Below are 115,343 nucleotides of genomic sequence, written 5' to 3' on the forward strand. Positions count from 1 at the left end.
AGCCGTATTGGTAGGCCCCTGATAATCCCGGATATAGACGAACGTACCCGGCTCGATCTGGCGGTAGATATGCCGGTCGTATTTCAGGTTCTTCAACCGCTTGAGGTACTGCATCTCGAAATCGAGACGATTCGAGTTGGCAATCGGGATCACCACTAAATTCAGCACCAGGCTCAACAGCGTAATGGCCGCAGCACTGAGAAAATAGGGCCACAGGAAACGGTTGAAGCTCACACCGCCGGACAGAATCGCGATGATCTCGGTCTGGTAGGCCATCTTCGACGTGAAGAAAATCACAGCGATAAAGGTGAACAGCCCGCTGAACTGGTTGATGAAAAAGGGTATGAAATTGAGGTAATAGGAAAAGGCTATCTTCGACAGCGGCGCCTTCAGCTCGATGAAATCGTCGATTTTTTCCGCAGCGTCGAAAATCACGACGATCACGATAATCAGCGCAATGGCGAAAATGTAAGTCCCGAGGAACTTACGCATGATGTAGCGATCGAGGATTTTAACTCCGGGAAACTTGATTTTCATAACCTGCGGGATAGTTTTTCAACCATAACGGGTTTCCATTCGGAAAAAGTGCCTTGCAAAATCTGCTCACGCGCCTCGCCCACAAGCCAAAGGTAAAACGCAAGGTTATGCAGGCTGGCGATCTGCGCGGCCATCATCTCGCCGGCGATGGTCAGGTGGCGCAAATAAGCTTTCGTATAGGCGGTATCGGCGAAACAATGCCCCATCGGGTCGACCGGAGAGAAGTCATCGCGCCATTTCTGGTTACGTATATTGATAATTCCCTCGCTGGTGAACAGCATCCCGTTGCGGCCGTTGCGGGTCGGCATCACGCAGTCGAACATATCCACGCCGCGTTCGATCGCTTCGAGCAGGTTTACCGGAGTCCCGACACCCATCAGGTAGCGGGGTTTGTCCTGGGGCAGGATCGAATTGACCAGCTCGATCATTTCGTACATGACCGGCGCGGGTTCACCCACAGCCAGCCCGCCGATCGAATAGCCGTCGGCCCCGAACTGCTGCACGAATTCGGCCGAACGGGCCCTCAGATCGGGATAGGTGCATCCCTGCACGATCGGAAACAACGACTGATAATGACCGTATTTGGGTTCCGTTTTCGCATACTGCTCGAAACAGCGCCCGAGCCAGCGCGAGGTGAGTTCCCACGATTTTTTGGCGTAATCGTATTCGGCATCGCCCGGCGGACACTCGTCAAAAGCCATCATGATGTCGGCTCCGATGCTGCGCTGGATATCGATCACCCGTTCGGGCGTGAACAGGTGGGCCGAACCGTCGATATGCGAATGGAAACGGCATCCCTCTTCGGCCAGTTTGCGGCAATCGGCCAGTGAAAAGACCTGGAAACCGCCGCTGTCGGTCAGGATCGGACGGTTCCACGCGCTGAAGCGGTGCAGGCCGCCCGCCTGTTCGAGGATATCCGTTCCCGGACGCAGGTAAAGGTGGTAGGTATTCCCCAGAATAATCTGCGCCCCGACCTCTTGCTCCAGGTCACGGTGGAACACCCCTTTGACGCTGCCCACCGTCCCCACCGGCATAAAGATCGGTGTCCGGATTTCACCGTGGTCGGTAGAGAGCACCCCGGCGCGTGCGGCGCTGCGGGAGTCGGTATGTAGCAACTGGAATTCCATGCGGGTCGTCTCCGGGTCGCAGGCATCCATGCAAAACAGAGCATGTCCGGCCCCGGGCGATGCAAAGGTAAATATTTTTCCCTATTAATCGGGAGAATGTACCGGTTCTCTTTTGCGGTTTGTCCGAAATCATGTAGTTTTGCGTGAAATTGCCTTTAATCGCGTGAGTTTTTTCGAGATATACTACAACCAACTGGTTGACAACGGAATCATCGATCCCCAGCTGGCATTGGGCCTGTTGGGAGCGGTCCTATTGCTGCTGATCGTCCAACTCTACTATTACCTCGGCGTTTACGGCCGGCTTCCCCGCTACCGCAACAACCGGGGAATCGACCCGCAAACGATACCGCCGCCCGTATCGGTAATCGTCGTAGCCCGCGAAAATTCCTATTATTTCATCGAACATACGCTGCCGTTGCTGCTGGGCCAGCAATACCACCAGTATGAGGTAGTGGTGGTGGATTGCAGTTACGACGAGGAGATCGGCCTGCTGCTGAACGAAGCGGCCGCCATCTATCCGCACCTGCGGCTGACGCGGATCAACGCGCAGCCGAACTACGAGCACAGCATCAAACTGGCGATCACCGTCGGCATCAAAGCGGCCGCCTACGAACATATGGTCTTCACGACGGTGGACAGCTACCCGACCTCGGAGCGATGGCTCTCGCTGATGGCCAAAGGATTTATCGGGGGAAACGTGGTGATCGGCTACTGCGGCATCGAAATCCGGAAAGGATTCGCCAACCGCATGATCCGCTGCAACCGGCTCGCCACTTCGGTACGCTACCTCGCAGCGGCGATCCGCGGTCGTGCCTACCGCGGCATTTCGCACAACATCGGCTACACCAAGAGCCTTTACTTTGCACACAAGGGTTTCAACCACCTGAACATGAACATCGGCGACGACGACCTGTTCATCCAGACGATCGCCACACCGACGAATGTCAGCATCATCATGAATCCCCACGCCACCGTACGCCAGATGCAATACGGCGGATTGGGCTGGTGGCACGCGATGCGCAAGACGCTCACCTATGCATTCCGCTACTATCCGCGCGGAATTCGCACCAGCATTTCGTTCGAACTGTGGAGCCGCATGCTCTTTTTCCTTACGGCAATTGCTGCGATTATTCTGCTTCCGCCCTGGTGGAAGATCATTCCGGCACTCTTTCTGCTGCTACGCCTGCTGATCGTTGAACTGAAAATCTGGCGCATCGGCAAACGCCTCGGCGAACGCAAGCTGGCAGGCACCTATATCCTGTACGACTTGACCTCCCCCCTGGGCGAATGCTTCCTCGCGCTGAGCCGCAGACTGCGCCCCAACAGAGCCGTATGGAGATAGAAAAATACATCGTCGCAACCGACCAGCAACTCATCGAATTTGTTCTCGGCGGGGATTCCATCGCTTTCGAACATTTGTTCAACCGTTACCGCGACTCGATCTACCAGCTCTATATCCAGCGCACGGGGGGCAATGTGGACGACACGAACGACCTGCTGCAGGAGACGTTCGTCAAAGTGTTCCTCAAACTGCATACCTACAACCCTGAACATACGTTCGGCAAATGGGTCTACACGATCGCCCGCAACACCTTTATCGATTTTACGCGTCGCAGGCGCGACGATACAATCTCGATCGAAAGGGCCGGGGAGACGATGGGCACACTGCCCGCCCCGGACAGCCCCACGCCGGAAGAACACATGATCACACACCAGAATGCCGCACAGTTCGAACTGTTCCTCAGCAAAATGGCTCCGCGCTACCGGGAACTGATCGAATTGCGGTTCTTCCGCGAGTTTTCGTACAAGGAGATCGCCGACCAGTTGAACCTGCCCATCGGCACGGTCAAGACACAGATTCACCGCGCCAGGGAGCAATTGTGCCGCTACATCACCGACCACAACGACAGACAGCTATGACCCGGAAAGAAACCCCGAAACCCGCAGACACCCTGGCATCAGCAGCACCCCTGCACAGCCCGCAACCGGCAGTCGTGCCGCAGACAACCGGGACCAACCGTCCCGGGGCGGAACTGATCGCCCGGTATTTTCCGGACCTGACGGCCGTCCAACAGCAGCGGTTCACCGCGCTGGAGGGCCTGTACCGCGAATGGAACGCAAAGATCAACGTTATCTCGCGCAAGGATATCGGCCTGCTCTACCTGCACCACGTGCTGCACTCGCTCGCGATCGCCAAAGTGTGCTCCTTCTCATCCGGCGCACGTATTCTCGATGTCGGGTGCGGCGGCGGTTTTCCCGGTATTCCGCTGGCAATCCTTTTCCCCGAAACACAATTCACGCTGATCGATTCGATCGGTAAAAAAATCAAGGTCGTAAACGAAGTGGCGCAAGGAATCGGCCTGCGGAACCTCACCGCAATCCACGGCAGGGCCGAGGCGGTACAAGGTAAATTCGATTTCGTAGTCAGCCGCGCCGTGACCGAAATGAAACCCTTTATCGGGTGGATATGGGACAAAATCGAACCGGGCAACAGCGCCGGAACGCTGGCGAACGGCATTCTCTACCTGAAAGGGGGAGACCTCGAAGCCGAACTTTCAGCAACCGGCAGGCCTTATGCGCTGTACGAAATCGGGGAATTATTCGACGACAGGTTTTTCGAGACGAAAAAAGTGGTCTATATTCCGCGCTGACACAATTCCCCGACACTGGGAACCATTGCCATCCCGCTCCCCCGCCGAGAATACGAGCCATGTGAGCGGCGCCGGGCGAAAAATCATGCTTATACCCCTGCCCGGCGGCTGCGATACACGGCAAAACGCCAAAAAATCAGGGGAAAATTTTTGAATCATTCAAAATTGTTTTACCTTTGCACTCCGCGCGCCCGTAATATCGGCGCAACGTTCCGGCAGCAACGGGTTCCGCAGGGGCCTCGGACGGCACCGGGGCAGACCGAAAAGATAAATATCTAAAAAGATAAACCGATGAAAAGGACTTTCCAACCCTCGCAGAAGAAGAGAATCAACAAGCACGGCTTCCGTGAAAGAATGGCTACCGCCAACGGCCGCAAAGTGCTCGCCGCACGCCGTGCCAAAGGGCGCAAGAAACTGACCGTTTCGGACGAGGCCCGCGCAAAATAGTCTCCTGCACGTCATCGCGGGTGGAAAGCACACGCGCTGCACATATCGAACAAGGCTGCTGCAAGGGCAGCCTTTTCTGTTTGCGAGTAAAACCTTTCCGTCATGTTCAACCTGTCAGAATCCATTGCGGCGCTGGCCGACAAAATCGATAGAGGAGGGCGCCTCAGCCGCTCCGAAGCCAAAACGTTCCTGAGCGAAGCGCCCCTCGCATTGTTGGGGCTGTTAGCGACGCACGCAAAAGAACGCAAAAGCGGCAAAGCCGTTTTCTATAACCGGAATTTCCATATCGAGCCGACGAACGTCTGCGTCTTCAACTGCCGTTTCTGCTCCTACCGCCGCCCGGCCGACTCGCCCGACGCGTGGGATTATTCCAAAGAGGAGATCCTCGCGCAGGTAGACAGCCACCGCGGCAGCGGCGCGACCGAAGTCCACATCGTCGGAGGGGTACACCCGCGCAACGGACTCGATTATTACATCGACCTGATCCGATCGGTCAAGGGCCGGATGCCACAGGCATCGGTCAAGGCTTTCACAGCCATCGAACTGGCCTATATGATCAACAAGGCAGGGTTGCCGCTCGAAGAGGGGCTTCGCCGGCTCAAAGAGGCCGGCATGGAAGCGATCCCCGGCGGCGGCGCCGAGATTTTCGCCGAACCGGTCCGCTCCCGCATCTGTCCCGAAAAAGGAACGGCCGACGAGTGGCTGAGCGTACACCGTACCGCACACCGGCTCGGCATCCCGACCAACGCTACGATACTCTACGGGCATATCGAATCGCTCGACGACCGTATCGACCACCTCGACCGCCTCAGGAGGCTGCAGGACGAAACGGGCGGTTTCAACGCCTTCATCCCGCTCAAATACCGCAGCCGCCACAATTCAATGGAGGAGATCGGAGAGGTGAGTATCGTCGAGGATATGCGTATGACGGCGCTCGCGCGCCTCTATCTGGATAATATCCCGCACATCAAGGCCTACTGGCCGATGTTCGGCAAAACCACCGCACAACTGGCGCTCGCCTTCGGTGCCGACGACATGGACGGCACGATCGACGACAGCACGAAAATCTATTCGATGGCCGGCGCCGAGGAGAGCAAACCCTCGGTCACGACTGCCGAAATGGAGGCGATGATCCGCTCGGCGGGTTACGAGCCGGTCGAGCGCGATACGTTTTACAATCCGGTGAAAAAATAGTATCTTTAGCGCCAAATCGTCCCGGTTATGGATTACCTACGCAAACTGATCGCCAAGATAAGCGCCAACCCCATCGCACGCAACCTGGTACTGGCCCTGTGCGCAATCATCGTCTTCGGCTTCGTGGCCAACCTGCTGCTGAATCTCCTGACGCGCCACGGACAGGTACGCGACGTACCGGACCTGAGCGGAATGACCGTCGAAGAGGCGAAACACGCCGGCAAAGGCTCTTCGCTGCGTATCGAAATCAACGATTCGCTCTATGTGCCGGCTTACCCGGGCGGAGTGATCCTCGAACAAAACCCGGTAGCGGGGGCTCAAGTGAAATCAGGGCGGCGCGTCTTCGTCACGATCAACTCCTACCGGCAAAAGATGGTGACGATTCCCTATGTAACAGGGTTTTCGCTGCGGCAGGCCAAAAGCAACCTCGAAATGGCCGGCCTCGGCATCGACAAACTGATTTACCAAAACGATATCGCCACCAATAACGTACTCGAAGAGCGCTACAACGGCAAAATAATCCACCCCGGCAGCAAAATGCAGGCGGAAATGGGTGCAGGTATCACGTTGGTCGTAGGCTTGGGCAGCGACGCGACGGCACAGGCCGTTCCGCGACTGGCCGGCTTTTCGGCCCGTGAAGCGAAAAGCCGCCTGTGGGAAGCCGGATTCAACGTAGGGAAGATTACCCGCGATGCCGGTATCAACCTGCTCAATGAGAAAGAGGCCAGAGTCAGCGCGCAGTCGCCTGCGGCGGGAACGCGCCTCGGATTGGGCACCGCGGTCGGATTCACGCTGTCGCTCGACGACGCGAAGATCGAAGCAGGACGCAAAGCCGCCGACCGTTCGGCACGTGCCGCGGCAAAAGCCTATGCCGATTCGGTTGCCTCTGCTACGGCGGAATAAAACGCCGAATCCGGCAGCCTACCCATGATCGTTATGTTATCGGGAAATGGGCGCCGAACGCTAAGTTCTACGGGCTGAGCCCGTAGAACCGAAATCCGGAAAGCCATATCCGCCCCGGAACCGGGATCCGGCGCGACAGATAACATTCTGCCCGACAAACACGGGAAAGGACCGAACCATAGCCGTCCCGGCTCCGACTAAATCTTGCAACAGACAACCTTATGCCACCCATGACACCGACCGACATCGCCGAAATCCTGTCAGAAGAGTTGCATCCGCTACCGGGAACGGACGACGATCAGCAGGATGAGATGTACGAGCATTTCAGCCTCACGGTCGACAAGGGGCAAGCCCTGCTGCGCATCGACAAGTTCCTTACCAACCGCATGGAAGGCGCTTCGCGCAACCGCATCCAGACGGCTGCCGACGCCGGAACCATCCTCGTCAACGGCACGCCGGTAAAATCGAGTTACAAAGTCAAACCGCTCGACCGGATTTCGATCGTAATGCCCTACCCGGTTCGCGAAATCGAAATCATTCCCGAAAACATTCCGCTCGACATCCGCTACGAGGACGACGACCTGATCATCGTCAACAAAGCCGCCGGAATGGTCGTACACCCGGGTCACGGCAACTATTCAGGCACGCTGGTCAACGCGCTGACTTACCATCTCAAAGACCTGCCGCTGTTCCAGAACGGCGACATGCGGGCCGGACTCGTACACCGCATCGACAAGAATACGTCGGGGATCCTCGTCATTGCGAAAAACGAACGGGCGCACGCCCGGCTGGCAAAACAATTTTACGACCATACGATAGACCGGGTCTACTGCGCGTTGGCATGGGGCAATATGGAAAGCGAAGAGGGCACGGTGACCGGCAACGTGGGCAGGAGCCTCAAAGACCGCATGAAAATGGCCGTCTTTCCCGACGGGACGCAGGGCAAGCATGCCGTAACCCATTACAAAGTACTCGAGCGGCTCGGCTACGTGAACCTGCTCGAATGCAGGTTGGAAACGGGCCGTACGCACCAGATCCGGGTACACATGGAATACATCGGGCATCCGCTGTTCAACGACGAACGGTACGGCGGCGACCGCATTCTCAAGGGAACGACCTTTTCGAAATACAAGCAGTTCGTCGAGAACTGCTTTCAACAGCTGCCGCGTCATGCGCTGCATGCCCGCAGCCTCGGGTTTGTGCATCCCTCAACAGGGAAGTATATCTATTTCGAAAGCGACCTTCCCGAAGACATGCGCACGGTGATCGACCGCTGGCGCAACTACGTGGCCAACCGCCCCGCCGAAAATGAGAACGAATAAATCCGGGCCAACACAATTCAATTTAACCAAGACCGCTTTCCTCCCTAATAACCGGAACAGTTCCGGATCCAAAACAAAAAGCTTCCCGGCTGCTGACAGCCGGGAAGCTTTTTATATCACGAACAATAGCGGAGACGTACCTTGATGATCGGGAATAACCGGATTTACTCTTACGAATGCATTGGCCAGAACACCCCTGACAGCCCGTGAATCTTTTATAAATTCTGCCTATTTTTTCGATTTCGCAATGATCGCGCGGCAGGCCTCGAGCGTCAGGCCTTCGGGTTCCTGCCCTTTCGGAATGCGGTAATTTTTGCCGTCGAAAGCGATGTAAGGACCGTAGCGGCCGTTGAGTACCTGCAACCCGGGCTCCTCGGCAAAAATCTTGATCGGCTCCTTCATCCGTTTGTCCTTAATCCGCTTCTGTTCGATCAACTCGATTGCACGCGGCAGCTCGATCGTATAGGGATCGTCGGTTTTGGCCAACGACACGAATTTACCGTCATGACGCGCATACGGGCCGAAACGCCCCACGCCGATCACCACCTCTTTGTCCTCGAATTCGCCCAACTTACGCGGCAAATCAAACAAGGCAAGAGCCTCGTCAAGCGTAATCGTCGCGATCAACTGCCCTTTTTTCAGACTGGCAAAACGCGGCTTTTCCTCATCTCCCTCAGCGCCGCCGATCTGTGCAACGGGACCGAAACGGCCGATCTTCACGAAAACGGGCTTACCGCTTTTGGGATCGATACCCAGTTCGTGCATCTGGCTGCTCTTGACCGGCTTGCTTTCCAGCGCCTCGTCCACTTTACTGTGAAATTCATCGTAGAAACTGCGGATCATCTCCGGCCAGCTCTTCTCGCCCATCGCAATTTCATCGAACTCCTTTTCGACCGACGCGGTGAAATTGTAATCCATGACGGCCGCGAACTGCGCATCGAGAAAATCGGTCACGATCATGCCGATATCGGTCGGCGAAAGTTTGTTTTTTTCTTTGCCTACGGTTTCGGTAAGCGTCTTGCGCGCGATCTTGCCTTTGGAAAGCGTCAACTGCGTGTAGCCGCGCTTCTCTCCGTCACGGCTCTCCTTAATCACGTATCCGCGCGTAATGATCGTCGAAATGGTCGGTGCATAGGTAGAAGGGCGCCCGATACCGAGCTCCTCGAGCCGTTTGACCAGTGAAGCCTCGCTGTAACGGGGCGGAGACTGGGTGAAACGCTGCAGCGCGGTAATGGTTTGCGCCGTCGGCTCGTCGCCTTTTTTCATCGGCGGCAACAAAGCCTCTTCGCCTTCGCCCGTCTCATCCTCGACCGATTCGGAATAGAGCCTGAGGAAACCGTCGAACTTGACCACTTCGCCGGTAGCCACGAACTGTTCCGCCGCGCCGCTGACAGCGATATCCACCACCGTGCGCTCGGTCTGCGCGCTGGCCATCTGCGAAGCGACCGTGCGCTTCCAGATCAGCTCGTAAAGCCGTTTTTCCTGCGGCCCTCCCTCGATCGTCCGGTGGTTCATATATGAGGGCCGGATCGCCTCGTGCGCCTCCTGGGCACCCTTGGATTTCGTTTTGAAGTTACGCACTTCGGAATATTCGGCCCCGAACAGTACGGTTATCTCCTCTTTCGCCGCCGCAAGGGCCTGATTCGAAAGGTTCACCGAGTCGGTACGCATGTAGGTGATGTAACCGGCCTCGTAAAGCCTCTGGGCGACGGCCATCGTCTGGCTCACCGACATACCGAGTTTACGGCCGGCCTCCTGTTGCAGAGTCGAGGTGGTAAACGGTGCCGGCGGATTTTTCTTCGACGGTTTCTGCTCGACGTTCAGTACCGTAAAACGGGCGTCCTTACACTTCCCTAGAAATGCTTCCGCCTCCTGCTCCGTAGCAAAGCGCTTGTTCAGTTCGGCCCGGAACGCACCGGACTTGCCGTTTGCACCGGCAATCTCAAAATCAGCGACCACGCGGTAATAGTCCTTACTCTCGAAAGCTATGATCTCGCGCTCACGCTCGACGATCAACCGCACGGCGACACTCTGTACGCGGCCTGCCGAAAGCGACGGTTTCACCTTGCGCCACAGCACCGGCGAGAGTTCGAACCCGACCAGGCGGTCGAGCACGCGGCGTGCCTGCTGGGCGTTGACCAGGTCCATGTTGATCGAACGGGGATTTTCGACCGCATGCAGGATCGCATTCTTCGTGATTTCGTGAAAGACGATCCGCTTGGTAGTTTTCGGATCGAGCCCGAGCACCTGCGCCAGATGCCACGCAATCGCCTCTCCCTCACGATCCTCATCGGACGCCAGCCAGACAGTTTTGGCCGACTTGGCCAGTTTGTCCAACTCGCCGACCACCTTTTTCTTGTCGGCCGGGATCTCGTAATGCGGTTCGAAATTATTGCTAATGTCAATGCCCAACTCCTTCTTGGATAAATCGCGGATATGGCCGAAACTCGACTTGACCGTATACTCCTTGCCCAAAAATTTCTCTATGGTTTTAGCCTTGGCCGGGGACTCGACAATTACTAAATTTTCCTGCATAATCACTACCTGTATTAAAAGCGAAAACCTAAAGGGTCGCTTTAGGTTTTGTCGTTAGAGCATTTACCGTATCAATGTATAGGTAACCGCCACCCTCAGTGGCAACGGATTAGAGGGATCGTTCGACGTATTCAGCCGAACCTCCTTGTTCGGATTGTAGATTTCGAAGAACGAAGGAGCCACCTCGATCCAGTAATCGCGTGTAGATACGTCAGCCATTACCTGAATAGCCCGGGTAATATCCATCGTATAGCTGTTGCGCGACCGGTTCATGTATCCGCCGTAAGAGAGCGTAACCGGGTTGTATTGCGACACTTCCAATTCGAAAGGATAATCCGAAATCGGACTGAAAGTCGCATAATCCGTATAGAATCCCAACCGGGTAGTCGCCGCATCGAGCGCAGGAATATCCGGCTTATCGATTCCGATCTCAATCCGCGCGCTATTAATCACCAGCGTCTTATAAGCCGTATTCTTGCTAGTTTTCAATGCCTTCAGGTTCTCGACGAATTCTTTTGTAAAGTGCAGGAAGCTGGTTACACCGCCGCACCCCTGCACATATCCCACCGAGACCGGAACCCCCAATGAGGTCGTGTCGTTGAATTTCGCCGGATCGATTTCGCTGCCGGTGTAGTCATGCTTGTAAGTATTCAAAGACATCAGCTTGGTGTAGGTCGCCGCACCGAACGAATAGCTGCCGATCACCGTATCTTTCGGGGTCGTCGCGGTCTCATCGGTGAAATTATGCGCATATACCTGCATCGAAGCCGAAGTGGTCAGCATGGAAAGTGCGGCGGCATCGCGCGGAGAGTTATCCGCCGGCGCAACATAGATACCTTTGTATTCATTGACGAACAGCGAATCGTCTTCGTACATCTCCGTAGTCGCTTTGAGCAACCTGTTCATCAACGCCACAGCTTTATCGCTGGTCATCCGTTTCGTAATATTCGTGCCGTCCCCGAGTTTATAATCGAAAGTGAGCAACGGTTCCGGATCGATTACTTCCCGGACATCGAAATGATTCAAATAGTAGATCGAATCCACGTAAAGGCGCTTGGTAACCTCATAGACATTAAAGGTCTGCGTTTTAGCGGTATCACCCGAGCTCAGCGAGGATTCGAACGTCAGATACAAGCAGATCGAATCCCCGACAGGGGCCGTCCCGTAACGGTCTGTAGCCTCTTCATTGGAAGAATAAAACGAGGCTCCGCCGTACTGCCCGAGCCAGCCCGACTCGAAAGCCCCGTAAACGGGATCCTTCTTGGCGCCCATGCATCCGTAATACCAGTTGTAATTGGTGACTGTCATCGGAAGTGAATCCACCAACTGCAGGTAAGCATCGATACCGGAAACGGTATCCTCGAAAATTTGCATCTGCTGGTCATTGGGGATCAACGAACTGCCGACCGTGTTGTCCACTTTCGTACATGAAAACAGGGCGGCAAAAAGTGCGCAAAGGGAAATCCCGGCTACCGCTGCGTTACGACGTCTATTCATTTGCCAATATTTTACGATAGAACGCCTCGTATTGATCCAGATAAGCCGGCGTCGCCTTGTCCTGATACTCTAGAACCGGCTTGCCCTGCTCCTTAAGGCACCCGATCAGTTCATCCGACGGGGCCGCAGTTTCGCAGATTACCCCGTCGATGTAATTCATAACGAACTTCATCAGATTTTCGTATGTGGGATGCTCCAAAAGAGCGGTGTGTTTTTTTTCGACCCCTTCGCTGGCGATCTTTTGCCCAAATTTCGCATCGAGCTCCCCATCGAACCCATCATCATAGAGCGACATGACGATCTTGACGTTTTTGAAAACGGGGTCGTCGGCAAAGGTATTGCGCAAATAGACCGGGACAATCGCCGAGAACCAACCGTGCACATGCACGACATCAGGCACCCAACGCAGTTTTTTGACCGTTTCGAGCACACCCCGCGCAAAGAAAATCGCCCGTTCGTCATTGTCGGCGAAGAGACTTCCCTCTCCGTCGCACAACGTGAATTTACGCTGAAAGTAGTCCTCGTTGTCGATAAAATAGATCTGGACACGGGCCGAAGGGATCGACGCGACCTTGATAATCAACTGATGGTCGTTATCGTCGATGATCAGATTCATGCCCGAAAGGCGGATCACTTCGTGAAGCTGGTTCCGCCGCTCGTTGATAAGTCCGTAACGCGGCATGAAAGTGCGGATCTCATTACCTCTTTCCTGCATGCTTTGCGACAGAGTCCTGCACAGTGTAGACATATCATTTTCAGCAAGATATGGCGTTATCTCCTGACAGACATATAAAATTTTGCAGCTACTCATAAACGACTCCTTCTTATTTCTGCGGACAACGGGCCCGATTGCAAAGGTACGAATTTTTGATGATTAAACAAGCCGACCGGCGACAGGAACAATATGCCTGCGCCTGTAACAGCTTTTATCTCCACATGGTTTTCGACGTGGCGAAAAACGATTACAGAATCAACATCGCATCACCGTAAGTACCGAAACGGTACTTTTCCTCCTTAGCCACTTTGTAGGCCTCCATCAGCAGGTCGTAGCCGGCAAACGCGGACACCATCATCAACTGTGTGGAATAGGGCAAATGGAAGTTCGTGATCATGCAATTGGCCACGCTGAACTCGTAAGGACAGAAAATAAATTTATTGGTCCAGCCGTCGAACGGTTTGAGGAAACCCTCGGTCGAAACGGAACTCTCCATCGAGCGCATCACGGTGGTACCCACGGCGCAGACTTTACCGCCCGCCCGCTTGATTTGGTTCACCTTCTCGGCTGTCTCCTCGGGAATGACCACCTGTTCGGAGTCCATCTTGTGCTTGGTGAGGTCTTCGACATCGACCGTACGGAAATTCCCCAACCCGACATGCAGCGTCAGGAAAGCCATATCGACCCCTTTGATCTCAAGCCGTTTCATCAGGTGCTTGCTGAAATGCAGTCCTGCGGTCGGCGCGGCGACGGCACCCTCGTGCCGGGCGAAAATGGTCTGGTACCGCTCGTCGTCGATCGGCTCGACTTTCGACCTGATCCATTTGGGCAGCGGGGTTTCCCCCATCTTATAAAGGGTGGCTTTGAACTCGTCGTAATCACCGTCGAACAGGAAACGAAGCGTCCGGCCGCGCGAAGTAGTGTTGTCGATCACCTCGGCCACCAACAGGTCGTCATCTCCGAAATAAAGTTTGTTGCCGATGCGGATTTTACGGGCCGGATCGACCAGTACATCCCAAAGGCGCAAGTCGCGGTTCAATTCGCGCAGCAGGAAAATTTCGATTTCGGCGCCGGTCTTCTCCTTGTTACCGTAAAGACGGGCCGGAAAGACTTTCGTATCATTGAAGGTCAGCACATCCCCTTCATCGAAATAATCGATCACATTTTTAAAAACGGAGTGTTCGATCTTGCCGCTGGCCCGGTCGATCACCATCAGTCTCGATTCGTCGCGGTTTTCGGCCGGATATTTGGCCAGCATGTTAGGGGAAAAGCTGTAATTGTACTGCGAAAGTTTCATCGCTATTGGAAGATTTTAAAGGTTTGCAGACAAGTCAACGGGTTGCAGTCCGTCATTCGGCAATTCCTGCCGGAAGCTTTTTTGAACAGAAACAAGTAATTATTATACGCAAAATATTGCGTTTTGTTTCATCCGGAACCGATTTTTTCTACAATTTCCGAAAAACGATTTTTTTATTGAGCCCGGTTCAAACTCTTCTTCAATGCTATTTTACAGGCGAAACCGGGGATACGGACGGAGCGGACTGCGTGGGCGGAGCGGATGACAGCATGCGTTCAACCTCTTCGATCGTATAGAGGTCCTGCTCGGAAAACGCCCCGCTGCGGGTACGCCGCAGAGCCGTCAGATGGCCGCCGCAGGAGAGTTTCTCGCCCAGGTCCCGTGCGATCGAACGGATGTAGGTTCCTTTACTGCACCGGACACGCAACGTCACGTCCGGCAGGTCGATCCGTTCGGGTGCGATCTCATAAATATTGACCAATGCGCGACGCATCCTCACCTCTTCTCCTTCGCGGGCATATTCGTAGGCACGCCTGCCTTCGATCATCTTCGCAGAATAGACGGGCGGCTCCTGCAACTGTTCTCCTTCCATCTCCTGTAACGCGGCCAGGATCGACTTTTCGGTCACATGGCCGTAAGGATAGGTTTGATCGACGGGATGCTCCAGATCGTAACTCGGAGTGGTCGCACCGAGGCGAACGGTAGTCAGGTACTCTTTTTCTTCGGCCTGCAATTCATCGACACGCTTGGTCGCCCGGCCGATGCAGACGATCAGCACGCCCGTAGCGAGGGGATCGAGCGTCCCGGCATGTCCCACTTTAATTTTGCGGTGCCCCAGCCGACGCAGCAGTACGCGCATCTTGCGCACGACATCCGACGAAGTCCACCCGAGGGGCTTGTCCACAGGAAGCACGTATCCTTCCGGGAAGGGAAAATCAGGCATCAAAGGTTGTTTCACAACAATCTTTCGGATTAACGGTTATAATTCTCCGGGGTGCGGAAGCACCTAATTATACCGGAACTCAGATTACGCTGTACAGGATCGAAACGGTGCCGACAATCAGGCAATACACAGCGAAATAGATCAACTTGCCCTTCTTCACGATATTGATCATCCAACTGCAGGCAAACAGTCCGGAGAGAAAAGCGGTCACGAATCCCGCCGTCAGGGCAAGCGCTGAAATCCCGGTTTCGGAAGGGTGGAAGCCGCCTTTCATCAGGTCGAGCATCGCTTCGCCCAGAATCGGAATCAGCACCATCAGGAACGAAAAGCGGGCGACCTGGTCTTTCCGGTCGCCGAGCAGTAACCCGGTAGCGATCGTGGAGCCCGAACGTGAAAGGCCCGGGAGAATCGCGGCAAAAGCCTGGGCGACACCTATGATAAAAGCATCTTTGAATGAAATATTCTCTTTGAGCCGCGGCCGTGCATAATAAGCGAAAGCCAGCAGGATCGCCGTCAGGATCAGCGAGCAGCCGACCACGAGCAGGCCCGACGCGAACAACTCCTCGACCGAATCCTTGAAAAAGAGCCCGACAATTCCCACCGGAATCATCGAAAGCAGTATCTTAGAAATATAGATAGTCTCCGAATTCCATTTGAACCGGAAAAAACCGGCGATCAACTGCAACAATTCCCTGCGGAACACGACGATCGTACTGCAAACCGTAGCGGCATGCACCGCCACGGCAAACGTCAGGTTCTCTTCGCCCTGCAGGCCGAAAAGCGTGTTGAAAATCTGCAAATGCCCGGAACTGCTCACCGGCAGGAACTCAGTCAAACCCTGCACGAGACCGAGCACAATCGCTTCCCAAACTTCCATGCGCCGCTACTCCTTATTTTTAGGTTTCTTCATAATCGCGTAAATCTCGAAACCGAAACCCGCCAGCACCAATATCGGAGCCAGCGTAATCCGCCGGAAGTTGAACATAGCCTCGTTGAAAACGTTCGGGTCGTCGCTGCCGCCGCCGCTCATCAGGATGAAGCCGAGAATGATGATTCCCAGCCCGATCAGCATCAGTTTATAGTTGGCTACGGTCAGCGGCATTTCGCGCTGTTTCTCGGCCAGTGAAGCCGGAGCCTGTTTTTCTCTATTTTTCATGGTCATCGTTTTTTACGCAATATCAATAAATATGGATCTTGCTCGAACTCATCCGCAGGAATTTCCGTACAGCGAAAGCGGTAAAGAGCAGCGAAATAAGTACGCCGCCTGCCATCGTGCCGGCAAAAATCAGCGCGAGGTAGTTGTCGTCGCTGACGAATTTGATCTCGGGCAACCCTTCGTGCAGCCCCATCATCATCACGATCAGCATCGCCCACGCGATCAGTCCCGCATAAATGCCCTGCAGGATGCTGCGCGAAAGGAACGGCCGCATGATGAACCATTTGGTCGCCCCGACCAGCTTCATCGTATTGATGATATAGCGCTTCGAGAAGATCGTCACGCGAATCGTATTGTTGAGCAGGATCAACGCGATAATCAGCAGCGTACCGCCGAACAGCAGCAGGATCATATTGAACTTATTGATATTCTGCCCTATCTGTTCGAGCACACCGCGCTGGTAAACCACCTCGGCGACGCCCTCCCACTGCGACACCTCCTTTTCGAGCGCCGAGATCGTCTCCTTGTCCGACGCACCGGCATTCAGCCTCAATTCATACGAATCGGGCAGCGGATTCTGCTCGAGGAACTCGACGAAATCGTCGCCGAGGTATTCTTTGAACTCCTCGGCAGCGGCATCCTTGCCGATAAAATGTACTTCGCGCACGGCCTCGTTCGCCGAAAGTTTTTTCGACAACGCCTCTGAAGCCTCGGGCGTCACGTCGTCCCTGAGCATCACATAGACCGTCATGCTCTCCTCGAGGCGCTGCGTAGCCCCCATCGCACCGAGAATCAAGTACCCGACACTTCCCAACAGAAACAAAACCAGTGCGATACTGACCGTCGAAATGACATAGGCATTGCGGACTTTCCGCCGGATCCTCTTATTGTTGTCCATCGTTATCTTTGCGTTTTTTATAAGCCCGGTAACCCGCTGCGCCGGCCACCGCCGCCACTCCGCCCAACAACAACAGCGAAGAGATCAGCGTCAGCGAAGAGAGCAATTCGTAATGCGGCGCACGGAAGCGGAACTCGACCGTGTGGGTTCCGGCCGGCAACACCATGGCGCGCAGCACGTAGTCGGCGTGGAAATAAGGCGCTTCGACCCCGTCGAGATAAGCGGTCCATCCTTTCGGATAATAAATTTCCGAAAAAACCGCCACACCGGGGGCTGCGGCCGTATATTCATACCGTTGCAGGTTCACCCGGTATTCGGTCATCGCGATCCTCGCAGCCGAGTCGGCAGCCGGAGCCACGTTTTCCACCAGCGATGCGAACGGTTTGTCCACGACCGCCACGGTTTTGGTGTCCAGCCCTCCGAGCGCTGCAATTTCGGCATCGGGTCCGTCCACAAGGCGTACCGAATCGACAAACCAAGCCGCACCGTTGGCTCCGGGATTGAGTTGCGCCTCAGGAGTTCCGTCCTCACCCTGCACGATAACGTATTTCGTGTTGAGCATGTTGTACACGCCGATATCCATTTTTCCCAGATACCGCTCAATCAGATCCTGGTAACGGCGCAGTTTGGCCCCGTGGTATCCACCCACAGAACGGTGGAAGTAAGAGGTCGTCGCATCGTTGAACGGACTGACGGTCATGTTCAGCACGCGGAAACCCAACTCCTTGTCGGCCAATATTTGTTTGTCGGCTTCCGTCGGACGGATCGTATTATGACGCTCCTCTACGAATTTGTCGCGGCGCAGGTAACGCAGGTTCACCGGCACCATGTCGGCAGTCACCAACAGCGCCAGTACCAGCACGAAGCCCCCCCGTTTGATCTTCTGCCGGTAAAACAGCAACACCGTCCCGGCCGTCAGCAGCACGAACACCAATGAACGGAGCGCGTCGGCACGCATCAGCGACGCCCGCTCGGCACGCATCGCGGCAAAAACGTCATCGACCTGCTGACCGCCGAACATTTGGCTGTCCCCCTCGCCCGTAAACGACAGCAACGTACCGCCCAGCAACAGGAACAGCAAGGCGATACCGCCCACGGCGATCGTCGTATACTTCAATCCCTTGAACAGCTTCTCCCGAGGCACCTCCCCGCTCCACAGTTTCTGCAGTGTCAGCGCGGCGAGCAGCGGTACGCACCAGCCGACGATCACCAGGATCGTCGAAACCGTGCGGAACTTGTCGTACATCGGGAAATAATAATAGAACAACTCGGTGAACCACATCAGGTTCTTTCCCCATGCCAGCAGGATCGCCAGCAACGCAATGACGACGATCCACACCGTCACCCGGCGGCGCAACAGGAACAAACCCAAAACGGCGAGGAAAAGCGCCACGGCACCCACATACATCGGCCCCGAGGTAATCGGTTGCGGTCCCCAGTAGGCAGGCAGGTGCGTAGCCATGTTGCGCGCACCGTATTTGGTAAGGGCCTGCGCAACTTCGCCGTCATCGCTGAAGCCCCCTTCGGAGCTGCCTCCGTAAAGATTCGGGATCAGCAGGTTCAGCGTCTCGCCTTTGCCGTAGCTCCAGGCCGTAGCGTATTCCAGGTCGAGCCCCTCTTTTCCCTCCATCGACGAAGAGGACGCTTTCAGTTCGCTGCCGCCGCGGATCGTATCCTTAGAATGCGTCTGGATATAATAGAGCATCCCCGCATTGCTGCCGACAGCCAGCACGCCGGCCAATACCAGCAATCCCGTCACCTTCGCGAAACGGGCGAGTATTTTCTCTTTATAAGCCCGGACCAACTCACTGATCCAGAACGCCGCAACGATCATCAGGAAATAATAGGTGATCTGCGGATGGTTCGCACCAATCATCAACGAACCGAAAAACGCGGTAAGCGCGGCGCCGGCCCACATATTGCGCCGATAAGCGTACCACACGCCGCCGAAAAGCATCGGCGCGAAAGCCAGCACCATCATTTTGGTCATGTGCCCGGCACCTATAATCACAAAAAAGTAGGTCGAAAAACCGTATGCCAACGACGGAATCAGGCCGATCCACGGATTGACCTTCATGCAAAGCAACATGCAGAAGAAAAAGGCCATCGCCAGGAAAATCAACGCCGCGGGCTGCCCGAGGAAATAGAAAGCCTTAGAGAGGGTTTTCACCACCGCACCGTCGTACTTCATATTGATCAGGTAGGCAGGCATCCCGGAGAACATGTTGCCCTCCCACTGCGGATCTTCGCCAAAAGCCTCGCGGTGCTGCAGGATATCCTCCGTCATGCCGTCGTACTGCAAGATATCGTGCTGAGAGAGCACCTTGCCCTCGAACTGCGGGGCAAAACAGAAGAGCGTGACTATCAAGAAAACGATCAGCGCAGCCAGGTAGGGCAGCGCCCGGACAATATTCCTTTTATGCTCCATGCAGCCGAAAAGTCTAAGATTGAAGTGCAAAGTAACAAAAAATTGTTGAGATAATCCACCGGCGGCTTTGCCAATTCGGAAAAAACGCTGATATTTGTACCTTCTATAAAATCACTTATGGCCACTTTAGAGGAGATACAGCAACCCATCGCCGACAAGGTCCGCCGCTACGAGACGTTCATCACGGAAATTCTCCACAGCGACAGCGGCTATGTCTCCTCGATCTGCAACTACATCCTCGCAAACCGCGGCAAACAGATGCGTCCGCTGCTGGTGCTGCTCTCGGCGGCCCTGCACGGTGAAATCGGCACGCGCAGCTACCTGGGCGCCTCGCTCGTCGAAATGCTGCATACCGCATCGCTGATCCATGACGACGTAGTGGACGAAGCCTTCGTACGGCGCGGCGCCCCGTCGGTCAATGCCCTGTGGCGCTCGCACACGGCCGTGCTCATCGGCGACTACATTTTCGCCCGCACCTACCATGTCTGCATGGAGCAGGGGGGCGACGACATGCTCTCCGAAGCGACCCGTTCGGTACACGAGATGAGCGAAGGCGAACTGACCCAGACCGAACTGTCGGAAAGCCTGCGCATGACACGCGAACTCTACCTCGACATCATCTACAAAAAAACCGCATCGCTGTTGGCGGCATGCGGGGCTATCGGTGCCATTTCGGTCAACGCAACGCCCGAACAGATCAAAGCGATGCGCGACTTCGGCACGAACCTCGGCATCGCGTTCCAGATCAAGGACGACATCCTCGACTTCTCGCCGATGGAGGTGACCGGCAAACCGATGTGCGGCGACATGCGCGAGCGCAAGATTACGCTGCCGCTACTCTACGTCCTCGAAAACAGCTCCGAAGCCGAACACGGCAAACTGATCGGCAAACTCAGCGACATCCGCCAGCGGCCCGCCAACGTCGATTACCTCGCACGCACGGTACGCGAACGGGGCGGACTCGAACATGCCGCGACGGTGATGACCCAATACCGCGACAAAGCGCTTACCTCGCTGGAGAATTATCCCGAATCGCCGGTACGCGAAAGCATGCGGCGGTTCGCCGACTTCGTTCTGGAGCGCAACAAATAAATCCGCCCAGGCCGTCGCCCGGCATACTCCGGTCCCATACGTTATATTTCCATCGCACATTTCCCCGATTCGGGAACCACGCGGGGCTTTTTCCGGAAAAAGTTGTATTTTTGCGTTCTGTTAACGAGAATCCCTCTATCAATTTCTACACACTGCCATGTTTGAAAATCTAACGGACAAGCTCGAACGGTCGTTTCAAATCCTCAAGGGAGAGGGCCGGATCACCGAAATCAACGTTGCCGAAAGCCTCAAGGAGATCCGGCGCGCACTGATCGACGCCGACGTCAACTACAAGGTCGCCAAAAATTTCACCGACGAGGTAAAAACCAAGGCGCTGGGCCAGGATGTCCTCAAATCGGTGAAGCCGGGCCAGATGATGACCAAGATCGTGCGCGACGAACTGGCCGCACTGATGGGAGGCACGATGACCGACATCACCTTAGAAGGCAACCCCGCGGTAATCCTGATCGCAGGCTTGCAGGGTTCGGGTAAAACCACCTTCTCGGGCAAACTCGCCAACTTGATCAAGAGCAAAAAAGGCCGCCAGGTTTTGTTGGTTGCGGGCGACGTTTACCGTCCTGCCGCTATCGAGCAGCTAAAGATTCTGGGGCAGCAGATCGGCGTGGAGGTCTACACCGAAGAGGGAAACCAAAACCCGGTACAGATTGCCGAGAATGCGATCAAGTACGCCCGGACGAACCACCTCAACACGGTAATCGTCGATACGGCCGGACGTCTGGCCGTAGATGAACAGATGATGCAGGAGATCACGGCCATCAAGGCTGCCGTCAAACCGGGCGAAACGCTCTTCGTGGTCGATTCGATGACCGGTCAGGACGCAGTCAATACGGCCAAGGAGTTCAACGACCGTCTCGATTTCGACGGCGTCGTACTGACCAAACTCGACGGCGACACCCGCGGCGGTGCAGCCATCTCGATTCGCGCGGTAGTCAACAAGCCGCTCAAGTTCATCAGCTCGGGCGAAAAGATGGATGCGCTGCAGGTGTTCCATCCCGAGCGTATGGCCGACCGTATCCTCGGCATGGGCGACATCGTGTCGTTGGTCGAAAAAGCTCAGGAACAATACGACGAGGAGGAGGCGCGCCGGCTGAAGAAAAAGCTGGTCAAAAACCAGTTCGACTTCAACGACTTCCTCACGCAGATCAGCCAGATCAAAAAGATGGGTAACCTCAAAGACCTGGCGGGAATGATCCCCGGCGTGGGCAAGATGCTCAAAAACGTCGAGATCAACGACGACGTATTCAAACAGACCGAAGCGATCATCCACTCGATGACCCCGGCCGAACGCGCAGATCCGTCGATCATCAACGGCAGCCGGCGCCAGCGCATTGCGACGGGCAGCGGTACGACGATGCAGGACGTGAACCGCCTGCTCAAACAGTTCGAGGACACGCGCAAAGTGATGAAAAGCGTTGCCGGAGGCATGCCTAAGATGCCCAAAGGATTTAATCCGAGGGGCTTCAAACGATAAAACGCAGACCCGGCGAAAACGGCACGTCACCCGTTCAGCCAACCGCCGCTTTCAAAACGACGCAGGTAACACTCTATCATCCTTGCGGTTGCGGACCGTTTCCGACTGCAAACCGGACCGGGCCACAGCCATTGTAAGACCAACGTATATATCGCATATAAAATCAACGACAACATAAAATCACTGATATGACTATCATAGACGGGAAAGAGGTCGCAGCCAAACTGCGCAAGGAGATCGCCGCCGAGGTGGAAGCCTGGGTGGCCTCAGGACACCGCGCACCTCATCTGGTCGCCATCCTGGTCGGCAACGACGGAGCGAGCCAGACTTACGTGGGCCACAAGGAGAAATGCTGCGCCGAAGTGGGCTTCCGTTCGACGGTGCTGCGCCTCGACGAAGCGATCAGCGAAGCTTACCTGCTCGGAGAAATCGCCAAACTGAACAACGATCCCGACGTGGACGGATTCATCGTACAATTGCCCCTGCCGAAACACATCTCGGAACAAAAAGTGATCGAAGCGATTAACCCTCGCAAAGACGTGGACGGTTTCCATCCGGTCAACACCGGACGCATGATCTCGGGCCTGCCCTCGTACCTGCCCGCCACGCCGGACGGCATCCTCGAGCTGCTCAAACACTACGATATCGAAACCTCAGGCAAGAACTGCGTCGTTATCGGCCGCAGCAACATAGTCGGCCGTCCGATCGCAAACCTGCTCTCGCAAAAAGGTTGGGACTGCACCGTTACGATGTGCCACAGCCGCACCAAAAACCTGAAGGAGGTGGTCCGTGAAGCGGACATTATCATCGCGGCGCTCGGACAGGCCGAATTCGTCACGGCCGATATGGTCAAAGACGGGGCGGTGATCGTCGATGTCGGTATCACACGCGTCAAAAGCGACAAGACCAAATCGGGCTGGAAACTGCTCGGCGATGTCAAATTCGATGAAGTCGCGCCCAAGTGCAGCTACATCACCCCGGTACCGGGCGGCGTCGGTCCGATGACGATCATCTCACTGATGAAAAACACGCTGAAAGCGGCCCGCAAGGAAGTCTACAAAGACTAACCTCTTCCGGCATACCGGCACATCGTTTCGGTACCGGCCACGTGGAAGACTCGTAAACACATGGATGTAAGAACGATACACAAACAATCAGCAATCGGAAATCTTGATACAACGTGAAGTTTTTCGAGAAATTCTTTTACTAATAGTGCAACAAGTTGGTAATTTGACTTGTTGCACTATTGGCATTTTATCTTACGGACGCTTTCCCGTCACGGTAATGGAATAAATTCCCACATTGCCCTTTTTATATTTTTGAATGGTCGTTTTATCCAGATGTTCATTCAGCACGTCGTTCGGAATCGCAATCGTCTTGGTTCGCACAACCGCAATATCGACCAATCCGGCCCGCGCTATTTCGCGGAGATAATCCTCCCGTTGAATAGCACTCGCAATGCATCCCGCATACATCGCAGCATTGTCTGTAAATTCCTGAGGGAACAGCCCATCCAAAACAACATCCGAGATACAGAAACGGGCACCCGGCTTCAAAACCCGATATATCTCTTTAAAAATCCGATCCTTGCGCGGCAATAAATTGAGCACACAATTGCTCACGATCACATCGGCCATCGCATCGGGTAACGGCATATTTTCAATGTCGCCTTCTAAAAATTCCACATTCGTAAAACCTCGTCGTTGCGCATTTTCCCTTGCTTTAAGCAACATGTTCGGCGCAAAATCCACCCCGATAACTCTGCCCGTTGTTCCAACCTCTTCGCGTGCAATAAAACAGTCGTTGCCGGCACCGGCCCCAAGATCGACGACTGTGTCGCCGGGCTTGATTCCGGCATATTGAGTAGGCAGGCCGCACCCCACTCCCAAATCCGCATCCGGCTCGTAACCATTAAGTTTACTGTAATCCTCGCTCATAATCGTAAAGACTTTTGGCGACGGGACTGCAGGATTACAACAACATTTCTTCATCGACTCCGCATTCTTAACTAAAGCGAGCTCATTATAGCGCTGCTTTACCAACTTCTTTTTGTCATCTTCGTACCTCATAATCCAATGTACTAATTCGTTAATTTACGAACAACAATAATACAAAACACTTGCGATTCGGAGCAGTCATTGGTGAGTAAACCATTTGCACGCTCCCTGCGCCCTTTAACTATAATCGTTTTGCAGCTGACATTCGAACGGCCTGAGAAAGATTCCGTTTCCCTGTCTTTATCCCGTAAAGGATAGAAAATAAAGCCGCCTGTTTTTCTGCAATTCGGTTATTCAAATAAATCATTAAGGCATTGTCGGGCCTTAGCCCAATTATCCTTGTTAATACAATATTTAACCATCGGCGGAGTAACTTCGCCTTGAATAAGTCCGGCATCTTTCAGTTCATTAAGATGCTGGGACAAAGTACTTTTAGCAACAGGTAAAATTTCCGACATATCACCATGATAACAACACGCTTGTTTGGAAAGCATTTGCAAAATGGCGACACGTACGGGATGTCCCAATGCTTTGGCATACCTGGCCGTCTGTTTCTGTTTGTCCGTAATCGCTTTTTTTGTCATCACCCTTCCCTCTGTTCGCAAATATACGAATAATGTTAACCCAATGCCTCGTCGCATTGCAAAATATCACAAAACACAATCACACTATCCTTTACGCTAACCCGAAGCGTACAGCCGCCGCTTCCCCAAAGAGTCCGGACCGTGTCGCGGTACCCCGGCTTTTAAACTTACAGGAAGCTTACCTGGTTGCTCCTGCACGCTTCCCGAATCTTCCGCAGGTTTCCAAGGCCGGGTTATTTCCTCAATTTTCGAAAAAAGCTGCTGACCAACTCCCCGCATTCGGCTTCGAGTATCCCTCCCCGTACCGTTGTTTTCGGGTGGAACACGGCCTGAGAGACCGTCGAAACGCCGCGTTTGGGATCGGCGGCCCCGTAAATCACGCTACCGACCTGCGACCAATAGCACGCGCCGGCACACATAACGCACGGTTCAACCGTTACATACAGACGGCACTCGGACAGGTATTTGCCCCCGACCGAAGCGGTGGCCGCCGTAATCGCCTGCATCTCGGCATGCGCCGTAGGATCGTTCAGCGTTTCGACCAGGTTGTGTCCGCGACCGACTATCCGATCGCCCCAAACCACCACGGCTCCGATCGGAACCTCTCCCAAATCGAACGCCCTGCGTGCCTCGGCAAGCGCCTGGCGCATGAAAAAATCGTCTTTGTTTTGTATTTCGTTCATTAGAAATTTATACCTTTGAAACTTGTTTGGAACGGCTAAATGGTTCGGTCTATTTTTTTTACGTTCGAGCCGGAATGACAAAAATATAAAATTTCCGATATAATGTACAGAACCCACACCTGCGGCGAACTCCGCAACACGAACCTCTCACAACAAGTCACCCTCTCGGGTTGGGTGCAGAAAGTGCGCAACCTCGGCGCAATGACCTTCATCGACATCCGTGACCGCTACGGCATCACGCAATTGGTAGTCGACGAGCACTCGCCCGCCGAACTGAAAGAGACCGCCGACAAACTGGGCCGCGAGTTCGTGATCCAGGCGACCGGCAAAGTGGTGGAACGGGCTTCGAAGAATACGAAAATCCCCACCGGTGAAGTCGAAGTGGTTCTCGATTCGCTGAAAGTCCTGAACGCTGCGCAGACACCGCCCTTCACGATCGAAGACAACAGCGACGGCGGCGATGACCTGCGGATGCGCTACCGCTTCCTCGACCTGCGCCGCAACCCGCTCAAAAACGCAATGATCCTGCGCCATAAAATCGCACAGGCGACCCGCAACTACCTCGACGAAAAGAACTTCCTCGAGATCGAAACGCCCTACTTGATCAAATCGACTCCGGAAGGCGCCCGCGACTTCGTCGTGCCCTCACGCATGAATCCGGGGCAGTTCTACGCGCTGCCGCAATCGCCGCAAACGTTCAAGCAGCTGCTGATGGTCTCGGGCTACGACCGTTATTTCCAAATCGTGCGCTGCTTCCGCGACGAGGACCTGCGGGCCGACCGTCAGCCCGAATTCACACAGATCGACTGCGAGATGTCGTTCGTCGATCGCGACGACGTGCTGGAGCTGTTCGAAGGAATGGCCAAATACCTGTTCAAAAACATTCTCGGCATCAACATGACCGAACAGTTCCCGCGTATGACGTGGGCCGACGCAATGGAACTCTACGGTTCGGATAAGCCCGACATCCGCTTCGGAATGACATTCAACGATATCACCTCGCTGGCACAGGGTAAAGGTTTCGGCGTATTCGACTCGGCCGAATATATCGGCGCCATCTGTGCTGAAGGATGCGCCACATATACCCGCAAACAGATCGACGAACTGACCGAATTTGTAAAACGTCCGCAGATCGGTGCGAAAGGAATGGTTTACGTCCGTTGCGAAGCCGACGGGTCGTTCAAATCGAGCGTCGATAAATTCTACTCGCAAAGCGACCTGAGTGCCTGGGCTGCCAAATGCGGCGCCAAACCGGGCGACCTGTTGCTGCTCCTTTCCGGGACGCGCAAGCAGACCCTCAGCGCACTGTGCGAGCTTCGTCTCGAAATGGGTTCGCGCTTGGGGCTTCGCGACCATGCGAAATTTGCGCCGCTGTGGGTGGTCGATTTCCCCCTGCTGGAGTGGGACGATGAGACACAGCGTTTTTACGCCATGCACCATCCGTTCACCTCGCCGAAATTCGAGGACCTCGGCCTGTTCGACACCGATCCGGGCAAGGTACGGGCCAATGCTTACGACTTCGTAGTAAACGGAGTCGAAGTGGGAGGCGGTTCGATCCGTATTTTCGACTCGGAATTACAGCACAAGATGTTCGAAGTACTCGGCTTCAGCGACGAATTGGCCGAAGAACAGTTCGGATTCCTGATGAATGCGTTCAAATACGGCGCACCGCCCCACGGCGGCATCGCTTTCGGCTTCGACCGCCTTTGTGCATTGTTCGGCGGCGCCGATTCGATCCGCGATTACATCGCCTTCCCGAAGAACAATTCGGGCCGCGACATGATGATCGACTCCCCGTCGGAAATCTCGGACGAACAGCTCAAAGAGCTTGCGATCGCGGTAAAAAAATAGGCATCCGCTATTTTTTATCGCTTTTTGCAACCGAAAAATTTGGAGGTAAAAATATTTTGCTTATCTTTGCACTCGCAATCAGGAACAAGGATTGCAGCAAAGAAGGGAGCTTAGCTCAGTTGGTTCAGAGCGTCTGCCTTACAAGCAGAGGGTCGGGGGTTCGAATCCCTCAGCTCCCACAGGATAAAAGTAAAAAAGCCGCTTTTGAGCGGCTTTTTTACTTTTATCCATTTCCCCTTCATGACGGCAAACAAACAATTGTAAAGCCCCTATCGTTCCCACAAACAAATCCCCCAGTCAGCTGCAACCGACTTCTTTGCTATTCTATTAAACAACGACCTTACGCAACCGATATCCTTATATCGGTCATTCCGTCAGGGATAATCAAAAAATTATTGTATATTGGAGTGTGTTCCACTGCCAATTACAGAAAATAACAACTGACAAACGAAGCGGTATGTCCAAAAACATTGTCATCACCCCTTGGCACTGCCTGGCCACGGCATTAGGATGGTTACTCATCGTTCCTGCCGCATTTTCGCAAAACCCGACAACAGGATTTCATTTACAAATCGGTCGACGGACACGACATTCGCGCAACCCTCTATCTTCCCGAACCGCAAGGAGCATACCCCGTTTTGATCTATTTTCACGGAGGGTCGTTTACATTCGGGAACCGCGAACAAGGATTGGAGCAGGTTCTTAAAGAAAAATTACTGGCGAATAACATAGCGATCGTATCGGCCGATTACCGACTGGCACCGGAAACCAAACTCGGAGAGATCATGCAAGAAAGCGGAATTCAATATCTGACCGGATCGTTTTATTTCTACAAAAGCAATTCAACCGGTAGATCATACGCGGTCACTGCCCAGAGGAACGCTGCTGCACATTTGCAGCAGCGTTTATTTTTGCTTCCCGGGACAACGATCTACAAATACAATCCCTGTAAAATCAGACGGTTCGCATTATCGATCACGCTCTGTTCCAGTGAAGCCAGATAAATTTGGGTGGTCTGCTCCGACCGGTGACCCAGCCCTTCGCTGATGATCGTAACGGGAATCTGCATCTTACGGGCAACGGTCGCCCAGGTATGGCGGGCGACATAAGAAGACAGATGGCATTCGAGGCCGAGCAGGGCGGAAAGCTCTTTCAAGTGTTTGTTGTAGTAACTCAGTGCACTGCGATAACTAAGATACGCACGGCCCGGATCCAAAGAGCCAATAATCGGGAACAGGTATCCCGAGCAGGCCAGTGGCGCATACTGCGCAATAATCCGCTGCATGCATTCCTCCACCCGGATATGCAGCAATTGCCCGGTTTTCCGGCGGGCATAGGTCAATAGGCCGCCGTGGACATCGGATTTACGCAGATAGGCCATATCGACAAAGGCCATTCCCCGGCAATAAAAACTGAACAGGAAAAGATCACGTGCAAAACAGAGCGATGGGCGGCCTGAGAGATCGAGTTGCTGTAACCGCACCACGGTCCCTTCATCGACCGCCCGTTTCCGGGTCTTCTCGATACCTGTATACACATACTTGAACGGGGTGGACGGAGATACAAGTCCTCTCTCGACCGCCTTGTTATATACCGAGCGCAAAATGCGCATATAGAACGAAACGGTATTGCGGGTGACGGAACGCCGTTTAAGCCACGACTCGTAATCGCAAATGAGTTCGGACGTAACCGACCGCAGGGGAATATCCCGTCCGCAACGGTAAAGGGAAAAACTGTTGCGGGCCCGCTGATAGTTCTGGGCCGTACCGTCACGCCCCACCGTCTGCAACCACGCAATCTGGACATCGAGAAAAGAAAAAAGTGTTACGGACCGGTGTCTTTCTACAACATTTCGGAAACTTGCGTTTTTACCTGTCTTCATCGTTTTGACAATATTAGATAAGATTTCGCCAAAAGTAAACCACATATTTTTCCCGCATAAATTTTCAATGTTCCCAAGCCTGCAAGACAAAATCGAACCCTACCTCAAAAGGGGGACGGCTCTTTTCTTTCTTTGCGCTATGCAATCTCCGCCTATCTCACACTAACCCAATAAGATTATGAATAAAAAGATTCTCTACGCCGTTGCAGCGTGCACGGTACTGTTCTCCTCATGCGGCGGGGCGAACGGCAAACCCAGTACAGCAGACGCCAATGCCATCATCGAGTACAACAACACCTCTTTGGAAGTCCTCAAGTCGCTCTATTCCGAACGGGAAACGAACAACGTTCTGGAGTACATGGAGAAACACGGCAAAACCCTGTTCGCCCCGGTCATCGTTAGCAAAATCGGCGTCGCCCGGGATACGGCCCAAATGACGGCTCCCGGGGATTGCTTTTCTTCCGGCGTGCGCGACAGCTTGAAAACCAACTACTCGGCCTATTTTACCGCCGGCGAAAAATTCTTCGCCAATTACGACGCTCCAGGACGACAACTGGGCCAAAGGCAACCTGTTGCTGGAAGAGAACAAACAATTGATGCTCCAAATGACAGAAGCCAGAACCCAGATATATTCGATCATCTCACCGTTGGCCGACCAGGCCGAAGCGGGCTATACCGATCCCGAACAGAAGATCGAGGCGGCCAAGACACTTTCGGCACAGGAAGGCGGTCACCAAATGGATCTGTATAAACGCTTCCTCGACGACGCCAATGAATTTCTCGGGCTGCTTCGCAAGGACAAACACGAAGGGAAGTACACCGAAAAAGGTTTCGAGGCACTGAGCAGCCAGTACAACTGCACCATTTCGAGCTATAACTATTTCGCGGACTAACCCTGCATCGGATGATTCCGCCCCGGTCGCGGCAAAACACCTTGCAGTATCCTGCAAGGTGTTTCCGTTTAATTTCGTACCTTGCATTCTCCGGCAGGGCCCGCGACAATACGGCAACCGATAAAAAACGCAACGATGGCACACGGACATGCACACACACACGAGCACGGACATGCGCACGGACACGCTCTTCCCGCGCCCGAACAGGTAAACAAAGCCTTTATCATCGGCATCGCGCTCAATCTCATTTTCGTACTGGTCGAAGCGGCCGCAGGCTTTTGGTACGACTCGCTCGCGCTGCTTTCCGACGCCGGACACAACCTCAGCGACGTCATCAGCCTGGTACTGGCTCTGCTCGCTTTCCGGATGGCCAAGGTGAAACCCAACAGCCGCTACACTTATGGCTACAAGAAAAGCACGGTACTCGTTTCGCTGCTCAATGCCATCATCCTGCTCGTAGCGGTAGGGATCATCCTGGCCGAAAGCATCGAGAAGCTGCGCAATCCGCAGCCGATCGCCGGCGGGGTAATCGCCTGGGTCGCGGGCGTGGGGATCCTGATCAACGCGTTCACCGCCTTCCTGTTCCTCAAGGATAAAGAGCGTGACCTGAACATCAAGGGCGCTTACCTTCACCTGATGGCCGACGCCCTGGTATCGGTCGGCGTCGTGATTTCGGGAGTGATCATCAGCTACACGCACTGGTACATCATCGATCCGATCATCGGCATTGCGATTGCCATCGTCATCCTCGTATCGACCTGGAACCTGCTGCGCGACAGCCTGCGCTTGTCACTGGACGGGGTCCCCGCAGGCATCTCCGCGGAAAAGATACGCAAACTCCTATTGCAGGTAGACGGGGTACGGGAAATACACCACCTCCATATCTGGGCGCTCAGTACGACCCAGAACGCCCTCACCGCCCATGTGGTCGTCGCGTCGCTGGAGGACGGAGAAGCGGTAAAAAACCGAATCAAAGAGATTTTGTCCGAAGAACATATCCCGCATGCCACGCTGGAACTGGAAACGGTCGCCGAATGCTGTACCGACCGCACCGATTGAATCCGGCAGGGAATTTGCGCATCCATATTCAAATCCGACACAGGACACAAGGCAGGTAAATGCCTTGCACCCAATATCAAAAGAGCCCTGCCGGCGTTCTTTCGGAAACGACGACCGGCATGCCGGCAAAACCACCTGACACATGAAACGAATCGCCATCCTTTCCGCCAGCGTTCGCACCGGACGGCTCAGCCACCGGGTTGCGCTCTACCTGGAAAACTACTTCAGACAAAACGCACTCGCCGACACCGAGCTGCTCGACCTGAAAGCCTACGATTTCCCGCTTTTCCACGAACGACTGGCCATGCAGGAACACCCTTCGGACAAGCTGATCGACTTCACCAACCGTTTCAACGACGCCGACGGACTGATCATCGTCTCGCCGGTTTACAACGCAAGCTACCCCGCCGCGCTGAAAAACGTTATCGACCTCTACTACAAAGAGTGGAAGCACAAACCGGTCGGCATCGTATCGGTCACCTCGGGGAAAGTACCCGGCATTGCCACCGTACAACAACTGCAGGTACTGTTGCTCAAACTCGGTGCGCTGGTGGCTCCGGACCTTACGACCGTCATCAATGCCGGATCGGAATTCAACAAGCAGGGCGAACCCCGCTCGGCAGAACAGGCATCCGCCCTGATACTCCCGATGCTTAACGACTTGCTCTGGCTGACGGACAAGAACTAAACGCATCCCGGATCCGAATCGAGAAGAGCCCTGCTTTCCTGCAGGTCTGTTTCCCTGAACCGCCCCGCGTTATGGGCACCCGGAAACTTTCGGCGCGGCCCCGCATACTCCCATCGGAATAGAGACCGGCATTTCGCAACGCGAACGAAACCCGAGCCAGACTATGTGCGAAAATAAATAAGCACAAGGAACATCCGAATTTGGACGGGAGGTCGGATTTCGTGTCAAAGATTGCTTTTTTGCACCAAAATACCGTCCGGCAATAAGCTCCGTACACCGAAATACGAAAGATTATCATTATCTTCGGGACATGACCGACAAACTGACAAAACAGCTGTTCTTACTATTGGCGGCGGGATTGCCGCTTGCATCCCACGCTTCCCCGCCCGAAACCGGGCCACAGCCGATACCTCTTTACGGCGAAAATACACCGGCGGAGAGCAATGGAATGTCCCGCGAGGGCGTGACCCTGACCGCAGACATTCTGACCGGAGCCGCCGATGCCGACTACTTCCTGCTGAAACCCGATCCGGATAAAACCAGCGGCATGGCTGTCGTGATTTGCCCGGGCGGCGGATACGGTTGCACATGCTACGGTTACGAAGGGCTCGGCCCGGCCGAGTGGCTTCGCGAACAAGGTATTTTGGCGGTAGTGCTGCGCTACCGCGTACCGAACGGCCACGGCTCGATTCCTCTGGCCGATGCGGAACAGGCCCTGCGGACGGTGCGCAGTCATGCTGCCGAATGGGGCGTCAATCCGTCACGCATCGGCGTCATGGGCTTTTCGGCAGGGGGACACCTCGCCGCAACCGCATCGACACTGCTCACCGATCCCGATACGCGACCCGATTTTACAATCCTGTTCTACCCGGTCATCACGATGGATCCCCAATGGACACACGGAGGTTCCCGAAAAAACCTGCTCGGAGCGAATCCCTCCGAATCGGCAACAGAACGGTACAGCGCGGAAAAGCAGGTAACGGACGCAACGCCGCCGGCCTTTATCGCAGTGAGCAACGAGGACAGAGCGGTCTCGCCGGTAAACAGCGTTCTCTACTACGAAGCATTGCACAAACACCGTATACCTGCCGAATTGCACATATTTCCGGAAGGCCCGCACGGTTTCGGGTTGAAAACGGATTTTCCCTACCACGACGAAATGGTTGCGTCGCTGGCCCGTTGGCTGCGCGAAATCAATGCCGGAAAATTTAGCGCCGTACGCTGACCGCTCCAAGCCGGACAACGATTATCCGGCCACGATCGACATATTCCGGGAGTGTCCATCCCCTTCCCCGTTGTTACTTTCGGGACAAAACCCCGTTATAGCAATAAAACAGCCGCGCTAAGGACAAACTGTACTGGACGTTATAACCTTTATAAAATATCCAACCCATTCCTCCGGCCTCTCCCTTCGGGGCAATATAAAAGAGATGCAGTAAGTTTATTTAATTCACCGGAACGGGAGGCCATGTAAATGGTCTCCCGTTCTCATTATCGGTGATCGCCGACGATGCCAGCAAGGTGAGTCATAAATTGCAGGGTTATCATATTCCAAGGGGTCACGCCGTCGGAGCCGTACCTGACAAGCGTTTCACCCCGCCGGATTACAGTCAATCCGCTCAGGATGAACCATCAATCGAATTGCATCTGAAACCGGGAATCGTGGCCGACGGCGTTACTCCAGCAACGCTATACCAAACGCGGCCATGGTCGCCGCCCCCTGGTCGAGGGCTTCTTCCCTGGGATTGAATGTTCCCGTATGCAGTCCTCCGCCCGACGTTCCGTCGGGACCGGCTGTACCGAGCCGGAAAAAGAGGCTCGGATAGCGCTCCGTATAATAACCGAAATCCTCGGCCGTCATCCGCAGGTCGAGCGGGATGATTCGTTCGTCGCCCCACATTTCGGCTGCGATCCGTTGCGCCCGGCGGGTCAGCTCCGGATCATTCACGACGCAGGGATAACCGTCGGCAATATCCACGTCGGCCTCTACCCCGTAAGCGGCGGTAACTCCCGCCGAAATTTCGCGGATGCGCCGCTTGCCCTCTGCACGCCATACCTCGTCCATCGTCCGGAACGTCCCTTCGAGACGTACTTCCGACGGAATGATATTCGTCGCCCCGTCGGCAATCACTCGCCCGAACGACAGCACCGAAGGAACCCGGCTGTCGATATTGCGGCTGACCACCTGTTGCAAAGCGGTAATCAGCGCTGCGGCGGCCACCACCGGATCGTTCAGGTTGTGCGGCAGTGCACCGTGCCCGCCACGGCCGCGTACCGTAATGCGCACTTCATCGCCGGAAGCCATGTATTTGCCCGGACGGAACCCGAGCTGTCCGAGCGGAATCTCGGCGCCCACATGCTCGCCCACCACAGCCTGCACCCGGTAATCACGGAAAGGGTCTTCGGCCAGCACAAGGCTCGCCCCGCCGGGATCCACCTCTTCACCCGGCTGAAAAAGGCCGAATACGGTCCCGTCGATTTCACTCCGGCGACGGTTGAGCAGGATCAAAGCTCCCAGCAGGCAGGCAGTATGCATATCATGCCCGCAGGCATGCATCACCCCTTCGTTACGCGAAGCGAACGGCAATCCGGTCTGCTCGCGGATCGGGAGCGCATCCATATCGGCCCGCAATACCACGCACCGCGACAAATCTCCCCGTCCTTCGATCTTAGCCAGGATACCCGTTCCGGCAATCGGACGAAATGAAATCCCTTCGGCGGCAAGCTGCCCGGACACGTAACGGGCCGTTTCATGCTCGGCGAACGATAATTCGGGATGTTCATGGATCGCCCGGCGGAATGTAACGGTTCTCCCGTGTAACTCCCGGGCCTCGGCTTTCAACTCTTCGAACTGCTGACGGGTCATATCTTCGGATTTTACAATCTATTTCTCAGGACTGAATATATTGACGGATCAGTTTGCGCAACAGCTCGACCGGCATATTCCTGCGCCGCGCGTACGTTTCCAGTTGCTCCGCATCGATTTGTCCGACGGAAAAATTCCGAGCTTCGGCGGATGCAAAGATCAAACCGCAGGCAGCGGGAGCAGGTTCCATGTCGAAATTTTCGTTCAGGCGCATACCTATCGCGGCTGGCACACCGAGCAACCTGAAGACGGTCTCCCGGTACGAACGGTCAGGGCAGGACGGAATGCCGAACGCCGGACGGATGCCGGGATAGTCGCCCGCCAATAACTCCTCCGTACTCAGTTGCCCTTCCTGTTCGATCCCCCACAAATGGATGCGTGCGTAACGGTGCAACTCTTCCGCGAATGCCTCGCACAGCCGGCCGGCGAGCAGTTCGGCCAATTTGGCCCGGGATTCGCTGCCCTCTTCCCGGCAACGGGTTATCCAAGTTGCCAATCCGTCGCCGAGTGTCAACGCATACAAGCCGACACAATCGGGCGCATCGCCGTCTACCGGCGCTACGAAATCGGCCAGCGAGAGATTGACCGCCTGAGAGGTCTGTTGGTTGCGCAACTGCGGCAGGCGGTGAAGCTCCCGGGTGCATGCCGTATCTTCATACAGCACGATATCGTCGCCGTCCCGCCGGGCCGGATAGAGTGCCACTATCCCGCGGGCATGCAGCACCCCGCTTTCCGTTACTTCATCCAGCAATTGCCGTGCGTCGTCATAAAGCTGCCGCGCCTGAACTCCCTTCACGGGATCGTCCAGCAAATCGGGATAACGGCCCGGCAGACCGGCCAATCCGAAGAAATAACTCCAGTTGATCAACGGCACGAGCCGTTTCAGGTCGTAATCGGCAAATACCTCCCGTCCTGTTTTGGCAGGGAGCCGTACCGTGCCAAAATCGGGTTTCAGCGCATGTGCACGCGCTTCGGACAACGTACGGAAAGGCTTATTCTTGGCCCGGTCGGCATACTCCTCACGCAATGCCATCTGCTCCATCTGCACGTCGATCAGAAACATATCCTTCTCTGGCGATGCGATCCGCCGCAAAGCCCGCCAGGTTGCAACAGGTTCTCCGCCGTACAGGACCGCCCCGGCGCCATACTGCGGAGCGAGCCCCACTGCCGTCTGCAGGGCCGAAGCGGCAGGTCCGCCGACCAGAAACGGAATTTGCAACCCCTGTTTCTGCGCGACAGCCAACAGGAAAGCGATCTGCCCGACTCCCCGGGCAGACACTCCGCGCAATAACACAGCGTCAAACCGGTTCGTATCGCCAACGACGCCAGGAACAGTCGTTTCAGGGGATTTATCTGTGCTTCCCGCCGTCTTTCCGGTCATTGCCGCACCGGTTTCCGGCAGATTCAGGCAACGTTCGATAATCCGACGCGGCTCCCGCACCAATCCCATATCTTCGACCCGGCACCCCGAAACGAGCAGCAAGGTTTTCAGCGCCGCGCGCCCGGGATCGTAACCGTCATCGCCCACGGTCGCCATCAGAACGCGCCCCCATCCTCTGGAACACGCTGCAACTCCGTCTGGCAAAGCTCCGGTCACCACCGATATTCCTCGTTCCAGCAATGCAAACGGAATCGTTCCCGCTCTGTACAACTCCCCGAGGCCGGCAAGCGGTTCCAACCAGAGGGGAGTAAGCCCCGTAGCCGTTTCCTTCGCATAACCAATGCTATCACCGGCACCTCCAGTTTCAGTTCCACCATCCTGCCCGGACCCTTCACCCGGCACTGTAACAGCAGTACGATCTTTCAAATCCCGGAACAGCGACCGCAACCGCTCCGCCTCGGGATTATGCCCCAAAACATAATCGGTCAAAGCCGCGACCGAAGCGGCATCACTTCCCGCAATCGCTTTTTCGCACAATCCGAGCAACTCCTCCGGAATCTCTTCGACCGATCGCAATGCATCCTCATCGGCAAAAGCCAGATCGAGCCCGGCCTCAGCCGCACGGCTCAACCATACTCCGTTCAAAGCCCGGCACACGCCAGGATCGGGACGATACCGGTCAGATACAACCCCGATCCTGCCGCACAGTTTCCATTGCGGATACTGTTGCCGGATCCCGCGGCAGGCATCGAAGAAGTCCGAAGGCATGCCGGAAGTATCCTCTTCCCCTATCCCGCTTGCCGGTACCGGACAAACCCCGGGATCGACTGCCACATCGCAAGAGGGGAAACCGGTCCGCTCCAACAACCCGGCTACCCGGGCGGCTACGGAGGTCTTGCGCCGATAACTGCGGGCATCGCCCTCCTCATCAGCCAAAGCGACCAGCACAGCCGCGCCATAACGTGCGGCCAGCGATACGCGGCGCACGAACTCTTCGTCCCCGTCGGCAAGCGACAGCGGACCGATCAACGGCTTTCCCTGTACGCATTGCATCCCGGCTTCCAACGTTTTCCAATCGGACGAAAGAATCGCTACCGGCACACGGGCCGTTTCGGGCGTCGCCATCGCAATATTAAGCAAATCGCGTATGGCTGCGGGTCCTGCACCCATCGCGTCATCGACACAAACGGCCGCCAGCGGCGAGCCGGTTTCAATCGCGGCACGCATTGCATTAGCGGCGGTTTCATACCGTTTATCCCGGATCGCAACCGCAAATTCCGGCGATACCGTCGCATCGGCCTGCAATCCGACCGTCAGCGGTTCCGGTCCGGACGCGATACGCAGCGGTTCGAGTCCGCTCAATAATAAATTGCCGTCCGGTTCCGGAATCGTCCGCGGAGTCGTCCGGGCGGCCACGGCAGCGATCGCAGCGATATGCACCGGCGTCGTACCGCAACAACCGCCCACAATATTCAATAACCCGGCAGAAAGATATTGTTCTACCGTTTCGGCCATCATTTCCGGCGTTTCATCGTAATGCCCTTCTTTGTCGGGCAAACCGGCGTTGGGGTGCGCTGAAACCGCACAGGCGGCCACAGCCGCGAGCCGTTCGATATAAGGTCGCATCTTCTCGGCGCCGAGGCCGCAATTCAATCCGACCGAAATGACATCTCCATGGTGCACGGACGTGTAGAACGCCTCGACCGTCTGCCCGGAAAGCGTGCGGCCGCTCACATCGGTCAGCGTACCGGAAACCATCACCGGAATCCGGGTCTTGCGCTCGCGCGAAAGTTCCCCGACGGCAAAGATCGCCGCCTTCGCATTCAGCGTATCGAAAAAGGTTTCGATCAGGATCAGGTCGGCCCCCCCGTCGACCAGTCCCCGCACCTGATCGTAATAAGCCTGCTTCAGTTCGTCGAACGTAACCGCGCGGGCTCCCGGACGGTTTACATCGGGCGAGATCGACGCCGAACGGTTACCCGGTCCGACGGATCCCGCAACGAACCGCGGCTTCGAGGGGTTCGAGAGCGTAAAACGGTCGGCCGCCGCACGGGCCAACGAAGCGGCTGCACGGCAAATGTCGTAAACGTAAAAATCGAGCATCTGGTCGGACAGCGAAAGTGCGTTCGCATTGAACGAATCGGTCGAAATAATATCGGCGCCGGCCTGCAGGTAAGCCTCATGGATTTCGGTCAGGACATCGGGCCGCGTCAGCGCAAGCGTCTCGTTGCACCCTTTGAGCGGCACCGGCCAGTCTCGGAACATATCGCCTCGGTAATCCTGCTCACCCAGGCCATAGGCCTGCACCATCGTGCCCAAACCGCCGTCCAACACCAAGATACGGCGGGACAGCTCGGAAAGTAGCGAAAATTTCAGCATGGAATTTCAATTCTTAATGTTACGGGATCACCCGAACGACAACATGCAAATCGGGAACAATTGCGATGCGTCCAGTCGGATATCCAGGGAGGTTCCTGCCCAACCGCTTCCAAAACGGATCCGGGCAGCAGATATTCGGGTAAAAGCGTTCTATCCGCACGGGCATCGCTACCGCTTCACCACCTCGATCTCGAAAAGCTTGTTCCAGTTCTTACCGGTGACAAAAATGCGTCCGGTAGCAGGATCGAACGCAATGCCGTTGAGCACATCGGTCGTCGCATCGATATCGGCCGGCGACAGCAGGCCGCCCAGGTCGATCACCCCCAATACCGCCCCGCTTTGCGGATCGATACGAATAACGTTATCGGAAGTATATACGTTGGCCCACAATTCACCGCGAACCCACTCCATTTCATTGACGTACATCACTTTGTTCCGGTCGGTATAGACCTCTATGGTGCGCAGCGGACGGAACGTGGCCGGATCGAGCACGCGTATCTTTTCCGTCCCGTCGCTCATGTAAAGCACCTCACCGTCGGTAGCCAACCCCCATCCTTCACCGCCATAATCGAACTCGCCCGTTTTATCGAACGTATTCAGGTCGTAAACCAACGCTTTGTTGTTCTGCCAGGTCAGCTGGTAGAGTTTTCCGTCCAACAGTGCGAGCCCTTCGCCGAAATACAGGTCGGACAGGTTACGGCTTCGCAATACACGGCCGCCGGAGAGTTCCACCTGCCGCAGGGTGGATTGTCCTTCAAGGCCCGTGCTCTCGTACAGGGAACCGTCATGGAACAGCAATCCCTGGGTGTAGGCCGTCCGGTCGTGCGGATAAATTCGTTTCACGCGGTGTCCGTAAAGGGCCGGAGCCGAGGCGGCCAGCACTGTAAATTCACCCGAGCGGCTCTGGCTCTCACCGCCGCGATAGGCGGTCAGCCGATACACCACCCTTCCCACCGGATATTTCGGGCCCAGATTGTACGTAAATCCTTCGGGCGCTACCGGACCGATCCTCCGGTTACCCACCGACAGGACCACACTGTCGGCAGTCATCCCTTTGCTAAGCGTATAATGGATCGGGACGCGCTCTCCCTGGGCAAACTTCGCACCGAACACCGGGGCGACCGATTCCAGCAATACCGGAGCCGGCGAGGCGGAAACCGGAGTTGAAGTTCCCTCTGTACCGGCAGGCCGGGAAGCCCCGCTTCCGGCGCATGCGCTCATCAAGCAAAATGCCGCTACGGCAACCGCTACGGCCCCCGTGGCCGTGCGGACAAAATTACGATCCATAGTGACAAAGGTATAAAAAATTAGTATCTTTGCTTCGCTGTCTAAAAAATCCCGACGGAAATATACAAATCCAAACAATATGCTGACACTTAAGCAAATCAGAGACGACAGGGCCTTCGCGCTCGAACGTCTGGCCGTGAAAGGGGTGGATGCCGCCGCCGCACTCGACCGCATCGAGCAGCTGGACGACTCCCGCAAGGCGCTTCAGGCCAAGTTGGATGCCAATCTGGCCCAGCAAAACGCCAACGCCAAAGAGATCGGTCAGCTCTTCAAGGCCGGCAAGCAGGCCGAAGCCGCCGCTGCAAAAGAAAAGACCGCCGCGCTGAAGGAGGTCTCCAAGCAGCTCGAAGAGAAACTGAAGCAAACCGAGGGTGAACTGAACGAAATTATCGTCACGCTGCCCAACTTCCCGCACAGCTCGGTACCGCAAGGCAAAACCGCCGCAGACAACGTGATCGTCCGCACCGGCGGAGAGACTCCCGAACTGGGTGCCGGGGCATTGCCGCACTGGGAGCTGGCTTCGAAATACGACATCATCGACTTCGAACTAGGCGTCAAGCTGACCGGAGCCGGATTTCCGGTTTACAAAGGCCAGGGCGCCGCATTGCAACGCGCACTGATCGCTTTTTTCCTCGACAACAACACATCGGCCGGTTATACCGAAGTGATGCCCCCGCTGATGGTCAACGAGGCATCCGGTTTCGGCACGGGTCAGCTGCCCGACAAGGAGGGACAGATGTACCACGCCACCGTGGATAACTTCTACCTGATTCCGACCGCAGAGGTGCCGGTAACGAACATCTACCGCGACGTAATCATCAACGAATCGGACTTCCCGATCAAACTGACGGCCTATACGCCCTGTTTTCGCCGCGAAGCCGGCTCGTACGGCAAGGATGTGCGCGGACTCAACCGCCTGCACCAGTTCGACAAGGTCGAGATCGTGCAGATCGCCCATCCCGAAACCTCTTACGAAGCTCTCGAGGGAATGGTCAAACATGTCGAAAGCATCGTGCAAAAGCTCGAACTGCCCTACCGCATCCTGCGTTTGTGCGGCGGGGATATGAGTTTCACTTCAGCGCTCACGTTCGACTTCGAAGTCTTCTCGGCCGCACAGCAGCGCTGGCTGGAGGTTTCGTCGGTTTCGAACTTCGAATCGTTCCAGGCCAACCGCCTGAAATTGCGTTACCGCGATGCGAACAAGAAGACCCGGCTCGCCCATACGCTCAACGGCAGTTCGCTGGCCCTGCCGCGCATCGTTGCCGCCCTGCTCGAAAACAACCAGACGCCCGAAGGCATCCGCATCCCGAAAGCGCTCGTGCCCTACACGCGCTTCGAAATGATCAAATAGCGCCATTCCGCAGAGCGGATTCCCAATAGAAAAGAGCGGCCGAAATTCGGCCGCTCTTTTCTATTGCCGTTCCCTGCCGCCGACCCCGCATAAAATACGGACGAAACGTCCGATTCCCGCGGTTAAACGCACTCCGAAAAGGTTTTTCGGTTTCCCGGCTGGAAAGCTTAGCAGATTTTTATTACTTTTATAAAACCGGTTCGTTCAAGAAGCCGCAAGGAAGAGGGCGACAAGGCCAGCTAGACTTTGCGACAGACGAGACCGAACCGCCAGAACCGACCTAATTGCACAAAAAACTTCATCCTGTGAAAAAAGTCCTCTCCCAATGCGTGAATACGGTACATCCGTACATTTTCACGCACGTTACAAACTTGCCCCGTAGAACGTTGCTGCTGCTTTGCTCCGCACTGCTGCTATCCGGTTGCGGCAGAAACGGCTCCGACGACACGATGCCGATGCAGTGCCGCGTCGAATCGGCTCCGGACCTGCAATCACTCGCGACAGGTTTCATGAATCCCGCTCCCGAAAACCGCGCCTGGGTTTACTGGTTCGTGATGGACGGCAATTTATCGCGCGAGGGAATCAAAGCCGACCTCGAAGCGATGCAACGCGCCGGAATCGGCGGTGTCATCTTCCTCGAAGTAAATGTCGGCGTCCCGCGCGGTCCGGTAGATTTCATGAGCGACGAGTGGATCGCGCTGTTCAAATACGCGACTGAAGAGTGCGAACGGCTCGGTATCCAGCTCACGCTGATTTCCGGGCCCGGCTGGACCGGCAGCGGCGGTCCCTGGGTGAAACCCGAAGATGCGATGCACTTTATCGTAGCCGACACGATCTCCGTCACCGGGGGCGGCCATGTTTCGGTACAGCTTCCGCGCCCGCAACCGCGAAAGCCCTATTTCGGCATCGAGAACCTGACCCCGGAGATGCGCCGGCAACGGGCTGCCTACTACGAGGACCTCTTCGTGCTGGCCTATCCGAAACCGGTCGCTGCGGACAGCAGCACCCGAATCGACAACATCGAAGAAAAGGCGATCTACCTGCGCCATCCTTACTCGTCGGCTCCGAAAACAAATCCGTTCCTGCCGATGCCGGTCAACTTGCCCGACGCTCCGCAGGGCACCGTATTGGCCACGGATCAGTGCGTGGACGTAACCAGCCTGCTGGATCCGGACGGACGGCTCGAATGGGATGCCCCCGCCGGTCAATGGGTGATCTACCGCTTCGGGCGCACGCTCACGGGAGCCAACACGCGTCCCGCCCCGCTGCCGGGCGTCGGTTTCGAATGCAGCAAGATGGACACCACGGCCCTCAACCATCACCTCGACCACTTCGTAGGCCGGCTGATGGCTGCCGTGGGACATAAACCGCACGACCGGCCCGCCGGATGGAATATGCTGCACATCGACAGTTGGGAAATGGGAACCCAAAACTGGACAGACCATTTCAAAGAGATTTTCAAAGCACGCCGCGGTTACGACCTGACGCCCTACCTGCCGACGCTTTCGGGACAGATCGTGGAGAGCCGTGAAGTCTCCGAGCGCTTTCTGTGGGATTTCCGCCTGACGTCACAGGAACTCGTGCTCGAAAATCACGCCCGTCACCTGCGCGATTACGCACACCGGTACGGTTTCGGGCTGTCGATCGAGCCGTACGACATGAGTCCGAACAACGACATCGCACTGGGCGGCATCGCCGACGTGCCGATGGGCGAAACCTGGGAAGTGGACGATGTGTTCAACACTGCGTTCAGCTGTATCGAGGCGGTTTCGGCGGCCCGGATCAACAACCGGCCGATCGTCGGGGCCGAAGCGTTCACCAGTTCGCATTTCGACAAGGGCAAATTCTGGAAACTCCATCCCGGAAACATGAAAAACCAAACAGACTGGTCGTTCTGCATCGGCATCAACCGCCTGGTATTCCACCGTTATGCCCACCAGCCGTGGACGGACAAGTGGCCCGGAATGACCATGAGCGCTTACGGACTGACCTACGAACGCACCCAGACCTGGTGGGAACTCTCGCAATCGTGGCATACCTACCTCGCACGCTGCCAGTACCTGCTGCGGCAAGGCCAGGGCGTCGCCGACATCCTGTTCCTGACCCCGGAAGGGGCCCCGCACGCTTTCACGCCGCCGGTCAGCGCGATGGAAGGCTCCGACCGGCTGCCGGATAAAAAAGGCTACAACTTCGACGGATGCGATCCCGGAACGCTATTGGACAAGGCCTTCGTCCGCGACGGCAAAATATGCTTCCCGGGCGGCATGCAGTACAGCATCCTTGCTCTGCCCACGTCGGGCCGCATGACGCCGGAACTGCTTGCCAAAGTGGACAAGCTGATCCATGACGGCGCAACGGTGATCGGCTTCGCTCCCGAAAAATCGCCGAGCCTCACCGACTACCCCGCCTGCGACAAGAAACTGGCTGAACTGGCAGGCAGAATGTGGGGCGACGGCAAAACCGCCGCTGCCAAACGCACCATCGGAAAGGGCACGCTTTTCACCTGCACGGCTGCCGACACGGCCGGCATGGCGCTCGATTCGCGCGGCTACCGGACACCTTATGTCAAATACGAAACTATCGCGACCGCGCTGGCTGCTCAGGGGGTACGACCCGATTTCGAAAGCGACGTACCGCTGCGCTATATACACCGCACCTCGAACGGCATGGAAATTTACATGGTCTCGAATCCTTCTAACCAAGCCGTAAACGCAACCTGCACGTTCCGCGCGACCGATACCGGCTGTTCGTTATGGGATGCCGTACAAGGCCGCATTGCGCCGGTATCGGCGGAAACCACCGCCGACGGACGCTCCCGCATCACGCTGCCCCTGGAAGCCTGCGGATCTGTATTCGTCGTTTTCTCACCGGTTCCCCCGGCCGACATCGTCAACACAACGACCCTGTGGCCGAAACTGGAAACCGCACTGGAAGTGAAAGGTCCCTGGCAGGTGCATTTCCAGGAAGGACGGGGCGCTCCGGCAGAAGCCACGTTCCCTACCCTGACGGACTGGAGCAGGCATGCCGACCCGGGCATCCGTTATTTCAGCGGCATCGCCGATTACACGACCTCGTTCGACTTACCTGAAAGCGAACTCAGCACGCACCGGAACTGGTATATCGACCTGGGACGTACCGAAGTGATCGCACGGATCGAACTGAACGGCAAACCGGTGACCGAACTGTGGAAAACTCCTTTCGCATGCGACATCACCCCTTACCTGCAAGCGGGCCAAAACACACTGAAGGTTTCGGTGGCCAACGAATGGCCGAACCGGCTGATCGGGGACGACGCACTGCCCCAGGAGAAACGGGTGACGTTCACGACTTACAATCCGTACAAAAAAGGCACGCCGCTGTTACCGTCAGGCCTGCTGGGTCCGGTGCGGGTGGCTTGGGCGGAATAGCGCTCCACCCGTCCCCAAGGCGAAAATAGAACCTCGTTTACTGGTATGAAAATCTGATCGAATCAAAAACGTGTACCGGGATGCTATTCGGTACACGTTTTTGTTCGAATATGCTCTGCGGCACTAAAGTTGCCGCATCCGGACCGGAGATTCTTGTGCAAGGGCGGATCTTTCTTCCAGCTATAGCATCCTTCCCATTCAACCGGTAACTGCAGCTTCCTTTCCGATCTTATACATGACATACGATTCCATGAAACCATTTCCAAGCCGTTTCCTCCTGCTCCCGGCAGCTTTACTCCTGTACTGCACGAACCTGTCGCACGGGGCCGAACCCGCTGTACTGTCCGACAGCCTGTCCAAACAAACCATCCTGTTCGCACACCGCGACACCTGTGACCTGCGGATGGACATCTACCGCACGGAGACTGCACAGACGGAGCAAACCGCTCAGCCGGTTATGCTTTTCGTTTTCGGGGGCGCTTTCATGAAAGGAGAACGGGACAAACCCTATTACATACCCTACTTCCGGGAACTGGCGGCACAAGGAATTACCGCCGTCTCGATAGACTACCGGCTGGGACTGAAAGACCGTAAAATTTCGGTATTCAAGACCAAACCCGCCGATACGGCGATCCGAATGGCCGTGGAAGACCTCTTCAGCGCTACCGATTACCTAATCCGGCACGCCGCTGCGTTGAACATCGACACCTCATGCATCATGCTGAGCGGATCGAGCGCGGGTGCAGTCACGGTACTGCACGCGGACTATACGCTGTGCAACAGACTACCGCTATCGGAGATGTTGCCGCAGGATTTTCGCTACAAAGGAGTGCTGTCGTTCGCCGGCGCGATCTTCAGCCACGAAGGACGGCCCCGCTATCGCGCAACTCCGGCGCCGACGCTTTTTATGCACGGCGACAAGGATAAGGTGGTGCCGTACAACAAAATCCAGCTGTTCAGCAAAGGTCTGTTCGGGTCGAAATCGCTTGCGCGCAGGTTCCGCAAAGCTGGCTATCCCTACGCATTTTTCACGATGCAGGGACAAACGCACGACGTGGCGCTGACAGGCATGTACCATCCCGACGAAATCACATGGTTCGTCCGGCGCTATGTTTTCGAACATCACCGGTGGCAGATGAATGCTGAATTGGATGAACTCGACCGGCTTCCGAGGGAAGCCTATACCAAACCGTATGCGACAGATGCGAACAAATGAACGGAATGGGGTAAGTACCCGGCTAAACTGTCTTTAAACGATCATCGACCTCAACTAAAAGAGCCCGCGAAACATCCGATCTGCGCATACTGTGCGAACGACCTCAATGCAAATCAATGGTTCCGCAACCGCAGACCACGGCTGCCTATTCCGCCCCTTTTTTTATCCGGGCGAAATTGCGGTACTCGAGCGGCGTCTTGCCGGTCCTTCTCTTAAATGAAATGGAGAAATATTCCGGATTGTCGTATTTGAGATGATAGGATATCTCCTTGATGGTCGTGTTTGTCGTCGCAAGCAGCAACTTCGCTTCGTTGATCTTCAGCTCTTTCATATACTGGGCGGGAGACGTGCCCGCATATTCGCGGAACGCCTTGCGGAATCCCGAATAGCCCAGCCCTACCCGCTCGGCAACCTCCTGCGGCGAGAGATTCTCGTACACATTCTCGCGCATCACCACCTTCGCCTTATCGACCTTCCCGATGATGTCCTCATCGTGCAGGACACTGCTTTTCTGGCGGTAATACATCAGTCCGAGCAGGTGCATCACGATCCCCGAAAGGGCCGGTTGTGCGCCGATCCTGTCCTCGTTGGCAATGTCGCGGGCCTTCAGATAGAGGTCTATGATTCGTTCGTTGAGCCCGATGTCGAAAACCGGCGAACAGGCCGAAAAGTAACCCGACGCAACCAGCCGGTCGATCATCTCGCCCTTGAAACCGATCCAATACTCCTTCCAACCCGAATTTTCGAACGGACGGTAGGTATGCCACACCCCGGGAAAAAGGAAAAACATCTTGCCTTCCTCGATCCGCTGTGAAACCCTCGGCTCTCCATAGGTAAACATTCCTTCGCCGTCGGTAATATAAAGCAACTGGAATTCGTCGAGCACGCGTCCCTCTTCCACATCGAAAAAATAACCCTGCGGGTGGTTCTGGGGCGGATAAACCTCGTCAGCGGTAATCACCTGGCTGCCGACGCCCGTCACCGTCAGTCCCCACAACTCGTCGCCGTCAGCCGGAATCAGGTATTTGATATCGCCCGTACTCATCACAGTTCCAATTTACTGACCTGCATCGTCCGGCCATCCACGACCAACAGATTCCCGGCCAATGATTCGCCCACTCCGCACAGCAGTTTGACCGTTTCGAGCGCCTGCAGCGAACCGATTACCCCCACGATCGGCGAGAGGACACCCACCACCGGTTTCTGCGACGCCCTCTCGGGATAAAGATCCCGGTAACCGCCCGCGCCCCCGGCATGGAAAACGGCCACCTGCCCCCCGACAGCCTCGGCGGTACCGTAAATCATAGGCACCTCCGCCTCCCGGCAAAAATCATCGATCACGTAACGGGCGTCATAGTTATCGGTACAATCGACCACTGCATCATGTCCGCCGAGCAATCCGGCGGCATTCGCTGCAGTCAGCCGGTCGGTCACGACACGGATATCGCACCCGGGATTGAGTCGTGACAGGCGCATCGCGGCCACTTCGGCTTTCGGCCGGCCCATATCTGCAGTCGTATAGAGTACCTGCCGTTGCAAATTACTCAACGACACCGTATCATTCTCGATCAGCGTCAGGTGGCCGACACCGGCCGCTACCAGATAATTCAGCGCCGCAGAACCGAGCCCCCCGGCACCGACAACCGCCACGCGCGCGGCAATAAGCGCCTGCTGCATCCGGTCGGTAAAACCCTCGACCAACAGGTTGCGTTCGTAACGTTCTCTTTGTGCTGCGGATAGTTCCATACGGCTGTTTGCTGACACGACAAAGATAAAAAATCCCACCGAATAACGGCAGGATTTTCATCGCTCCTTCCACCGGAGCATCCGGCGGAATTTCTTATCCGGGATCATCCGGACATCTCCTACCGGGGATAAAACCTTCTATTTCTTTTTGGTATACAGGAACCGTTTGATCTTCTGGGTCGGCGTCTTTTCAAAACCGTCCTCATTCTCGACCACCACCGAAATACGCGAAAATTTATTCACCTTCGAATTGACGTAATGCATCAGGTCCTGCTTGATGTTTTCCATCTTTTGCCCGAGGTTTTCGCGCACGGTATGGTATTTTTGCTCGAGCGCCTCTCGGTTGAAGTGCACGATAGCCACCAGCTTTCCCATGTCCTCTTTGACCAGAGAATCGGCAACCAGCGCATGACCGTTGATCACGTTCTCGATCTCCTCGGGGTAGATATTTTCACCGCTCGGGCCGAGGATCATATTCGTAAGGCGCCCTTTGATATAGAGGTAACCGTCCCTGTCGAACACCCCCAGGTCTTTTGTGCGAAACCAACCGTCCTCGGTAAACGAGTCGGCCGTCGCTTCGGGATTTTTGTAATACCCCATCATCACATTAGGGCCTTTTACAACGATCTCTCCTTCGCCCGAGCGCGGATTCACATTGTCGAGACGGGCTTCGACCCCCTCCAGCATCGGCCCCGTGGACTGATGCCGCACCATCGACGGATTAACCCCGGCCAATACGGGAGCCGTCTCGGTGAGGCCGTACCCGATCGCATAGGGGAACCGTCCCTCCAACAGGAACAGTTCGACGGTCGGATCGAGTTTCGCCCCGCCGATACCGAAGAAGCGGATACGGCCGCCGAACAACTGTGCAAGGCGCCTGCCGGCAATCCGGTGCAGGAACCTGCGTCCCCAATCGGTTTTGTAAAGTGCTGCCATCAGCCGGTTGCCAGCTACCTGCGGTAAGATTTTGTTTTTGTAAATTTTCTCGATAATCAGCGGCACGGTCAGCATGATCGTAGGACGCACCTTCTTGAGCACGGGGAGCAATACCGAAGCGGTCGGGGCTTTGTCGAGATAGACCACCGATGCGCCCCACATCACCGGCAGCAGCATGCCCAGCGAACATTCGTAAGTGTGGGACAGCGGCAGGATAGACAGGAATACGTCATCGGGATAAACCGGTTGCAGGATGCTCACCATCTCCAGCTCGCTGCACAAGTTGCGGTGCGAAAGCATCACGCCTTTGGGCGAAGAGGTGGTACCCGAAGTGTAAATGATCGCCGCGAGATCATCCCCGTTCGGTATGGTTACGGAGCCAAGCGTATCGGAAGTCTGGTGGATCACCCCGAGGTTCATGCTGCGCACCACGAGGTTCAGCCCGGAGATGACCTCCTTCGAGACCTTCGTGAACAGTTTATCGGAAACGACGAGCGCTTTGGCCTCGGAATGCAGGATGATCTTGTCGAGTTCGGGGCCCGAAAAATCAGGCAGGATGGGTACGATCACCATGCCCGACACGGTCGCGGCAAAATAAGCGACGCCCCAGTTAGGCATGTTGTTGCTCAATAATGCGATTTTGTCGCCACTGTTCAGCCCGGCATGGACGAATATATCGATCAGGGTGTTGACGCGTTCGGAGAACTCGGCGTAGGTGAGCGACTCTCCCCCGTACATCGAGAAACAAGGCCGCGGGCCGAAGGAATCAATGCTGTGCAGATACAATTCCCGAAGGGTTTCGAATCTCATTGCAAATGGAAAGTTAGGAATGTCGGGACATTTGCCAATCGAACGCAAAGATAAGTTTTATTATTATAAAATCATTACTTTTGAAGACGTTTGAGCAATGAATCAGGACCATTCGATACACTCCCGTGCCGAAATTCTCGGCTTCGACCGCTGCGGTATAGCCCGTTGCCGCCCGCTCGAAGAGCGTCGCGGACTGTTGGAGCGATGGCTCGCACAGGGACGGCACGGCGGCCTGACCTATATGGAACGCAATCTCGACAAGCGGATCGACCCGGCCCTGCTGGTCGAAGGAGCCCGGTCGGTAGTGGTTTGTGCCATCAGCTACAACCGTCCTCCCGCTGCCGGAGTCGCCTCACGGATCGCCTCGTATGCCCGGGGACGCGACTACCATCCGGTATTGAAAGAGAAATTGCACGAACTGCTCGCCTACATTCGCGACCTGCATCCCGGAACTTCGGGACGCGTCTTCGTCGATACGGCCCCGATCCTCGAAAAAAGTTGGGCCGCCGAAGCGGGAGTAGGACGCATCGGACGCCACTCGCTACTGATCGTACCCGGTCTGGGATCGTTCGTTGTGCTGGGGCTGATCGTGACGGATGCCGAACTCGAACCCGATCCGCCTTTCCTGGCACCGGACCCGTGCGGTTCCTGCCGCGCCTGTATCGAAGCCTGCCCCGTCGGTGCGATCGGAAACGACCGGACGATCGACGCTTCGCTTTGTATCTCGCGCCGCACGATCGAGGCGGAAGCGGGCGACGAAGGCGACCTGCACGGGTGGATATTCGGCTGCGACATTTGCCAGCTGGCCTGCCCCCACAACCGCCATGCACCGGTATCCGCCCATACCTGCTTCGCCCCGGCCGGAGATATCGGACAGATGACCGAAACCGATTGGCTGCAGCTCTCCGGAACCGATTTCCAAAACCGTTTCGGCGACACGCCGCTGGCCCGCTGCGGACTGGAGCGCATCCAACGCCGCATCCGGCAAGGTTCACAAAAATAACATCCAGGAAAAATCTCGAAAAAACAGATCTATCGGCGAAGGACATATCTCTACAACGCTTTTCTATTCCTATCGTGAAAAGTATGCCCTCCTTGAAAAGCTGACTGAAAAGTCAGGCAAGAACAGCCCAATCTTCATCAGAAATTACCGGGTCAAAACCGTCCCTGTTTTCAAACGGTATCCGAACGACAAAGCCCTGCCTCGCAAGGCAGGGCTTATTCCGATTACCGGGATATCTCCCGAGGTTTATCCGCGGGCCAAAATATCAGTCTCAAACAGTCGGCATGCAGACAAAATTAAGTTTTCCGACAGCGTCCCGACGAATCGGCTAAAGGGTCTTGTCTGCCACCTGCTGGCGCTTCACTTCGTCGAGCACCGATTGCAGGTCTATCCCGAGTTTTTCGGCAATACCTTGTCCGCACCGTTCATCGGCCTGATAGAAACGGGCCACCGCACGCGTCTGGATATTGACCGGAACACCCGCCATCGCCTCGGCCGCATTCGAAATCAGTCGTTGTTGCGCATCGGGCGACTGCAGGCGGAACAACTCGCCCGGCTGCGAATAGTAATCGCTGTCCACACGGGCGTCATACGCCATCGCATCCCCCTCTACCTTTAAAGGCGGCTCGAGGTAGGAACGATCTTCGGTCGGGCCTCCGAAACTGTTCGGTTCATAGTTGACGCTGCCGCCGCCGTTCGCATCGAAACGCATCAGCCCGTCCCGCTGATAATTGTGAGCCGGGGAGCGTGAAGCGTTCACCGGCAGGCTTTCGAAGTTGGCTCCGAGCCGGTAGCGGTGCGCATCGCCATATGCGAACAGGCGCCCCTGGAGCATTTTATCAGGCGAGAAGCCGATTCCGGGAACGATATTGGCCGGGTTGAAAGCAGCCTGTTCCACTTCTGCGAAGTAATTTTCGGGATTACGGTTCAGCTCCATCACCCCCACCTCCTGCAACGGATAATCGGCATGCGGCCATACCTTCGTCAGGTCGAACGGATTGATCCGGTAGGTCGCCGCATCGGCCTCCGGCATAATCTGCACGTAAAGCGTCCAGCGCGGAAAATCGCCCTGCGCAATGTGACCGAACAGATCCTTTTGCGATGCCTCGCGGTCTTTGGCGACGACCGCCTCGGCTTCGGCATTGGTCAGGTTTTTGATTCCCTGCTGGGTTTTGAAATGAAATTTGACCCAGAACCGTTCATTCGCCGCATTGATAAAGCTGAACGTATGGCTTCCGAAGCCGTGCATCTGACGCAGGCTCGCCGGAATCCCGCGGTCGCTCATCAGGATCATCACCTGATGGAGGGTCTCCGGAGAGAGACTCCAAAAATCCCACGCCGCCGTTGCGCTGCGCAGGTTGGTTTTCGGGTCGCGCTTCTGCGTGTGGATAAAATCGGGAAATTTGAGCGGATCCCGGATAAAAAAGACCGGTGTATTGTTCCCCACCAAATCCCAGTTACCTTCGTCGGTGTAAAATTTGATCGCAAAACCGCGCACATCGCGCTCGGTATCGGCAGCGCCGCGCTCGCCGGCAACGGTCGAAAAGCGTACGAATAAATCGGTCTGTTTGCCCACTTCCGAAAAAATCGACGCTTTCGTGTACTTCGTGATGTCTTTCGTCACGGTAAAGGTCCCGTAAGCGGCCGAACCTTTCGCATGCACGACCCGCTCCGGAATGCGTTCACGCGTAAAATGGGCCAGTTTTTCCATGTACCAGACATTTTGCATCAGCATCGGACCGTGCGGCCCGGCGGTCTGGACGTTCTGGTTCTCCGCCACGGGAGTACCAGCATTCGTCGTCATTGTCTTTTTCGTCGTCATAAGGCAATCATCGTTAATATTTATCGGGAACGGCATTCAGATCAACACTCCTTATAGAACAAATCTAGCAAATAATCGGGACAAACCGGGCAAATAGTTTATAATTAGCAATTCAAATATTTTATACCCGTATAAGTGCAACACATACCATACCAAAAGCGGCGGTTCCAAAAGGAACCGCCGCTTCTTATATTCAAAGAATCCGGTGCTTAGAGCGCGTTGATCTCTTTGAGGACAGCGTTGGTTTTGCGGACAGCCTCGGCGCTCTTCTCGAAGAGGGCTTTCTCGTCTGCAGTGAGGTTCAGCGACAGAATCTTCTCCACACCGTTCTTGCCGATCACGGCCGGAACACCGATGCAGATATCCTTCTGACCGTATTCGCCGTCGAGAGCCGTGCAGGAAACAATCACCTTCTTCTGGTCGCGGATGATCGATTCAACGACATAAGCTGCCGCTGCACCGGGCGCATACCAAGCCGACGTTCCGAGCAGCTTGGTCAGCGTTGCACCGCCCACCATCGTGTCGGCAACCACCTTGTCGAGTTCCTCTTTGCTCAGCAGTTCGGTAACGGGAATGCCCTTGTAGGCGGCTTTGCCGGCCAGCGGAATCATCGTGGTATCGCCGTGCCCGCCGATTACCATGCCTTCAATCTCGTTCGAGTTGGCATTCAGGGCCTTGCTCAGGTAGCATTTGAAGCGGGCCGTATCCAGTGCGCCGCCCATACCGAAAATCTGGTTCTTCGGAAGACCGCTCTTTTTGAGGGCCAGGTAGGTCATCGTATCCATCGGGTTGCTGATGATCAGGATAATGGCCTTCGGCGAGTATTTCAGTACGTTCTCAACCACCGAGCTCACGATACCGGCATTCACGCCGATCAACTCTTCGCGGGTCATACCCGGTTTGCGGGGCATACCTGAGGTGATCACCACTACGTCCGAACCGGCGGTCGCGGCATAATCGTTGGTCACGCCGGTCAGTTTCGTATCGAAATCCATCAGCGTGGCGGTCTGGAAAATATCCAGCATTTTACCTTCGGCTACCCCTTCTTTAATATCCAGCAGCACCACTTCATCGGCGATCTCGCGGGTGGCGATCACATTTGCGCAGGTAGCGCCTACGTTGCCCGCACCCACGACAGTAACTTTACTCATAATTTCGTATTTTTTAAAATTAACCTATCAGTTTGGCATAATCCTCAGCGGAGAGCAGTGAATCGAGCTCTGCGGGATTCGTCATTTTAATTTTCACCATCCAACCCTCGCCGTAAGGATCTTTATTGACCTTGTCGGGAGCGTCGTTGAGCGATGCATTGAACTCGAGCACCTCGCCGCCCACAGGCAGGAAAGCATCCGAAACCGTCTTCACGGCCTCGATCGTGCCGAAAATTTCGTTCTGGGCAAGTGTCTCGCCCTCAGTGGTCACATCGACAAAAACGATATCGCCGAGTTGGCTCTGTGCAAAATCGGTAATGCCCACATAGGCCTCATCCCCTTCGACCCGGATCCATTCGTGATCCTTCGAATACTTCAAGTTAGCCGGAATATTCATCTGTAGTGTATTTTATTGAGTTTGTATGATCGTCTGTACCGGATGTTCGGAAAGCGGAACGGACTCCGGGGATATCTTCCCGGTCGGAACCGGGTGCCCTCCGTTTTCGGACGCTCAAAGGTAGTCGTTTTTCAGGGATTATAAAATTTAACTGTGATTTTTTTCACACTTAAATTCATCGCGAGAATACGATTTTCATCACCACCGGATTGTGGTCGCTGGAGTGGAAATCCAGTGGGAGCGTTTCGATGGAAAGTACTTCGATACCGGGCGAAACGAAAAAGAAATCGGTCAACGTCCGCACCGACGAATCGGCCCGGAAAGGCCGGTCCAGATAGCGCAGCGAAGGATGCTGCGCGTCGTAGACGAAACGGCCGGCCCGGCGGAACAACCTGCCGTCGATCTGCTGCGGCACGAAATAAGGATTCGAAAGCTCCGCCGCAGAAGGAATGTAATCGGGCGGATATTGGTTCCAGTCACCGCCGGTTACCGAACGGATCCCGGCCGAATCGGCCCGTGCAATCAGTTCCGCGAGGAAAACGCACTCTTCAAACCGCATGTTACCCGTATCGTAAGCGGTATTGTGCGTATTGTCGATCATCACCGTATCGCCCGCAGCGGTCAGAAACCGGGCTGAAAGCAGCCCGCGTTTGAGGTTGAACATCCGTTCCGGGAACGGGAAGCGGGACGGGTACTGATACCGCACCGCATCGAGCGGCCTGTACCGCGACAAGGTCAGCAGTCCGCTGGCCACACGTCCGATCGGATCGCGTAACGGAATCGGTACGAACCACGCCTTATAATTGAAGCCGAACGCCGCCGCATAACCCGGGAAAGCGGCACCGATCAATCCCGCTTCGTCGATGCGGTAGGTACGGTGAGACGAGCGGTCCACCTCCTGCAACAGCATGATGTCCGCATCGATCTTTTGCAGCGTCAGGACGATCTGCGCCAGGTTAGCCGCAGTCCGTGCACGGGTGTCGCGTACGCGCCTGCCGCCGTCGTAGAAAAAGTCCATGTTGTCGCCCAGCCCGGCATAACCGATATTCCAACTGACCAGGGTCAGTGTGTCCGGAAGCGAATCGGGCTGCTGGCATCGGTACACCTCCTCAACCGGCGCGGGACGAAACTCCGCGAGCCAGGAAATCCCGAAAAAAACCGCCGCCACCGCCACCAGCGGGACGACGATCCGCACCGTCACGGCACGGAACCTGCGGTACTTTCTCATCTTTATTATATCGGGGTTGATACTGCGTCAGGATTCGGATACGGCGACCGAAGGGAGTCCCGCAGCCTTGCACACCTGCCCGACGATCCGTTCGGGAGCAATGCCCCGCATACAGGGATAGTCGCCATAGGCGCAAGGCCGGTTGCCGTAAATCGAACAGGGGCGGCAGGCCATATCGAGCTGTACGGCATTTTGCGGATCCTGCCCGATCCCGTAAAAACCGGCATAGGGATGCGTCGCCCCCCACACCGACACGACCGGCACACCGACCAGCGAAGCCATGTGCATCGCCGAGGAGTCCATGCTCAGCATCAGGTCGAGGTGGGAAATGAGCTCCATCTCGCGGGCCAGTTTGATCCGGCCGATGACCGACACCACGGAGCCGTACTTTTCCTCCATCCGTTCTCCGTATTCGCGTTCGGCGGCGCCGCCGCCGAAAACGAACAGCCGTACACCGGGCATCTGCGAAAGCATCGCGATCACCCGCTCCATCTGTTCGAGCGGATAGATTTTGCCCTGATGCTGCGCGAACGGCGCGATCCCGATCCATTTTTTCCCTTCGTGCGCCCCTGCAAGCGCTTCGGTTTCTGCATCCAACGAGTACCTCACGCGCGGCGGAACGGCTATCGGCGGCAGGTCGAACCCCAATGCGAGGAAAACTTTGCGGTAGCGTTCGACCGTCGTTTTGAGTTGTACCAGTTTTTTATTCTCCAACGCAACGAGCGCCTTTTTCTCTTCCCGGCCTTTATCGATATAAGCGACCTTTGCGCCGCGCAGCCGCAGGATGCGCCTCAGCATCTTCGTGCGAATCACATCGTGCAGGTCGGCCACCATATCGAAACGGCCGAGCTCCGAGCTGAGTTTCAGCACGCCTTTCAGCCCTTTATGCCGGCCCGTAAAATCGGGAGAGACGAACTCCAAAGCCTCGATTCCCCTGAAGAAAGGCTGTAAAAAAGCCGGCGTCAGCACTACGATCTGCGCTTCGGGATACTGTTTGCGCAATGCGCCCACCACGGGCACACTCATCGCGACATCCCCCATTGCAGAAAGGCGAATGACCAGAATACGCATCGGTGCGGACACGGAACGGGAAGCCATAAATCTATTTTGCCGCGTAGAGAACGGGATTCAGTTCGGGATCGTTGTACATCTTCATCTGCTTGTACACCTTCATGTATTTGTGCCCGGCAGCCATATCCGCGAGCAACTCCTCGATCGCGGTGGTCAGGTCTGTCCGCTGCTGCAGCAGGATATCGAGCTTACGCCGGCACTCTTCGACGTGTTTCGCGGACACGTCGGTCCGCTTCACCTCCTGGGCCATGTGATAAATTTTCAGCGCGAGAATCGAAAGCCGGTCGATCGCCCAGGCCGGGCTCTCGGTATTGATTTTCGCACCGGACTCGATCGCCACATCCTTGAACTTATCGAGAAAATAGCTGTCGATATATTCCACCATATCCGTGCGCTCCTGATTCGAGCGGTCGATCCGGCGTTTGAGCACGAGCGCTTCGACGGGGTCGATTTGCGGATCGCGGATCAGGTCCTCCAGATGCCACTGCACCGTGTCGATCCAGTTCTTCAGGTACAGCAGGTGCTCGATAGAGCCCTCCCGGTAAGGGTTGGCAATGGGATGGTCCACATCGTCATAGCGGTGATATTCGTCGATCACGGCCGGAAAAATCTGGTGGCAAAGGGCAGTAAAACTCATAGGGTTGAAATTTGGAAAGAGAGTCAAACGTTATTTTACAAAGCTAAAGAATTTTGCTCAAATTCCAATAAAATATTATTTTTGTCGCTATGCCTGCCAAACCTCATAAAGGTACCCGTATGAAACCGAATTCCATTGCCTTGCTGACGCTGGGCGTGTCGCTGCTCGCCCTCTCCGCAAACGGACAGGACCGCCTCACCCGCGAAGAATACATCCAGAAATATAAGTCGCTGGCCGTCGAGGAGATGGAAGTATACGGCATCCCCGCCAGCATCACGATGGCCCAGGCGTTGCTCGAATCGGACAACGGCAACGGGCGCTTGGCGCGCGAAGGCAACAACCACTTCGGCATCAAATGCAAAAGCACCTGGACCGGTGCCACGATCTCGCACGACGACGATGCGAAAGGCGAATGTTTCCGCAAATACCCGTCCGTCGAGGCCTCGTTCAACGACCATTCGGAATTCCTCGACAAATCGGCCCGTTACCAGGACCTGTTCAAACTGGACCCGATGGATTACAAAGGGTGGGCTTACGGACTCAAACAGGCTGGCTATGCGACCAATCCGGCTTATGCCGAATTGCTCATCAAAATTATCGAAGACAACCAGCTCTACCACCTCGACCGGGGCGAAGAGATCGCCCCGCCGATCATGGGTACGCCTGCGACCGAAGAACCGCAGCAATTGGTAGCCGAGACCGAACAAAAACCCAAAGAGGTGGTCGATGTAGACAATTACAGCGTAGCAGTGACCGGTCAGGGGGGACAGCACACCGTCTACCACAACAACGGCAGCGAATTTACCACCGCGCGTCCGGGCGATACCTATGCAACCATCGCTTCGGAATTCGGGCTCACGGTCAAGAAACTGCTCAAATACAACGACGAAACCACCGTACCTGCTCTGCGTCCCGGCGAGATGGTCTACTTGCGCCCGAAGGGCAAGCGCAGTGAAAACGGCAAGCTGATTCACGTGGCCAAAGAGGGCGAAACGCTGCACAGCATTTCGCAAACGTACGGCATCCGCCTGAAGAACCTTTGCAACATGAACCGGCGCACGCCCGACAGCGAAGTAAAAGCGGGCCAGCAGATCCGGTTGATGTAACCTTATTCAGCCCTCGACACCATTGGCAACGCCGTTACAATACCCTGACAACTCAAAACACCGGAATTAACCTCATTACAAACCTTTAAATACGATCAATCAAAACCTATGGACGGTGATCCTGGTGCGGCGGTGAACGCCGCCATCCTCAGCAAAATCAGCGGCAAGTCCGCCCTCAACCAACAGGTATTCGACAACACGTTCTCCGTATTCAACGCGCTCAAAGAGACGCTTCACGAAATGTCCTCGGAACTGGACGACCGACTCGAAGAGATGGGGCACGAAGTGAAAATCGAATACCGCGACCGCGGCAAATTCGAAGCCCAGCTTCAGGTAGCCGACGACATCCTGATCTTCAGCATGCATTCCAACGTATTCGAATTCAACCGCGAGCATATCATCTGGCAAAATTCGTACGTGCGCGACAACAAGGCGAACTCCTATTGCGGAATGATCAACATCTACAATTTCCTCTCCGACTCGTTCAAGTACAACCGCAGCGCCGACGAGGGCTACCTGATCGGAAGGCTGTTCGTGAACCGCGAGAAGCAATATTTCGTCGAGGGAAAGCGGCAAATCAGCATGCGCCACAACAACTTCGGCACGCAAACCATCAGCAAGGAGTCACTGATCAACATCATCGAAACAGCGATGGACTATGCGGTGGACTTCGACCTGCTGGTTCCCCCGTACGATACGGTAAAGGTCGTTACAGTCGATCAGCTCAACACGAAAATCGAGAACTCGAAGATGCAGACCGGCAAACGCCTCGGTTACAAATTCAATTCCGACGACATTTAACAGGCCGGGGCCATTAGGAAACATTTGGTCCCAGCACCCCGGGCCACAATATTAAAATCACACGGCGCTGCCGGAATGCCGTCAACCCGCACCACAAAACAGCGGGGGAGTCTTGAAAGACTCCCCCGCTGTTTTTATACGGTCGTTTACCGGCTTCCGGCAAACCCTATTTCCGGATATTGGGCTGCTGCAAACCGTAACCCATTTTCTTATTTTCGCGCAACAACAGGAAGGCGAACAGGATCGACAGCACGCCGAGTCCCGCAAAAATCAGCATCGGCACCGTATAATCGTACGCTACCCGCGTAACCGTTTCAGGAGCTACCACTCCGGTAATCTCTTCGGCCACTGTCGTTGCATTGTCCACCACGCAATAATTGTCGAGTACCTTGCCGATCAAGTAAGGCACACCCATCAGGCCCCAGTTCTGAATCCAGAAGATCAGCGCATACGCGGTACCCAGCTTATTCTCGGGAATGATCTTGGGCACCGAAGGCCACATGGCCGAAGGCACCAGCGAGAAGGCGATCCCCAACGTGATGATCAGTACGAGCGCCAGCAGCCAGTTCGTGAAAGCCGGAACGGCAAAGAGCAGGTGCACCGCCACGATCATGAACGAACCCACCAGCATAATCGTCGCCCCTTTACCCCTACGGTCGTAGAGGTTTCCGAAGAAAGGCGTGAGCAGGATCGTCCCGAACGGCAACAATGCAGGGATAATGCCCGAAAGTTTTTCGGAAATACCGAATTTATTGAACATCAGATCCGGCGCATATTTTAAAAACGGGAAAACCGCCGAATAGAACAGCACGCACAAGATCGCAATGTACCAGAATCCTTTGATCCGGACAATCTCGAAAATATCGCGGAAGCGGAACGGCTCTTCGAGTTCGGCGGAATCTTTCAGCTCCCGGTCCCGTTTGGTGTCCATCACCACGAACACCACGAACGAGATCATGCCGATACACAGCAGCAGCAACCCCAACAGGATCGGCATACTCACCGAGCCGAATTCTTCCGCCAGCAGCGGCGTAATGCTCAGGGCGAGCGCCGTACCGATGCGGGCGCAGGCCATCTCGAGGCCCATCGCCAACGCCAATTCCTTACCTTTGAACCATTTGACGATAATTTTCGAGACGGTGATTCCGGCGATCTCGATCCCGACGCCGAAGATGGCGTAGCCGATAGCCGCCCAAAGCACCTGCGACGAAATAACGGAACCGAAAATGGTCACGCTCGCACCGCCGAAATCGCTTGCGATCGCCCAATACTTGATACCTACGCCGATCACCATGATCACCGTGGACATCAGCCCGGTGAAGCGGACGCCCATCTTGTCAAGGATCATCCCGCCGAAGATGAGCATCAGCAGGAAGACGTTGAACCAACCGTAGGCACTGGTAAAAAATCCGTAATCGCTGCTGCTCCAGCCCATTTGCTGTTCGAGCATCGGCTTGAGCGGAGCCATCACGTCGGTGATGAAATATCCGCACAACATCGTGAAGGCGACCAGCGCCAACACGATCCAACGGGCCGTAGCCGACTCGCTGATCTTCTTTTGTAAAGCTGCTACCATTTATTTTCCGTTTGGGTTTATTATCCGTTCGGCACGCATCGCGCATACCGTAAAACTCGCTTTATCTGTTCGCAGGAATCCGCCGCCTATGTGCGCCGTACGCGGAGGCCTCCGTACCTCCGCCGCCCTACTCCTCCTGCAGCATATTCCCGTAGAGCTTCAACACCCGGTAGGCATCCTGCAACCCCAGCTCCCCGGCCTTGCTCATATCGAGGCAGCCTTTACGGGTATCCTTGAGGAAAATCTGTACCAATCCCCGGTTGTAATAGGCCTCGGCGAACGACGGATTCAGTTCGATGGCCTTCGTATAGTCCTCCAGCGCTTCCGGGATCCGTCCCGAGCGGCAGAGCAGGTTCGCCCGGTTATAATAGATATAGGCAAATTCGGGGAAGAGCCGGGCGGCCTTGTTCAGGTCGGCGATCGCATCGTCGTAATTATAGGACCGCGACGAGTTGCTTTTAAGCTGGCTGGCCGGATCGTTGTCTACCGTAATCCGCTGGTAGCCGTTGTCGATCGACGAGATAAAATCGACCATTTCGCTCTGCGTCGTACTGCGGTTGATGTACAGGAACGGATTGGACGGATCCAGGTCGATGGCCGCCGTGTAATTGGAGATCGAACCGGTGTACTGCCGGATCAGCGACTGGGTGATCCCCCGTTTGAACAACAACTGCCAGCTGGGCCGGTTGTAGCGCAGCGAATCTTCGATCGCCCGGTCGAAGGCGAAGAGCGAATCGGTCGGGAAATCGCTGTCCCGGTTCACCAGTTTCACGTACGGATCAGCCACCTCCGTGCGGAACTGTTCGACACGCGGCACGAAATAGACAGTCCGCACGGGAACCGTATCGGGACGAACCATCGAGAATTTGAACATCGGAAGCAGCGCGATGTTGGAACTTCGCGCAGTCATCCGCTGCATCCCTTCGCTGCCGCCCATGCTGGCATCGAACGAAAGCAGCTGGTTGAAACGCTTGCTCGTATCGGCATAAACAGAGAAACTACTGTCGGTCAGCTTCGAGCGGTATTCGGCTATTTTCTTGTCGGCCGTCTCCTTGTCGCTGCGGGATCCCTGCATGTCGTTGAGCATGTAACGCAATGCAGAGCGGCCAAGATAGGCGTTGGCGAAATCGGGATAAAGCTCGATCGCCCGCGTATAGTCGTTGATCGCGGCATAGTAGTCGCCCAGTTGCCGGTACAACGCCGCGCGGTTGTAATAGAGCAGCACGTTGTTCGGGCTGTAAAACGCCACTTTGTCATAGTCCGCGAGGGCGTTGTTGTAGTCTCCGATCTGATTGCGCAAAATCGCCCGGTTGAAATAAGTCAGCGAGCTGGTCGAATCGAGTGCCAACACCCGGCTGAAATCCTCGATTGCCTGCACCGGACGGTTGATCGTCGAATAGACGAGTGCCCGGTTGAAGTAAGAAGGGATATACGTGGAGTCGCATTCGATCGACTTGTCGAAATCGGCCAGCGCCTCATCGTATTTTTTCTGGGCCATGTAGAGCATCCCGCGGCGGCTGTAAGCCAAAGGACTCTCCCGGTTGGTCCGGATCGCGGTGTTATAATCCTCGTAAGCGCGCGTCGTGTCCTTCATCATCAGGTAGGAGGTGCCCCGGTTGACATAGGCGTCGACCACCTTGTTATCGAAACGGATAAAGGTGGTGAAGTCCTCCACCGCTTTTTCGAACTGCTGGCTGAGCAGGAAGGTCACCCCCCGGCTAAAATAGGGGTCGGGCCGGTCCGGGCGCAGGTCGATCGCCACCTGGAAATCTTTCAGCGCATCGTCGTAATTACCCAGCCGCGAACGGGTGATCGCCCGGTACTGGTACGCGGCCGTAAAAACGGGGTTGTTCTCGATTGCATAGGAAAAATCCTGTTCCGCCCCGAGCAGGTCGTCGAGGTTGTATTTGGCGATGCCGCGCAGGAAATAGCCCTCGTAAGCCTTCTCATCCACCTTCAGCAATACGTTCAGCGTCTCGATCGCATCGCGGAATTTGTTATCTATAATGTAGCTCCTGCCCACATAGAAAAAGTAATGCTTATCGAGTTGGGCCGACGCCTTATGGACGCCTCCCAGCGACACGAAAAACAGGAGAATGAGGAGAGATTTACGCATGCGGCCGTAGTATACGGGGTGCAAGATAATCATTCTACGCCAGAATACAGCGAACAAACACCCCCAATTCGTTTTACAAGGAACGGCATAAGCCGATGATTAGTATAATTTGGGGCACAGGAAGCCGCTAAAGATAAAATTTAAACCGAATGATCCACATTACAGAAAAGTTACGTACCTTTGAAAGCAATTTTGCGCTGAAATCCTGCTACTGAATAACAAATGAAAAAAGTAGATGTTGTTTTAGGCTTACAATGGGGCGACGAAGGCAAAGGCAAGGTCGTCGACGTGCTCACACCGGCTTATCAGGTGATCGCCCGCTTCCAGGGGGGACCCAATGCAGGCCACTCACTCCATTTTGAAGGCAAAAAATACGTATTGCACACGATCCCGTCGGGTATTTTCCGCGAAGGCTCGATCAATATCATCGGCAACGGCGTGGTGATCGATCCGGTGATTCTCTCCGAAGAGATCGCCAAACTGGAGAAAGACGGCGTCGACGTACAGGGCAAGCTGCTGATCTCGAAAAAAGCGCACCTGATCCTGCCTACTCACCGCATCATCGATGCGGCGTCGGAAGCCTCGAAAGGCAAGACGAAAATCGGTTCGACGCTCAAAGGCATCGGCCCGACCTATATGGATAAAACGGGCCGCAACGGCCTGCGCGTCGGGGACATCGTCTCGGGCGAATTCGAGGAACGTTACGGGCGCCTCAAGGAGAAACACATCGAACTGCTCAAACAATACGATTTCCCGTACGACATCTGCGACTACGAAAAAGAGTGGCTTGCCGGGATCGAAAACCTCAAGCGTTTCCGCTTCATCGACAGCGAACACGTGGTGAACTCGCTGCTCCAAGAGGGTAAAGCGATCCTCGCCGAAGGCGCGCAAGGTTCGATGCTCGACATCGACTTCGGCACCTACCCGTTCGTCACCTCGTCCAATACGCTCTGCGCAGGGGTCTGCACCGGTCTGGGTGTCGCACCGTCGCGGATCGGCAACGTCTACGGCATCTTCAAAGCTTACTGCACCCGCGTGGGCAGCGGTCCTTTCCCCACCGAGCTGTTCGACGAGGACGGGGAGAAAATGCGCCAGATCGGACAGGAGTTCGGCGCGACCACCGGTCGCCCGCGCCGCTGCGGCTGGCTCGACATGGTGGCCCTCAAATATTCGGTAATGATGAACGGCGTCACGGAGCTGATCATGATGAAAGCCGACGTGCTCAACGACTTCGACACGCTGAAAGTGGCCGTAGCCTACAACGTAAACGGCAAGGAGACTTCCGAATTTCCGTACGAGGCGAGCGAAAAGATCGTCCCAGTTTACAAGGAGTTCAAGGGGTGGAACTGCGACATCAACAAGCTGCGCCGCTACGACGAATTCCCCGCCGAACTGAAAAACTACATCGAATTCATCGAACAGGAGACCGGCGTTCCCGTCAAGATCGTTTCAGTAGGCCCAGACCGCGAAGAGACGATCGTGCGATAAACACGACCGATTGTTCTATTCCACAAAAGACAACCATTTTTCAAATGGTTGTCTTTTTTTGGATAACTCCCTGAAAATTTTATACCTTTAGAGTGCCAGCTGTGATGTCGAACATTAAAAAACTACCCAACCATGCGTTATTCGACCTGGCAACGCTTGCTCATACCCGTGCTGCTCGTCAGCAGTCTCATCGCTTCCTGCGGCAAAGACAACCCCGCCCCGACCCCGACTCCCCCTTCTCCCGATCCCGGAACGCCTACCGAAGTCCCGCTCAAGACACAACGAATCAACCGGTTCATCGTCGAAGCCATGCGGAATCGTTATCTATGGAATTCAGGCCTGCCTTCGGAGATCGACATCACTTCTGAAAGCGATCCGGCGGCACTCTTCAAGCGGCTCAGAAATCCGCAGGATTCCTGGTCGGTCCTAAGCGACAATATCCAGCAAACCCAAGGCGAATTTACCAATGAAACCCGCTCGTACGGCTACGAACTCACTTTCGGCAAGTTCAACAATTCGGAGAACATGTTCGCGGTCGTCCTGTTTACCTATCCGGACTCCCCGGCTGCCAAAGCGGGCATCAAACGCGGGGATATTTTCATCCGTGTGAACGACATGGAGATCACGATGAACACGTACATGAATCTTTTCAGGTTCCCCAACGTATCCCTCCAATACGGACACCTCGAAGGAAACACGATCTACCCGGCGACCCAAACAACGACTCTCACCGGAACGGAGATGTATCTGGATCCCGTGATCACCTACTCGGTAATCGACCGGGCAGGCCACAAAATAGGTTACCTTTGTTATAGCGATTTCGTCTCCAAATCGATCGGCAGGCTGGAAAAGGTCTTTTCGACGTTTCAACAGCAACAGGTCACCGAGATCATACTCGACCTCCGCTACAACCCCGGCGGGGAAGTTTCGGCCATGGCCAAACTGAGCAGCATGCTGGCCCCGAAATCCGCTGTAGAGAGTCACTCGGTCCTCCAGACCCGGATTTACAACAAAGAGTACACGGAATACCTGCGACAGACGGGGACCGACGTGAACGACTACTTCGATCCGTCCGTTGCCGTGAACCTCAACGGACTGCCGTTGTATACCCTGACGGAAAGCAGTCCCGCCTCTGCATCGGAATCCTTGATTCTATGCCTGAAACCTTATATGACCGTTAAGCAGGTCGGCTCGTCCACCGCGGGAAAATATTGCGGCGGCAGCCTTTTCCAGCCCGCAGTGCAACAAGGCGGACAACTCGTTCCGGATCCGGAGATCGGCAATTGGGTGCTTTACCTGATGACCTTCAAAACCGCCGATGCAAACGGCAAATCGATCTCCTCATCGGGCCTCTATCCGGACATTTGGACCTCTTCGCTGACTTTACCCGAACTGAAACTGCCGTTGGGCGATCCCCTCGATCCGTTTATCGCGAAAGCCATCGCGGCCATCACCGGACACAGCACCCCAACCCGGATCGAAACGAAATCCGCCGATCCGGGGTTCACCCTGCTGCGCGGACTAACGGGCCAACCCGAAACACGCTCAGGCTGGCTGATCGATTCGACCGTTATGATTCCCGTAACCGGCGCTTCGCGCTGACAGAAAGCGAATCCAAAAATGAGGGAACCGCCTTCCGGAGGCGGTTCCCTCATTTTGTCCCGCAGACAAAAGAATATGGGGATACGTTTCATTTTCGTCCGAAACCGGCGGTTTTTCCGATAAAAATCATAATTTTGTAAAGTTTTGTCCGGCGCACCTCCGGAGCGGAATCTAAACAAAATCTAACAACTAAATACGATCCATAATGAAGAAAACGTTGAAAATCGTCGTCCTGGCCAAACAGGTGCCGGACACCCGCAACGTGGGGAAAGACGCCATGAAGGCCGACGGCACGGTGAACCGCGCCGCGCTTCCGGCTATCTTCAACCCCGAAGACCTCAACGCACTGGAGCAAGCCCTCGTGCTGAAGGACATGTTCCCCGGCAGCACGGTGGAGATCCTGACGATGGGCCCGGGCCGCGCCGCCGAAATCATTCGCGAAGGCATGTACCGCGGAGCCGACGGTGGCGTACTGCTTTCCGACCGCAAATTCGCAGGCTCGGACACGCTGGCCACCTCATACGCCCTGTCACGGGCCATCCTCAACATGAAACCCGACATCATCGTCGCAGGCCGGCAGGCCATCGACGGCGATACCGCACAGGTCGGTCCGCAGGTGGCTGAAAAACTGGGTTGGCCGCAAATCACCTACGCCGAAGAGATCGTGGGCACCGAAGGCGACGAACTGGTTATCAAGCGCCGGCTGGAACACGGTGTCGAAACCGTAGCCTGCCCGTTGCCGCTGGTGATGACCGTCAACGGATCGGCTCCCGAATGCCGTCCGCGCCACGCCAAACTGGTGATGAAATGCAAATACGCCAAAACCGCGAGCGAGATGCAGGAAGCTCAGGAAGACTACACCGACCTGCGTTCGGAACGGCCCTACCTCAACATCAACGAATGGAGCGTAGCCGACATCGATGCCGACGACCAGCAATTGGGACTCACCGGCTCGCCGACGAAGGTCAAGAAGATCGACAACGTGGTATTTGCCGCCAAGGAGGCGAAGAGGCTCACCGCCGACGACCGCGACATCGACTCGCTGATGCAGGAACTGATCGCCAGCCACACGCTGGGATAGGCTAACCCCAACCGCTAAAAATCAAAACAGATGAACAACATATTTGTATATTGTGAGATAGAGGACGGCAAAGTGGCCGATGTGTCGCTGGAGCTGCTGACCAAAGGCCGGGTATTGGCCGACACGCTCGGCTGTGAGCTCGAAGCGCTCGCCATCGGATCCAAACTCGACGGCATCGAAAAAGAACTGGCCCAGTACGGTGCCGACACGATCCATATCGCTGATGCCGAGTGCCTCAGCCCGTACCGGACCCTGCCCCACGCCGCAATCATCTGCGGCATTTTCAAAGAAGAACAACCGCAGATCGCACTGTTCGGCGCTTCGCCGGTGGGCCGCGATTTGGGTCCCCGTGTTTCGTCGGCACTGCACAGCGGCCTGACGGCCGACTGTACGAGCCTCGAAATCGGCCCGCACACCGATAACAAGAGCGGCAAAGTCTATGAAAACCTGCTCTACCAGATTCGTCCGGCTTTCGGCGGCAACATCATCGCAACGATCATCAACCCGGACTGCCGTCCGCAGATGGCTACCGTACGCGAGGGCGTGATGAAAAAAGAGGTCGCCAAGACCCCGGGCAAAGGAGTCGTCAAAAAGGTGGATCACAAGAAATACACTTCGGACGCCGATTTCGTCGTACGCATCATCGAACGCGAAATGGAAGAGCGCAAGATCAACATCAAGGGAGCGCCGGTGATCATCGCCGGAGGTTATGGCATGGGTTGCAAGGAGAACTTCGCGCTGCTGCACGAACTGGCCGAAGTGCTCGGCGGCGAGGTGGGAGCATCCCGCGCAGCGGTGGATGCAGGCATGGCCGACCACGCCCGCCAGATCGGACAGACCGGCGTGACGGTACGTCCGAAACTCTACATCGCCTGCGGCATCTCGGGACAGATCCAGCACACCGCCGGCATGGACGGCTCGTCGATGATCATCTCGATCAATACGGACCCGGAAGCGCCGATCAACAAAATCGCCGACTACGCGATCATGGGCGACGTAATGGAAGTGGTACCCAAGATGATTAAGTATTACAAACAAAACTCGAAATAACAGCGATCATGGCTAATTTCTTTTTAGATAATAAAGACCTCCAGTTCCACCTGAATCATCCGTTGATGAAAAAAATCGTGGAACTCCGGGAGAGAGGTTACGCCGACAAAGGCAAATACGATTACGCCCCCGTGGACTTCGAGGATGCCATGGACAGCTACCGTCGCGTGATGGAAATCTGCGGCGAAATCTGCGGCGACGTACTGGCTCCGAATGCCGAAGGCGTCGACCACGATGGTCCCCGGGTTGTAGACGACCATGTGGTGTACGCCCCGGGCACGGCACAGAATATCGAAGCGCTGAACCAGGCCGGACTGTTCGGCATGACCATTCCGCGCCAATACGGCGGACTGAATTTCCCGCTGCCGCTTTTCGCGATGGCCAATGAAATGGTCGCGCGTGCCGACGCCGGATTCGAAAACATCTGGGGCTTGCAGGACTGCGCCGAAACCCTCAACGAATTCGCTTCGGAAGAGATCAAAGCCCGATACCTTCCCCGCGTTTGCGCCGGAGAAACCTGCGCGATGGACCTCACCGAACCCGATGCCGGCAGCGACCTGCAGGCTGTGATGCTCAAAGCGCACTGGGACGAGGAGAAACAGACCTGGCTGCTGAACGGGGTGAAGCGTTTCATCACCAACGGCGACGGTCATATCTCGCTGGTACTGGCCCGCTCCGAGGAGGGGACGAGCGATGCCCGCGGCCTGTCGATGTTCGTCTATGACCGCGCGCACATGGCTGTCAAGGTTCGCCGCATCGAGAACAAATTGGGTATCAAAGGATCGCCCACCTGTGAACTGGTCTTCACGAACGCGCCGGCCGAGCTGGTCGGCGACCGCAAAATGGGCCTGATCAAATATGTGATGTCGTTGATGAACGCCGCCCGTTTGGGGATCGGCGCACAGTCGACCGGCCTGTCGGAAGCGGCTTACCGCGAAGCGCTCAAATATGCGCACGAACGCCAGCAATTCGGCAAGCCGATCATCGAATTCCCGGCTATTTTCGAAATACTGTCGGTTATGAAAGCGAAGCTCTACGCTTCGCGTGCGATGCTGTACGAAACGACACGCTTCGTCAGCATTTACAAAGAGTACACACATATCAGCAAGGAGCGTAAACTCGAACCGGAAGAACGCGCCGAAATGAAGGAATACACGCGTCTGGCCGACGCTTTCACCCCGCTGCTGAAACTGATGTCGAGCGAATACTGCAACCAGCTCGCTTACGACGCGATCCAGATTTTCGGCGGCTCGGGCTACATGAAAGACTACCCGATCGAACGTATCTACCGCGACGCACGTATCACGAATATCTACGAAGGCACCTCGCAATTGCAGGTCGTAGCGGCGATTCGCCACGTCACCACCGGCACCTACCTCGCCAAGATGAAGGAATACGAGACGCTGGACTATGCCCCGGAGCTGGAAAACACCTATAAGAAGCTGGTTTCCATGCGCGAACAGTATGAAAAGGCCGTTGAAAAAGTGACCGCTACCGGCGACAACGAAGTAATTGACTTCCATGCACGCCGCATGGTCGAAATGGCCGGGCACATTATCCTAAGCCACCTGCTGCTGCAACAGGCCTCTATCGACGAAGAGTACCGCAACTCTGCGGAGATCTATGCCAAGTACGGCGAAGCGCAGAATGCCGCTGCGGCGACCTACATCGGCTGCTGCTGCGTCGATGACATCGGTCTGTACAAAGCCGTGCAGGACGAACATTGATCCGGTTCAGGCCGTTGTTCCGCAAATCGGACATACATCCCTTTGCAAAACATACCGCCTGGGGCCACAACAAAAGAAGGGGAGTTGCTTGGCAACTCCCCTTCTTTTGTTTCATCGGCCGGACTCATTGTTTACGGAATACCTCTTTCAGGAAGGCATCGGTCAGCATCAGGTCATCGTCTCCCTGGACGACTTCCCGGTCGAACAAATCCTCATCTTCCCGGGTTACCTCATCGGCCATCTCTTCATTGTAGTAATCATCCATAGGCAAAGGTTTCGATAGTGTTTGCCAATATAACGCCGATGATTACCGCGATATTGTGCGTCAACTCAATATCAGCTGTTTTTCATCGATCAGTTTACGCAGGTTGATCAGCGCATAGCGCATCCGGCCCAAAGCCGTATTGATGCTCACATCGGTCTGTTCCGCGATCTCTTTAAAGCTCAACCCCATATAGTACCGCATCAATACTACCTCCTTCTGCTCCGGCGGCAGAAAATCGATCAACTTACGCACGTCGGTCTCGATTTGATTCGTGATCAACTTCTCCTCGACCGTGTGATCGGAAAATTTCTGGTTATTCAGGATATCGTAACCCGCATCCCCTTCCGACACGTTGTTCCGCTGTTTTTTCTGGCGGAAATAATCGATCACCTGGTTGTGCGCTATGCGCAGCACCCAGGAAAGAAACTTGCCGTTCTCGGTGTAACGTCCCTCCTGCACGAAACGCACCACTTTAATAAGCGTCTCCTGGAAGATATCATCGGCCACATCCCGATTCTTGACCATCATGTAAATATAGTCGAGAATCCGTTTGCGGTGACGGTTCAACAGTACATTTATAGAATCCTCATTGCCTGAGATATAGGTATTAAGCAATTCGTGATCACTTAATTTCTTCAGATTCATATCTTACTCCTCTAATTGGTTTGAGTAGATATTTCGTCGATAGGCAAATGAGTTTTTTCAGTTCTACTTTTTCTTTCCGAACGGCAAGATACACACATTTCTCTAATTTCCAAAGGCCGGCGGTATTTTTTTCGGTTTGATCACTCGCGGAATCACCAGTATGCTGACATATTCCTCCAATATAGCACCAAATCAAAAGGGATGCCGAATTTCACATCTCAGCACCCCTTTGTGTAATTTTCCACAACGATTGGTACCTCCTCAAAGGCCCCTACTGCTGCTCTTCCTCGTCTAACAGGTTGGAAACCAGAATACGGCCGCAATATTCACAAACGATTACCTTTTTGCTCATGCGGATATCCATCTGCCGCTGGGGCGGGATACGGTTGTAGCAACCGCCGCAGGCGTCACGTTTGACTGTCACGACTGCCAACCCATTTCGGACATTATGGCGGATACGCTTATAAGCTGCCAACAGGCGGTCGTCGATCTTCGCAGCAGCTCTCTGGGACTGGGCTGTCAACGCCTCCATCTCCTTGGAGGTTTCCTGGTCGATACCTTCCAACTCTTTCTGTTTGGCCTCCAGATCAACCTTGCGCTCGGCCAACACTTCCTGAGCATCCTCGATCGCCTTCTTTTTCAATTTGACGTCGACCCCGGCCTCCTTAATGCGCTTCTCGCTCAGTTCGATTTCGAGCTTCTGATACTCGATCTCTTTGGACAGGGCATCGAATTCCCGGTTGTTGCGGACGTTATCCTGCTGTCCTTCGTATTTGGCAATCAGCGTTTTGGACTGATCGATAGCATCCTTGTACTGCTTGGTGGCTTTGTTCAGCTCATCCACTTCGGCCGTAATGTTGGCAATACGTGTATCGAGGCCGGCGATCTCGTCTTCCAGGTCCTGAACCTCCAACGGAAGCTCGCCTTTCAGTTTGTTGATCTCGTCGATCTTCGAATCGATTTTCTGAAGCTCGTACAGCGCGACGATCTTCTCTTCCATCGAGAAATCGTTGGCATCGCTGCTCTTTCTGCTTGAAACTGCCATATGCTTAAATGAAATAATTTACAGGATTAACCGAATGCACACTCTCGTGAACTGCAAAAGTAGCTATTTTTTTCGTAATTATATCATGCAACAACCCGATTGCACAATATTCACTCTCGAAATGGCCCACATCGACAGCGACGATACGGCCGTCGGGAGCATAAAAATCATTGTATTTCATATCGGCCGTCAGGTAGATGTCGGCACCTGCCGCAACGGCATCCCCGAGCATCGAAGCTCCGGCGCCGGTCACCAACGCCACCCGCCGCACCTGCTCCCGGCACAGCTCGGAATGACGGATCGCCCCACAGCGGAGCACCGACTTAATCTGTTGTAAAAAACCGCTCACAGGTATCGCCTCCGGTAAATCCCCGACCACACCGAAGCCCGTTTCCGCGCCGTCTCGGTGCGGCGAAAGCACCCGCATACCGGTCAGCCCCAGCAGTTTCCCGAGCCGGAAACTCATGCCCCCGGCGGCACTGTCCAGATTGGTGTGCGCGGCATACAGCGAAATTCCCGCGAGCAGTGCCCGCCTCACGATCCGCTGCGTAAAATCGGCATCGACCAACTGCCGAAGCGGATGGAATAGTAACGGATGATGGGAAACGACCAGGTTCGCATCCAGCGAAAGCGCCTCGTCGATCACACTTTCGGTCACATCGACGCACAACAGTACGCCCGTCACCCCGGCTTCGTAATCACCGACATTCAGTCCGCTGTTATCGTACTCTTCCTGCAACGACAACGGAGCGAACGCTTCGATCGCCGCAGCGACATCTTTCACTTTTACCGGCATAGCATTCTGGATTAAAAAGTCTTCTGATTAAAAAAGCGTCTGCTCGACGACCTGCGGACGCACCGGTTCCGCAGGGGGCGTCTCATGAACGGCATCCACAGCACCGGCTTCCGGTTTTCCGGACATCTCAACCTCCGTTTCGACCACGGCCTCCGCCATCTCCAGCGATCCTGCCACGGCATCCGCATCATCGGCCTCACCCCCGGCAGCCGGCCCGGTTTCCGCCAGGAGGGCACACTCCGATTTGGGATATTCATTTTCAGGCCACAACTCCTGCAACCGGAAAGGTACAGACGGTCCGGGCGTATCCGACCATTTCGAAACCGCGCAACCGGCGGCAACTACAGCACTTGCCCGACTCCCCTCCGTCCCGGCCTCTTCCCGGTTCCGGTCTCCGACCGCTACGCCCGTTTCGGGCAAAATCCCGGACAGCGGGAATCCCCCTGCTTCGTGTTCCTCAACCGGCACGGACGGATGATCGACGAAAATTTCGACGACATTCTCATCCGCCCCCTTCAACTCCTGCCGCACTTCGAGCAGCATCGCGCGAATACGCTGCAACCTGTCTACAATCTCCAAATCGCGTCCGAGACCCTCGCGGTTCTGTTTGATGCGTTTCTGGGCCCCCGCGAGGGTCATGCCATTCTCCTTGACCAGGTGGTAAATCAGTTTCAGGTTCTCGATATCGGCGGGTGTAAAGAGCCGGTTGCCTTTTTTGTTCTTGTCCGGTTTGAGGATATCGAACTTCTGCTCCCAAAAGCGGATCAACGACGGATTGACGTCGAACATCTCCGACACCTCGCCCATCGTATAATAGATTTTTTTGCTTTTTCGCTCGGCCGCGCTCATTGCATCCAGGGGGTTGAAAACGGGAAGCAAGGTACAAAAAACAAACCGTTTTCACAAGTGGATAATTCTTGCTACATTTGCTCTCTGCAAAGGCAAATCGCATGGAGTGCATCATCACCGGCACCGTCATCCACGGTAAAAAATTGGGCCGGAGCCTCGGGTTCCCCACCGCCAACCTGCTTATCGACCCATCGTTGGAAATCGCTAACGGCGTGTACGCCGGAAGGGTCGCCCTCACCGGCAAGCCTTACGGCGCACTGGTCAATATCGGCTACAACCCGACGGTTCCCACCGGAGGAAAGCGCTTGCTGGAAGCGCACCTGCTGGATTTTTCAGGCGACCTCTACGGACGGACTATCTCGGTGGAGCTGGTCGCTTTCCTGCGCCCGGAACAGAAATTTGCTTCGCTCGACGAACTGCGCGAACGGATCGAACAGGATAAAACAGAAATCATCAAAATACTGGAAACATGCTGACCAACCAGAACATTCCCTACAAAATCGCCGACATCAGCCTGGCCGACTGGGGCCGCAAGGAGATTGAAATGGCTGAAAAGGAGATGCCGGGACTGATGTCGATCCGCCGCAAGTACAGCGCGCAAAAGCCGCTCAAAGGCGCCCGGATCTCAGGCTCGCTGCACATGACCATCCAAACCGCCGTGCTGATCGAAACGCTCGTCGAGTTGGGTGCGGACGTCCGCTGGTGCAGTTGCAACATCTTCTCGACACAGGACCATGCCGCAGCGGCGATTGCCGCAACCGGAGTGCCGGTATTCGCATGGAAGGGCGAATCGCTGGAAGAGTACTGGTGGTGCACGGCGATGGCGCTTTCGTTTCCCGGCGGCAAGGGCCCGAACCTGATCGTCGACGACGGCGGCGACGCGACCCTGCTGATCCACAAAGGATACAAAGCCGAGAACGACGCTTCGACGCTCGACGGAACCCCTGGCAGCCAAGAAGAGCGGGTCATTATCGACACGCTGCGCACGCTGCTGAAAGAAGACCCGGACAAATGGCACCGCACCGTAGCCGAATGGAAAGGGGTTTCGGAGGAGACCACCACCGGCGTACACCGGCTTTACCAGATGCAGGCGCGCGGCGAACTGCTCGTACCCGCGATCAATGTGAACGACTCGGTGACCAAAAGTAAATTCGACAACCTGTACGGCTGCCGCGAATCGTTGGCCGACGGTATCAAACGCGCGACGGATGTAATGATCGCCGGAAAAGTAGTCGTGGTTTGCGGCTACGGCGACGTGGGCAAAGGATGCGCAATGAGTATGCGGTCGTACGGAGCCCGGGTGATCGTCACCGAAATCGACCCGATCTGCGCGCTGCAAGCCTCGATGGAAGGTTTCGAAGTGAAAACGGTCGAAGACGCACTGCCGGAAGGCAATATCTACGTGACGACCACCGGCAACCGGGACATCATCCGGGTCGAGCACATGGAGCGGATGCGCGACCAGGCGATCGTCTGCAACATCGGCCACTTCGACGACGAAATCCAGATGGCAGGCCTCGAAGCCTATCCGGGCATTGTAAAAACCGAAATCAAACCGCAGGTGGACAAGTACAGTTTCCCCGACGGACATGCGATCTTCGTGCTGGCCGAAGGCCGCCTCGTAAACCTCGGCTGTGCGACCGGCCATCCGTCGTTCGTGATGAGCAATTCGTTCTGCAACCAAACCCTCGCGCAGATCGAATTGTGGACAAAAAAACTGGATACAGCGGTATACCGCCTGCCGAAGCAACTCGACGAAGAGGTGGCGCGTCTGCACCTCGAATACCTCGGTGTGCACCTGACGCGCCTGACACAGGAGCAGGCCGACTACATCGGCGTGCCGGTGGAAGGCCCTTACAAAGCGGATTTTTACCGGTATTGACCCCGCTCCCAAGATACGGAAACGGCGAAGATGCGGAAAGAACCCTCCCGGGAAATACAAAACCCACAAAACCAAGGCAGTGAAAACCAGAGCATCCGAACACTTTAACTTTCTGCTTTTGGCATTCGCGTATTAGTGTTGTAGTATACCAGTGTACTATCACACTAGTACGCCGGGATCTGATTCAGCACTGAACCAACGGCAGAGAGCCGGAACAGAACAGGGATGGATCGAACGCATCGGCACGCGCAGCAACAACATGTATCCGAGGAAGAGTCCGAATGGATGCTACCGGCGAACGGGCCGCATAATAGCCCGACTTAAAACAGATTCCTGTCCCCTATAATTTCTAAATCCCGACCTATGACGCCTTGCCTGCAAATCGAATCGCTGACCAAATCATTCGGCGACCTGGTGCTGTTCGAAAATTTTTCGCTAGGCATCGGCGAGGGACAGCGCGTAGGGCTGATCGCAAAAAACGGCACGGGAAAAACTACCCTGCTGAATATTCTGGCAGGAGAGGAAGACTACGATTCGGGAACGATCACCTTTCGCCGGGACCTGAAAGTGGCCTATCTGGAGCAGGATCCGAAGTTCCCGGCCGGAACGACCGTTCTCGAAGCCTGTTTCCTGAGCGACTCGCCGGTCATCCGCGCCATTGCCGATTATGAACGGGCCGTGCAGCGGAGCGGGCTGCAGAACGACGACGACCATACATTGCAAGAGGCGATCGCGCAAATGGACCGGCTCGATGCCTGGACCTATGAATCACGGGTCAAGCAGATTCTCACGCGGCTGAACATCACCGCTTTCGACCAACAGACAGAAAATCTCTCGGGCGGCCAGACCAAACGGATCGCGCTGGCCAATGCGCTGATTACGGAACCTGACCTGCTGATCCTCGACGAGCCGACAAACCATCTCGACCTGGAGATGACACGCTGGCTGGAAGAGTATCTCTCGCGGACGAAACTGACGCTGCTGATGGTCACGCACGACCGTTACTTTCTCGACCGGGTCTGCACGGAGATTATCGAGATCGACCACCGCCAAAGCTATTCGTACAAGGGCAACTACAGCTATTACCTCGAAAAGCGGCAGGAGCGGCTCGACGCCGCGGAAGCACAGCGCGAAAGCGACCGAAACCTCTACCGCAAGGAGCTCGATTGGATGCGCCGCCAGCCACAGGCCCGCGCGACGAAAGCGCGTGCCCGGATCGAATCGTTTTACGAACTGGAAGAACGGCTGCGCAAAGAGCGCGAAACCGGTGATGTCCGGCTCGATGTGAAAGCTTCTTACATCGGCAAGAAAATTTTCGAAGTGCGCGGACTTTCGAAACGATTTGGGGAGAAAGTAATTCTCGACAACTTCGAGTACACCTTTTCGCGCTACGAAAAGATGGGGATCGTCGGGGGCAACGGCACCGGGAAATCGACCTTTATCAAGATGCTGATGGGACTCGTACAGCCGGACAGCGGCACGATCGACATAGGCGAGACGGTCCGGTTCGGCTACTATTCGCAGGAGGGTATCGCTTTCGATGAAAAAGCCAAAGTAATCGACGTTGTGAACGAGATTGCCGAAAACATCGAACTGAGCGACGGACGGAAGATGAGTGCATCGCAATTCCTGCAATATTTCCTATTCACGCCGCAAACCCAATACAACTTCGTTGCGAAACTCAGCGGCGGTGAGCGGCGCAGGCTCTACCTCTGCACGATCCTGATGCGCAATCCGAATTTCCTGGTGCTCGACGAGCCGACCAACGACCTCGACATCCTGACGCTGCAGGTGCTTGAAGAGTACCTGCAATCCTACTCGGGCTGTCTGATCGTCGTGTCGCACGACCGCTACTTCATGGATAAGGTTGCCGATCACCTGCTCGTCTTCGAAGGCGACGGCAAACTCAAGGATTTCCCGGCAGGTTACAGCCGCTACCTCGAATGGAAAGAGCTCAAAGAGTCGGAAGAGCAGGGACAAACCGCACAAGCGGGACCTGGTACTGCGAAAGGCAAAGTATCCGGACAAAGACCGGGTCATGGAAACACCGGCGGTGCCAATGCCCCCGTAGCGCATGCATCTCCAGCGTCATCGCCAGGAACTCCGTCAGGCTCTCCCGCCACAGGCAACAGGAATGTGCAAAAAAGAAAACTCTCGTTCAACGAAAAACGCGAGCTGGAACAACTCGAAAGGCAGATCCCGGAACTGGAAGCCGAAAAAGCCGCACTCGAAACCGAAATGAGCAGCGGCACATTGCCGATTGACGAACTGACCGCAAAATCACTGCGTATATCGGAACTGATCGAACAAATCGACGAGGCATCGATGCGTTGGCTGGAATTAAGCGATATTTAGGCAAAACAAGACGGATTGAAGGCATCCGGAGGGGTATACTGGAATGTTATCCCGGAACTGGAAAATGGGAACTGGGAACCGAAAGCAGAAAACCGGGGACATACAAAACAAACAGGGAGTAAAAGGAACAAATTGGGAAACGGGAAAGCGATCAAAATCATCCATAACGATAAGCGGGACAACTGACACAGCTGTCCCGCTTATTCTATATATTCTATACATTATGGGCCCTCGCGGTGTCAGTGGGAAAGCCGCTCATGCCCGGTATTCCAGAGATCGGTACCTACGGCCAAATACACAGATACTATTACAATTCATGAAATGAAATGAAATGAAATAAACTAATCGATACTCCTCAGCCGCATCACATAACCGCCTCCTTTGCGCAACGAAACGGTGATCGTTTCTCCCCGGTCCACGATTTTCTCCTCGCGGACGAGTGCATCGTCGGCTTCCGGACGATCGGAAATCACCGTAGCCAATGCACGGCCCTGTAAAAAACCGAGGTCGAAACTAACCGTCCGGGCATCCTCGCCGTTGACCACGCCAATCCAGTATTCATTGCCATGACGGCGCACAAAACCCGCCACCCGGCCGATCTCGGAAAAAGGCAGCACAATCGTCTCGTCCCATACCACCGGCATATCGCGCAACAAATCCTCGACCGGAGAATTGAGATACCATTTGTAACTATCGGCAAAATGCGTCAGCGGCGAGGTATAAACAATCGCCTGCGCCAGTTCGTGCGGCCATGTATAACCGAGCAATTCGGACGGTACGAACGCCGTCGGTGTAAAGTCGGCCGGGCCGGCCAGCAAGCGCGTAAACGGCTTTATCGCCTCCTGATTCATCGGCATCACGCGGTCATAACGGCTGATGTGGAATTCGTGCCCCCTGACCGCTTCACGAGTCAATTCATGGGGCCATGTGCGCCGCAGACCCGAAGGCTTTACGCAACCATGAAAATTGCACAGCAACTGCAAATCGTAAGTCTCCTCCAACGCATCCTGATACCAGCGCATAATTTCGGGAGTAGGCGCCGGGATAAAGTCGATCTTGATCCCGACCGCACCGGCTTCCTTAACCTTAGCCAGATAGTCGTGGATTTCGGCGCGTGTCCGCATCTCTTTCGAATCGACCCAAATGACGCTCTGTACGCCTTTCGACTTGCCGTAATCGATCACCTCTTTCAAACATTGCCACTGATCTTTATCTCCCTCTTTCCAGAAACGCCAACCGTCGTCGATCAGGTAATACTCCCAGCCCAGGCGTGCAGCGGCATCGTACCAAACCTGCTGCTCTTCAAACTTCGGGGCCTCGCTGCTCCACCACTGCCAAAGCACTCGGCCCGGCTTCACCCAGTCAAAATTGCGGGAAGGATCGGGCGCAGGGCAAAGATTGGTCAGCAGGTCGCTGTTGACCAATCCGTTCAGATCGTCTGCCACGATAGCCGCACGCCACGGGGAGAGCAATTCCCCTTCGACGGTCCAGCCTTCAGGACTGGCCGGGAAACAGACCCGGATCAGGTTCCCTTCGCGCACAAGGCCCATATCGGCAAAAGTCCGGCAGTCGGCTTCGCCGACAGCCACATAACCGTTGCCTACAACCGCCGTCAGCGGATTGACCAATGCTTCTCCTGCGGGAATATTCTGAAACACAGACTCCTGATGCAGGCTTTCGTAGTCGATCGAATAAGGCGCCCAGAAACAGTGAGCCGTGGCAGGCAGATTCCATGCTGTCAGCTCTCGATCGAGGCGAAGTTTCCGCTTCGAAGCGATCCGGTAACGAACCGCCGCCCCATCGTCATAACTGCGAACGATCAGTTCATAGCCGATCCCGGCCCCACGAAGGGGAATAACCGTCTCGTTACAGCGGTTGCGAGCCTGGGCATGGACACCGTAAACCGGATAACTCTCATCGATCCGCATCTGTACCGGGGTTCCGGCGGACCGGACGCCTGCGGCGATATTTTTACCGCCGATTACCAATCCGAGGGGCGACACACCGACGACGGGCCTCCCGTCGCGCTGCACCTGCCAGGTCAGCGGCGCGCCTTCGCCATATTGAACAACAACCGAGAGACGGCCGTCCGGACTGGTGGTCTTCACTTCACCGGCGAAAACCGCCGGGACACATGCCAGCAGGCTGCAGGCCCAAAGAGTTTGCACAAGTTTCTTCATAGTTCAGGTATCGTAATCGGTTAAAATCTTTGTCAGATTTTCTCGGTAAGTTTCTGCACCACCCGGAAGTTGTAGAAAAACTCCTTTGCAAAGACACGAATCACATTGTAGGCGGGAATCGCCAACAACATGCCGAGGACACCGGCCATGCTCCCCGCAATCAGGATGACGAGGAAAATCTCGAGCGGATGGGCCTTCGCCCGGTTCGAATAGAGCAACGGCTGCAGGATAAAGTTATCCACTCCCTGCGCGAAAAGAATCGTTCCCGCGATACGCAGCATCAGGGCGAAAACGCTCAGGTCGGAAGTCGAACCGACCACACCGATGAAAATGCCGATCGCAATGCCGATGATCGGACCGAGGTAGGGAATCACGTTCAACACGCCGACAAACATCGCGATAATCAGCGCATCATGCCACGAAAAGCCGAAAATCAGCAGGCCGACCGTCACCAGCACCGTCATGATTCCGGACTCGGAGACGATTCCTGTAAAGTAACGAATCAGCAGGTTGGTCACCGAATCGAGCGCACGGGAGATGTTTTGTTCGTATTTTTTCGGAAACATGATGATCACCATGTCGTAAAAGAGAGTGCTCTCCTTGAGGAAGAAAAAGGTGATGAACGAAATAGAAAAAATCGCGATCAGCAGACTTCCGATAGTTCCGACGATCGACGAAAGGAGGTTGTTGATCAGATTGATGTTCAGCAACGGCCGGATCTGTCCGGCAATCGCGTCGGCCAGCGAGAACTCGTTGTCCGGAATCGAAAAAACCTTTTCGATCATGTGCTCCAGCGATACCAGCGGCCCCTGGAACGAAGCGACGATCTGGGATATGTTCAACGACGAAAACTGATTGAGCTTCTGGAACAGGATCGGAACAAAGAGCCAGAAGAGGCCCACGACAACCAGCCAAATGACAATCAGTGTCAGCAGTGCCGCGACAGCCTTGGGAATCCTGATTTTCGAACGGCCCAGGTGCAGGCCCGTCAACAGGTCGGTCAACGGTTTTCCGATGATCGCCAATACGGCAGCGATCAGGATGTACGTGACGACATTGCTGAAATACCAAACCAGGAACACGACCACCGCCGTGATCACCGCTGCCACGATATAACGCTGCAATTTGGACATGTTCAAATGTACGAAAAAAAACGTTCCCTCTTCAGGGAACGTTAAAATATCGCGGCAGATACAAACGGATTATTTCAGCCGGGCGATCGGGGTTTGGGAACCGGTCACCTTGTCGCCGAGTTTTACCAGCACTTCTGTACCCAAAGGCAGATACACATCCACGCGCGAGCCGAACTTGATAAATCCGCACTGCGTATTCTGCCCGGCGACCTCGCCTACACGCGCATAAGAGACGATACGGCGTGCAATCAGTCCCGCAATCTGGCGGAAAAGCACCTTGCAACCGCCCATATCCACGACAGTCGTGGTACGTTCGTTCTCCTCCGAGGATTTGGGATGCCAGGCCACCAGGAAACGTCCCTGATGATGACGGAAATATTCGATCCGGCCGCCCACCGGAAACCAGTTGATGTGCACGTTGCTCAACGACATGAACACGGACACGAGCAGGCGCCGGTCGTTGAAATATTCGTTTTCGGTCACCTCTTCGACCACGACGACCGTACCGTCGGCCGGAGCGAATACGGTCTCAGGATCCTCGATTCGTATGCGGGAAGGAGAACGGAAAAACGAAGTGACGAACAGGACGAACAACGCAGCGGCACCGGCCACGATCCATGCGGCAAGCGGCGGCAGGAGCCATGCGCAGACAGTCGTAATGAAAACTGCCAACGCCATTGTAACCAAAATGATGGAATATCCCTCCTTATGAATTTTCATCCGTACAGAGTATTGGGTGTAGTGTTCTTTATCAAGCGAATATAACCAAATATACAAATGCAAACGGCACCGCCAGCAACAACGCATCGAAGCGGTCGAGCAACCCGCCGTGGCCCGGAATGATGTGACCCGAATCCTTCAGGTTCACCGAGCGTTTCAGCATCGACTCGACCAGATCGCCGTACACGCCGCTAACCGAGATGACCAGTCCGGCACCGGCCCACAGCACCGGCGAAGCATCCTGCCACCAACCCATCAAGGCTCCGACAGCAACCGCAGAGACCACGCCTCCGAAGAATCCTTCCCAGGATTTTTTCGGGGAAATGCGCTCGAAAAGCCTGTGCCGGCCGAACACGCGGCCGACCAAATAGGCCCCTACATCGTTGGCCCAAACGATAAATATCACGCTCAGCACGACGAGCGGCCGGTAAACGAAACCGCCGCCAGGAACACCGACACAAGGTAAAACCACAAGTAATGCGAGCGGCACCGCCACATAAACGATACCGGCCACCGCCCACGCGACATTAGTCAGGGGCGTTGTGCTTTTGCGATACAATTCGGCGATAAACAGTCCGCACACCAACGGCAACACGTATAACAGCGCCGCTGTGCCGATCAATCCGGCGGCTACGGCAAATGCCGCAGCAACCAACAACACGCCGATTACGGTGGGATAAACCTGCAAAGGAGCCGCACCGGTCAAACGCGCGATTTTATAAAATTCAAGCATCGATCCGGCAGCAACTGCGATGAACAAAAGGGCCATCGAGTACGGGGAAGCGAGCACCGCCCCCAGCACCACTGCCAGCATCACCGCCCCGCTGAGCGTCCGAATCAGGAGATTTCTGTCCACGCTTTCTTTCGGTTACTGTTCGGTTTCGTCAAACGACTCATCGACCTCGATCTCCATCTCTTTGCGCAATTCGCCTTTGCGTTTGCCGAAAATCTTTTCCAAATCCTCGGCGAAAATCACTTCGCGTTCGAGCAACAATTCGGCCAGCCGGGTCAATCCCTCCCGATGGGCCTGCAACGTGTCGAGCGCACGCTGGTAAGCACTGTCCACCAAAGCCTTCGCCTCCGTGTCGATTTCCTGGGCTGTGCGCTCGCTGTAAGGTTTGGTCAGCGTCATATCGCTCTGGCCCGAGGAGTCGTAAAAACTCAGGTTGCCGATGTGGTCGCTCATACCGTAGTATGCAACCATAGCGTAGGCCTGCTTGGTCACCCGCTCCAGGTCGTTCAGCGCACCGGTCGAGACTTTGCCGAAATTCATCTGCTCGGAAGCACGGCCGCCCAAAATGGAGGCCATCTCATCGAGCAGCTGCTCTTTGGTCGTAATCTGCCGCTCTTCGGGCAGGTACCAGGCAGCTCCCAACGCTTTACCGCGCGGAATAATCGTCACTTTGATCAGCGGATTGGCATGCTCGAGCACCCAGCTGACCGTCGCATGGCCCGCCTCATGGTAAGCGATCGTGCGTTTCTCGGTCGGAGTAATGATTTTGTTGCGGCGTTCGAGACCGCCCACGATGCGGTCGATCGCACTGAGGAAATCATCTTTCTCGATCTGTTTCTTGTTATTGCGCGCAGCGATCAACGCCGCTTCGTTGCAGACATTAGCTATATCGGCTCCGGAAAAGCCCGGGGTCTGCTTGGCCAGGAACTCGCGGTCAAGGTTCGGATCGAGCTTCAGGTTCTTCAGGTGCACGTCGAAAATTTCAGCGCGCTCTTTCAGGTCGGGCAATTCGACATTGATCTGCCGGTCGAAACGTCCGGCACGCATCAACGCTTTGTCGAGGATATCGGCCCGGTTCGTCGCAGCGAGCACGATCACCCCTGCATTCGTTCCGAAACCGTCCATCTCGGTAAGCAACTGGTTCAGGGTATTTTCCCGCTCGTCGTTCGACGAAAAACCCACGTTTTTACCCCGGGCACGGCCGATCGCATCGATCTCGTCGATAAAGACGATGCAAGGAGCTTTTTCCTTGGCCTGGCGGAACAGGTCGCGTACACGCGAAGCCCCGACGCCGACGAACATCTCGACGAAGTCGGAACCGCTGATCGAAAAGAACGGCACGTTCGCTTCACCGGCAACAGCCTTGGCCAACATGGTCTTACCGGTTCCCGGAGGGCCGACGAGCAAAGCCCCTTTCGGAATCTTACCGCCCAGTTCCTTATATTTATTCGGGTTTTTCAGGAAATCGACGATCTCCATGATTTCGACTTTGGCCTCTTCCAAACCGGCAACATCCTTAAAAGTGATATTAACGGACGAATCCTTGTCGAACACCTGGGCTTTGGCTTTCCCGACGTTGAAAATCCCGCCCTGACCGCCACCCTGGCCGCGCGACATACTGCGCATGATGAAGATCCAGACGCCGATGATCAGGATCCAGGGAAGAATCCCGGTCAACAGGTCGGTCCACATATTGCGCCGCGATTCGAAACTGAGCGGTACATTTTGCTTGTATTGGGTCAGCGTGCTTTCGAAATCGCTCTGGAAATAGTCCAGCGAACCGATGTTGAACACGAACTGCGGTCCCTGCTTGGGCAAACCTTTGTACTCTTTCTGCTCGGCATAGGCATCCACCTTGTCCGGCTTGAGAAAGACTTCGGCGCTCTCCTTGTTGATGATATCGATCTTCTGGACATCGCCCTTCTCGATCATCACTTTGACATTATCCCAGTTGGTCTTCTGGGCTACATCGCTACTCCCCATCAGGCTCCATCCAACCAGAAGGACGGCAATCAGGGCCCACACCCAATAGATATTGAAGCGGGGACGTTTGCCGCCCAGATTGGGGGAGATATTGTTATTGGAATTTAATTTCATGTTTTTCTCTTTTGCGGTTCAGTTTTACCTTTTTACAACGATAAACCGTTCACCTATATTACATTCTGAGCCACACTATCCGGAATCGCCCTACTCTTCCGAAGCATAATGCGTAGCAGGAGCGTCGGCCCACAGCTCATCGAGTTTGTAAAAATCGCGCAATTCGGTCTGAAAGATATGTACCAGCACATCGCCGTAATCCATCACGACCCAAACGCCATTGTTCAGCCCTTCGACCCGCCATACTTTCTCCCCGAGCTTCTCGAGCACCTGCTCTTCGACCCCCCGGGCAATCGCCTCGACCTGTGTCGTGGAGTCGGCATTGCAAATGACGAACGCCGGACAAACAGCGCCGTCAAACGCACTCAGGTCCAGCGATACGATATTTTTGGCTTTCTTATCCTGTATAGCTCGTGCAATCGTTTCGATCAGTTCACTCATAAATTGTTGTCCGTTTTAAGGCGATAAAGATACTAAAAAGATATGAATCCTGCGGGGCAGCAGCCCCTTTAGTGCAAATATCCTGCAAATATTACTATTTCGAAGCTCCGATAATCGATTCCTTGAGTGCGGATATCAGCGAACGTTTGACGTACGTCCGGCGCACGGCGATCGTGATCTTACGCGAAGTGGCGCCTTTGGCCAGCGTCTTGATCTGCGAATGCTTCTCCTTGGGAATGAAATCCAGTGCCAACTCGGGTATGATCGTCATATTGGCCGTATTATCCACAATACGCATCAGCGTATCCAGGGAGCCGCTCTCAAAAGCATACTGGGCCGGGACCCGCCGCCGGGCCTGGCACAGTTCGAGCACCTGATCGCGGAGGCAATTGCCTTCGGAAAGCAACAACAAATGTTTCACATCGATGTCCTCGATGCGAATGTTACTGCGCTCGTACAACGGATGCATCGGCGAGACATAGGCGTAAAACCGGTCGTCGAACAACTCCTCCTCGATAATTTCGCCGGGGGAGGTACCTCCTGCCAGAATCGCGGCATCGAGCATATCCCGGTTCAGCGCGGCAACGATATCGGACGTTACCATCTCTTTGATCTGTAACTCGACCTTGGGGTACTTACGAGTAAACTCAGGGACAAAACGGTGCAGCAGGTAGGGGGCAATGGTCGGAATCACTCCCAAACGCAGTAGCCCGGAAACTTCGCCTTTCAGGTCATTGACCGCTTCGGTAACCCTGCGGAATGCCATCACAGCCTCGCGGGCCTGATTCAACACGAGCGTTCCCGCTTCGGTCGGAATGACCGGTTTTTTACTTCGGTCCAGTAGGATAACCCCAAGTTCCTCTTCCAGGTTTTTGACCTGCATACTCAGTGAAGGCTGGGTTACAAAGCATTTCTCGGCGGCCTGTGAAAAACTGCCGTGATTGGCTACTGCCAACAGGTACTCCAGTTGAATTATCGTCATAAGCCAGCTTTTTCTTATACAAGAATTACAAATATATCAAAAAAAACTATATCCGAAAAATTTCACAACCGTAAAATATTCCAAACATAGGTTGTGAGTCGGGATAAAAAAATCCTTAAAAGATACGATATTACACGGCAACCGCAAGACCGGCCGATACCCACTCATGAGAGAAGCCGCAGTCGCAACGAAGCAAGAATCTACTTTAACGAAACAAAGCGCCCTGAAAAGTATCGCGTTCCCGGAGCCGACACTCGAATCGGCTCCACAACTGCTCGTTACGGATCAACCCCCAGGTCGGTCCGGCCTGATAACGTGGCGGAGCCTCGCTGGCAAAACGTTCCAACACCAGATCGGGCCTTATCCGTTCCAACAGGTCGATTACAAAATCGATATATTCATCTACCCCGAAGAATTGAAAATCAGCCGGATGTTCCCGATACATTTCGGCCATCCGGGTTCCTTTAAAAATCTGAAGCTGGTGGAATTTTACCGTCGTCAACGGCAAGGCATTGATCCGTCCGACTTGGTCCTGCATCATCGCACGGGTTTCGCCGGGTAATCCCAGAATAAAATGCGCACCGACCGGAATGCCCCGGGCAGCTGTCGCTTCGACGGCCCGCAGTGCGCAATCGAAATCATGTCCCCGGTTTATCTCCTGCAATGTCTTATCATAGCACGATTCGATCCCGTACTCGATCGTCACATAGTACCGCTGCGCCAACTCAGCGAGATAATCCAACTTCCGCCCGTCAATGCAATCAGGACGGGTGCCGACAATAATCCCTGCCACTTCGGGCAATTCAAAGGCTTCCGCAAAAACAGTTTTCAGCCGATCAAGCGGTGCATAGGTATTGGAAAAAGACTGGAAATAGGCAAGATAACGATCAGCCTGCCGGTAACGGTTCCTGTGAAATTCAATACCCTCCTGCAACTGCTGCCGGACACTTTTGCCAGGCCGGCAATAGGAAGGGGTAAAGGCTTCATTACTGCAAAAAGTACAGCCGCCGTAACTGAGCGTTCCGTCCCGATTGGGACAGCTAAAGCCGGCATTGACCGACAATTTCTGGATACGCGAGCCGAACGTACGGCGGAAATAACCCGAATAGCTGTTGTAACGCCGCTCGTCACCCCACGGATACATGATCAATTACTTTGCAGGGCTTCAATAAAGCCGGGGAATTGGGTCCATAAATGTTCGGTTTGCAACCACAGCTCACGGGCCTGAGATTCGCGGCTCGGATGCTCGCTTTCGATATCATTCAGATATTCGTCAGACACAAGATGTTCTTCAGCGGTAAACTCGGCATAAAAAACGGGGAAGTTACGTTTGAAATGAATCAACTCGCCAGCGGGAATAACATTCGTCTGACGATATTCACTCCACATTTTCAGAATCTCTTTTTCCGGATATTTATCGCTGATATCATTGACGATCTCGTCGAAAAGCTCATATTCAGCCAATGCCACATAACAGTAGGCCAACAGTTTGGTTGTTTCCAAATGATCTTCGGGGTCCATGTCGAGGGTCATCTCCATCAGCCCTGCCGCCATATCGAAATCCCCTACCAGAAAATGATCGATTGCCGAACCGCGCAATAATTTCAAAATGTCCTGATTTTCCTCGACTTCCCAATCGAGTACAATCTCATCCTCATCCGGCAACAGATCTATCAGCCTTTTAACACCATCATAACGGAGGTTGCAGGCTCTTTCCACCTCACCGTTGCGTTCACATGTCTTTGACTGGGATAATAAGCTCTGAAAATCGTACTCCTTCGCCGTGCGCTCAGGATAGGAGATTACATACAAATTATCGGCTGTGGGTACAAACTGCGGAACTGACATCGGCTGTACGAAAAGTTAAAATAAACGGCCCTTAAACCATAAGGAAAACGACGCAAAGGTACGATTTTCTAAGTGAAATGCTGCAATTCGCAATAAAATTCGCGGATAAATCGATTAAAAAGCATAAAAGGCACAAGCCGGGAATGTTGCCGCCACATCGGCCGCCTTCTAAAACAAAAAAGGAGCGATTCTTTCGAATCGCTCCTTAAAGTGGCGGTTACCTACTCTCCCACAAAAACTGCAGTACCATCGGCGTGAATGGGCTTAACTTCTCTGTTCGGAATGGGAAGAGGTGGAACCCCATTGCTATAACCACCTAAATCTATACCAGATCACTCTGATTTATCGTAAAGTTCCTGACTCAAATACCGCTAACGGTATTTGACGATTCAGGATGAGAAAAGGGCCCTCTTGGAAGAAAGCCTTTCGGGCAATTAGTACCACTCGGCTGTGACATCACTGCCTATACACCTGTGGCCTATCAACGTAGTAGTCTCCTACGACCCTCAAGGGAAATCTCATCTTGGGGAAGGCTTCGTGCTTAGATGCTTTCAGCACTTATCCAATCCGAACATGGCTACTCAGCAGTACACCTGGCGGCATAACTGATACACCAGAGGTTCGTCCAACCCGGTCCTCTCGTACTAAGGTCAGGACCCCTCAAATTTCCTACGCCCGCAACAGATAGAGACCGAACTGTCTCACGACGTTCTGAACCCAGCTCGCGTGCCACTTTAATCGGCGAACAGCCGAACCCTTGGGACCTTCTCCAGCCCCAGGATGTGACGAGCCGACATCGAGGTGCCAAACCGCCGCGTCGATATGAGCTCTTGGCGGCGATCAGCCTGTTATCCCCGGAGTACCTTTTATCCTTTGAGCGATGGCCAGTCCACACAGAACCACCGGATCACTATACCCTGCTTTCGCACCTGGTCGACTTGTATGTCTCACAGTCAAGCACCCTTATGCTATTGCACTCTGCGCACGGTTACCAATCGTGCTGAGGGTACCTTGGGAAGCCTCCGTTACGCTTTTGGAGGCGACCACCCCAGTCAAACTACCCACCAAACGGTGTCCCCCTCACGGGGTTAGAATTCAAATACATAAAGGGCAGTATTTCAACGTCGACTCCACGATACCTGGCGGCACCGCTTCATAGTCTCCTGCCTATCCTACACATCATGCACCCAAATTCAGCGTTAAGCTATAGTAAAGGTTCACGGGGTCTTTTCGTCCCGTTGCGGGTACCCGGCATCTTCACCGGGACTACAATTTCACTGAGCTCACGGACGAGACAGTGTCCAGATCATTACACCATTCGTGCAGGTCGGAACTTACCCGACAAGGAATTTCGCTACCTTAGGACCGTTATAGTTACGGCCGCCGTTTACTGGGGCTTCGATTCAATGCTTCTCTTGCGATAACATCCCCTCTTAACCTTCCAGCACCGGGCAGGTGTCAGGCCCTATACTTCTTCTTTCGAATTAGCAGAGCCCTGTGTTTTTGTTAAACAGTTGCCTGGACCTCTTCGCTGCGCCCCACTGGCGTGGGGACCCCTTATCCCGAAGTTACGGGGTTAATTTGCCTAGTTCCTTATCCGTGATTCACTCAAGCACCTTAGGATACTCTCCTCGACCACCTGTGTCGGTTTACGGTACGGGTACCATATACCTGAAGCTTAGAAGTTTTTCTCGGAAGCTTGCTTGGGCTAACTATCCAATTGGCCGTAGCCGCTTGGTACTGTCAGGTTTCAGCATCAAAAAGCTATTAACTCCTCGATATACCTACACCCTTTAACGAACAATTCCGTCTGTTCGCGTAGCTTACGCTTCTCCGTCCCTCCGTCGCAGTATATGCTAGTATCGGAATATTAACCGATTGTCCATCGAGATCACCTTTCGGCTTACCCTTAGGTCCCGACTAACCCTGATCCGATTAACGTTGATCAGGAAACCTTGGTCTTGCGGTGGGCGGGTTACTCTCCCGCCTTATCGTTACTTATGCCTACATTTGCTTTTCCATAAACTCCACCGGACCTTACGATCCGGCTTCTGCGTCGATGGAATGCTCCCCTACCGATCTTTCGATCCCATAGCTTCGGCAATACACTTGATGCCCGTTTATTATCCACGCACAACCGCTCGACTAGTGAGCTGTTACGCACTCTTTAAATGAATAGCTGCTTCCAAGCTAACATCCTAGCTGTCGCTGCAGTCGCACATCGTTAGTTCAACTTAGTGTATGTTTGGGGGCCTTAGCTGATGGTCTGAGTTGTTCCTCTTTTGTCGCCGGACATTAGCACCCGACGGCTCACTGCTGAAAATCATACTACTGGCATTCGGAGTTTGTCAGGATTTGGTAGGCGGTGAAGCCCCCGCATCCAATCAGTAGCTCTACCTCCAGTAGATTATTTCAACGCTGCTCCTAAAAGCATTTCGGGGAGTACGAGCTATTTCCCAGCTTGATTAGCCTTTCACCCCTACCCACAAGTCATCCAAAGACTTTTCAACGTCAACTGGTTCGGACCTCCAGTTGGTATTACCCAACCTTCATCCTGCTCATGGGTAGATCGCAAGGTTTCGCGTCTACAACCACTAACTATACGCCCTATTCAGACTCGCTTTCGCTTCGGCTCCGGACCTCATGGCCCTTAACCTCGCTAGTGATTAGTAACTCGTAGGCTCATTATGCAAAAGGCACGCCGTCACGGCACGAAGCCGCTCCGACAGGTTGTAAGCGTACGGTTTCAGGGTCTTTTTCACTCCCCTGTTCGGGGTACTTTTCACCTTTCCCTCACGGTACTGGTCCACTATCGGTCTTCTGGGAGTATTTAGCCTTACGGGGTGGTCCCCGCGAATTCTGACAGGATTCCTCGTGTCCCGCCATACTCAGGATACTGCTACCGCTTACCAAACTTACCAATACGGGACTTTCACCCTCTATGGTATAACTTTCCAGTTAATTCTCGTTCGTTGGTATTGAGTTGTCGCAGTCCTATAACCCCTGCTCTGCCGTAACAAAACAGGTTTGGGCTGTTTCCCTTTCGCTCGCCACTACTCAGGAAATCGATGTTTCTTTCTCCTCCTCCGCCTACTTAGATGTTTCAGTTCAGCGGGTTTGCCCACCTCTCGGTGTGACAGGCCTTCTGCCTGCCGGGTTGCCCCATTCGGAAATCTCCGGATTAACTCGTTTTTGCCAATCACCGGAGCTTATCGCAGCTTAACACGTCCTTCTTCGCCTCCAGAAGCCTAGGCATCCTCCGTACGCCCTTGCTTACTTTCTTCTCTTGTGTCCCCCCAAACCGGCTCGTTACCGCCCGGGGGAACCCCCTTTCTCATCCTTAAATCTGTCAAAGAACTTTTCCTGAGCGGCCCGATTATTGCTAAACTGACCAATGACTCAAGATTTTTTCGTGGAGAATAAGGGAGTCGAACCCTTGACCCCCTGCTTGCAAAGCAGGTGCTCTAGCCAACTGAGCTAATTCCCCAATCTCTTGATGTAGTCCCGAGCGGACTTGAACCGCTGACCCCTACATTATCAGTGTAGTGCTCTAACCAACTGAGCTACGGGACTGTTGTGTACGTCCTGGGACTTACATTATAACATAAAAATTACTGGCGTTGAGAAAAACAGGAGCATATGGAGTAAAATCCATCTCTTAAATAATCATACTCTCCAGAAAGGAGGTGTTCCAGCCGCACCTTCCGGTACGGCTACCTTGTTACGACTTAGCCCCAGTCATCGGTTTTGCCCTAGGACGCTCCTTGCGGTCACGTACTTCAGGCACCCCCAACTCCCATGGCTTGACGGGCGGTGTGTACAAGGCCCGGGAACGTATTCACCGCGCCATGGCTGATGCGCGATTACTAGCGAATCCAACTTCATGGAGGCGAGTTTCAGCCTCCAATCCGAACTGAGATCGGCTTTCGAGATTGGCATCCCCTCACGGGGTAGCGACCCTCTGTACCGACCATTGTAACACGTGTGTCGCCCCGGACGTAAGGGCCGTGCTGATTTGACGTCATCCCCACCTTCCTCTCGGCTTACACCGGCAGTCCTGCTAGAGTGCCCACCTTGACGTGCTGGTAACTAACAGTAGGGGTTGCGCTCGTTATGGGACTTAACCCGACACCTCACGGCACGAGCTGACGACAACCATGCAGCACCTAGTTTCGCGCTCCGAAGAGAAGACCCCTTTCAGGATCCGTCGCTAACTTTCAAGCCCGGGTAAGGTTCCTCGCGTATCATCGAATTAAACCACATGTTCCTCCGCTTGTGCGGGCCCCCGTCAATTCCTTTGAGTTTCATTCTTGCGAACGTACTCCCCAGGTGGATAACTTAACGCTTTCGCTAAGTCACAGACTGTGTATCGCCTGCAACGAGTTATCATCGTTTACGGCGTGGACTACCAGGGTATCTAATCCTGTTCGCTCCCCACGCTTTCGTGCATCAGCGTCAGTAATAGCTTGGAAAGCTGCCTTCGCAATCGGTGTTCTGTGTGATATCTAAGCATTTCACCGCTACACCACACATTCCGCCTTCCGCAACTATACTCTAGACTAACAGTATCAGAGGCAATTTCGATGTTGAGCATCGAGCTTTCACCTCTAACTTACTAATCCGCCTACGCACCCTTTAAACCCAATAAATCCGGATAACGCTCGGGTCCTCCGTATTACCGCGGCTGCTGGCACGGAGTTAGCCGACCCTTATTCGTACGATACTTTCAAACAGGTACACGTACCTGCATTTACCCTCGTACAAAAGCAGTTTACAATGCATAGCACCTTCATCCTGCACGCGGCATGGCTGGTTCAGACTTGCGTCCATTGACCAATATTCCTCACTGCTGCCTCCCGTAGGAGTCTGGTCCGTGTCTCAGTACCAGTGTGGGGGGAAAACCTCTCAGTCCCCCTATGTATCGTAGCCTTGGTGAGCCGTTACCTCACCAACTAGCTAATACAACGCATGCCCATCTCTAACCATCGGAATTTTCAACCATCTAAGATGCCTTAAATGATATTATGGGGTATTAGACCAAATTTCTTCGGATTATCCCCCTGTTAAAGGTAGGTTGCATACGCGTTACGCACCCGTGCGCCGGTCGCCGGCAGGAGTACCGAAATACTCCACCCGCTGCCCCTCGACTTGCATGTGTTAGGCCTGCCGCTAGCGTTTATCCTGAGCCAGGATCAAACTCTCCATTGTAGAAAACTAATAGATTATTAGAGTCCTGACTATTTAAGCCTTATTTGAGTGTACTCAAATTTGGAATTGATAGATAAATACTACATTTCTCTTGTTTTTCTCAAACAAATCCAGTAATTCAAAGAACCTGATTGGTGTGCTAAAATAAAGCTGAATCTCTCCGCAAAACCGCCCTGAAAAATCAGAGCGAAACGGACTGCAAAGATACGGAAGAAATCTTAAATTCCAAATCTTTCTGCTGATTTTTTCAACTTTTCTTTTGGCAAGAACTCATTGCTAAACCACGTTACTTCCGTTTAGCGGGTGCAAATGTAGCGACTTTTTCTTTCTCTCCAAACTTTCGGATCATTTTTTTTTTACCTTTTCGTTATTTTTTGAGCCCAGAATGCATGACACCCTGATTAACAGCGCCTTACAAACAAACACGCCGATTTAGCAACTTCAATTAACGTTTAATATCTCTTTTTCAGCACTTTAACATAAATAATTATATCAACGGAACATTGTCTCCATTTTTTTCTTATTATTGTTGTCGGCTCTCCTGCCATTCACCTAATCATCTAATCCAAAACCTTACACAAGTATGAAAACTTTTTACTATGTGTTGATGGCTGCATGCCTCGCGGGAGGGCTGGCAAGCTGCAGCAAAGACAATCCGTCTGACGATCCTACGCCGACACTCTCGGTCGATAACGAGGAAATCACATTGAACGCCACGAATGCTTCCAGTGTCCAATTAACCGTCCCTGCGGGTGTATCATGGAAAGCTACCCACAATTCTCCTTGGCTGAATGTCACCCCTGCAGAAGGGACCGGAAGCGGACAGTTATCATTCAAATTCAATGACCTAGGATATAGGGCTGTCAGTTCCGTCATTAATGTTACAATCATGACCAACAGCGGTTCTGCAACGGTGAAAGTCACCCTGCCGACCCCCGCCAACCAGAAACCGGCGGCTACGACAGCCGCTGTCTATCCGACGAACAATGCTACGGATGTGAGCACGGAACTCCGCTTTGTATGGAAAGAAGCCGTTGATCCGGATGGAGACAAACTCACATACATATTAGAGTACTCAACCGATCAAGAAACATGGACAACCGTCGGGGCAAGCCAAGGAATCAAATCTACGGGATATGCAGACGGTTCAAAAACACTCACACCCGAGACCAAATATTATTGGAGAGTGACTTCTTGGGACATGTTCGGAGAAAAATCGGATCCCAGTGAAACATTTTCTTTTACCACAGGATCCGCCGCCGCAGGTACATGGACAGATGGCGAGGCCCGCTTGTACCAAGACAATACCAATGGCAGTAGCGATGCATTCACAATTATCGTAAGCGGTGACGGCTTCACGGCCGATGACATGAAACCGGGAGGACATTGGGATCAGGTATCGGTTCGGGCAATAGAGAGTCTGTTCACAAATGTCGAACCATACAAAACATACCGCCCCTATCTACGAATCTGGCGGGTAGCTGCCATCTCCAACGAATCGGGCATTTCCGACAAATCGGGCGGCACGGAAACGCCTTGCAGCACATTAAAAGACACCAAATTCGGCACAATGTACGACAATATCTCTTCTTCCGCATGGTGTGGCCTGTATGATGATTCCTATCCCGGACAACCAGGCAAAACATTGGACGATGCTTGGGACATTATCCGGCCCAGTCTGCCTGACGGCACCACCGATGAAAATTGTGCTTTAATTATACTGATGAATGTCTCCCATTACAACGGAACTGTCAATTATTACTCGCAGAGCAAACGTACAACCGGTTTCGTATGCCTGTCACCGGGGGCAACAGGAACAATGCAAGGCTTTGAAAACGTCTTCGTACACGAAGTCGGGGGCCATGCCATCGGCCATTTAGCGGATTGCTATACCCGCGCTTCGACCATAACGTCAGCCAAAGTGCAACAGACCTTGCAATACCAAAGCCTCGGCTGGTACCTCAATGTGGACGTTACCGGTCAAAAAGAGACCTGCCCATGGAGTTTCATCTTCAGGGCCCCGGAATGCAATGCTTATTACAGCGCAGTGGGCCTGTATGAAGGAGCTCGTTCGCACAACAAAGGGATATGGAGATCCGAATCCATCAGTTGCATGAACGACAACCGCTTTTATTACGATGCTGCAAGTCGTTATGCCATCGTCAAGCAGCTGAAAGAATCGGCCGGCGAAACTATAAATTGGAAAGATTTCGTCAATAAAGACTACGATCGCGCGAACGCCAACACCGGTACGCGTGCCGAACAAATCGTGCCTTACAACTTCTTACCGCTACCAGAACCGACCATTATCGACAAATAGCTATTCGGATCAAATGTACCCCAAGAGCTTCCTGTGCACAGGAAGCTCTTTCTATAATAATTAACGCCCATGAAGAATTTACCGATACGACAGACACCCCCATTTTGACCCCGATACGCATTTTATCCGGGCAAATTTCTATCTTTACGGCATTGAAACAATTGCCAGAAAGCTACTCCGATAATTTGCCATGAAACATCTACTCAACTATATCGCCACCATATCTCTGGTAGGATTGACCCTAACAACCGGTTGCCTGAAAGGGGAAGAAGTCAATACGACCCGGATCGGACTGGCGCTTTCATCCGCCGGCAACAGTTGGTGGCACACCGCAACCTATTATGCCGTCACGCAGGCGTCTAGCCTGCAACAACCCTATTTCCTCGCGAATGCAGACTCCGCCTCGCAACAACAGATCCAACTAACCGCAATGGCCTATCCGACCTTGCAGCAAGAGGCCTGCAAAGCGATTATCCTATCCGATCTGGGACAATCCGTCGACTCGATCCAGAAATACATCGACATGGGCATAGACATCATCCTGTTCGATTGCAATATACCCGTAGACTATACCTGCCGGATTTCAGGAAATAATGCTGCGGCGGGCAAAGCGGCAGGAGAGTTCATACGCACCCATCTGCCCGATCCCGCGACCGCGACACTGATCATACAGGTACAAGACTCGCCCGTCGGCACAACGAGGGCGGAAGGCTGCAAAGCACAACTGACGACTCCTGTTATGGAAGTTACCAGCAAAGCCTACACACAGGCTGCAGGCAAGAAAGCGATGGAAGAAGCGCTGGCGGCCGCAGACGGAGCTCAAATCGGTGCGGTTTATGCCATGGACGACGATGTGGCGATAGGAGTACTAACCGCCCTGCAGGAAGCGGAAAACACGACCGTGAAAACTGTGGTCGGTTGCGGCGGCTCGCAAACTTTCCTGCTTTTAATTCACACGACGGCTGGCCTCAATCTGGCGACCACCGTTTACTCCCCGGAGAGCATCGAGCAATGCGTGGATATTGCAAATACCCTGACTATACAGGGAACACAGCCCGCTCAAAAGGAGTATATCACAGAGATGCCGCTCGTCGACCGGAACAACGCCGCCGACTATATCAATCCGGCGTCACGCTACTGAACCGGCCGGATACTGACCCGCATAGCGGTATCGACCGGAAGCGGACGGTGACCGGAAAGGTAATCCATCAGCAAATCGGTCACTTTCAAATCCAACGCACGGCCGCTGCCCCGCAGCGGAAACACATAGGTCGAATGCAGGTAATCCGGAAGCGTCACCTGAAATACGCGGGTTTCGTCCGTCAATTGCCGCCCGTCGCGATCGAAAAACAGCACATCCACACCCTGTTTCTCGACATTCGTAACGATGGTGTACGTGCCTCCGGCAGGGTAAATATCGACCGTATGCCCTTCCTTACCGTTATAATTGAACTTATTCAGGATCAATTCCCGCAAATCGGACAATCTCATCGGCAACTGGTATAACACGCTGCCGAAGGGCTCCATAGCAAAAACATCGGCGACTGTAAAGGGAGCTGCAGCATGGGTATCGATCCGCATCCCGTTCCAATTGTAAAAAGCGAAATCGGTTTGGGTCCGGGCGAGAATCGCATCGACCTGCAAATTCAGCAAAGCGACTTTATCCATCGGCACTGTCGTTTCACCGACCCGGCGGAGGAGTTCGGGAGCCTGCTCATACTGCCTGACCAAAGCCGCAATCTTCGGGTCGGGCGAAATCGTATCGAGCGGAACCAGATGGTTCTCGATTCCGATCAGGCGGCGGTTGCGGAATTTCAACCGGGTAATCCCGGCATATTGCAAACCCTTGCCGGTTTGTGTAATCAGCACTCCATTAACGGACTTGCCCCCGCCAGCGAGCACAGTATGCGAATGCCCCCCTACAATCAGCCTCAGCTGCGGCATCTGTTCGGCCAGGGTCGAATCCAAATCGACTCCCAAATGAGTCAAGCCGACCAGCAGGTCGCAGCTATCCTTGAGATTTCTATAACGTAATGCAGTGCGCAGTGGGTCGGAAAATCCTACTCCGCTGAAATTCTCCAGTCGCCCATCGGGATACCCTCCCCGCGACGTGTCGAGCAACCCGAGAAAACCGAGTTTCACCCCGTCGACCGTCCGAAAACTATAAGCCGGCAATGCCGGGAAGCAAGCCGTATCGGAGATCACATTCGCCAATACAGTCTCGAACCTGGCATGACGGATACGCTCCCCCAACAACGCCACACCGTGATCGAAGCCATGGTTGCCGACCGTGGAAAGATCGTAACCGATGGAATCCAGCAAAGCGACGATCGGCAAACCGACCTCCTTATTCAAATCGACGTACGGGTTGCCCGTCCATTTATCACCCGCATCGAGCACCAAAACGTTCGGGTTAACCGCACGGGTACGCTCGACCAATGTAGCCAAAGCAGGCATGCGGTCGATGGCGGCATGGATGTCGTTCGTGGAAACGATTACGACCTCCGTATGGTGTTTTTGCGCTGCACAGCCGGTCCACAGGACGGCTGCGACAAACACCACCGGGTAAAAACAGGAAAAGAGTTTCATCATTGGTTTTTTACGCAGTAAAGATAGCAATCCTTTCGTAAAACACACGGACGACGCCTGGCGCAATCTTCTGGAACGGGAGTTGCACGAACCCGAAGATGAGTAAATAAATTTCTTATCTTTGTCGGGAGTGCAACTATTATCGTATCATGCAAATCATCCGGATCTCCGATATTCACCATCCGCGCTTCGGCGAGGTATGGCATTTATACCAAAACAGTTTTCCCCTGTGCGAGCAGCGTACCTTGGACCACCAGATCACCGCGTTCAAAGCCGACCGGTTCCACCTCGACGTATATCTGGATGGTGAAACACTGGTAGGATTTATCGGTTATTGGGATTTCGACGACTATCTCTACATCGAACATTACGCGATCAATTCCGACCTGCGGGGAGGCGGCTGGGGCAGTCGCATTCTCGAAGCCCTGCAAAAAACCGCCGGCAAAACGATTATCCTCGAAATCGACGAAGTAGTGGATGAAATTTCAACCCGGCGGCTGCGGTTTTATCAACGACTCGGCTTTGTCGTCAATCCCTACATCCACCCGCTGCACCGTTACCGCGACATCGAGACAGAACATCAAAACGCCCGGTTGGTCATCATGACCTATCCGGGAACGATCGACCCGCAGACCTACGAACGGTTCAACCGTGACCTGGGCGAAATAGTAATGAAACGAGACGAGCAACTACAAACAAATACAAAATGAGACACCTTTACCGCTCCTTTTGCTTACTGAAGTCTGTCACACCCCTGCTCGGGCTGATAATCCTAGCAACATCCTGCGGGAAAGACCCGGCAGTTGACCCGGATACCGACGGAACCGTTCGTATCGCAAAAGAATGCACTTCGGGACTAAAACCCGTCAACATCGTCATTACCGGGGACGGATTTCTCGAAGAGGATTACGCCACCGGAGGAGCATTCGACCAGGCAGCCAACCGGGCGATCGACGCATTATTCAGCGTCGAACCTTTCAAAACTTACAGTGCCTATTTCAGGGTACAGACGGTAACGGCCTATTCCGAAGAACGGGGAGCGACCCTCAAAAACGCCAGCACGAAGACAAACACGATATTCGGCGTAACGCTGGACGGCGGCAGCAGCACGGGAATGTCGGGCAAGGACGACAAAGTGTTCGACTACGCGAAGAAAGCACAGGGAATAACCGCCACCGAACTGAAGCAAACGGTTGTAATCGTGATTTCGAATTACGTGCAATACGCCGGCACGACTTACTCGTACAGCGACGGGCGTTCGATCGCCTATATCGCACTAAGCAGCGGTACCAGCCAACTCACCCGGTTCGGGAATGTCGTGGTACATGAAGCGGGCGGCCACGGGTTCGGACGATTGGCCGACGAATACTACAACAGCAATTCGGGGAATATCAACAACGATCCCGACGCCCTGCTGGAGATCATCGAATGGCAGGACCGGGGCTACGACCAGAATGTCTCGCTGACTCCACTGCACAGCAAATGTCCGTGGAATTTTATTTTCACCCTTCCCCAATACCAGAGCGACTACCACATCGTATCGACTATCGAAGGCGGCGCCTTATTCGCAGAGGGAGTGTGGCGCCCCGAACCGATCAGCTGCATGAATGACAACCGACTCTATTTCAATGCGCCGAGCCGGGTAGCGATCGTTAAGCGTATTGTGGAGATCGCCGGAACGAGCTTTTCCATGCAGGAGTTCATCGACAAAGATTACGACCGTTTCAACACGCCGGCCGTACTGACTTCACACGCAAAAGCCGCGGCAGAAGAGGGATTCACCCCGCTGGCTCCACCGGTCAGAATCCGGTGATCCCGGTGACAAGAACGTTTTCTCAGACCTGCCACCTTACCTCCATCCCCACATCTATCCTCTCCAAACAATTCGAAAAAACTATAACCTGAGAGAACAGGGGAACCCCATAGAAAACCATACTGGAAGGAAGAGCGGTCCGGCATTGCAATGCCGGACCGCTCTATTCCATCTAAAAAACTGTCGCTTCAACTCAACCTTCACAAATCAATACGACCGTGCAAAAAGCACCCGACGTTTCGAAGGCTTACCGCTGATGATGCAGACGCCGTCCTCTTCGGGAGCATCGACAGGAATACAACGGATCGTTGCCTTGGTTTCGGCCTTGATTTGTTCCTCGGTTTCAGGGGTGCCGTCCCAATGGGCAAGGATAAAGCCACCCTTCTCGTCGAGCACGCGCTTGAATTCATCGTAAGTATCCACACGGGTGGTCATTTCTTCACGGAATTTCAATGCCTTGTTGTAGATCCCGTCCTGAATATCGACCAGTAATTTCTCAATCCTATCGACGATACCCTCCTGAGAAACGGTCTCTTTCGCAAGCGTATCGCGGCGGACGATCTCAATGGTATCTCCTGCCAGATCACGGGGCCCCATAGCCAAACGGACCGGAACCCCCTTGAGTTCATATTCGGCGAACTTAAAGCCGCTACGAACATTATCCCGCGCATCGATCTTCACACTGATCCCTTTCGCCTTCAGACCGGCAGCGATCTCATCGAGCCGTGCTGTAATCTTCGCCAGTTCCTCCGCACCCTTATAGATCGGAATCATCACCACTTGGATGGGCGCCAGCTTCGGCGGCAGCACCAGACCATTGTTATCGGAGTGAGCCATAATCAACGCACCCATCAGGCGGGTCGATACGCCCCAGGAAGTCGCCCAAACGTAATCCAGTTTACCTTCCCGGTTCGTGAACTGCACATCGAACGCTTTGGCGAAGTTCTGTCCGAGGAAATGCGATGTACCGCTCTGCAAAGCTTTGCCGTCCTGCATCAACGCCTCGATCGTCAGGGTATCCTCGGCTCCCGCGAAACGTTCGCTGTCGCTCTTGTGCCCGACAATGACGGGAACGGCCAGCCACTGTTCGGCAAAATCGGCATAGACACGAATCATCTTTTGGGCTTCGGCGATCGCCTCCTCACGCGTTTCATGCGCGGTATGCCCCTCTTGCCACAGGAATTCGGCCGTACGCAAGAACAGGCGCGTACGCATTTCCCAGCGCACGACATTGGCCCACTGGTTACACAGAATCGGCAGGTCGCGGTAAGATTGTATCCAATTTTTATAGGTATTCCAGATAATCGTTTCGGAAGTCGGGCGCACGATCAGCTCCTCTTCCAGTTTCGCATCGGGATCGACCACGACGCCTTTGCCGTCCGGATCATTCTTCAGGCGATAATGCGTCACTACCGCGCACTCTTTGGCAAAGCCCTCCACATGGTGGGCCTCCTTGCTGAAAAAGGACTTGGGGATAAACAACGGGAAATAGGCATTTTCATGGCCGGTCTCCTTGAACATCGTGTCCAGTTGGCGTTGCATCTTCTCCCAAATCGCGTAACCGTAAGGTTTGATCACCATGCACCCCCGGACGGCAGACCCTTCGGCCAGACCCGCTTTTACCACCAAATCGTTATACCACTGCGAGTAGTTCTCTTCCCGAGAGGTCAACTCTTTCAGCTCTTTTGCCATAATTTTATTTCGTTCTGTTTCGTTTAATAATAATCAATCCCGAAGAATAAACGCAAAGGTACTGTATTTTTCGCAAATTCGTAAAAATTGAATACCTTTGGCTTAGTATGGAGTATGCGTTTTTATTCGTTCCGAAAGAACTGCAACGCTTTGGCCGTGCAACGCCGCAAACCGAATAATCATCTTGAATAAAACACTAAAACGCTATAACGGAACGACAATAGTAATTTAGGCTCAGAATCGGATAACTTTTCCGGTACGATTTTCGTTATATATATAAAGTAGAAACAGGCAAAACCTACAACCATGAAAACCAACAAATCCATATGGGCAATGGGGGGAATGATCGCAGCGGTCATGGCCTTGTCCGGATGCAGTGCGGCTCTGTTTTCATCTTCTTCTTCCTCTGACGACCTGTATTCGACTCACGATACAAGGGCTATCGCCAATTCCGACCTGCAACGCCGGGAACGAGCGCTGGCCGCTCGCGAAGCGGAACTGCGCCGTCAGGAGGAGGCCGCAAAAGCGGCATACCAAGTGAATCAGGCCCAGAGAAGTGGTTCTGAGTCCACTTCCTATCAAAGCGTACTCTCGGATAATTACCAGGACTCTTACGAACGGAGACTCAAAGGCTTCTCCTCTTCATCCTACAAAGTAAACAGTACGGTACCGGATAATACGCAGATCAAGGCGATAAACTACGCATCGGCTTATGACCCGGCGGTCTACAACGTTATGGTCATGGGCGACGAAGTATGGGTCGAACCCAAATATATCTCGTCGCTCTTCGGCACATGGGGATCGACCAGCTCGGTCAACCTCAACTTCAATCTCGGTTGGGGATGGGGATCGCCCTATTGGGGCTGGAACAACTGGAACTGGAGATGGGGAAATCCTTATTACAGTTGGTATTATCCACCCTACTACGGTCCCTCGTGGGGATGGAACTGGGGTTGGAACAATTACTGGGGATGGAACAACTATTGGGGCTGGGGTGGTCCGGGTTACTACCCGCCTTACTGGGGTGGCGGCGGCCACTACCACACTCCGCGGAACGTCGTGTACGGCAAACCGGGTAACAGCAGTTACAGCCCTTCGACCGGATATTATCCGAACACCGGCTCCGGTGCAGGTTACGGCGGCGGAAGCTACCGGCGCGGCGGAAGCTCCACGACCTCTTCCCCGAGCTATCGTCCTTCGGGCTCGAATCCGACAACCAGCGGAGGAACTTCCTACCGCAGAGGATCGTCGGGTACCACAACGGGCGGCGTAACGGTTTCTCCATCTTACAACAACAGTAATAGTGGCACCTACCGCAGAAGTAACAGCAACTCATATAACAATTCCTACAATAACAGCAACCGCGGCAGTTATTCGAGCGGCAGTATGCCGAGCGGAGGAGGTTTCTCCAGTGGCAGTGCCGGTGGTGGCGGAGGCGTTTCCGGCGGTGGCGGAGGCGGTGGATATTCCGGTGGCGGAGGAAGTTACCGACGTTAAACATGCTTAAGCGACCTGCACCTGAAATCGTATTGTAACCTCACATGACCAACGAATTACATGCACTAACGTATTGGATATTATGAGAACCTTCAAAATATTTGCACTAACGGCCGGAGCCGCTTTGGTATCGGCCTCCGCTATGGCTCAGACTCCGAGTCCGGAAGCGATGCTGAAGTTGTCGCAGTACAACTATTCGTTCGGCACGGCGCGAAGCGCAGCATTGGGCGGAGCGTTCACTTCACTCGGCGCCGATCTGGCTTCGATGGCGATCAACCCGGCGGGCTTGGGCATGTACCAGAGTTCCGATGTCGGGTTCTCGCCGTCAGTCACCTCCTCAACCATGAAGAGTAACTACGGAGGATTCAGCGCCAGCGATTCGAAAACCCAGTTTTCGGTAGGCAACCTGGCCGCCGCATTCAACCTCTATCAGGGCAGCGGAGCTCTGACGAGTATGACCTTCGGCATCGGATATTCAAAACTTGCGGATTTCAACAATACTTCGTTCGCCTATAACCAGGGTATCGGCAGTTCGATCACGGAGATTTTCGCAGAACGAATGAACGGGGTTCCGGTAAGCATTTTCAATACGGACGACCCCTACCGGCCGTTCCGCCAAAGTTTGCGCATCGACCAGTGGGGCGGCGGCCTCGCTTACCAGGCCCATTTACTCGAACCGATCAACGACAAACAGTATTCCCCGTTCGGCCCTTCGGCCCAGTACCCGGACCGTAAAGGCGCACTGTCGGAAACCGCTACGGTCAACCCGGCCATGCGCCGGATCACGACCGGAAGTATCGGTGAGTATGATTTCTCCGGGGGATTCAATTTCAACAATATCCTTTACGTGGGTTTGACCATCGGCGTGCAGGACGTCTACCTGCGCAGCGAGAACAATTACACGGAAACCTACAACAACAACGAATACAACCTGCAACGTATGAACTACGTGCAGCGGCAGAGACTGAGCGGAACAGGCGTAAACTTCAAGTTCGGCGCGATCGTACGGCCGGTGCCGAACCTGCGTATCGGCGTGGCGGTTCACACTCCGACATTCATCAGTATGGAAGAAGAGTATATCGAGCTGCTGGGTGCCGATTACAAGGGCACCTCTCCGCAGGGGCTGATCGATTCGCCGTTCGCGATCAACAATTACAACATCAATACCCCGACCCGGTTGTTGACCGGCATCTCCTACACCTTGCCTAAAGTCGGCCTGATCAGCGTCGATTACGAACGGGTGTGGTACAACGGCATGCGACTAAGAAACACGGGTTACTGGAACGTGGAAGAAGACACGAAAAACATGATCGGAGATATGTATAAGGCTGCTAACAACTTCCGCGCCGGCTTGGAGCTGACCCCGTTGCAGAACTTTTATCTCCGCGCCGGGTACGCCTCGTATGGAGATTGCACCAAAACGAATGTGTATTCCACTTCTGCGAACTATCCGACGATCAAATCGTACCAGAATTATTCGGCCGGCCTGGGGTACCGTTTCGGTCATGCGTATCTCGATCTGACCTATATTTACACCGACTACAAATACCTCGGCGACGATATTTTCTATTACAACGAAGCGGGCATGCAGTTCCCGATCCAATCCGGCACTATTGACTATCAGCAAAACCGGCATACCGTAACGCTGACGATGGGCGTACGGTTTTGATCCGGGGAACCGAACAATCAACTCTGGTCAAACAAAGGCGAACCTAACGGTCCGCCTTTTATTATGATATGATTCCGAACGATGTTACTGTTGCAATGTTCCCAGTGGCAGAAATGTACTTGCAGCTATTCTCCAGGGTCAGATCTCGACCAGATTGTTCTTGATCGCATAAACGACCAGGTTAGCCGTATTCTTGCAGCCGGTTTTAGCGAGGATGTTGGAACGGTGCTTATCGACCGTACGTTTGGAGATAAACAGCGAATCGGCGATTTCACTGTTCGATTCGCCCCGGCAGATGTGCAACAAAATTTCGGATTCCCGTTGCGAGAGCTCCTCTGGACTGTCTTCCGGAACCGACGAGGGAGTAGACTTGAGATTGCTCACCAAATTGAACAGCAGCTCCTGTGAAAAATAGCTACCGCCGCCCACAACGGTTTCAATAGCCGCAGCAACCTCCTTGATCTCGGAATTTTTCAGGATGAACCCTTTCACGCCGAGCGAAACCATTTTGAAATAATAATCCTCGTCGCCATACATCGAAAGTGTGATGATTTTCAGATCTGGATAACGCTTCAACGCCTCCTCCGCCGTTACGATACCGTTCATTTTTGGCATTTCGATATCGAGCAAAATCACGTCGGGTTCTATGCCGGGTAATAATTCCAACAATTCCACACCGTTGGACGCTTCCCCGATCACCGAAAAACCTTCGATGCCGTCCAAAAGCGTCCGAAGTCCGTTGCGGAACAGCGTATGGTCGTCGACAACCACTATTTTACATTCTTTTGCCATAAATAATAGTTCCTCTCCTAATCCGATCAAATATGAATGTCAACAGCCGCCCGCATACCGGCTCCCGGAGAGCTGTCGATTGAAACTTCCCCCTTCAACGAACTGATCCTCGAAAAGATATTCGAGATGCCCATACCTTTTTGCCCGACCTTGTCAGGATCAAATCCGCAGCCATTGTCTTTATACCGAATCCGAATCTGTCCCTGCTGATAATGCAACGACAAATCCACCCGGGCGGCCCCGGAATGCTTCAAGCTATTATTGATCAATTCGCATACCACCCTGTAAAGGATCACCTCAATATCGGTATCGAACCGCTCGTTTTTAAGGTTTGTTTCAAACACTATCCGCATTTCGCCGCGCGGCAATTTATTGATAAAGTTCGAAATGGCCCGAGACAGACCGAAGTCATTCAGCACATGAGGACTCAGGTTTGCGGAAATCTCGCGGAGGCTGCGGATCGCCTCATCCACGACGTAGTTGACATTGCGGATAATCTCCTTATTCTGCTCGCTCATATCCGCCGAATTCAACGCCGAAACGGACATTTTGGCCGACGAAAGCAACGGTCCCAAACCGTCGTGCAAGTCCTTCGAAAAGCGCTGCCGCTCTTTTTCCTCGGTACGCAATACGGTATTGAGGATCCGGCGCTCGGAAATGCGGCGCTGGCTCTCGGTGCGGGCAATGTAATTGAAGATTTTGTTAACAATCAGGATACCTCCGGCGAAACAGAGCGAGGTAATGATACCCAACCAAACGAAAAATTCCTGCGGCAGATGCAGCTCTTCCATATGCGTCATCTGGACGTACTCGCCGAAACGCAGGCAGGCCAGCCCTGTCAGAGCCACCGTAAAGAGCATCCAAGAGAGGTTATACTTAGTCTTTTGGATCATCCCGATGGCCACCGAAGCCGCACCCAACTGCAGGATGATCGAAATGATAAGCAATATTTTAATAACCATACCGCGACCGTTATTTCTCAGTCAAAGATAACAAACTATCCCTGTTTACCCAAACCTCGTCTTTTTGTTGCAGGACAGGGTATTTGTTATCGGGAGCAAAGCGCGGCAACCGCTTGTCACCTGTATTCCTCCGGATATAGCAGGATTCCGTAAAACCGGAATTTATCCCTATCTTTATACTTCGTTAATCTAAAACTGTATGTGCAAACTCTCCCGAAATTTGCAGCCCGTGAAAAAGATCGGGCTGTTATGCGTGATGCTCAGTTGGGCCGTCTGCAGCCCGGCCGCACCGTCATCCCCATCGCTACGAAACGGCTTTACGGATCCTCCGCAAGCGGGGAAAGCCCAAACCTGGTGGCATTGGACGAGCCTGTTCGTCACCAAAGAGGGTATCCAAGCCGACCTCGAAGCCATGAAACAGATCGGATACAGCGGAGCACACATCTTCGCCACTTCATCCAGTCCGTGTCCTCCCGGAGATTATCCTGAAATCCTGAGTCCCGAATGGCTCGACCTCGTGCAATACGCCGGCAAGGAAGCCTCGCGGCTCGGGCTGACACTGGGTGTACACAACTGTCCGGGCTGGTCGCTGTCAGGCGGTCCGTGGATCCGGCCCGAAGAGTCGATGCAGATGATCGTCTCATCGGAAAGCCATGCCTCCGGCGGCAAACGCCAAAAAATCGTATTGCCCCAGCCCGAAACCCGGCACGGCTATTACCGCGACATCGCCGTACTGGCCTTCCCCGATGTAAACCGGCACGACACACCTCAACTCAAAGCCGATTTCAAAGAAGACAGCCTCAGCAACATCACAGATGGGGACTACACCTCTTTCATCCGGCTGCCGATCGCCAAAGAGGGGTCGAGCGCCGTAGTGACACTTAGCTACGACACGCCATATTCGCCTCAATTCATCGAACTGAGTTTCGGCGAAGTACATCTCTTCGTGAAAGGAACGATCGAAGCATCGGCCGACGGCAAACATTTTCGCGAAGTCGGGAATTTCGATTACCGCATCCGCACCGATATGCGGCTGCCCAAATGCATTCCGCTGAACGACGGCGCACGCAACGCCCGTTTTTTCCGGGTGACGTTCAACTACCGTCCTTATCGCTACTGGATGAAACCGGCCAACGTGCAACTCAACGAGATACGGTTGCTGGCCTCGCCGATGGTCAACGACGTCGACACCCGCAATTCGACGATGGAAGACAGCTACTCCTACAAACCTTTCGATCCGGCTTACACCTCGCCGGGTATCGACCCGGTCCGGGTCATTGACCTGACTGCGGACCTCGCCCCCGACGGAACGCTCGACTGTACTTTGCCGCAAGGCAAATGGACGATCCTGCGCATCGGGCACACCACCACAGGTAAGACGAACGGTCCGTCGCACTACACCGGACTGGAGTGTGACAAATTGAACCGCCGCGGACTCGATGCCCACTGGCCCGGCATGATGGCCCGCATCGAGGCGCAACTGAAACCTACCGGAGCACTGAAATACGCCATTATCGACAGTTACGAGGCCGGCGGCCAAAATTGGACGGAAGGTTTCGACGAAGAATTCCTCAAACGGAGAGGATACGACCTGAAACCTTATCTTCCGGCCGTAATCGGCTTCGTCGTAGGAACGCCGCAACAGAGCGCCCGGTTCCTATTCGACTTTCAGCGTACGATTTCTGAATTATTCGCTGAAAACTATTACGACTATTTCACTGAATTGTGTCATCGCAACGGATTGTTGTCCATCACCGAATCCTATTTCGGGCCGTTCGATTACCTGCGGTGCGCACGCAATGCGGATATCCCGACCGGGGAGTTTTGGGTGGGCAGCGGGACATCCATCTCGAGAATGCCCGGCTCGGCCGCTCATTTCCACGGCAAAGCACGCGTCGGGGCCGAATCCTTTACCGCAGGTCCGGTAGAAGGACGCTGGCAGCAGGATCCGGCACAACTCAAAATTTACGGGGACCGGGCATGGATCCACGGCGTCACCCAACTGGTGATGCACTCCTACGTACACCAACCCTACCTGAATGTACGCCCGGGATGGACGCTTGCCCAACACGGATCGCACCTCTCCCGTGCAAACACCTGGTGGCCTTACGGAAACGGTTGGGTCGATTACATCAACCGGTCGCAATTCCTGCTTCAGCAGGGCACGCCGGTAGCGGACCTGCTAGTGCTCTCGGGCGAATCGGCCCCGAATAACTACCCCACCGACCTGCAATTGCTGACTGCCGGATACAACTACGATTTCTGTTGTGTCGACGATCTCCGGGAGCTGGTGCAGGTCAAAAACGGCCGGATAACGGCACCCTCGGGCGCAACCTATGCCGTCTTATCGCTGGGTCCCGATCGCTACCTGACACTGCCTACTCTCAACAAAATCTACCAACTGCTCCAAGACGGAGCGGCCGTAGCCGGACTGCCTCCACTGGGATCTCCTTCTCTGTCGGACAACGATACGGAATATGCGGAGATGGTCCGGAAAATCTGGGGAGACTCCGATACAGGCCTGATCCAGAGTGTCGGGAAAGGGCGAATCATCCGTTCGAACGATCCGGTAACCATCCTGACAACACTGAATATCCAACCCGATACGGAACTGCCCGAAAAAGTTTACGGTATCCACCGCTGCGTAGGAGACACCGACATCTATTTCCTTTACAACGACAGCACGCGCACGATTCATTTCAACGGAAAATTCCGGGTCTCGGAAGACAAATCCCCCGAATACTGGAATGCACAGGATGGAACAACAATACCGGCTGCTGTCTGGCGCAAAGAAACGGCAGGTACCGTGGTGACGATGACCCTACAACCGTATGAGTCACTTTTTGTAGTATTCGTTCCGAATAAAAAGGTTGCGCCACACGTACTGGATATGACCATTGCCGCACCTGCGGATGAAGAAGCCCCGACAGTTTCCGCCCGGGTGGGAAACGACCGGGTACGACTGTTTTTCCGGGAACCGGCAACCGCCACGCTTAACTTGACAAACGGTAAAATACAAACAGAAACCGTGCGGGATGTTCCGGCACCGGTCGATCTGAGCGATAATTGGCAAGTAAACTTCCCTGCCGATCTGGGCGCGCCCGATTCGATACGGCTCAATACGCTCGCATCGCTGAGTGAAAGCCCGGAAGAGGGAGTGCGTTATTTTTCCGGCACCGCAACCTATTCGCGTACATTCTTGCTGCCCAAAGGATGGAACAAACCGCAGCGCCGCGTCGTCCTCGATTTGGGGACGGTACGTAACCTGGCCGAAGTGAAGATCAACGGACACAAAGCGGGATTGCTGTGGGCGTCTCCATTCCAATTGGAAATAAGCGACTTTCTGCAACCGGGCACAAACCGTATCGAAATTGCCGTCACAAACATGTGGGTCAACCGGCTGATCGGCGACGCCCGCAATACCGCCACTATTCCAGAAACGGACGGCTGGCCCGATTGGGTATTGGCCGACAAGCCCAACTCCGGCCAGGGCACCTACACTTTTTCGCCCTGGAAAGGTTGGAACAAAGAGGAGCCGTTGCAACCTTCGGGGCTGATCGGGCCGGTATTGCTGCGCTGCATCGAAATAAGGTGACCACGAGTTTCATACAATAATAAAGCCGACCCTATGGGTCGGCTTTATTATTATGATTACTCCCGGAAATTTTATCTTGTCTGCTCCGTTCTGGGCGCATTAGATTGTGCCGGTCGTAGATAAAGGCTTATTTTGCCGAAGTCATCTTCTTCTCCTTGATACGGGCTTTCTTACCGGTCAGACCACGCAGGTAGTAGATGCGTGCACGGCGAACGACACCATGCTTGTTCACCTCGATGCTGTCGATGTGCGGCGAGTAAAGCGGGAAAATACGCTCTACACCGATTCCATCGGAAATTTTGCGGATGGTAAACATTTTGGTCACCCCACGGCCCTTAATTTGAATCACGGTACCGCGGAAACTCTGGAGACGCTCTTTGTTACCCTCGACAATCTTGTAGGTTACCGTGATGGTATCCCCGCTCTTGAACGAAGGAACCTCCTTCTCGGCCCACATCGAGGCCTCGGCGATTTTGATTAAATTGTCCATTGCTTTGTTTGTTAATTATGAGTGGGAATATTACGGGCTCCTGCGTCCTCATAAGAGATTCCTGCACTTTAGGAGTGCAAAGGTAGTGCTTTCCTTTTAAAAAACAACTCTTTTTGCACACAAACCGGTAAATCCGTCCCGTTCCGGACCCGAAATCGCATCGTTTTTGCTATCTTTGTGTTCACATTTGAAATGACTTTATGACAAAACCCCTGATATTTCTCACCAACGACGACGGTGTAAACGCAAAAGGCTTCCGCAACCTGATCGACACGGTGCGCCCCCTGGGCCGCATCATCGCAGTGGCTCCCGAAAACGGACAAAGCGGCATGTCGCACGCCATCACGATGACCCGCCCGCTCTACCTGACCAAAGTGGAAGAGGAAGAAGGTGTAGAAATCTATGCCTGCAGCGGTACGCCTGTAGATTGCGTGAAGATCGCTTTCGATTCGCTGCTGCTGAACAAAGAGATGCCCGCACTGATTCTCTCAGGCATAAACCACGGTTCAAATTCGGCTGTCAACGTACTGTATTCGGGAACAATGGCGGCAGCGATCGAAGCGAGTTTCTACAACATTCCGTCGATCGGCCTGTCACTGCTCGACCACTCGCCGGACGCCGATTTCACCACTGTAAACGGCTACATCCCGCAGCTCGTAGAGACCGTGTTGCATAAAAACCCGGAGTGTCCATTCTGCCTCAACATCAATTTTCCCAATTTGCCCGCGGATCAAATCAAGGGCATCCGTCCGTGCCGCCAGACCCGCGGTTACTGGCGCGAGGAGTTTGAACGACGACAGGACCCGCGCGGTAAAGACTACTACTGGCTGATCGGTTACTTCAACAATGCCGAACCCGAAGCCGAAGACACGGACGAATGGGCGCTCAAGCACGGTTACATTTCAGTGGTACCGATCCAAGTAGACCTGACCAACTACAAACAGCTCGGAGATTTGAAGGATTGGTCGTTCACCGGCAGGCAAAAAGAATCCGGGGACACAAAATCTGAACCCTGCCCGGTCCCCCCTTCATCAAAAGCCGATTTTTGGGAATAACTCAGAGTTTATCGAGAAAATCGGCTATTTCCCGGGCAACCTGAGATTTGATCCCGATATCCGGTTTCACGTACGTCTCCATCTGTACAGCCATATCCGTCGACGTACACTCCTTCAGAACGTGATTCATATCCTGAATCACGACCAATTTGGATGCGGGCCGGGCGTCGTGCAACAAATTCGCCTCTCCGACACCCACCTGAATATCCTTATCGCCCTGAATAATCAGGACGGGGCATTCGATTTTTTGCAACTCGGCAGCAGGATCTACGGCAAAATCCGAGATTAAAAACCGTTGTACGGAAGGCCTGAAAAGTGCATTCAGCATCTGCGGTACATTTTCTACGGTTTTACCCAATTTAAGCGTATCTACAATTGCCGAAACACTCTCCAGAATCATCGGGGAATTTTGCCTGACCTGCATTTTCAAAATCTCATCGGTCGGCCTGCCGGTGCCAGCCAATAAAACCAGGCCCGAAACCTTGGGATTACCGATACTCGCCAAAGTGCCTATTTTCGCGCCTTCGCTATGACCTACGACGATTACGCTTTTATAGTCCCGGCTCAAAACATCGATCCATCGCCCTGCATCATCCACAAAAGTCGAGAGGCGTACATCTTTTTCTGCCGGGCCGGACTTGGCGCTTTTGGCAACGCCCCGCTTATCGTACCTCAGCGAGGGCACACCGTGATCGTATAAATCTTCGGCAAGATACCGGATGGAATTGCTCTTCATCTGCGGATTGTTGCCGTCACGGTCCGTCGGTCCTGAACCGCAAATCAGTAGAACCACTATATTTTTCGGATCATTCTCGGGAACCAACAAGGTTCCATACACCTCACCGGTAGGCGTACTGACGGTCAATTCCTTTTCTACAGCTAAAATCGAAACTGAACATGCGATGCATAAGAACAACAGGCTTATTATCTTCTTCATAGCGGATTAGGGATTTGCGATGTAAGAAATTCTGGATGATCGTTTCCCGTTTGTTCGGTAAATTTAGTAAATATAATGCAACTCAAAGGCCCTGTGCAGAAAAATAATTTTCTGCACAGGGCCTTTGAATGTCATCGGTAGATTTCACGGGATAAACGGTGAGTAACAAAAGGTTACTCCAATTCCCAATCGGTACCGTCCTTACGGTCCTTGACCTTCACGCCGAGAGATGTGAGCGAATCCCGGATGCGGTCGGATGTGGCCCAATCCCTGGCATTCTTCGCCTGCATACGGATATCGAGCACCGTATCGATCAACTGCCCCAACAAACGGTTGTTGTCCCCGGCCAAATCATCGCGCAAACCGAGAATATCGAATACATAAAGGTGCATTACCCGACGCAACTCATCGAGATCGGTAGCCGAAATGGTCTGCTGGCCGTCATAAATTTGATTGATGAGCCGAACCGCATCGAACAGGACGGAAATGACGATCGGTGAATTCAGGTCGTCATCCATCGCCGCTTGACAACGCGGCTCGATATCCGAAATATCGACACTGGAAGAGGGTGAAGGTTTCAGCTTGGACAAGGTCTTCATCGCCTTCATCAGTCGCTCGTAACCTTTCTCAGCCGCCTGTAGTGCCTCGTTCGAAAAATCGAGCGTGCTGCGGTAATGTGCCTGCAGAATGAAAAAACGGATCGTCATCGGGGTATAGGCCTGTTGCAGCAACGGATGATTACCCGTTGTAAGTTGTTCAAGGGTGATGAAATTGCCCAGCGACTTACCCATCTTCTGCCCGTTGATCGTAACCATGTTGTTGTGCATCCAATAACGGGCCGCATCATGACCGCATGCCGCCGTGCTCTGTGCGATTTCGCACTCATGGTGCGGGAACATTAGGTCCATGCCACCGCCGTGGATGTCGAACGTTTCGCCCAAATAGCGCGTACTCATTGCCGAGCACTCCATATGCCAACCCGGAAAACCTTCGCTCCACGGGGAAGGCCAACGCATGATGTGTTCCGGAGAAGCTTTCTTCCACAATGCGAAATCGAACGGATTGCGCTTATCTCCCTGACCGTCGAGCGCCCGGGTATTCGAAAGCATGTCATCCAGCACGCGGCCCGACAGTTTACCGTAATGATGCTTTTGATTGTATGCCTCCACGTCGAAATAGACCGATCCGTTACTTTCATAAGCGAATCCGTTTTTCAGAATCTCCCGGGTCATCTCGATCTGCTCGATGATATGTCCCGAAGCATGGGGCTCGATGCTCGGCGAAAGCACATTGAGCGCACGCATCGCATCGTGGTAGCGGTCCGTATAGTATTGTGCGACCTCCATCGGCTCCAACTGCTCAAGGCGCGCCTTCTTGCTGATCTTGTCCTCTCCCTCGTCGGCATCGCTCTCCAAATGCCCCACGTCGGTAATGTTGCGCACATAGCGCACTTTGTAACCGAGGCTGCGAAGGTACCGGAACAACAGATCAAACGTAATCGACGGACGGGCATGTCCCAAATGCGGATCGCCGTAGACAGTCGGCCCACAGACATAAAGTCCTACGAAAGGCGCTTTGAGCGGAACGAACTGCTCTTTGCTACGGGTAAGGGTATTGTAAATGCTAAATTTAGAGTCCATATGCACAGTTTTTCAGCGGGGTAAAATTACAAACTTTCCGAGTATGTTCAGACTTTTTTAGCGGATATTCCGTTATTTTCTTACTTTTGCGAGTAAAACAAGTGCAATTTAGAGCCTTATACGGATGAACCAGTTTAAGAAGTATAATCTGATCGCCGGATGGGCTACGTTCGCCTTTGCGGCCGTGGTCTACCTGATGACGATCGAACCGACCGCAAGCCTTTGGGATTGCAGCGAATTCATCGCCACTTCGTACAAACTAGAAGTAGGGCACCCTCCCGGAGCCCCCCTGTTCATGATGATCTCGCGCCTGTTCGCGATTTTTGCACCCAGCCCGGCGCATGTGGCCATGATGATCAACTCGATGTCCGCACTCGCCAGCGCCGCAACGATCCTGTTTCTCTTTTGGTCGATCACGCACCTGGCACGCCGCTCATACCACAAAAGCGAAGAGGAACTAACCCTGCCGCAAATCACAGCTATCATGGGAGCCGGCCTGGTGGGTTCGATCGCTTATACGTTTACCGACACTTTCTGGTTTTCCGCAGTCGAAGGCGAAGTCTATGCCCTCTCGTCGATGTTTACGGCACTCGTCTTCTGGGCGATCCTCAAGTGGGAAAATGTCGCGGACGAACCGCATGCGAACCGCTGGCTGATCCTGATCGCTTACCTCACGGGACTCGCGATCGGCGTACACCTGCTCAACCTGCTGATCATCCCTGCGATCGTCTTTATCTACTATTTCAGGAAATATCCGCAAATCACCAAATGGGGAATCGTGAAAGCGCTGGCCGTATCGGGAGCCATTCTGATCGCAGCGCTGTACATCATTATCCCCGGCACCATTGAACTCGGAGCTTTCGTCGACCGCATTTTCGTCAACGGCTTCGGCCTCCCGGTGAACAGCGGGATTACATTCTATGCCTTTGCGTTGCTGGCGATACTGGGCTGGGGGATATGGCTCACCCACAAAAAAGGCAAGGTCCTGGCCAATACGATTATCCTCTGCGTCACGGTAATCCTGATCGGATACGGAAGCTATGCTTCAGTCATTATACGCTCCTCGGTGAACCCGCCGATGAACAGCAACGGTCCGACGAATCCTTACGGACTTCTCGGGTTGCTGAACCGTGACCAATACGGGGCACGCCCGTTGGTAAAGGGCAATTATTACTCTTCGCCTGCGATCGCGGTTACAGAAAAAGATACCTACTACCTCAGCGACGACGGCAAAGAATACAAAAAAGGGTCGACCGTATCGGGATATGAATACGCCCCCGGATTCGAATTCTTCTTCCCGCGCATGTACTCGTCCAAAGAGTCGGATATCGCGGCTTATAACAACTGGGTAAACGACGGCAAGGAAATCAAAGGTCGAAAAGTGCCTTTCCGCGACGAAATGGTCACGGTACCCACGTTCGCCGAAAACCTGAAGTTTTTCTTCGCTTACCAGCTCAACTTCATGTATTGGCGCTATTTTCTGTGGAACTTCGTCGGACGGCAGAGCGACATCCAGTCAACGGGCGAGATTACCGACGGCAACTGGCTCAGCGGGATCAAAGCGATCGACCAGCTGTTCGTCGGCCCGCAGGATAACATTCCCTCGGAACAGGCAGCCAACAAGGGGCGCAATACCTATTATTTCTTACCGTTCCTACTGGGTATCATCGGACTGGTTTACCAGCTGAACCGCGACGGCAAAAACTTTACCGTCGTGATGACGATGTTTATCATGACAGGCGTAGCGATCGTCGTCTACCTGAACTCGCCGCCCGCAGAACCCCGTGAAAGGGATTATGTATATGCGGGATCGTTCTACGCATTTGCTATCTGGATCGGTTTCGGTGTCTTGTCGGTTTTCCAGGCGACCAAACGGTGGTTCAAAAAAGAGAATGTCGCCACGGCAGTGATCGCCACGGCGATCTGCGCTACGGTACCCGTGATTTTAGGCGCCAAAAACTGGGACGACCATGACCGTTCGGGACGTTACACTGCGCGCGATTTCGG

89 protein-coding genes, 3 tRNA genes, 3 rRNA genes and 1 pseudogene (2 of these 96 only partly in view) are annotated in these 115,343 nt (G+C 54.3%); 41 read left to right on the forward strand and 55 right to left on the reverse strand.

Annotated features, from left to right (window positions below; all coding sequences use genetic code 11):
• Together NQ495_RS05395 and tgt are read right to left on the reverse strand one after the other, a co-directional pair.
• Positions 1-537, reverse strand: the beginning of a protein-coding gene (locus NQ495_RS05395) for an LptF/LptG family permease (protein WP_009133970.1). 564 nt of this gene lie to the left of the window's left edge; the window shows 537 of its 1,101 coding nt (coding positions 1-537); the start codon lies at positions 535-537; the stop codon falls past the left edge of the window.
• Entirely contained in the window at positions 534-1,664 is a 1,131-nt protein-coding gene (gene tgt / locus NQ495_RS05400; RefSeq protein WP_040294490.1) for a tRNA guanosine(34) transglycosylase Tgt, read from the reverse strand. Before tgt ends, NQ495_RS05395 begins: the two co-directional genes overlap by 4 nt.
• Positions 1,665-1,827: 163 nt before the next feature.
• Between tgt and NQ495_RS05405 the strand changes: the two genes are divergently transcribed.
• From NQ495_RS05405 to NQ495_RS05435, 7 genes are all read left to right on the forward strand, one after another.
• Positions 1,828-3,006 carry a glycosyltransferase family protein gene (locus tag NQ495_RS05405; RefSeq protein ID WP_009133968.1) on the forward strand — a complete coding sequence of 393 codons (1,179 nt, stop codon included), beginning with the start codon at positions 1,828-1,830 and terminating at the stop codon, positions 3,004-3,006.
• Positions 2,997-3,584: an RNA polymerase sigma factor gene (locus tag NQ495_RS05410; RefSeq protein ID WP_009133967.1), complete on the forward strand. Its 588-nt coding sequence runs from the start codon at positions 2,997-2,999 to the stop codon at positions 3,582-3,584. The genes NQ495_RS05405 and NQ495_RS05410 overlap by 10 nt, the downstream gene beginning before the upstream one ends.
• Positions 3,581-4,315, forward strand: coding sequence for a 16S rRNA (guanine(527)-N(7))-methyltransferase RsmG (gene rsmG / locus NQ495_RS05415; protein ID WP_009133966.1), 735 nt, complete (start codon positions 3,581-3,583; stop codon positions 4,313-4,315). The genes NQ495_RS05410 and rsmG overlap by 4 nt, the downstream gene beginning before the upstream one ends.
• Before the next feature lie 291 nt (positions 4,316-4,606).
• Entirely contained in the window at positions 4,607-4,762 is a 156-nt protein-coding gene (gene rpmH, locus NQ495_RS05420) for a 50S ribosomal protein L34 (protein ID WP_009133965.1), read from the forward strand.
• 102 nt (positions 4,763-4,864) lie between these two features.
• A complete protein-coding gene (mqnE, locus tag NQ495_RS05425; protein WP_009133964.1) occupies positions 4,865-5,956 on the forward strand; it encodes an aminofutalosine synthase MqnE in 1,092 nt (363 codons plus the stop codon).
• 27 nt (positions 5,957-5,983) lie between these two features.
• A complete protein-coding gene (locus NQ495_RS05430) occupies positions 5,984-6,859 on the forward strand; it encodes a PASTA domain-containing protein (protein ID WP_009133963.1) in 876 nt (291 codons plus the stop codon).
• Positions 6,860-7,089: 230 nt separating this feature from the next.
• Positions 7,090-8,181, forward strand: a complete 1,092-nt coding sequence (locus NQ495_RS05435; RefSeq protein WP_009133962.1) for an RluA family pseudouridine synthase — start codon at positions 7,090-7,092, stop codon at positions 8,179-8,181.
• A 228-nt stretch (positions 8,182-8,409) separates the two neighbouring features.
• Here the strand turns inward: NQ495_RS05435 and topA are convergent, their stop codons facing one another.
• From topA to NQ495_RS05480, 9 genes are all read right to left on the reverse strand, one after another.
• Positions 8,410-10,716 (reverse strand): type I DNA topoisomerase, encoded by a 2,307-nt coding sequence (gene topA, locus NQ495_RS05440; protein ID WP_009133961.1) that lies wholly within the window; start codon positions 10,714-10,716, stop codon positions 8,410-8,412.
• 63 nt (positions 10,717-10,779) lie between these two features.
• Positions 10,780-12,213, reverse strand: a complete 1,434-nt coding sequence (locus NQ495_RS05445; RefSeq protein ID WP_009133960.1) for a hypothetical protein — start codon at positions 12,211-12,213, stop codon at positions 10,780-10,782.
• A complete protein-coding gene (locus NQ495_RS05450; RefSeq protein ID WP_009133959.1) occupies positions 12,206-13,024 on the reverse strand; it encodes a glycogen/starch synthase in 819 nt (272 codons plus the stop codon). The genes NQ495_RS05445 and NQ495_RS05450 overlap by 8 nt, the downstream gene beginning before the upstream one ends.
• A 151-nt stretch (positions 13,025-13,175) precedes the next feature.
• The gene (gene queA, locus NQ495_RS05455) at positions 13,176-14,225 is read right to left on the reverse strand and encodes a tRNA preQ1(34) S-adenosylmethionine ribosyltransferase-isomerase QueA (protein ID WP_009133958.1); all 1,050 of its coding nucleotides are present in this window, start codon (positions 14,223-14,225) and stop codon (positions 13,176-13,178) included.
• A 205-nt stretch (positions 14,226-14,430) separates the two neighbouring features.
• On the reverse strand, positions 14,431-15,168 hold the full coding sequence (gene truB / locus NQ495_RS05460; RefSeq protein WP_009133957.1) for a tRNA pseudouridine(55) synthase TruB: 738 nt from the start codon (positions 15,166-15,168) through the stop codon (positions 14,431-14,433).
• A 79-nt stretch (positions 15,169-15,247) separates the two neighbouring features.
• Complete coding sequence (locus NQ495_RS05465) at positions 15,248-16,045, reverse strand: undecaprenyl-diphosphate phosphatase (RefSeq protein ID WP_009133956.1); 798 nt, start codon at positions 16,043-16,045, stop codon at positions 15,248-15,250.
• 6 nt (positions 16,046-16,051) lie between these two features.
• Entirely contained in the window at positions 16,052-16,324 is a 273-nt protein-coding gene (locus tag NQ495_RS05470; RefSeq protein ID WP_009133955.1) for a DUF3098 domain-containing protein, read from the reverse strand.
• A 22-nt stretch (positions 16,325-16,346) separates the two neighbouring features.
• Positions 16,347-17,222 carry a cell division protein FtsX gene (locus NQ495_RS05475; RefSeq protein WP_009133954.1) on the reverse strand — a complete coding sequence of 292 codons (876 nt, stop codon included), beginning with the start codon at positions 17,220-17,222 and terminating at the stop codon, positions 16,347-16,349.
• Positions 17,209-19,650 (reverse strand): membrane protein, encoded by a 2,442-nt coding sequence (locus NQ495_RS05480; protein WP_009133953.1) that lies wholly within the window; start codon positions 19,648-19,650, stop codon positions 17,209-17,211. Before NQ495_RS05480 ends, NQ495_RS05475 begins: the two co-directional genes overlap by 14 nt.
• Positions 19,651-19,767: 117 nt before the next feature.
• Between NQ495_RS05480 and NQ495_RS05485 the strand changes: the two genes are divergently transcribed.
• From NQ495_RS05485 to folD, 3 genes are all read left to right on the forward strand, one after another.
• The gene (locus NQ495_RS05485) at positions 19,768-20,742 is read left to right on the forward strand and encodes a polyprenyl synthetase family protein (protein WP_009133952.1); all 975 of its coding nucleotides are present in this window, start codon (positions 19,768-19,770) and stop codon (positions 20,740-20,742) included.
• 157 nt (positions 20,743-20,899) lie between these two features.
• A complete protein-coding gene (gene ffh / locus NQ495_RS05490; protein ID WP_009133951.1) occupies positions 20,900-22,234 on the forward strand; it encodes a signal recognition particle protein in 1,335 nt (444 codons plus the stop codon).
• Positions 22,235-22,422: 188 nt separating this feature from the next.
• Positions 22,423-23,301 (forward strand): bifunctional methylenetetrahydrofolate dehydrogenase/methenyltetrahydrofolate cyclohydrolase FolD, encoded by an 879-nt coding sequence (folD, locus tag NQ495_RS05495; RefSeq protein ID WP_009133950.1) that lies wholly within the window; start codon positions 22,423-22,425, stop codon positions 23,299-23,301.
• 192 nt (positions 23,302-23,493) lie between these two features.
• On the opposite strand, the gene arsM is transcribed toward folD, so the two are convergent.
• The 3 genes from arsM to NQ495_RS05510 all read right to left on the reverse strand — a co-directional run bounded on the left by arsM (position 23,494) and on the right by NQ495_RS05510 (position 25,498).
• Positions 23,494-24,303 (reverse strand): arsenite methyltransferase, encoded by an 810-nt coding sequence (gene arsM / locus NQ495_RS05500; protein ID WP_009133949.1) that lies wholly within the window; start codon positions 24,301-24,303, stop codon positions 23,494-23,496.
• 218 nt (positions 24,304-24,521) lie between these two features.
• Positions 24,522-24,815, reverse strand: coding sequence for an ArsR/SmtB family transcription factor (locus tag NQ495_RS05505; protein ID WP_040294205.1), 294 nt, complete (start codon positions 24,813-24,815; stop codon positions 24,522-24,524).
• Between the two features lie 233 nt (positions 24,816-25,048).
• Positions 25,049-25,498, reverse strand: coding sequence for a nucleoside deaminase (locus tag NQ495_RS05510; protein ID WP_040294204.1), 450 nt, complete (start codon positions 25,496-25,498; stop codon positions 25,049-25,051).
• Between the two features lie 102 nt (positions 25,499-25,600).
• On the opposite strand from NQ495_RS05510, the gene aspS reads away from it, so the two are divergent.
• The 3 genes from aspS (at position 25,601) to NQ495_RS11810 (ending at position 28,353) form a co-directional block, all read left to right on the forward strand.
• Complete coding sequence (aspS, locus tag NQ495_RS05515; RefSeq protein WP_009133947.1) at positions 25,601-27,349, forward strand: aspartate--tRNA ligase; 1,749 nt, start codon at positions 25,601-25,603, stop codon at positions 27,347-27,349.
• A gap of 104 nt (positions 27,350-27,453) precedes the next feature.
• Positions 27,454-27,528: transfer RNA gene (locus NQ495_RS05520), tRNA-Val, on the forward strand.
• A 459-nt stretch (positions 27,529-27,987) separates the two neighbouring features.
• Positions 27,988-28,353: an alpha/beta hydrolase gene (locus tag NQ495_RS11810; RefSeq protein WP_161988883.1), complete on the forward strand. Its 366-nt coding sequence runs from the start codon at positions 27,988-27,990 to the stop codon at positions 28,351-28,353.
• Here the strand turns inward: NQ495_RS11810 and NQ495_RS05525 are convergent.
• Positions 28,281-29,231 (reverse strand): tyrosine-type recombinase/integrase, encoded by a 951-nt coding sequence (locus NQ495_RS05525; RefSeq protein WP_118061357.1) that lies wholly within the window; start codon positions 29,229-29,231, stop codon positions 28,281-28,283. The genes NQ495_RS11810 and NQ495_RS05525 overlap by 73 nt on opposite strands.
• A 178-nt stretch (positions 29,232-29,409) precedes the next feature.
• Here NQ495_RS05525 and NQ495_RS05530 point away from each other — a divergent pair.
• From NQ495_RS05530 to NQ495_RS05550, 5 genes and pseudogenes are all read left to right on the forward strand, one after another.
• Positions 29,410-29,839 (forward strand): annotated as a pseudogene (locus tag NQ495_RS05530) (DUF6845 domain-containing protein); the annotation flags it as partial.
• Positions 29,840-29,968: 129 nt separating this feature from the next.
• Positions 29,969-30,124, forward strand: a complete 156-nt coding sequence (locus NQ495_RS05535; RefSeq protein ID WP_259801981.1) for a hypothetical protein — start codon at positions 29,969-29,971, stop codon at positions 30,122-30,124.
• A gap of 135 nt (positions 30,125-30,259) precedes the next feature.
• Complete coding sequence (locus tag NQ495_RS05540; RefSeq protein ID WP_009133944.1) at positions 30,260-31,183, forward strand: cation diffusion facilitator family transporter; 924 nt, start codon at positions 30,260-30,262, stop codon at positions 31,181-31,183.
• Between the two features lie 142 nt (positions 31,184-31,325).
• Positions 31,326-31,871, forward strand: a complete 546-nt coding sequence (locus NQ495_RS05545) for an NADPH-dependent FMN reductase (protein ID WP_009133943.1) — start codon at positions 31,326-31,328, stop codon at positions 31,869-31,871.
• A gap of 310 nt (positions 31,872-32,181) precedes the next feature.
• Positions 32,182-33,096 (forward strand): alpha/beta hydrolase, encoded by a 915-nt coding sequence (locus NQ495_RS05550; protein WP_009133942.1) that lies wholly within the window; start codon positions 32,182-32,184, stop codon positions 33,094-33,096.
• Between the two features lie 450 nt (positions 33,097-33,546).
• Here the strand turns inward: NQ495_RS05550 and NQ495_RS05555 are convergent, their stop codons facing one another.
• The 3 genes from NQ495_RS05555 to NQ495_RS05565 all read right to left on the reverse strand — a co-directional run bounded on the left by NQ495_RS05555 (position 33,547) and on the right by NQ495_RS05565 (position 39,784).
• Positions 33,547-34,737 carry a M20 metallopeptidase family protein gene (locus NQ495_RS05555; protein ID WP_009133941.1) on the reverse strand — a complete coding sequence of 397 codons (1,191 nt, stop codon included), beginning with the start codon at positions 34,735-34,737 and terminating at the stop codon, positions 33,547-33,549.
• A gap of 25 nt (positions 34,738-34,762) precedes the next feature.
• Positions 34,763-38,497, reverse strand: coding sequence for a homocysteine S-methyltransferase family protein (locus NQ495_RS05560; RefSeq protein WP_009133940.1), 3,735 nt, complete (start codon positions 38,495-38,497; stop codon positions 34,763-34,765).
• Between the two features lie 168 nt (positions 38,498-38,665).
• The gene (locus tag NQ495_RS05565) at positions 38,666-39,784 is read right to left on the reverse strand and encodes a glutaminyl-peptide cyclotransferase (protein WP_009133939.1); all 1,119 of its coding nucleotides are present in this window, start codon (positions 39,782-39,784) and stop codon (positions 38,666-38,668) included.
• 79 nt (positions 39,785-39,863) lie between these two features.
• Here NQ495_RS05565 and serS point away from each other — a divergent pair, with 79 nt between their 5' ends.
• From serS to NQ495_RS05580, 3 genes are all read left to right on the forward strand, one after another.
• Positions 39,864-41,135, forward strand: coding sequence for a serine--tRNA ligase (gene serS, locus NQ495_RS05570; RefSeq protein WP_009133938.1), 1,272 nt, complete (start codon positions 39,864-39,866; stop codon positions 41,133-41,135).
• A gap of 305 nt (positions 41,136-41,440) precedes the next feature.
• Positions 41,441-44,542, forward strand: a complete 3,102-nt coding sequence (locus NQ495_RS05575) for a glycosyl hydrolase (RefSeq protein ID WP_259801982.1) — start codon at positions 41,441-41,443, stop codon at positions 44,540-44,542.
• Positions 44,543-44,792: 250 nt separating this feature from the next.
• Positions 44,793-45,758: an alpha/beta hydrolase gene (locus tag NQ495_RS05580; protein ID WP_009133936.1), complete on the forward strand. Its 966-nt coding sequence runs from the start codon at positions 44,793-44,795 to the stop codon at positions 45,756-45,758.
• Between the two features lie 145 nt (positions 45,759-45,903).
• Here NQ495_RS05580 and NQ495_RS05585 read toward each other — a convergent pair whose 3' ends face one another.
• The 3 genes from NQ495_RS05585 to NQ495_RS05595 form a co-directional block, all read right to left on the reverse strand.
• Positions 45,904-46,803: an AraC family transcriptional regulator gene (locus tag NQ495_RS05585; RefSeq protein WP_009133935.1), complete on the reverse strand. Its 900-nt coding sequence runs from the start codon at positions 46,801-46,803 to the stop codon at positions 45,904-45,906.
• On the reverse strand, positions 46,803-47,504 hold the full coding sequence (locus NQ495_RS05590; RefSeq protein ID WP_009133934.1) for a HesA/MoeB/ThiF family protein: 702 nt from the start codon (positions 47,502-47,504) through the stop codon (positions 46,803-46,805). The genes NQ495_RS05585 and NQ495_RS05590 overlap by 1 nt, the downstream gene beginning before the upstream one ends.
• Before the next feature lie 138 nt (positions 47,505-47,642).
• Complete coding sequence (locus NQ495_RS05595) at positions 47,643-49,250, reverse strand: AMP-binding protein (RefSeq protein WP_040294200.1); 1,608 nt, start codon at positions 49,248-49,250, stop codon at positions 47,643-47,645.
• 97 nt (positions 49,251-49,347) lie between these two features.
• Here NQ495_RS05595 and queG point away from each other — a divergent pair, with 97 nt between their 5' ends.
• Positions 49,348-50,253: a tRNA epoxyqueuosine(34) reductase QueG gene (queG, locus tag NQ495_RS05600; protein ID WP_009133932.1), complete on the forward strand. Its 906-nt coding sequence runs from the start codon at positions 49,348-49,350 to the stop codon at positions 50,251-50,253.
• Positions 50,254-50,581: 328 nt separating this feature from the next.
• Here queG and NQ495_RS05605 read toward each other — a convergent pair whose 3' ends face one another.
• The 6 genes from NQ495_RS05605 to NQ495_RS05630 form a co-directional block, all read right to left on the reverse strand.
• On the reverse strand, positions 50,582-52,075 hold the full coding sequence (locus tag NQ495_RS05605) for a catalase (protein ID WP_040294199.1): 1,494 nt from the start codon (positions 52,073-52,075) through the stop codon (positions 50,582-50,584).
• A gap of 209 nt (positions 52,076-52,284) precedes the next feature.
• The gene (mdh, locus tag NQ495_RS05610; protein WP_009133930.1) at positions 52,285-53,226 is read right to left on the reverse strand and encodes a malate dehydrogenase; all 942 of its coding nucleotides are present in this window, start codon (positions 53,224-53,226) and stop codon (positions 52,285-52,287) included.
• Between the two features lie 19 nt (positions 53,227-53,245).
• On the reverse strand, positions 53,246-53,623 hold the full coding sequence (gcvH, locus tag NQ495_RS05615; RefSeq protein ID WP_009133929.1) for a glycine cleavage system protein GcvH: 378 nt from the start codon (positions 53,621-53,623) through the stop codon (positions 53,246-53,248).
• Positions 53,624-53,798: 175 nt separating this feature from the next.
• The gene (locus NQ495_RS05620; protein WP_009133928.1) at positions 53,799-54,851 is read right to left on the reverse strand and encodes an endonuclease/exonuclease/phosphatase family protein; all 1,053 of its coding nucleotides are present in this window, start codon (positions 54,849-54,851) and stop codon (positions 53,799-53,801) included.
• A gap of 27 nt (positions 54,852-54,878) precedes the next feature.
• Complete coding sequence (locus NQ495_RS05625) at positions 54,879-55,949, reverse strand: glycosyltransferase family 9 protein (RefSeq protein WP_009133927.1); 1,071 nt, start codon at positions 55,947-55,949, stop codon at positions 54,879-54,881.
• Between the two features lie 4 nt (positions 55,950-55,953).
• On the reverse strand, positions 55,954-56,559 hold the full coding sequence (locus tag NQ495_RS05630) for a DUF4254 domain-containing protein (RefSeq protein ID WP_009133926.1): 606 nt from the start codon (positions 56,557-56,559) through the stop codon (positions 55,954-55,956).
• Between the two features lie 119 nt (positions 56,560-56,678).
• Here NQ495_RS05630 and NQ495_RS05635 point away from each other — a divergent pair, with 119 nt between their 5' ends.
• Positions 56,679-57,665, forward strand: coding sequence for a glucosaminidase domain-containing protein (locus NQ495_RS05635; protein ID WP_040294198.1), 987 nt, complete (start codon positions 56,679-56,681; stop codon positions 57,663-57,665).
• Between the two features lie 108 nt (positions 57,666-57,773).
• Positions 57,774-58,466, forward strand: a complete 693-nt coding sequence (locus NQ495_RS05640) for a hypothetical protein (RefSeq protein WP_009133924.1) — start codon at positions 57,774-57,776, stop codon at positions 58,464-58,466.
• A gap of 166 nt (positions 58,467-58,632) precedes the next feature.
• On the opposite strand, the gene NQ495_RS05645 is transcribed toward NQ495_RS05640, so the two are convergent.
• The gene (locus NQ495_RS05645; RefSeq protein WP_009133923.1) at positions 58,633-60,042 is read right to left on the reverse strand and encodes an MFS transporter; all 1,410 of its coding nucleotides are present in this window, start codon (positions 60,040-60,042) and stop codon (positions 58,633-58,635) included.
• Positions 60,043-60,169: 127 nt separating this feature from the next.
• Positions 60,170-62,158 carry a tetratricopeptide repeat protein gene (locus tag NQ495_RS05650; RefSeq protein WP_040294478.1) on the reverse strand — a complete coding sequence of 663 codons (1,989 nt, stop codon included), beginning with the start codon at positions 62,156-62,158 and terminating at the stop codon, positions 60,170-60,172.
• Between the two features lie 222 nt (positions 62,159-62,380).
• On the opposite strand from NQ495_RS05650, the gene NQ495_RS05655 reads away from it, so the two are divergent.
• The 5 genes from NQ495_RS05655 (at position 62,381) to NQ495_RS05675 (ending at position 69,106) form a co-directional block, all read left to right on the forward strand.
• The gene (locus NQ495_RS05655; protein ID WP_009133921.1) at positions 62,381-63,646 is read left to right on the forward strand and encodes an adenylosuccinate synthase; all 1,266 of its coding nucleotides are present in this window, start codon (positions 62,381-62,383) and stop codon (positions 63,644-63,646) included.
• A gap of 132 nt (positions 63,647-63,778) precedes the next feature.
• Complete coding sequence (locus NQ495_RS05660; RefSeq protein ID WP_009133920.1) at positions 63,779-65,248, forward strand: S41 family peptidase; 1,470 nt, start codon at positions 63,779-63,781, stop codon at positions 65,246-65,248.
• Positions 65,249-65,453: 205 nt separating this feature from the next.
• Positions 65,454-66,329 carry an electron transfer flavoprotein subunit beta/FixA family protein gene (locus NQ495_RS05665; RefSeq protein ID WP_009133919.1) on the forward strand — a complete coding sequence of 292 codons (876 nt, stop codon included), beginning with the start codon at positions 65,454-65,456 and terminating at the stop codon, positions 66,327-66,329.
• Positions 66,330-66,359: 30 nt separating this feature from the next.
• A complete protein-coding gene (locus tag NQ495_RS05670; RefSeq protein ID WP_009133918.1) occupies positions 66,360-67,379 on the forward strand; it encodes an electron transfer flavoprotein subunit alpha/FixB family protein in 1,020 nt (339 codons plus the stop codon).
• 8 nt (positions 67,380-67,387) lie between these two features.
• Positions 67,388-69,106, forward strand: coding sequence for an acyl-CoA dehydrogenase family protein (locus tag NQ495_RS05675; protein ID WP_009133917.1), 1,719 nt, complete (start codon positions 67,388-67,390; stop codon positions 69,104-69,106).
• A gap of 124 nt (positions 69,107-69,230) precedes the next feature.
• Here the strand turns inward: NQ495_RS05675 and NQ495_RS05680 are convergent, their stop codons facing one another.
• From NQ495_RS05680 to NQ495_RS11780, 5 genes are all read right to left on the reverse strand, one after another.
• Positions 69,231-69,371: a hypothetical protein gene (locus NQ495_RS05680; RefSeq protein ID WP_009133916.1), complete on the reverse strand. Its 141-nt coding sequence runs from the start codon at positions 69,369-69,371 to the stop codon at positions 69,231-69,233.
• 60 nt (positions 69,372-69,431) lie between these two features.
• On the reverse strand, positions 69,432-70,016 hold the full coding sequence (locus tag NQ495_RS05685; RefSeq protein WP_009133915.1) for an RNA polymerase sigma factor: 585 nt from the start codon (positions 70,014-70,016) through the stop codon (positions 69,432-69,434).
• A 271-nt stretch (positions 70,017-70,287) separates the two neighbouring features.
• Positions 70,288-71,061, reverse strand: coding sequence for a zinc ribbon domain-containing protein (locus NQ495_RS05690; RefSeq protein WP_009133914.1), 774 nt, complete (start codon positions 71,059-71,061; stop codon positions 70,288-70,290).
• A 4-nt stretch (positions 71,062-71,065) separates the two neighbouring features.
• Complete coding sequence (locus NQ495_RS05695) at positions 71,066-71,857, reverse strand: Nif3-like dinuclear metal center hexameric protein (protein WP_009133913.1); 792 nt, start codon at positions 71,855-71,857, stop codon at positions 71,066-71,068.
• Positions 71,858-71,884: 27 nt separating this feature from the next.
• Positions 71,885-72,706: a MerR family transcriptional regulator gene (locus NQ495_RS11780; protein WP_083818333.1), complete on the reverse strand. Its 822-nt coding sequence runs from the start codon at positions 72,704-72,706 to the stop codon at positions 71,885-71,887.
• A gap of 101 nt (positions 72,707-72,807) precedes the next feature.
• Between NQ495_RS11780 and NQ495_RS05705 the strand changes: the two genes are divergently transcribed.
• From NQ495_RS05705 to NQ495_RS05715, 3 genes are all read left to right on the forward strand, one after another.
• A complete protein-coding gene (locus NQ495_RS05705; protein WP_009133911.1) occupies positions 72,808-73,182 on the forward strand; it encodes a riboflavin kinase in 375 nt (124 codons plus the stop codon).
• The gene (ahcY, locus tag NQ495_RS05710) at positions 73,176-74,588 is read left to right on the forward strand and encodes an adenosylhomocysteinase (RefSeq protein WP_009133910.1); all 1,413 of its coding nucleotides are present in this window, start codon (positions 73,176-73,178) and stop codon (positions 74,586-74,588) included. The genes NQ495_RS05705 and ahcY overlap by 7 nt, the downstream gene beginning before the upstream one ends.
• A 363-nt stretch (positions 74,589-74,951) precedes the next feature.
• Positions 74,952-76,943 carry an ABC-F family ATP-binding cassette domain-containing protein gene (locus tag NQ495_RS05715; protein ID WP_009133909.1) on the forward strand — a complete coding sequence of 664 codons (1,992 nt, stop codon included), beginning with the start codon at positions 74,952-74,954 and terminating at the stop codon, positions 76,941-76,943.
• Positions 76,944-77,284: 341 nt separating this feature from the next.
• On the opposite strand, the gene NQ495_RS05720 is transcribed toward NQ495_RS05715, so the two are convergent.
• The 14 genes from NQ495_RS05720 to NQ495_RS05785 form a co-directional block, all read right to left on the reverse strand.
• Positions 77,285-79,123, reverse strand: a complete 1,839-nt coding sequence (locus tag NQ495_RS05720; RefSeq protein ID WP_009133908.1) for a glycoside hydrolase family 97 protein — start codon at positions 79,121-79,123, stop codon at positions 77,285-77,287.
• Between the two features lie 32 nt (positions 79,124-79,155).
• A complete protein-coding gene (locus NQ495_RS05725) occupies positions 79,156-80,256 on the reverse strand; it encodes an AI-2E family transporter (protein WP_009133907.1) in 1,101 nt (366 codons plus the stop codon).
• Between the two features lie 69 nt (positions 80,257-80,325).
• Entirely contained in the window at positions 80,326-80,976 is a 651-nt protein-coding gene (locus NQ495_RS05730; RefSeq protein WP_009133906.1) for a phosphatidylserine decarboxylase family protein, read from the reverse strand.
• Positions 80,977-81,007: 31 nt separating this feature from the next.
• A complete protein-coding gene (locus NQ495_RS05735) occupies positions 81,008-81,832 on the reverse strand; it encodes a phosphatidate cytidylyltransferase (protein ID WP_009133905.1) in 825 nt (274 codons plus the stop codon).
• 12 nt (positions 81,833-81,844) lie between these two features.
• Positions 81,845-83,806, reverse strand: a complete 1,962-nt coding sequence (gene ftsH / locus NQ495_RS05740; RefSeq protein WP_009133904.1) for an ATP-dependent zinc metalloprotease FtsH — start codon at positions 83,804-83,806, stop codon at positions 81,845-81,847.
• Positions 83,807-83,896: 90 nt separating this feature from the next.
• On the reverse strand, positions 83,897-84,247 hold the full coding sequence (gene rsfS, locus NQ495_RS05745) for a ribosome silencing factor (protein ID WP_009133903.1): 351 nt from the start codon (positions 84,245-84,247) through the stop codon (positions 83,897-83,899).
• Between the two features lie 94 nt (positions 84,248-84,341).
• Positions 84,342-85,229 carry a hydrogen peroxide-inducible genes activator gene (locus NQ495_RS05750; RefSeq protein WP_009133902.1) on the reverse strand — a complete coding sequence of 296 codons (888 nt, stop codon included), beginning with the start codon at positions 85,227-85,229 and terminating at the stop codon, positions 84,342-84,344.
• A 205-nt stretch (positions 85,230-85,434) separates the two neighbouring features.
• Complete coding sequence (locus tag NQ495_RS05755; protein ID WP_009133901.1) at positions 85,435-86,373, reverse strand: TIGR01212 family radical SAM protein; 939 nt, start codon at positions 86,371-86,373, stop codon at positions 85,435-85,437.
• Positions 86,374-86,375: 2 nt separating this feature from the next.
• Positions 86,376-87,077, reverse strand: coding sequence for a hypothetical protein (locus tag NQ495_RS05760; RefSeq protein WP_009133900.1), 702 nt, complete (start codon positions 87,075-87,077; stop codon positions 86,376-86,378).
• Between the two features lie 208 nt (positions 87,078-87,285).
• Positions 87,286-87,397: ribosomal RNA gene (rrf, locus tag NQ495_RS05765) — 5S ribosomal RNA — on the reverse strand.
• Positions 87,398-87,490: 93 nt separating this feature from the next.
• A 23S ribosomal RNA gene (locus tag NQ495_RS05770) occupies positions 87,491-90,360 on the reverse strand.
• A 130-nt stretch (positions 90,361-90,490) separates the two neighbouring features.
• A tRNA-Ala gene (locus NQ495_RS05775) sits at positions 90,491-90,564 on the reverse strand.
• Between the two features lie 12 nt (positions 90,565-90,576).
• Positions 90,577-90,650, reverse strand: a tRNA-Ile gene (locus NQ495_RS05780).
• Between the two features lie 106 nt (positions 90,651-90,756).
• Positions 90,757-92,285: ribosomal RNA gene (locus NQ495_RS05785) — 16S ribosomal RNA — on the reverse strand.
• The 16S, 23S and 5S rRNA genes sit together here with 2 tRNA genes alongside, the layout of an rRNA operon.
• A 583-nt stretch (positions 92,286-92,868) precedes the next feature.
• Here NQ495_RS05785 and NQ495_RS05790 point away from each other — a divergent pair.
• Both NQ495_RS05790 and NQ495_RS05795 read left to right on the forward strand, forming a co-directional pair.
• Positions 92,869-94,605: a M64 family metallopeptidase gene (locus tag NQ495_RS05790; RefSeq protein WP_009133899.1), complete on the forward strand. Its 1,737-nt coding sequence runs from the start codon at positions 92,869-92,871 to the stop codon at positions 94,603-94,605.
• A gap of 190 nt (positions 94,606-94,795) precedes the next feature.
• Positions 94,796-95,746 (forward strand): substrate-binding domain-containing protein, encoded by a 951-nt coding sequence (locus tag NQ495_RS05795; protein WP_009133898.1) that lies wholly within the window; start codon positions 94,796-94,798, stop codon positions 95,744-95,746.
• Here NQ495_RS05795 and NQ495_RS05800 read toward each other — a convergent pair.
• Entirely contained in the window at positions 95,740-97,197 is a 1,458-nt protein-coding gene (locus NQ495_RS05800) for a bifunctional metallophosphatase/5'-nucleotidase (RefSeq protein WP_009133897.1), read from the reverse strand. The two genes, NQ495_RS05795 and NQ495_RS05800, sit on opposite strands and share 7 nt — an antisense overlap.
• 146 nt (positions 97,198-97,343) lie before the next feature.
• On the opposite strand from NQ495_RS05800, the gene NQ495_RS05805 reads away from it, so the two are divergent.
• Both NQ495_RS05805 and NQ495_RS05810 read left to right on the forward strand, forming a co-directional pair.
• Complete coding sequence (locus tag NQ495_RS05805; RefSeq protein WP_009133896.1) at positions 97,344-97,904, forward strand: GNAT family N-acetyltransferase; 561 nt, start codon at positions 97,344-97,346, stop codon at positions 97,902-97,904.
• On the forward strand, positions 97,901-99,007 hold the full coding sequence (locus NQ495_RS05810) for a M64 family metallopeptidase (protein ID WP_009133895.1): 1,107 nt from the start codon (positions 97,901-97,903) through the stop codon (positions 99,005-99,007). Before NQ495_RS05805 ends, NQ495_RS05810 begins: the two co-directional genes overlap by 4 nt.
• 207 nt (positions 99,008-99,214) lie before the next feature.
• Here NQ495_RS05810 and proS read toward each other — a convergent pair whose 3' ends face one another.
• Positions 99,215-100,699: a proline--tRNA ligase gene (gene proS, locus NQ495_RS05815; protein WP_009133894.1), complete on the reverse strand. Its 1,485-nt coding sequence runs from the start codon at positions 100,697-100,699 to the stop codon at positions 99,215-99,217.
• 306 nt (positions 100,700-101,005) lie between these two features.
• On the opposite strand from proS, the gene NQ495_RS05820 reads away from it, so the two are divergent.
• Positions 101,006-102,196 (forward strand): hypothetical protein, encoded by a 1,191-nt coding sequence (locus NQ495_RS05820; protein WP_050807972.1) that lies wholly within the window; start codon positions 101,006-101,008, stop codon positions 102,194-102,196.
• Between the two features lie 82 nt (positions 102,197-102,278).
• Entirely contained in the window at positions 102,279-103,865 is a 1,587-nt protein-coding gene (locus NQ495_RS05825) for a hypothetical protein (RefSeq protein ID WP_009133892.1), read from the forward strand.
• Between the two features lie 138 nt (positions 103,866-104,003).
• Here NQ495_RS05825 and NQ495_RS05830 read toward each other — a convergent pair whose 3' ends face one another.
• Both NQ495_RS05830 and NQ495_RS05835 read right to left on the reverse strand, forming a co-directional pair.
• Positions 104,004-104,657: a response regulator gene (locus NQ495_RS05830; protein WP_040294197.1), complete on the reverse strand. Its 654-nt coding sequence runs from the start codon at positions 104,655-104,657 to the stop codon at positions 104,004-104,006.
• A 26-nt stretch (positions 104,658-104,683) separates the two neighbouring features.
• Positions 104,684-105,619, reverse strand: a complete 936-nt coding sequence (locus NQ495_RS05835) for a sensor histidine kinase (protein WP_009133890.1) — start codon at positions 105,617-105,619, stop codon at positions 104,684-104,686.
• 229 nt (positions 105,620-105,848) lie between these two features.
• Here NQ495_RS05835 and NQ495_RS05840 point away from each other — a divergent pair, with 229 nt between their 5' ends.
• Positions 105,849-109,214, forward strand: coding sequence for a glycosyl hydrolase (locus NQ495_RS05840; protein WP_187118322.1), 3,366 nt, complete (start codon positions 105,849-105,851; stop codon positions 109,212-109,214).
• 127 nt (positions 109,215-109,341) lie between these two features.
• Here NQ495_RS05840 and rplS read toward each other — a convergent pair whose 3' ends face one another.
• Positions 109,342-109,704 carry a 50S ribosomal protein L19 gene (gene rplS / locus NQ495_RS05845; protein ID WP_009133888.1) on the reverse strand — a complete coding sequence of 121 codons (363 nt, stop codon included), beginning with the start codon at positions 109,702-109,704 and terminating at the stop codon, positions 109,342-109,344.
• Positions 109,705-109,904: 200 nt separating this feature from the next.
• Here rplS and surE point away from each other — a divergent pair, with 200 nt between their 5' ends.
• On the forward strand, positions 109,905-110,759 hold the full coding sequence (gene surE, locus NQ495_RS05850) for a 5'/3'-nucleotidase SurE (RefSeq protein WP_009133887.1): 855 nt from the start codon (positions 109,905-109,907) through the stop codon (positions 110,757-110,759).
• A 1-nt stretch (position 110,760) separates the two neighbouring features.
• Here the strand turns inward: surE and NQ495_RS05855 are convergent, their stop codons facing one another.
• Together NQ495_RS05855 and cysS are read right to left on the reverse strand one after the other, a co-directional pair.
• A complete protein-coding gene (locus NQ495_RS05855) occupies positions 110,761-111,696 on the reverse strand; it encodes an alpha/beta hydrolase (RefSeq protein WP_009133886.1) in 936 nt (311 codons plus the stop codon).
• Between the two features lie 173 nt (positions 111,697-111,869).
• Entirely contained in the window at positions 111,870-113,336 is a 1,467-nt protein-coding gene (cysS, locus tag NQ495_RS05860) for a cysteine--tRNA ligase (protein ID WP_009133885.1), read from the reverse strand.
• 124 nt (positions 113,337-113,460) lie between these two features.
• Between cysS and NQ495_RS05865 the strand changes: the two genes are divergently transcribed.
• A protein-coding gene (locus NQ495_RS05865; RefSeq protein ID WP_009133884.1) for a glycosyltransferase family 117 protein crosses the window boundary here: on the forward strand, positions 113,461-115,343 show its 5' portion. 1,171 nt of this gene lie beyond the right edge of the window; the window shows 1,883 of its 3,054 coding nt (coding positions 1-1,883); its start codon is at positions 113,461-113,463; the stop codon falls past the right edge of the window.

It is taken from the genome of Alistipes indistinctus YIT 12060, from assembly GCF_025144995.1.
In the GTDB taxonomy this organism is placed as follows: Bacteria; Bacteroidota; Bacteroidia; order Bacteroidales; family Rikenellaceae; genus Alistipes_A; species Alistipes_A indistinctus.

Excerpts from the sequence above, each read along its gene's own strand:
- NQ495_RS05650 (WP_040294478.1), bottom strand. The coding sequence starts at position 62,158 with ATGCGTAAATCTCTCCTCATTCTCCTGTTTTTCGTGTCGCTGGGAGGC.
- NQ495_RS05790 (WP_009133899.1), top strand. The coding sequence starts at position 92,869 with ATGAAAACTTTTTACTATGTGTTGATGGCTGCATGCCTCGCGGGAGGG.
- NQ495_RS05795 (WP_009133898.1), top strand. The coding sequence starts at position 94,796 with ATGAAACATCTACTCAACTATATCGCCACCATATCTCTGGTAGGATTG.
- NQ495_RS05835 (WP_009133890.1), bottom strand. The coding sequence starts at position 105,619 with ATGGTTATTAAAATATTGCTTATCATTTCGATCATCCTGCAGTTGGGT.
- NQ495_RS05485 (WP_009133952.1), top strand. The coding sequence starts at position 19,768 with ATGGCCACTTTAGAGGAGATACAGCAACCCATCGCCGACAAGGTCCGC.
- NQ495_RS05625 (WP_009133927.1), bottom strand. The coding sequence starts at position 55,949 with ATGGCTTCCCGTTCCGTGTCCGCACCGATGCGTATTCTGGTCATTCGC.
- NQ495_RS05855 (WP_009133886.1), bottom strand. The coding sequence starts at position 111,696 with ATGAAGAAGATAATAAGCCTGTTGTTCTTATGCATCGCATGTTCAGTT.
- surE (WP_009133887.1), top strand. The coding sequence starts at position 109,905 with ATGACAAAACCCCTGATATTTCTCACCAACGACGACGGTGTAAACGCA.
- queA (WP_009133958.1), bottom strand. The coding sequence starts at position 14,225 with ATGAAACTTTCGCAGTACAATTACAGCTTTTCCCCTAACATGCTGGCC.
- NQ495_RS05705 (WP_009133911.1), top strand. The coding sequence starts at position 72,808 with ATGGAGTGCATCATCACCGGCACCGTCATCCACGGTAAAAAATTGGGC.
- tgt (WP_040294490.1), bottom strand. The coding sequence starts at position 1,664 with ATGGAATTCCAGTTGCTACATACCGACTCCCGCAGCGCCGCACGCGCC.
- ftsH (WP_009133904.1), bottom strand. The coding sequence starts at position 83,806 with ATGAAATTAAATTCCAATAACAATATCTCCCCCAATCTGGGCGGCAAA.
- queG (WP_009133932.1), top strand. The coding sequence starts at position 49,348 with ATGAATCAGGACCATTCGATACACTCCCGTGCCGAAATTCTCGGCTTC.
- NQ495_RS05445 (WP_009133960.1), bottom strand. The coding sequence starts at position 12,213 with ATGAATAGACGTCGTAACGCAGCGGTAGCCGGGATTTCCCTTTGCGCA.
- truB (WP_009133957.1), bottom strand. The coding sequence starts at position 15,168 with ATGCCTGATTTTCCCTTCCCGGAAGGATACGTGCTTCCTGTGGACAAG.
- NQ495_RS05535 (WP_259801981.1), top strand. The coding sequence starts at position 29,969 with ATGGATCTGTATAAACGCTTCCTCGACGACGCCAATGAATTTCTCGGG.
- NQ495_RS05750 (WP_009133902.1), bottom strand. The coding sequence starts at position 85,229 with ATGACGATAATTCAACTGGAGTACCTGTTGGCAGTAGCCAATCACGGC.
- NQ495_RS05595 (WP_040294200.1), bottom strand. The coding sequence starts at position 49,250 with ATGAGATTCGAAACCCTTCGGGAATTGTATCTGCACAGCATTGATTCC.
- NQ495_RS05540 (WP_009133944.1), top strand. The coding sequence starts at position 30,260 with ATGGCACACGGACATGCACACACACACGAGCACGGACATGCGCACGGA.
- rplS (WP_009133888.1), bottom strand. The coding sequence starts at position 109,704 with ATGGACAATTTAATCAAAATCGCCGAGGCCTCGATGTGGGCCGAGAAG.
- NQ495_RS05670 (WP_009133918.1), top strand. The coding sequence starts at position 66,360 with ATGAACAACATATTTGTATATTGTGAGATAGAGGACGGCAAAGTGGCC.
- topA (WP_009133961.1), bottom strand. The coding sequence starts at position 10,716 with ATGCAGGAAAATTTAGTAATTGTCGAGTCCCCGGCCAAGGCTAAAACC.
- NQ495_RS05715 (WP_009133909.1), top strand. The coding sequence starts at position 74,952 with ATGACGCCTTGCCTGCAAATCGAATCGCTGACCAAATCATTCGGCGAC.
- NQ495_RS05410 (WP_009133967.1), top strand. The coding sequence starts at position 2,997 with ATGGAGATAGAAAAATACATCGTCGCAACCGACCAGCAACTCATCGAA.
- NQ495_RS05695 (WP_009133913.1), bottom strand. The coding sequence starts at position 71,857 with ATGCCGGTAAAAGTGAAAGATGTCGCTGCGGCGATCGAAGCGTTCGCT.
- mdh (WP_009133930.1), bottom strand. The coding sequence starts at position 53,226 with ATGAGTAAAGTTACTGTCGTGGGTGCGGGCAACGTAGGCGCTACCTGC.
- rsfS (WP_009133903.1), bottom strand. The coding sequence starts at position 84,247 with ATGAGTGAACTGATCGAAACGATTGCACGAGCTATACAGGATAAGAAA.
- folD (WP_009133950.1), top strand. The coding sequence starts at position 22,423 with ATGACTATCATAGACGGGAAAGAGGTCGCAGCCAAACTGCGCAAGGAG.
- NQ495_RS05480 (WP_009133953.1), bottom strand. The coding sequence starts at position 19,650 with ATGGAGCATAAAAGGAATATTGTCCGGGCGCTGCCCTACCTGGCTGCG.
- ffh (WP_009133951.1), top strand. The coding sequence starts at position 20,900 with ATGTTTGAAAATCTAACGGACAAGCTCGAACGGTCGTTTCAAATCCTC.
- NQ495_RS05665 (WP_009133919.1), top strand. The coding sequence starts at position 65,454 with ATGAAGAAAACGTTGAAAATCGTCGTCCTGGCCAAACAGGTGCCGGAC.
- rsmG (WP_009133966.1), top strand. The coding sequence starts at position 3,581 with ATGACCCGGAAAGAAACCCCGAAACCCGCAGACACCCTGGCATCAGCA.
- NQ495_RS05640 (WP_009133924.1), top strand. The coding sequence starts at position 57,774 with ATGGACGGTGATCCTGGTGCGGCGGTGAACGCCGCCATCCTCAGCAAA.
- NQ495_RS05690 (WP_009133914.1), bottom strand. The coding sequence starts at position 71,061 with ATGGCAGTTTCAAGCAGAAAGAGCAGCGATGCCAACGATTTCTCGATG.
- NQ495_RS05820 (WP_050807972.1), top strand. The coding sequence starts at position 101,006 with ATGAAAACCAACAAATCCATATGGGCAATGGGGGGAATGATCGCAGCG.
- NQ495_RS05725 (WP_009133907.1), bottom strand. The coding sequence starts at position 80,256 with ATGTCCAAATTGCAGCGTTATATCGTGGCAGCGGTGATCACGGCGGTG.
- NQ495_RS05525 (WP_118061357.1), bottom strand. The coding sequence starts at position 29,231 with ATGAAGACAGGTAAAAACGCAAGTTTCCGAAATGTTGTAGAAAGACAC.
- NQ495_RS05645 (WP_009133923.1), bottom strand. The coding sequence starts at position 60,042 with ATGGTAGCAGCTTTACAAAAGAAGATCAGCGAGTCGGCTACGGCCCGT.
- cysS (WP_009133885.1), bottom strand. The coding sequence starts at position 113,336 with ATGGACTCTAAATTTAGCATTTACAATACCCTTACCCGTAGCAAAGAG.
- NQ495_RS05430 (WP_009133963.1), top strand. The coding sequence starts at position 5,984 with ATGGATTACCTACGCAAACTGATCGCCAAGATAAGCGCCAACCCCATC.
- NQ495_RS11780 (WP_083818333.1), bottom strand. The coding sequence starts at position 72,706 with ATGAGCGCGGCCGAGCGAAAAAGCAAAAAAATCTATTATACGATGGGC.
- NQ495_RS05805 (WP_009133896.1), top strand. The coding sequence starts at position 97,344 with ATGCAAATCATCCGGATCTCCGATATTCACCATCCGCGCTTCGGCGAG.
- NQ495_RS05620 (WP_009133928.1), bottom strand. The coding sequence starts at position 54,851 with ATGAGAAAGTACCGCAGGTTCCGTGCCGTGACGGTGCGGATCGTCGTC.
- NQ495_RS05435 (WP_009133962.1), top strand. The coding sequence starts at position 7,090 with ATGACACCGACCGACATCGCCGAAATCCTGTCAGAAGAGTTGCATCCG.
- NQ495_RS05730 (WP_009133906.1), bottom strand. The coding sequence starts at position 80,976 with ATGAAAATTCATAAGGAGGGATATTCCATCATTTTGGTTACAATGGCG.
- NQ495_RS05560 (WP_009133940.1), bottom strand. The coding sequence starts at position 38,497 with ATGCTGAAATTTTCGCTACTTTCCGAGCTGTCCCGCCGTATCTTGGTG.
- NQ495_RS05760 (WP_009133900.1), bottom strand. The coding sequence starts at position 87,077 with ATGTCAGTTCCGCAGTTTGTACCCACAGCCGATAATTTGTATGTAATC.
- NQ495_RS05565 (WP_009133939.1), bottom strand. The coding sequence starts at position 39,784 with ATGGATCGTAATTTTGTCCGCACGGCCACGGGGGCCGTAGCGGTTGCC.
- NQ495_RS05680 (WP_009133916.1), bottom strand. The coding sequence starts at position 69,371 with ATGGATGATTACTACAATGAAGAGATGGCCGATGAGGTAACCCGGGAA.
- NQ495_RS05810 (WP_009133895.1), top strand. The coding sequence starts at position 97,901 with ATGAGACACCTTTACCGCTCCTTTTGCTTACTGAAGTCTGTCACACCC.
- NQ495_RS05555 (WP_009133941.1), bottom strand. The coding sequence starts at position 34,737 with ATGACCCGTCAGCAGTTCGAAGAGTTGAAAGCCGAGGCCCGGGAGTTA.
- NQ495_RS05825 (WP_009133892.1), top strand. The coding sequence starts at position 102,279 with ATGAGAACCTTCAAAATATTTGCACTAACGGCCGGAGCCGCTTTGGTA.
- NQ495_RS05510 (WP_040294204.1), bottom strand. The coding sequence starts at position 25,498 with ATGAACGAAATACAAAACAAAGACGATTTTTTCATGCGCCAGGCGCTT.
- gcvH (WP_009133929.1), bottom strand. The coding sequence starts at position 53,623 with ATGAATATTCCGGCTAACTTGAAGTATTCGAAGGATCACGAATGGATC.
- NQ495_RS05755 (WP_009133901.1), bottom strand. The coding sequence starts at position 86,373 with ATGTATCCGTGGGGTGACGAGCGGCGTTACAACAGCTATTCGGGTTAT.
- NQ495_RS05605 (WP_040294199.1), bottom strand. The coding sequence starts at position 52,075 with ATGACGACGAAAAAGACAATGACGACGAATGCTGGTACTCCCGTGGCG.
- NQ495_RS05550 (WP_009133942.1), top strand. The coding sequence starts at position 32,182 with ATGACCGACAAACTGACAAAACAGCTGTTCTTACTATTGGCGGCGGGA.
- NQ495_RS05475 (WP_009133954.1), bottom strand. The coding sequence starts at position 17,222 with ATGGACAACAATAAGAGGATCCGGCGGAAAGTCCGCAATGCCTATGTC.
- arsM (WP_009133949.1), bottom strand. The coding sequence starts at position 24,303 with ATGAGGTACGAAGATGACAAAAAGAAGTTGGTAAAGCAGCGCTATAAT.
- NQ495_RS05580 (WP_009133936.1), top strand. The coding sequence starts at position 44,793 with ATGAAACCATTTCCAAGCCGTTTCCTCCTGCTCCCGGCAGCTTTACTC.
- mqnE (WP_009133964.1), top strand. The coding sequence starts at position 4,865 with ATGTTCAACCTGTCAGAATCCATTGCGGCGCTGGCCGACAAAATCGAT.
- NQ495_RS05585 (WP_009133935.1), bottom strand. The coding sequence starts at position 46,803 with ATGAGTACGGGCGATATCAAATACCTGATTCCGGCTGACGGCGACGAG.
- NQ495_RS05450 (WP_009133959.1), bottom strand. The coding sequence starts at position 13,024 with ATGAGTAGCTGCAAAATTTTATATGTCTGTCAGGAGATAACGCCATAT.
- ahcY (WP_009133910.1), top strand. The coding sequence starts at position 73,176 with ATGCTGACCAACCAGAACATTCCCTACAAAATCGCCGACATCAGCCTG.
- NQ495_RS05800 (WP_009133897.1), bottom strand. The coding sequence starts at position 97,197 with ATGATGAAACTCTTTTCCTGTTTTTACCCGGTGGTGTTTGTCGCAGCC.
- NQ495_RS05685 (WP_009133915.1), bottom strand. The coding sequence starts at position 70,016 with ATGAATCTGAAGAAATTAAGTGATCACGAATTGCTTAATACCTATATC.
- NQ495_RS05590 (WP_009133934.1), bottom strand. The coding sequence starts at position 47,504 with ATGGAACTATCCGCAGCACAAAGAGAACGTTACGAACGCAACCTGTTG.
- proS (WP_009133894.1), bottom strand. The coding sequence starts at position 100,699 with ATGGCAAAAGAGCTGAAAGAGTTGACCTCTCGGGAAGAGAACTACTCG.
- serS (WP_009133938.1), top strand. The coding sequence starts at position 39,864 with ATGCTGACACTTAAGCAAATCAGAGACGACAGGGCCTTCGCGCTCGAA.
- NQ495_RS05465 (WP_009133956.1), bottom strand. The coding sequence starts at position 16,045 with ATGGAAGTTTGGGAAGCGATTGTGCTCGGTCTCGTGCAGGGTTTGACT.
- NQ495_RS05830 (WP_040294197.1), bottom strand. The coding sequence starts at position 104,657 with ATGGCAAAAGAATGTAAAATAGTGGTTGTCGACGACCATACGCTGTTC.
- NQ495_RS05635 (WP_040294198.1), top strand. The coding sequence starts at position 56,679 with ATGAAACCGAATTCCATTGCCTTGCTGACGCTGGGCGTGTCGCTGCTC.
- rpmH (WP_009133965.1), top strand. The coding sequence starts at position 4,607 with ATGAAAAGGACTTTCCAACCCTCGCAGAAGAAGAGAATCAACAAGCAC.
- NQ495_RS05470 (WP_009133955.1), bottom strand. The coding sequence starts at position 16,324 with ATGAAAAATAGAGAAAAACAGGCTCCGGCTTCACTGGCCGAGAAACAG.
- NQ495_RS05630 (WP_009133926.1), bottom strand. The coding sequence starts at position 56,559 with ATGAGTTTTACTGCCCTTTGCCACCAGATTTTTCCGGCCGTGATCGAC.
- aspS (WP_009133947.1), top strand. The coding sequence starts at position 25,601 with ATGTACAGAACCCACACCTGCGGCGAACTCCGCAACACGAACCTCTCA.
- NQ495_RS05545 (WP_009133943.1), top strand. The coding sequence starts at position 31,326 with ATGAAACGAATCGCCATCCTTTCCGCCAGCGTTCGCACCGGACGGCTC.
- NQ495_RS05655 (WP_009133921.1), top strand. The coding sequence starts at position 62,381 with ATGAAAAAAGTAGATGTTGTTTTAGGCTTACAATGGGGCGACGAAGGC.
- NQ495_RS05720 (WP_009133908.1), bottom strand. The coding sequence starts at position 79,123 with ATGAAGAAACTTGTGCAAACTCTTTGGGCCTGCAGCCTGCTGGCATGT.
- NQ495_RS05675 (WP_009133917.1), top strand. The coding sequence starts at position 67,388 with ATGGCTAATTTCTTTTTAGATAATAAAGACCTCCAGTTCCACCTGAAT.
- NQ495_RS05660 (WP_009133920.1), top strand. The coding sequence starts at position 63,779 with ATGCGTTATTCGACCTGGCAACGCTTGCTCATACCCGTGCTGCTCGTC.
- NQ495_RS05505 (WP_040294205.1), bottom strand. The coding sequence starts at position 24,815 with ATGACAAAAAAAGCGATTACGGACAAACAGAAACAGACGGCCAGGTAT.